The sequence below is a fragment of the Bacillus sp. MHSD_36 genome (assembly GCF_030757775.1).
Taxonomy (GTDB): domain Bacteria; phylum Bacillota; class Bacilli; order Bacillales; family Bacillaceae_G; genus Bacillus_A.
Genome location: NZ_JAVBIS010000008.1, coordinates 1 through 97,049, shown reverse-complemented (window position 1 = coordinate 97,049; position 97,049 = coordinate 1). Strand labels below are relative to the sequence as shown.

Sequence of the window (97,049 nt, the reverse complement as noted above, 5' to 3'; positions counted from 1 at the left end):
CTGGACCCACTGGTAACACCGGACCTGCTGGCATCACTGGGCCTACTGGACCCACTGGTAACACCGGACCTTCCGGCAATACTGGGCCCACTGGCATCACTGGACCCACTGGGAGTACTGGACCGACCGGCTCTGCTGGTAGTTCCTCAGCAAAAAGTATTGTTTTTCAAGGAACAAATGCTGGTTTTCAACGTATAGCAGGTTCACCTGGCATTGACTCTAACGTTATTCCATATGTCACTGCTGGGACCGGTAGCATAGTTGGGTTTGCTGCGTCTATAAATGTAAATAATTTACCTGCTGCTGTTTATACGATTGATATTTGCAGGAATGTCCCGACAAACCTCACTGCCCCTACTTCTAGTTACATCCTATCTACTATTACCTTAACTATTACTGACAAAATCACCGGAACTATAATATTTTCCATTAAACCGACGGATACTGGAACAGGACAAATTCAAGTATTTAATCCTACTCCGGCAATAGGTCCCGCTACTGTAACTTGGACTAGTACTACAACAGGAAACCCAGTTTCGAGAGGGGATGCGATATCACTTTATATTAATCCTGGCATTACTGAAAGTGCAGTATATTCTATTTTTCTAATTACCAATATTTAGTTCTCTCTTAAAAATAATTTATTTAACAAAAAAGAGATCACTCCCAAATAAGTGATCTCCTTTTTAAAAATACTTTTTCATGATATCGGCAATATAACCTTCACCGTCGTTCCAACCCCAACTTCACTTTCAAAACTCATTTTACCGTTGTGGTCTTTAATAATTTTTTCTGTGACTACTAAACCTAAACCTGTTCCCGTTTCTTTTGTTGTGTAAAAGGCTTCATTTAGCTTCGGAATTTTTTCTTTTGGAATGCCGCAACCCTCATCCTTAACTTGAATAATGATTGCATCTTCTACAGTCACTTTAATCGTAATCGTTCCACCAACTGACATTGCTTCAATCGCATTTTTAATTAAATTAAAAAATACTTGTTTTAATCGTTTTTCATCGCATGGAATCGATGGTATGTCTTTACTGTAAATACCTTGTATGTGCACGCCTTGATTTAAAGCAGGCTTTCCCATAACTCGAATAACATAAGCGATAATTTCTTCTATATTATGAATTTCTGATTCTGGTGATTTAGATTTCTCGAACCCACTAAGTTCTGTAGCGATTGTATGAATTCGTTCTACTTCTTGTTTCATAATATCACTATATATTTTATCCTCTGGATATTTGTTTGCTTGTTTATTAACAAATTTATCTAAATTAGCTAGGGGTCTTCTAATTTTGTAACCAATAACTGTAGCCATTTTCCCAACAGTTGCTAGCTTTTCTGTTTGTTGTATTTCTTTATCCATCATCTCAAGCGTACGAACGTAAGATTGAAACCTTAAAAACATAATCCAACATATAATAGTAAATACGCTATATAATGCCATTGGAATTAAAACGAGTGACGAGTGAATAATGATTCCTATAAGAGCGTATTTCCCAACAAGTATGCTCGGGACTAACCAAAAATATCTTTTATTCACAAAGAGTGGGGCAAATAAAATAAAAAATCCTTCTACTATATTCCCACCATCAAACTCAGCATCACTACCGTAATAAATCATAAAATTATGGATAAAATCTAATAGGTTATATCCAATTAAAATAATATACTTCACTGCAAATGGATTTTTCCATTTCATAAAGTATATTCCAGTGCAAAATAAGATCACCATTAGAAAATAAAGCCATAAACCTAAACCATCTTCAAATTGTCCTACTCCTTCTTGCTCTCCCCCTATTAAAGGTACAATAAATTCGTAGGCAAGATCGTATACAAAAAATATAATGAAAAATAAACTTAAAAATATTTTCAGTGCCTTCATTTCTTCATTCTTAAATATATCGTCTTTATTCATATGGTAACTCCTAGCTTTTCTCCCACTTGTATTTCATTATTTCCAAATTTTTTTGGAAGAATAATGTCTATTCTTGTTCCCTTATCTCTTTCACTTGAAATATGTAACTTACCAAGGTGTTCGTTAACAATTCGATCCGCTACCGTCAGTCCCAGGCCAATTTTATCTTGTTTCGTTGTATAAAAGGCCTCTTTAACACGAGCTAAATTTTCTTTCTTCATACCGTGACCATTATCAATTACACTTAGCATTACATAATCTCGTCCATTATTTTCTAACCGTAACTCTAATGTGCCACCTTGCTCCATTGCCTCTAGAGCATTTTTTATGACATATAGAAAGACTCCTCTTATTTTCTGCTCATCACATTCAACCTCTATTGTCTTTTCTTCCATATTAGAAATAAACTGGACGCTAGATTCATTCATTTTTTCGTGAACAATTGTTACTGCTTGTAATGCGATTTCACCTATATTATGTTTCTTATAAACAGAAGGTTTACATGTAGCAACTTCCATTAACTCACTTATCATATTATTCATATTTTCTATTTCAAAAATCATCTGTTTGTAAATAGGGTCCTCCCCATGCTTCTCTCGTTGTAATTGCGTAAACCCTTTTAATGAAGCAAGTGGATTTTTAATTTCATGTCCCACTGTCGCTGCCATTTTTCCGATTACTGCTAATTTTTGTGATTCACTAGCAATCTTAATACTTTCCTTTACCGCTGAAAGGTATTGTATAAATCGATTTAAAATGATGTATGCCGCTATTAATACGAGTGTATACATAATGAGGAACATAAATCCTTTTACTTCCTTTAATACAAATAAATAAATAACATATTTCCCTACAATAGTCGAAAGTACAAACACAAAATATTTTCTATTTAAAAATATAGGTACAAAGAAGATAAAAATAATTTCTATTATATTTACTCCATCAAATGCCGCTTTATTATAAAGCAGATACGAAAGTATATTAACAATTTCTATTCCTATGTATGCAAATACACATGTATATTTAACAAGGTTCGCTTTCTCTTTTTTTATTAAATATGCATTCATACCGAGGATTGCAGTCCCGCAAATAACTTGCCATAATATGCTATGTCCCTTATCCTCTAGCGATTTGTTCTCTAATACGGTTGCGTAGAAAATTTGGTATGAAACAACAATGACATAGAGCACCCATAAAAAAATTTTTGCATTCCTTTCTTCTTCTTTGTATGATAGAAAACTTCCTTTCACTTCAACACCCCTTCAAAATAATATCTCGAAGAATACCATTTATTATAATAAATGATTTTCACAGACAAACAAAGATAAATCGAACATTTGAGGAAAATCATCCCAAAAGAACAAGCAAATCCCCTCATTAATTAAATGTATGCCAACCTACCTATATTCCTATTAAAAATAATGTATCTTTATCATTTTTTAATAGGAATATAGGATCCGCTACGTTAGAATGTTTTTCTTATCTCGGTATGCAGTCTGCTTCCTACGCCCTCATCAAAATATTGCAAGCAGCCGTAAATGAAGATGTAACAAAAGATTTAAGTGAAATTAACGTCCTAACAAAAATATTCCACGGTTTTCACGATCAACTTATCCCTTACAAAAGCGCTGAACTCACACAAAAGCGAATTAAAAATTCTCAGTTACATCCTCTTACAAATAGCGGTCACAGCCCTCCAATCAATCAATTGGATGAATGAAATGAAGAACTGATAAAATTTTTGCATTCATAAAACCTGCGCCAAATCGTGTGATATGAACACACTTTAAAAAAAGATTAAAATTCACATATTTCTCACAAATCAATTAATAAAACGATTACATTTTCATTTATACTAAATGTACAGGTAATACTCCCTAAACCCAGCTTGTCTGGTTACCCCGTTAAATACTATAAAAAAAGAACTTGTATCGTTTATACAAGTTCTTTTTATTTCTTTTACTTAAAGAGGATATCTTTGCTATATTGATCTCCAATGAGTAAATCGTACTGAAGCATTTTATATTGCTCTAACATTTCTTTTTGTTTCTTTGTTAAATCATTGATTACTTCTCCATTTTTATCAACTTTTAATTCATCTCTAAGCACCGGTATTTCCTTGTAAAATCCCGATAAAAATTGATAAAATAACGATTTATTTAATCCTGCATAATCAAAAATAAGATTAGAAAAATAAATTGGACTTACTACACCTAAATTATCATTTGGCATATCAAAGTTTGCGTACATTAATAGCGGCGTTTGGGCCATCGCTAAACGTTCACTCGGTGTTTTTTCATTCGTTATATACCCATTCTCTTTATAAAAAGATTTATTTGTTCCTAATGATGGAAGATGATCTCCAAAGAATACTAATAATGTAGGTCTATCTAAATTATCTAGTTGCTCTATTAAATATTGAAGAGCCTCATCTGAACGTCTTAACCCTTCTGTATACGTTTCTAATTCTCCCTTTGATTCTTCATTTTCTAGACCGCTAATCTCTATTAGGTTTTCACCAAATCGGCCTTCTGTAAATGGAAAATGATTTTGCATCGTAACTGCATGAATAAATGTAGGTTGTTTTTGTTTCTCTAACTCAGCAATTATCTCTTTACTCATCGCTAAATCACTAATATAATCTCCAGCAATATCTACATTTTCCATCGTATCAGCTGCATTAAACTTATCAAACCCTAACACTCTGTATACGTCATCGCGTTTGAAAAATGAGCGACCAAATGAATGAATTGCGCTTGTGTAATACCCTTCTTTTTTCAACGCCGTAGGAATTGATGGAATTTCTTTTTTATTTATAACGACCTGCTGATATGGTATAGAACCTGGCTTTAACAAACTCATTGAATAACTCGTTAACGCTTCAAATTCGACGTTCGCCGTATTACCTCCAAATGTAGGAGAAATAGTTTGTCCACCAGGAAAATTTTCTATATAATGATGCAAATTTGGTACAGGATCTTCACTAAAAGAAAGATTTGTTACTTTCGTCGGATCCCAAAACGATTCACTCATTACAAAAATAATATTCGGTTTCTCTTTTTTCTTTTGGTTCCCTATATTTCCACTATATTGTTGTTTTATATCATTTGCTATTTGAAGCATATTTTCTTTAGAATAATTTTTTGGTTTTTCCATAACTGTTGTATCTAAATTGCTAATAAACCCAAGTACAAAACCATTTGAAGCATAGTTCTCATTTTGATCCCACAAAACAAAATCTACACCTGATTTTTGAAATACTTTATTCATAAATGTATTCGCAAAATTACCGTACGCATATAGAACAAAAATAGATCCTACTACTAATAAGGCTCTTATTCCTAGATGAATCTTTACATTTTGAATATACCTTCTCATATATATCCCCGCTACAATACAAGCCACAATACTTAAGATAATGACAAAAATATAACTCCAGCTAAAATAGTCCATCACCATCGGGATGACAGATTGCATATGCATAATTTGTGTGAAATCAGAAGGATATAGCGGATCGCCTCTGAAAATAAGCTTTAAATAATTCACAATACCTAAAATGACTAACGTACAGCTCGTTAAAATCATACTTAGAAAAACCTTGCCTATTAAATTATAAACAAGAATGTATATTGCATAAATTACTACAAAACTTAATATAAACTGCATGTTATAAAAGTAAATCCAATTCATTGCCCCTATAAAACTCATATTAACTTGCATGACAATATAAAATAACGCTACTGTATGAGCTAGTAAAAACAATGTAAAATGCACTCGTAGGGATGCCCTAAGTATAGACACCTCTTTTTTATTAAAATGTGAAATATAAAATGTGATGCCCCATATGAAAATCATCATAATAATTAAAACAAGATTTTGATTTAAATGCTCTTTCATTATGTCTAAATTAAAAACCTTTAAAAGCATAAACAGCATAGTTATTATTAATAAAGTCACCATACTACTTATAATGCTAGAAATTAATATATTTCTTTTTGGAAGATGAAAAAATGTAGGACCATACTTCAAGTCATTCCCTCGTTTCTATGTCTTAATTTCCCTCGCATCGAAAGAACTATTTCTATTAAAATAACATATATGACATATTTCGTCTGCATAATTGCTTCTATCATGAATGGATTTTCTTAATATTCCTTTAATCAACAGTTAAATTTGTCATACAAATTATTCATTCTTGAAAAACTTAATTTCAGCATTCCACTTTATGATATAATAACTATGTTTTGGAAATCCTTAATACTATTAAAGATTTCACATAAAAATACGAAAGAATTAATAAAAAGGAGTTGCTCATTTTTGCTTACTAAGTTTAAGAGTTTACCTAAAGCCGTATATGCAATTTTGGCGCTTTCTTTCCTGTTGCACGTTTTTTGTTTAGTAAAACAGCCAGGATTAGATGGAGAGTTAGTCAAAGTAACATATGGTGCAAATGATGCCTTTAACTATTCGTTAACAGCTGAACAACTATTAAAACATGGTGTATTTGGTTATGTGTATTTGGAACCTAGTGAAGTTCCAGGAAAAAATGCATATATCACACCAGGTCAGCCATTACTATTAGCTGGCGCTATGATTATTTCTGATATTACATCAATTCCTTACTATTACGTAGCAACTGTTATTAACATGATTATGAACCTATGCACAGTGCTATTAGTATTCTTAATAGGAAAAGAATTGTTCGAAAAAAACATTTACGGAATTGTTGCAAGTATTTTATATGCTATTTATCCAAGTAACTACACATACTTCCGTACATTGCTAACAGAAGTTCCATCCATATTCTTATTAGCGTTATGTGTATATGTATTTGTTCTCGCATGGAAATACAATAAAGTGAAATTCCATATATGGTTTGGAATTGTCGTTTCAATTTTACTTATGTTCCGTCCAAATCCAGCTCCAATGATGCTCATACCTGTTCTTGTCGTGTTATTTACATATGGATTTAAAGACTCCATTCGAATCGGATTGTTATGGTTTATCGGACCTTTCTTTATTATTGGCGCATGGGTGGTTCGTAACTACTTAGCACTCAACCAATTTATTTTATTCTCAACCCAAGGTGCAGATCCACTAATTGCCGGTGCAGATCCATTTAATAAAATTGGATATGAAAATATAGTAAATGAAATGAGAGCTAAAGGCTTAGATGACAAAGGTGCCTACGCAAAAGAATTAATCAAGAACGGCTTTAAGACGGACTTCACTTATTGGTTCTCTTGGTTCACTGTCGGTAAAACAATTGAATTATTCAAAACAGCTCCTGCTGTAGACCAATACCGTATTCACAACTTTATGCAACTATGTCATAGAGTGTTTATCATCGGTACATTCTTGAGCAGCTTCTGCTTCATGCTAAATTCATTTAAACATAAACGCGTTATGATGTTAGTAGCAAGTTCTATTATTTACATTATCTTCTCAAACTTATTCTTAGCAATTAATCGCTATGGATTTTTCATTAATCCTCTTATGTGCTTAATTCTTGCATACGGATTAATTCACATTGTGCAGAAGCTTCCATTCTTCCGCACTAACCAAGCGTAATAAGAAAGAGGTCGTCCACCGTTGGACGACCTCTTTCTTATTACCCCACACTTTGCACACGGCCAATTTGTCCATTCTGTAATCGCGCTTTAATTCCGTACGTATGTGTTTCTGTATTTGTCAAAATATCTTTCACAACACCACTCACTGTTTTACTTATAAATGCAAGTTTTTTACAACTATTATATAACGAAAAGAACTTGCTACAAGACAGGTTCTTTTCGTTATTTTATGATAAAAGAGAAAATCATTAGCATGTGTATTATATAAAAGGAAGCAGCCATATTTTCCATACGATACATACGAGTACTATAATTACAAAATCAAAAAAATCTAATCTCGGGCCTTTTTTCATATTCATATGTAGCCACATATGAAACCATTTTATTTTTGTATATTTATGGATATTTTTCTTTGCAAATCGGTAAATAAGCATTTGCATGATAAGAAATCCGGCCACAAAAATAAATAATAAAATGAGAAATCCAATCACAAAATTCCTCCTATTTTTGTAGCGTTTTTTCTACTATCCGATTTTTCAAAACCCACTCTTCAAACTGGGCACTTCCAAATTCCCAGCTAAGATCACGAGCATATACAGAAAAAACGTAATGGCCAGCATATTCATCCATAAATCTACCCGTCTCAATCTCATCTTTCTGAAGTCCATATACTCCAAAATTAAAATACACATCCCATACGTCTTCATTTTTTCTTTTATAAGCAATCGATTCCATATCACATTCTGTTCCGAAATAATCAAGATGTAAATGTACGCTATCATCATATTCGTATTCCATTTTATCACCCCTTATATTTGTACTTCTTTATCACCCAAAAAATTCCTGCTATCTACACTCACATGTGGGCACTTACCTACATATCATGCTTGTAGAGTGACTTCTAGGAGGTGTTATATAGTGAAAAAATTAATTGCTGTTTTTTGTATCATGTTACTAGCTGTTTTCACATTTGCTGCTTGCAGTAGTAAAAAAGAAGGTACGAAAGAACAAACTCAAAACATTCGGATCGGCGAAGTTACCCATTCTCTCTTCTATGCCCCGTTATATGTTGGGATTGAAAAAGGATTTTTTAAAGATGAAGGATTAAATATTGACCTCCAAACAACAGCTGGCGGAGATAAAACGATGACCGCCCTATTATCTGGTGGCATTGATATTGCTCTCGTCGGCTCTGAAACATCCATTTACGTTCATCAACAAGGCGCAAAAGACCCTGTCATTAACTTCGCACAACTTACACAAACAGATGGAACATTTTTAGTTTCGCGTAAAAAATTAGACTCTTTTAATTGGAATGACGTAAAAGGTGTTACGTTTTTAGGACAACGTAAAGGCGGCATGCCGCAAATGGTTGGAGAATACGTTTTAAAGAAAAATGGCATCGATCCTCACAAAGATACAAACTTAATTCAAAACATCGAATTTGCTAATATTGCAAATGCCTACGCATCTGGTACGGGGGAATTTGTACAGCTCTTTGAACCGACTGCAAGTATATTCGAAAAAGAAGGAAAAGGTTATATCGTCGCTTCGTTCGGAAATGAATCTGGTACTGTTCCGTATACCTCGTTCATGGCAAAGGAAAGTTTCTTAAAGAAAGATAAAGTTGCTGCTGAAAAATTCACACGTGCTCTCTATAAAGCACAACAATGGGTTGATACTCATAGTCCAGAAGAGATTGCTGATGCCGTTTCTCCGTTATTTAAAGATACTTCAAAAGACATTACAGTAAAAGTAATTGAACGGTATAAAAAGCAACATTCTTATGCGACAAATCCGCTATTAGATGCGGAAGAATGGAAACAGCTCCAAACGATTATGAAAGACGCTGGCGAATTACAAAAAGAAGTTCCACATGAAGCGCTCGTCAATACGAAAATTGCCGAAAGCGTTATTAAGAAATAGAGGCGAAGTGTATGAGCTTTTTACAAATACGTAACGTTTCTCACTGCTTTTTCGCAAAAGAGAATGCCAAATTAATTCTCGAAGATATGAGTTTACAAGTGGAAGAAGGCGAATTCATTTCGATACTTGGCCCAAGTGGTTGCGGCAAAACGACACTCCTCTCCATTATTGCCGGGCTGCTTGATCCAATTGAAGGTATCGTCTTTTTAGATGGTGAGCCCATTACAACGAAAACTTCATCTATGGGATATATGTTACAGCAAGACTACTTGTTTCCTTGGAAGACAATTGAAGAAAATATTATGCTTGGACTTCATATCCGAAACATTTACGATGAACAGACGAAAGAACATACTTTACAGCTTTTAAAGCAAGTCGGTCTACATGATGTAGAGCAGCAATACCCTCGTGAACTATCCGGTGGTATGCGTCAACGTGCCGCCCTCGTTCGAACGTTAGCGACCGATCCGAAAATTTTATTGCTAGATGAACCATTCTCTGCGCTCGATTATCAAACGAAATTGAAACTAGAAGATCTCGTTTTCAGCTTACTACGCAAATATAAGAAAACGTCACTACTCGTGACACATGATATTGAAGAAGCAATTGCGATGAGTGATCGTATTTATTTACTACAAGCGAACCCTGGAAAAATTGCAAAAACATTTATCGTCCCAGAAAGCATCCGCTCCTTATCACCGTTAGAATCACGTCACCACCATGACTTCCCATCCCTCTTCCAAAATATATGGAAGGAGCTGGAGCGCCTTGGATAACATAAAGCAACTGCATGAACAGTTTCGGAAGAAAGAACGCAAGCGCGCATGGTTAGCACGCTCACTGCAGCTTTTACTACTCATTCTTTTCTTTGCACTATGGGAGATAGCTAGCAAAAAAGAGTGGATTGATCCTTTACTCTTTAGCTCCCCTTCAAGTATTTGGAATCTCTTCCTTAGTAAATGGATTGACGGTTCGCTTTTGGTTCACATATGGACGACATTACTTGAAACAGGAGTAGGCTTCATTCTTGGAACAGTACTCGGTGCTATTATCGCTACTTTCCTTTGGTGGATCCCACTTCTCGCCCGCGTACTCGATCCCTATCTCGTCGTCCTAAACGCCATGCCAAAAGTGGCACTTGGTCCGATTATCATCGTAATCTTCGGCCCAAATATTTCTTCGTCGATTGCGATGGGAGTAATCATTTCCATCATCATTACCATTCTCGTTATTTACAGCGCATTTCAAGAAGTCGATTCTAACTATATAAAAGTGATGGACACATTTGGCGCAAATAAATGGCAATGTTATAAGCAAGTCGTTCTCCCTGCATCCTTCCCAGCCATTATTTCAACGTTAAAAGTGAACGTTGGTTTATCATGGGTCGGTGTTATATTCGGTGAACTGCTCGTCTCTAAACAAGGTCTTGGCTACTTAATTAGCTACGGGTTCCAAGTATTTAATTTCACGCTCGTCTTGCTGAGCGTACTACTCACCTGCGTCCTCGCAACACTTATGTATGTGTTTGTTGAGGCAATTGAAAAACTTCTAATTGGAAAACGAAAAAGAAGCTGACTTAGAGTGATAGACTATAGTCAGCTTCTTCCTTTACCTTTTATCACACATCTTTGTTTCATTCGTAACGTTGCCATTCGCAACTGTAACTGTATGGAAACAATCTTTCACACGTACTGTAACGACATTTTCTTTTCGATCTATTACATGATAATCATCATACTTTTTATTTAATGCACTACGAATTTGCTCCCCTTCAAAAATCGGAAAACCGTGAGACATTACCCAAATGAGACCAGCAACCGCAAGAATCGTTTTCATACGTTTCATTACCTCCTCGAGAGTAAAGTTTTAGTCCCTACAATATGCGCATTATAATTGTGTCTAAATTGTGACATTTTTATACTAATTCTCTTTTAAAACTTCAGTTCCTTCTTCTTTTTATAAAAATACAGAATTTTCAATTTTATCAATATAAAAAACGCAAAGAACTAAAATTCTTTACGTTTTCTTAGCTAAAATATTTAACTTGCATTATTGTCCACTATGTTGTTCTATCGTTTTCGAAACATCATATAATCCCGATAAAACTTCCGCTCTCATTTTGACAAGCTCAGGGAACTGATAGAAGAACGCAATCTTTTTATACTTTAACTCCGATCCTTCTTTCACCTTTTTTGAATCTTGTAAAATAAATGCTGTAAACGTATCTGCAATATCTTCCGCTACATTTGTCGTTCCATACTGTGATACAAACTCATCATGTTTTTCTTTAAAAAATTCAATTTGCGTTTCTTCACTTTCTTCTACTTTCTTTTCTGTCCACTCCTTCTCAATTGGTTTCCAGAAAGAGTTATAAAATTGATTAATATAAGATTTTTCTTTCGCACATCCCTCTTGTAAGAAAAGAGTTTCACATTTATTTCTGTACGTTGAAATATCTTTATCTTCTTCAAAATCCTTTACATACTTTTCATCCACTGGTATTTGCTTATGCCCGAGCGTTAACACGTGAGCCGTCTCATGAATTAATGTTTTCATCACTTCATCAATATTTACCGCAGAATCAAGCGTATCTAAGCTAAGAGTCCAGTCTTTCGGATTCTCTATACTAGGCATAACGTGAGCAACAACACCGTCATAGCCATCCGTTATTAGATCAAATTCTGTTATATTCCCGCGATATTTAGCTGGAATAAGCGTGCGATACATATCCCATAAATCTTCATGATACCCTCTATCTTGACGTTGTTGTAGCACCTCTTCTTTCGCTTCTTTATCTTCAGCGAATACTTTATTTAAACGTTTCCGTTCTATTTTTTCAAAATAAGGATCTACAATTTCATCACCATCAATATAATAAGAAGCTAAAAAGAAGTAATTTTCATCATCATCTTCTTTTTTCCGCTCTGCCTTTTTCATATCTGCACTTTCATGCTCTTCTATTTCATAATCTTCTACTGCTTCAAGCTCAGATAATCCATCTATTTTTTCATATACTTTTTGAAGTTTCTTATCTCCTATTTCTATGCATTCTTCTTCGGTTTTACAAATTTCTTTTTCCTTCACACTCTTCATAGAACTATCGCATCCTGCCATTAAACCCATTGCGACGATAACTCCTACTAACTTACCATACAGTCTCCTCATACAATCCTCCATTATTCCATTCTACAAAAATATAATAATCATTTTTTTACGAATATGCGATAATTAATTATAAAAACTGTAAGGAGGTTTCTCATGATTCGAGCAGTCTTATTCGACTTAGATGGGACACTATTAGATCGGCGCCAATCTCTAGAACAATTTATTCCTGATCAATATAATCGCTTTACCTCTCACTTAATGAACATAGAAAAATCCGAGTATTGCTCTCGCTTTCTCGAACTCGATAACAATGGTTATACTTGGAAAGACAAAGTGTATACTACTCTCCTTTCTGAATACAACATTACTACTTTAACGCCAGAGCAACTGTTGCACGACTACATTACTAACTTTCAACATCATTGTATTCCTTTCCAAAACATGCACGAATTACTGCAGCGTTTAACACAACAAAATATTAAAATCGGCATTATAACAAATGGCTTTACTGACTTTCAAATGAACAACCTGCGAGCACTAAACATACATACGTATACAAATACAATTCTCATTTCTGAAGCGGAAGGAATTAAAAAACCACATCCTGAGATTTTTGAACGTGCTTTAAAAAAGCTAGATGTTCAGGCCACAGAATGTCTTTATGTTGGAGATCATCCTGAAAATGATGTACTTGGTTCTGAACGGGTAGGAATTCTTGGTGTGTGGAAGAGAGATTCATTTTGGGGTGACTTTGAGCATCCACATATAGTGAACGATTTGTTGGAGGTGCTTTCGTTTTTAGATGTAGACATACAAACAAGACAATAGTAAAAGGAGGTTTCGTTTCCCGAACACCTCCTCTTCCTTTATGATTCATATACTGTAAACTGCGGTTTACTCGGATGATCTTGAACTAGCGCATCATCTGGAAAATTTGAAACTTTTCGATATAAGGCAATGTCACCAATGCAACCTGCTGTTAGTAGAATTCCTAAAAATGAGAGCGGCTCTAGATTCATAGCTAATCCCAATACAATTGGCAAAATGCCAGTTGGTAAAAACGGTAGCATTAACACTTTCTTCATTTGCTTTACTGTAATCGCCTGTTTAGAATGCGCATATGCAACACCTAATTTCCAATTAACGCCCCATTTTAATTCACTCCATGGTACGCCTCCGATATAGCGAAATCCTATTAAATGTATCGCTTCATGAATACAAATGAGAACAAGCATTGCGATAATAAAAAGAAACATAGTTGGTAGCGTAAATTCCAATTGAACCCCGCCTGAAAGAAATGCATGCAAAAAACTAATTCCAAATGCCAAAACAAATATTATAAGAAATGCATAGATATTTAATTTAACCATCGAAATAGTAACAGTCGTTTCTGCTCTTTTATCCATCTTCCCCCTCCTAAAATGTAAATATATCTTTACAAAATTGTATATTATACCCAAAATAAATGTAAACATATATTTACATTTATTCTTACACACAAAAAAAGAAACCGGCCACTTTACTTCGTAAAACAGCCGATTTCTTCTATATGTTTCATCGTACGCGCCAATACATCGTCGCGCATTATAAAGCTAAATTTTCTATCTGTTTTAATGTTGTCAGGAATGTCTGTTAATAAAACAGATCCTTTCGTTTCTTCGTAATGCGTATGTTCTTCTACCGCACTAATTGTTGCAAAATAAATGTTTTTAATGATTATTTTGTCTTTTCCAGATACTTTATATTGTCCTAAGTAAGTTAAATCAGAAACTATGCCGCCGGTTTCTTCATGAACCTCTCGAACTGCCGCTTCTTCCGGTGTTTCCCCTAGTTCTACTTTACCACCTGGAAATTCAAGACCGCGACGTAAATGATGCGTTAATAACCATTGATCCCCGTACCGGCATACAACCCAAACATGCTTTGGCTCAGGAGAAAATGGATAACGTTCAAACGATAATTGTACAGTGTTGTGGTAATAATCTTTAAATTTGTACATGCCATTACTCCCCTATTGATGGTTACAAGTTTTTCCTACCACAAATTGTAGCATATTCTCGCTTTTCTGCATAATATTATCCAATTATAATCCATTGATTATTCCCATTTGCGCGACTAATTCTTTCGTCTCATGATTTCCTAAATCGTAAATCATTTTATATGCTTTTTGTAGTTGTTCATCATATCGGTCATTATTTGAATCATGATGATACTCAACAAATGGAACGTGGGAGCGTACAAATGAACCTAAATCCTCTACATACGCTTGATCAAAGTACTCTCTTAACTCCGTAATTTCCTCATCATTTGCGGAAATCTCAAAATTATACGTATCCGCTGTCTTCACTTGTGAAATTTGACCGTTTCCTATTGATATATAATATGTTTTTTTCTGCTCCATGTAACACCCTTCTTTCATCCTTTTAATTTCTATTGTTTTCATTAATTACAAAATTATGTAAAATAAAGAAAAGGAGGGGTTTCATGTTTAAAATATTAATTATCGGTATTATCATCGTCCTAGTCATATTAGTACTCTCCGTCATGACGATTAATAAAGGCTATGCATATAAACATTCTGTTGATAAGCCAGAAGATAATCCTTATACAAAAAAGAATAAGGAGGATTCATAGTATGCTTCGTATACTTCGCATTGTAATCGCAATTGCTGTGATAATTATGTCAGCAATTGGGCTCTATACAGGTCAAAATAGCTTTCTACCACTTTCACAATTTCTATTAGGAGCTTTATTATTTCTCATCGCAATTGAACAAATAAAGAAAATGGATTCAGGAACAGGCTTTATTTGTATTGCTGCTGGAGCTTTCATCTGGATCGTTCTCATCATTAGCCATATAAAATAGTAGGGGGGAATGTACATGTTAAAAGGATTACAGATTACTTTTCCACTCATTGCATTATGTATAGTAATTTACGGATATTTTACTGGTAATAGAGAAATGATGCCTTATATGTTCATTTTCTTAGGGTTAATGGCTTTCACTATCGGACTAAGAGAAATAAAACAAGACAGAAAATCTAGTGGCATACTTGCTTTTCTCGCTGGATCTGGTGCTTTATTTCTTAGCTTCTCGGAAATATTTCGGTAAATAATCTATTTAGGGGGAATTACATGCTAATTGGATTACGGATTGTTTTAGGACTTTTCACGCTTCTCATACTCTTTCTTTGCACTTATATCCAGATTACCGATCATTTCTCACTTCTCCCATACGTACAATTTATTCTCAGTTGTTTCTTTATTCTTGTCGGAATTAACGAAATTATATCCGGACGAAAATCCATGAGCATTCCGTTTTTTTTTGTGTCTATTCTTACGCTCTTCGTTCTCATATCAAACTACCTTCGCTACGTATAGAATGAAATCTTGAGCAATTTCGCATTTACAAGCAAGTAATAAAATAGGGATGATTTTTTTGTCAGTTTTTGTCGGTAAGTCGATATTCCATGTCGAAACGTCGATATATTAAAAAAATCGTTGATATATTTCAAGTTGTGTTCGATATATTAAAAAAATCGTCGATATAATTTTATTTATTATCATGACATAAAAAAACTGCCCTTTCACAGGCAGTTTTTCCTTCTTATCCAAATACTTTCTCAAGTTCATCTTTATCTTGGCTTAACCAGAAGTTCATTAAGCGTTGTGCTCCTTCTAAGTCGTGAAGCTTCGCTTGACCACACTGCGTTTCATTTGCAGCTGGAATTTCTGTAATTTGAACCGCATCTTTTAATGTTAGTTCTAATAAATCGATGATTTCTCGAACTGTCGGTGTTCCACTTACTACAAGATAATATCCTGTTTGGCAGCCCATTGGTGAAATATCGATAATATCAAAATGCGGATAACGATCAATATATTTACGTAAATTAAATGCTAATAAATGTTCTAACGTATGAATAACATCTGGTTTCATTGCTTGTTTATTCGGTTGGCAAAAACGAATATCAAATTTATTTACAATACCGTCACTACCTACGTTGTGAACTCCGCAATGTCTTACATAAGGCGCCTTTACAATCGTATGATCTAATTCAAAGCTTTCTACTGATGGCATACAACATCTCTCCCGCTTTTAATTTAATTCCATTATATCCAATATGATATAACGGAAATGCACATTAGTAAAGTATTATGTACAGTCGTGCTATAATACTTTAAGAATATGCTGAAAAGGAGACCGTTATGAAACAGATTTTTATTGGGATTATACGCTTTTATCAAAAGTTCATATCTCCGATGACGCCACCAACTTGTCGCTTTTATCCAACTTGCTCTCATTATGGATTAGAAGCGTTTCAAAAACATGGTGCCCTGAAAGGGTTTTGGCTTACTTGTAAGCGTATATTAAAATGTCACCCTTTCCACCCAGGAGGATTTGATCCTGTCCCGGATAAAAAGGATGACAAAGTAAATTCTTAATTGTCGTAACCATTCACAACTAAATCTAATTTTCCTGTATCAGGATCGATAACAAGACCGTGAACAGGTACTTCTTCTGGAAGTAATGGGTGGTTGCGAAGTACTGATACGCTATGTTCTACACTTTCTTCCACACTAGAGAAACCACGCAAGAATTGTTCTAAATCGATTCCAGAATAACGAAGCATATCTAATTTCTCTTCTGTTATACCGCGATCTTTCATTTTCTCAATTGTACTGCTTGCTTGAATTTTTGCCATACCGCAATCATGGTGACCAACTACACATACTTCATCAGCGCCAAGTTCATATACAGCAACTAAAATACTACGCATAATACTTCCAAACGGATGTGAAATAACAGCACCTGCTACTTTAATAATTTTCACATCGCCGTTACGCATATTCATCGCTTTCGGCAATAGTTCAACAAGTCTTGTATCCATACAAGAAATAATGACCATCTTTTTGTTTGGAAATTTCCCCGCTACAAACTCTTCATACTTTTTCTCTTCAACAAATTTCTCATTGTACTGCAAAATCTCTTCTAATGACTTCATAGTAAAGAATCCTCTTTTCTCTCATTTACACTACATAAACAGTGTACCAAAATATGAAAAACACAAAAAGGATATCGCTTTATAGTAAAAATAGGATATTTTCAGATAATCGACATAATTCTTTCAAAATATACACACAGCTTTGTAACAAGTCCCCTCTATTTAAAACGTATTTTCACTATAAACTAATTGTAGATAATGTAAAAAAGGAGTGAATATTTATTATGTCCGACGTTCTGTTACTGAGTCGTTTTCAATTTGCAATTACTATTTTTTATCACTTTTTATTTGTACCTTTGACAATCGGACTTGTTATTTTAGTGGCATGTATGGAAACTCAATACGCCCGCACATTGAATCCAACATATCGCAAAATGGCAAACTTCTGGGGTAAATTATTTACAATTAACTTCGTCATGGGGATTATAACCGGGATTACGATGGAATTCCAATTTGGAACCAACTGGTCTGAGTACTCCAAATATATGGGAGATATTTTCGGATCCCCTCTCGCAATCGAAGCACTCGTTGCCTTCTTCTTAGAATCTACTTTCATGGGAATATGGTTATTCGGTAAAGACAAAATTTCACCAAAGTTCCGTGCCTTCTGTATGTGGATGGTTGCACTTGGAACAAATATTTCCGCACTTTGGATTATTACAGCAAACGGCTTTATGCAAAATCCAGTTGGCTACGTCGTACGTAACGGCCGCGCTGAATTAAATGATTTCTGGGCACTCGTTACGAATCCATATGCTTGGAATATGTTCTTTCATACTGTAGTTGGTTGTTATATCGTTGGCGCTTTCTTCGTTATGGCAATTAGTGCCTATCATTTATTACGCAAAAATGAAGTGGAATTCTTCAAAAAATCATTTAAGTTTGGTTTAATGCTAGGCTTATTCGCCGCAACAATTACACCGTTTATGGGACATCAATCTGGTGTATCAGCAGCTAAATATCAACCAGCTAAAGGAGCTGCGATGGAAGCTGTTTGGGAAACTGGAAAAGGACAAGGCTTCTCGATTGTTCAAATTCCTGATGTGAAAAACGAAAAGAACTTTGAGTTCCTTACGATTCCGAAACTAGGAAGTTTCTTCTATACAAATTCATTTGATGGCGAAATTGTTGGTTTAAAAGATATCCCGAAAGAAGATCGTCCAAACATTAACCTCGTGTACTATAGCTTCCGCTTAATGGTTGCACTTGGTATGTTCTTTATGGCATTAACTTGGTATGGCTTCTATTTAAACCGAAAAGGAAAACTAGAAAACTCAAAACGTTATTTAAAGGTTACAATATGGTCTGTTTTACTACCATATATCGCAATTAACGCTGGTTGGATTGTTGCCGAAGTAGGTCGTCAACCATGGACAGTTTATAAACTAATGCGTACAGCAGAATCTGTATCACCTATATCTGTTCCGCAGATTTGGTTCTCATTAATTAGTTTAATCTTGTTCTATACTCTACTCTTAATTGCAGACGTATACTTAATGCTGAAGTTCGCGAAAAAAGGACCTGCTGCATTAGAAGAGCCTGCTACTGAAGGAGGTACAGCTCATGTCTCATGATATGCTCGCAATTATCTGGTTCGGTTTATGGGGCGTAATTTGGACAGTTTACTTCATTCTTGACGGCTACGCACTTGGTAACGGAATGATTTTCCCATTCGTTACGAAAGATCGACAAGAACGAAATCAATTACAAGAAGCAATTGGCCCGTTCTGGGGTGGTAATGAAGTGTGGTTAATTACAGCCGGTGGTGCAACATTTGCTGCCTTCCCAGTCACATATGCAAATATGTTTAGTTATCTATATACACCGTTATTCTTAGTATTACTTGCACTGTTTGCTCGTGCTGCTGGACTTGAATTCATGCATAAAGACGATTCACCAATTTGGCAAAAAACTTGTAAATGGGCATTTGCAATTGGTAGTTTCCTAATCGCTTTCTTATTCGGTGTTACGTTCGCTAACCTTTATTACGGACTACAAATCGGAAAAAATGGCTATGAAGGAAATTTACTTAGCTTACTCAATCATTACGGTATTTTAGGAGGTCTATTCTTCACTGCTATATTCGTCGTATCTGGTGCCCTTTGGGTTATGATTAAAACGACTGGTGAAGTATCTGATCGTGCTTATAAAATCGCAAGACCATTTTCAATGGCAGCTGCTATCATTTTAGCTATTTTCTATGTAGCAACCGCCAATCGTACAAATTTATTCCAAAACTTCACAGAATATCCGGTACTATTCATTCTTCCAGTACTTGCAATGTTAATGAGTGTACTCGCACTTATTATGGTGTACAAACATAAAATCGGCCTTGCATTCACATTCGTTTGCTTAACAATCGCGATGTTTATGACAACTGGCTTTGCGGGCATGTTCCCAAGAATGTTACCATCTCGTATTAATGATGATTATAGTACAACGTTATACAACGCAGCTGGTAGTCAATTAAACTTAAAAATTATGTTCTTCGTGGCAATGGTTATGGTACCAATTGTTATTGGATATCAACTTTGGAGCTACAGTATCTTTAAAAATAAAATTCATAAAGACTCTGCTAAAGGGTATCACTAAAATGAAAAAGACACTTCGGTTGAAGTGTCTTTTTTTACGTATGATTTTCGATAGGATGTTATATTTCTAATCTAACAACTACAATACAGAAGAATCATTAACAGCTCACAGCTAGATTGTAGCACAGGACAAGTTCATCATTTTATGCAATTTTACATATTTCTCTATAAAGTAAATTGTATTCCCTGATCATTCACATCGCTATCCCCTACATCTGCTGTACTAACGCCATTAAATGTGTGTACTTTTATTGCTGTATTCGATGATCCCGATCCATTATAAGCTTTCGTTTTTTCAATCGGTTGCACGTTATATTTGTCTCCTAAATTAATCGTCCCGTTACAGTTTTCAATAATAACACCTTCTACAATTGACGGCATTTTGTCACCTACTTTCATTTCATTACTTTTAGTTTATGAGAATTGCCTACAAAAATAGCATGTTTCCATAAGAAAAAGCACTCAGCCTGAGTGCTTTTTCTTATTTACTTTTTTCTTTTTCTCACAAACAATTCCATCGCCATCACGATCTAAATGCTTACCATAATACGGGCTGTCTCTTGTAATATCATAATATCCAGCATCGTTTGCTTCTTTACAGTTAGCAAAGCGTTTCGGATTAGGTTTCACTTCTGATTTCGGTTGTGGTTGTTTTGCTCCTGGTCTTTCTTCAAATGGTAACGTTGCATTATATAAGAATTGAACGTATTGCTCACGACTTACATGTATTTTAGGTGCGAATGTACTATCACCAGTTCCAGCCGGAATATACTTTGTCATATTCCGGCGAACACAAAAAAGAATCCTGCAGGATTCTTTTTTGCTAAGCATGAATGGCAAGTCTGGAGACAGTTGACTTCTTCAAAAATTTATTAGGGGTAATATTTTGAAAAAGAAAGCCTTTCATATGTAGGTTAACACCGCTGGAATATATAGTAAATTGATAATATTTATACGGAAGATTGCTAATGTTTAGTATAGATAATTTACACTATGCTAACAGTGAAAACTATCTATACTAATAACAAAAAGGTGTCTTCAAAAAAGACACCTTTCAAAAACAGACACTATAAAACAGAATTATTTATTGTTATACGATTGTTAGATACAAAAAGTAGAGGGAAATGTTTGTATTAAATTCTGCTTTATAAAGTCTGTCTACCACTTATATTGTAATCCTCTTCATTTGAAAAAAAATATAATATGCATAATTGCATACAAAAAGAAAAAGCACTCTACTGAGTGCCTTTTCAACCATTTTACTTTTAATATATCGCTTTGAATATATTGTAACATATGTATCCATATATTTTATTGAGAAAATTCAAAATCCTTTTTCTTTCATTTTCACTTATAAAATCATGTAATATAAAAGGTATGTCAAATTCTTATACAAGTTGAGGTGTACTATATTTATGTATTTTGGAATTATTCCTCTTATATTATTTATTATTTTTCTTATCTCCTATTTAAAAGACCCACGAAAAATAATAAATGGCTTTTTATTTAATGCCTTTTTCTGTTTTTTCCTGCTTTTTTGTATTATTGCAGCCTATCATTCGGGTAATAATACCCTACACGCAATTATACTTCTCCCTATTTTAGCACTTATCGTTATGATTCCTTTCGGTGTTGTTGCTTTAATGTTTGGGCTATTTCTAAATGCTAGAATTTTAATGAAACGAGAAGGCAGACGTTTCACTAACTGTTTAACACTCATTGCTGCTTTAGGGATATTATTCTTTATGTTACTCCCTATTATAAATCCAGCAAGTTTGGTCTCATCACATTTCCAGCCTATTTTCGCTGGTATTTCTCTTATAACCGTATATTTCTTTATACACTTATCTAACTTCTTAACCGCTTATTTTCTATATCAATTCAACAGACCAAAACGTAATCAAGATTTCATTATCGTTCTTGGAAGTGGCTTAATTAATGATAAAGTACCACCTTTACTTGCAAGTCGTATTCATAAAGCAATCGACTTTTACTGGAAACAAGCCGCTGTGAATACACCACCAACAATTATTTTCTCTGGTGGACAAGGTCCAGATGAAGGCCTTCCTGAAGCAGAAGCAATGCAAAATTATGCTGTTGAAAAAGGAATTCCGATTGAACATACCGTGCAGGAAAATCGTTCTGTCAACACATATCAGAATATGTTGTTCTCTAAAGAAATTATGGATTCTTTAAAACCTGAAGGTAAGTATAGAAGTATCTTTACAACAAACAACTTCCACCTTTTCCGCGCTGGTATATACGCAAGACAAGCTGGCCTTAATAGCCAAGGAATCGGATCAAAAACTGCATTTTATTACTGGCCTAATGCGATGATTCGTGAATATGTTGCGATTGTCGTAATGGGACGTAAACGTCATATGAAGTTTTGCGGAGTTATTTTAGGATTCGCTTTATTCCTATCCGTGCTTAGTTTTATCATTTCTTAATAGCATCCCATCCTTTGAAAGGATGGGATTTCTTATACTCATTTCAAAAATATTTTAAAGTTAATATGGTCATAATATTCCCTGCATACATCCATTAAAGGAGAATTTTTTCAAATTAAATGTTAAAATGGAATTTAGGTGTGAATGACGTAACAAATAAGAAACTAGTTTGAAACGAGGAAATTACATGGAGAAAATTATGAAAAACAAGCCCAATAAGCTAAAAATTGCTTCTAAAGCTTTGATGATTATTATTGGGGCATTTATCACAGCGTACGGATTAGAAGCAGTATTAATTCCAAATAACGTATCAGACGGTGGTGTAACTGGTTTAAGTATCGTTAGTTCAAGATTATTTGGATTGCCATTAGGAGCTCTAATCGCAGTTATTAACATTCCTTTCGTTTGGTTAGGATATAAGCAAATCGGTAAAAGCTTTGCGATTTATTCCATTATCGGTATTGCTTCATTAGCAATAGGTACCGTTGTCATGCACGGAATACCAGCTATTATTGAAGGCGATACATTATTAGTTACAGTTGTTGGTGGTATTATCATCGGTTTTGGTATGGGACTAGCATTACGTAACGGCGGGGCATTAGATGGAATCGATATGCTAGCTGTATTGCTTTCTCGTAAGTTACCATTTGGAACGAGTGACCTTATTTTATTCTTAAACATGTTCGTATTTATTTTCGTATCAACAGTATTCGGCCTTCAAGGAGCTATCCTTTCGGCAATTGCTTACTTTATTGCTTCGAAAGTGATTCATATCGTTGAAGTTGGTTTAAGTGGTTCGAAAGCATTTAAAATCATTACAAAAGAGCCTGAATTAATGGTAGAAACCATTCGCGATCGCTTAGGCCGAAGTGCAACATATAACGAAGTATACGGTGGTTATTCTAGAGAGAAATTTAAAGAAATTTCTTGTGTAATTAACCGTTTAGAAGAGAGTAAAATGAAAGAACTTATTAATGAAATCGATCCACACGCCTTTATTACAGTTTATGATGTGGCAGAAGTAAAAGGCGGTAACTTTAAGAAACGTGATATTCATTAATCGTTATGAAAAACGAGGGTGTGCCAATATGTTGGCACACCCTCTTCTTTTACCATTATCAGTTTTTGTCGGTAAGTCGATATATTCTAATAATCGCTGATATATTTTGAGTTGTGGTCGATATACTTCGATAATCGCTGATATATTTTAAGTTGTGATCGATATATTCCAATAATCGCTGATATATTTTGAGTTGTGGTCGATATATTCCAATAATCGCTGATACATTTTACTCCCCCCACCTTCCCCCGCTCTTAATCCATGCTACATATTTTTGAAAGGCGGGCACTTCTTGTTGAAAACGAAGTGGAACATATAGAAAGAGAGTACATGTACATAGTATCCATAGAATACCTACTACAAAGTGAAATTTCATCGTTGTGCTAATAAACAAGCTGAGAAATAAGACGAGGAACATAATTACACTAAATCTTTTATACATAGTCATACTACTCCCTCCTTATACATGAATTGTACCAGCTACAAGGAATTAATTTCCATAACAAAGAGACCGAAAAGTAAATTCCACTTTTCGGTCTCTTTAACTATCTTCTCTTCGTAATCTTTCCTGAACCACCGACCCTCGTTTTCGGAGGCGATGTATTCCTTGGCGGCGTTTTAATAGATGATTTCGGCTTCACATCTGATCCGCTTGAACCACCTGGGTTTTTCGTTATTTTCCCTTTGCTTCCAGTAGAAGGCGGCGTACTACTTCCTTTTTTCGTAATACTTCCTGTATCTCCTACGGAAGGTTTCGAATCTACATTATCGCCTCGCTTAATGATAGATCCTTTCCCTTCCTTCGTAATGGGAGGCGGGGTTTTCTTTTCTTCTTTCGTAGGCGGTCTCTCTGGAATAACCGGTTTATGATTTTGTCTATCGTTATATCCGCGATAATCACCGTATGATGATTTTCGTGAACCGAATATATCGTTTAAAATACTCCCCATAATATATCCCTGTAAGAAGGATGGTTGGTAATTTTGACGGACAAATTCTTTATTGCTTATTTCAATTAACGTATCAGATGGTTTCTCTTTATCCTTTTGCAGGTTATAAATCTTATCAGAATAAACGAGGAACATTTGATTTTCGTCTTCTTTAGATGCTTGCTTCGGTTCTCTTTCATTCACGAGTTCCTTTGCGACTTCAGGAACTGACCGATTGGCGGCCCTATACACGTAAGATTCTTGTTTACCTTCTTTTGCGACAGATTCTAGTGGATAACGGTCTTGAATCGACTTTGTCTGTCCGCCTTGACAACCTGATAAGGCATATCCAGCAACAACAAGTAACGTAACGATAGCAAGTATAGGGATCACGAACGATTTAATCATGGTAAACAATCGGTTTGACATGATTACGCCCCCTTACGTTGCTCTTATAATTTGTACATCAGCAGGAATAATTGCTTCTCCCTCATACATCATTGTGCGACCATTTTGCCATTCAATACGCAATAGTTTTCGGTTATCTGATTGGAATTCCCATACATACTGTTCCTCTGAAGCAGAGAATGGTGTTTTTCCCATCACAACAACACGCCCGTTATATTGCTCTTCCATATGGTATTCTGTATCATCCATTTCAATTGTCGTCGGAATTTCATCAATCGAATCTAAGCGACCATCAATTGGTGTATATAATTTGTAATACGTATTTTCACGGTCTTCAATTTTTAAATAACGAATATCTTTCCCGTCTTGCAGTGTCAAAACAATTTCTTTACGAGAATGCATACTCGTTTTCCCGGTCAATTCGTACATAACTAATGAAACTTCAATCATGTCGCCAGGAGCTAACGTCAACAAACTTTTCTCCGGTTTTGGCGGCTCTGGACTCTTCATTATATTTTTAATTCGTTTGAACAAACTCATGATCTACCCCTCCTTCTCTCTTTATAAACAAGCACCTAAAATAAGTGCACCAACGATATGTAATGATCCGGCTAACATCGCATGCGCAATACTGCCTTCTTTCGTACCTTCTTCTAAATCTAAACCAGCTATTTTCTTTAACACAAACTCAATAAACATTTCTACTACTAACAAAATAACGAAAGAAACTGCTGATGCAAGTAGCGCTTGCCATAAATCATTTGCTTTCGTTATCGATTGGGATAAAATGTACCCTTGCGCGAATAATTTCATGACGAAACGAGTTGTTACAGCTGTATTCCCATTCTTTATTTCTTTTAAATCATTGTATTTAGTAAAAATTGAATCAATCCACATAATTGCAAATAAAAGCACTGCACTTGCTCCAGTCCATACAAGCATGGCTACTACATTTGTCCATGTCATTGCAAAACCTCCTCTTAAATGATAATAGAAAACCGACATGAATTTATTTAGACATGTCGGTTCATTTGTCTCTATTCTATATTATTTCTCATACTGCTTCATAATACGAGCTAATTCATCATCAACAGCAGAATTTTTATTTAAGCTTGCGAATTCATCATCTAATGACTTTTCTTTCTTGTACACTTCGCCGCTCGCTTCTGCTTCAGCTTCTAATTGAAGAGCCTTTTCTTCCATACGGCTTAAACCAGCTTTTGCTGAGTTTGAATCAAATCCAGACATCGCCTGATTAATATTCTTTTGTGCTTTCGCCGCATTTACACGTGCTACAAGTGTTTCACGTTTATTTTTCAGCTCTGTTAATTGCTTACGCATTTCTTCTAACTTCAGGCGAAGATTATCAGCAGCAGCTTTATTTTGCTCATAGCTTGCTTTATATTCATTCATCTTTTGCTCTGCATTTTGTTTTTCTTCAAGAGCACGACGCGCAAGGTCAAGATTGCTTGCTTGAACAGCCATATGAGCTTGCTCTTCACGTTTTTTCACAAGTGCTTCTTGCTCTTCAAATAGTATTTTAAACTTCTTCTCAAGTGCAATTTGAGCTGCTACACTTTTTTCAGCTTCTTGTACATCTGCTTGCATATCGCGTAAATATTGATCCGTCATCTTAACTGGATCTTCCGCTTTTTCAATTAATGAATACACATTCGACATTGTTAAATCTCTTAATCGTTTAAATACAGACATTCTAATTCCTCCTATGACTTACCTCATATTTCAAATTCACTACTTGGAAAACTGAAAAATCTCCCTTAACAGTAAAGAATATTCATTTTTACAACCTATGTGTTTATTATAGCAAAACTAATATGTCCTTACATGTTATTTCCAAAATACAGCCAATATAATATGACATTCCCTATAAAACATTGTATTCCTAATATATTCTCATTAACCTACTTCAAAATTAACTTATTTTTATGCACTTTCACTAAATTACATTATTGTAATGTTACTGTAAGCTAACTCGATAGTTACGTTGCGATATTTCTTATACACTAATACCAGAAGCAACGAGCAAGCTTCTCATCATTTCAGAACTAATACAAAAATGTATTGACTATAAAACATATAAAAGGAGAAATCATCATGAAAAAATTAGTAGGAATCGGATTAGCAGCAGCAATTTCATTCGGAGCATTATCAGGTTGTTCTTTATTAGGAGAGAAAGCAAACGGTTTTGTACTGTACGGATCAGAAGAACAAGTTCAACAAATTACAGATAAAAACAAAAAAGAAGTGAAAGAAAAAGACTTCTATAAAATGAAGATGACAACATTAGAGGGTAAAAAAGTTCTTGTTATGGATAAGAAAACTGGTGAAGAACTGGTGAAGAAAGAGTTACTTAGCAAGGTTGATGAAAAAGACGACACGAAACCACTTGATAAATTGCCAGCTGTAACAGCAGAGCAAGGTGTATTATTTGCTAAAGAAAAAGTAGAAAATGCTACACTTGATGGGGCAAAATTAAAATACGAAGGCAATACAATTATCGGAAGTGGCCGTGCATATACAGATATGTATGCAATTGTTGATGACGCAACTTACAGCAATGTAAAAGGTGATGAAAAATCTGTTGGGGTATTAAAATTCGATAAAGACCCAAGTAAAGAATTCCCTGGCTACAACGGCGTAGAAGCTTCTCAACTTGTAAAAATTAAAAAGTAAAACAAAAAAGCTTTGCGAAATTCGCAAAGCTTTTTTGTTATTTATGAGCGATTTGCTCCATATCCGGACTACAAGTTTGCGACTGACATGACTTATTTAAAGAACATGCTGCGCATTTTCCTTTTTTACTTCTCTTTACAAAATTCACTAACGTGTATGCTGCATAACCAAAAATGATAGCTCCAATTATAATATTGACCACCATCGTAATACATCTCCTTCTAGAATCCGAGTAAGGATCCAATTTGGTATATAATGAGTGTTAATACATAAGCAACTACGAGTGGATAAACGACTGAGAAAATCGTCCATTTCGCTGATCCTGTTTCACGTTTAATAACAGCTACCGTCGCTAAACACGGAACATATAATAAAATAAAGAACATAAATGCATAAGCTGATAATGCTGTATAATGTGCTCCCATTACGTTTCCAAGCACATCTTCTTTCACCGCATAAATAATTGCCATTGTAGAAACGACAACTTCCTTCGCTAAAAATCCTGTTAAAAGGGATGCTGCAGCTTGCCACGTTCCAAAGCCAAGCGGTGCAAATAGTGGTGCGATAAATCCACCAATCATTGCTAAGAAACTGTCTCCCATATCAACACCAAATCCTGATGGACCTGCATAATTTAATAGCCAAATGACAACAGAACCACCGAAGATAAATGTACCTGCTTTACGAACAAATCCTTTTCCTTTCTCCCATGTGCTCAGCCATAATGTTTTTGCTTGTGGCACGCGATAAGGAGGTAGTTCAATGACGAAAATAGACTTTTCCGCTTTTAAAATGGTAAGAGACATAATTTTTGTAACTAATAACGCAAGGACAATCCCTGCAACATATAAAGAAAACACAACAGTCGCCTGACTTTGAGGGAAGAATACTCCCGCAAATAATGCATATACAGGTAAACGTGCCGAGCAAGACATAAACGGTGTTACAAGAACTGTAAGTAAACGTTCTTTTTCTTGTTCAATCGTTCTCGCTGCCATAATACCTGGAACATTACATCCAAAACCGATAATCATCGGAATAAACGCTTTTCCGTTTAAACCGAAGAACTCCATAATTCTATCCATAACAACTGCAATTCGCGCCATATACCCTGAATCTTCTAACAATGAAATGAAAAAGAATAATGCGAAAATTTGTGGAACGAATACTAACACAGCACCAACACCGGCAATAATACCTTCTGTAACGAGTGCTTGAATAAAATCAGAAGCTCCAACACTTGTAAGCCCTGCCGTTACCCAATCCGTAAGCTGTCCGCCAAAAAACTCATCTAACATATCAGATAATGGTGTACCAATCCACGTAAACGTAACCTGAAAAATAAAAAACATAACTGCTAAAAAGATTGGAAGTCCTAAAATTTTATGTGTAATTAATTTATCGATTTTTTCTGAAAAAGGAATTTTCCCTTCTTTCTCATGCTTCATAACATTTGTTTTTAACTTTTCAATATACGCTTCACGAGTTTTGTAAATGTGCTCTTCCAACGTACAATCAAGTTTTCCTTCTAAGCGAGATCGAATGGCTACAAGTTCCTTATAAATTGGTAATGCTTCCATTTCTTTTTCTACTACTTCGTTATTGCTTAAAAATTGAAGAGCTAACCATCTTGGATGCTTATAATTCGCTGTCTCTAAAAGAGCTATTACCTCTTCGATTCCTTCATCCATTTGTACACCATATGAAATAAGGAATGGCTTTTTCTCTTTTTTGTCATTTTCTTTCAGAGTCGCAAGTAGTTCTTCACAGCCTTTTCCGCTTCTTGCAACGACAGGAACGACTGTTACACCTAATATTTCTGATAATCGTTTTACATCAATTATAATTCCTCTTTGCTTCGCCACATCAATCATATTTAAACCAATTGAAACTGGCTTACCAAATTCAAGTAATTGCAACGTTAAATGCATATTTCGTTCAAACTGCGAGGAATCCACAATATTTAACATATGCTGAAATTCTTCTGTTAGTAGAAAGTTTGTTACAACACCTTCATCACGTGAAACTGGATTCAAGTCATAAACGCCTGGTAAATCAATTAATGTTCCTTTCTTATCTTTTAATTTACCAACCTTCTTTTCTACTGTTACACCACTCCAGTTTCCTACATACTCATAAGAACCAGTAAGTGCATTAAATAACGATGTCTTTCCTGTATTCGGATTCCCTAGCAAAGCTACCTTATTCACGCTAATTCCACCTTTATCATTTTCGCGTCACAATGACGAATACTAATTAACTGTCCACGACACTCCAATGTACAAGGACCTTTAAACATCGCTTTCTGTTTCAAGCGAAGTTCGCTTCCTTCCGCAAGACCGAAAGCAGCTAGTCTTCTCTTTAATAGTTGATCTAAAGAATGAACGCTTTTTACTAACACTTTCTCACCAATTTTAATATCTACTAAACTCATAAACTTCCCCCTCAGAAGAGAATGATAATTATTTTCAAAAAAATTATAACATACTCTATTTCACTTGGACTATATCTTTTTACTTCATATTTATTAACATTTTGCTACAATTCTATTTCAATTATTGTCATACTGTATTCATTTGCCATTCTCATCCATTTCGCTTACAATAAACAGTAGCAAATAAAGAATCTCGTTATCACAGGGGGAGCCATGCCGCTGAGAGGGAACACTTCGTTCCGACCCTTCGAACCTGTTAGTTAATGCTAACGCAGGGATTGTGCAAACGTCCGAAATACATACCTCTTTTTATTTACGTATTTCGTATCCTCCTATGATATCTATTCTTTTTTGTACAACTTGGATTTAGGGGGAGACAACATGCGTAACACCAATTTACAAGCGATGATCGAATCTGCTATTCTTGCAGCCTTCGCCTTGGTCATCGACATTTTACCATTATCAATTAAACTTCCAACAGGCGGTTCCATTTCATTCGCTATGATTCCTATTTTTATTATTGCATACCGCTGGGGCTTTAAATCAGCTTTCTTAGGTGGTTTAGTTTGGGGACTATTACAAATTGTCGTGGGAGATGCTTACATTTTAACACCTATTCAAGCATTCATTGAGTACTTCATTGCCTTTGCTTTTATCGGATTTGCTGGCTTATTCTATCGTCCAATTCAAAAAGCACTTTTAACGTCCAATGAAAATAACTTAGAACAATCAAGTTTAGGTAGCCGTAAAGACAAACCTTCATCAAAACAAAACGAAGGAAAGAAAGTCCTTGCTTATATTATCCTTGCTACATTTATCGGTAGCTTTGCTCGCTATTTCTGTCACTTTATTGCCGGTATCATTTTCTGGGGACAATATGCACCGAAAGGTCAATCAGCTGTGCTATATTCATTAATCGTAAATGGTAGTACAATGATTGGTTCCTATATTCTATGTACCGTTTTACTTATATTTTTATTTCTTACTTCACCACGCTTATTCAAGAGCATCAATGCTTATCAAATAAATGCAAACAAAAAGGGCGCTTAATAAGCGCTCTTTTTTTCATATCGTAATATCAATTAAAAATACAATAAATGCGCAAAAGAAAATAAATACCATTATACTTAGCCAATTGCTATGCACGGTTCATCGACTCCTTACATAACCTCATTTTCTAACCAGATTATATCGCTTAAAAATAAAGATTAGGTAAAGATAATATGAAAATAAATTAAAAAAGCGTAGCATGCATCATCTACGCTTTTTTCGATAAATAGAAATAAAATAATACACCATCTTCTGTATTCTTTACTCCATATTCAGCATCATGTAGTTCTAAAATATTTTTAGAAATAGCTAGCCCAAGCCCCGTCCCACCTTGCGAACGTTGACGAGCTACATCCACGCGATAAAAACGATCCCAAATTTTATCTAATTGCTCTTCTTCAATGTGAGTACCTTTATTTTCAATACACACTTTTATACGATCCTTCTCATCTATTGTAGAAATAATAATATCTTCTTTATTTGGTGTGTAACGTATGGCATTTGTAATGAAGTTCACAATGACTTGTTCAATCCGTCCTTGATTGGCGACTACTTCAAATGGACTTATATTTTTATGAACACGAAGTTCTTTTTTCTCTATTTCTACAGAAAGGTGTTCACATATATCTTCAATTACTGTATCAATATAAAATGGATCCTTTTTCATTTTATATGTGCCTGACTCAAATTTAGCTAACTCCAGCATATCCAAAATTAATGTATCCATTTTATCTACTTCCCGTTCCATCGCTTGAAAATAATACTCCTTTTTATGCTCAGCTACTCCATCTTTTAAAATAGAAATACAGCTTTTCATAATACTGAGCGGTGTTTTTAGTTCATGCGAAACACCAGAAATGAATTCTTTCCGCGTCTTTTCTAATTTTCTTTCCTTTTCAATATCTTGTTCTAGCTGTCCAATATGGGAATGTAGTTTATTTGATAATACATTAATATTTTTCGATAAATCACCAATTTCATCTTTTGAAGTAATTGGTATTTGTTCTGTGAAATCTAAATGCGCTATTTTCTTTGTCGTATCATTTATTTTTAATAAAGGCTTTGCAATTTGTTTTGAATAATAGAATGACGCTAGAAAAATAAGAACAACTACAAATGCAATGATGTAAATGTAGTAATCTTGCACCATTTGTACGGCTTCATCTACAGGCTGTAAAGAAGCCATCGCATATATATAAGTTACTGATCCACCTTTTTCTTTTATTGGCTTGATTAATAATTTATATTTAATATCATTTTTTTCATAGTCCATTGTTTGTATTGCATATTGTATGTGCTTACTCTCTTTTAATAATAAATTAGTTTGAAATTCTTTTATGTTATCTAAGAAGATGCTATTTTTATAAATTGGATTTATAGGACCTGTTACATCAGGAAGCTGAACTTTCGTAACACGCCCACTTATGTAAGCATCTAATTCTTGAGCAGATTCTTTCTGAACAGCTGGTTTCTTTTCCTTAGCAAGTTGTTCCTCGGCTGCTCTCTTTTTCTCCTCATTTAATTTCATTTTCTCCTGAAACGCTTTTTCTAACGGTTTATTAGATCCGCTTAAATTTTGCTTGCCTAACGCGAAAGAGAATGGAATATAACTATCATTTTTTTTCACGCCAGAAAAATAAATTTCTTGTCCTAAAAATGCATTTGATGATTTATTATCAATCTCCTCTATATTGATGAGATTGTATAAAGGAATTTTGAATATTTGTTGTCCAAAGCTCTTTTGTTGCCTACGATCTATCGTTACCTCAAAATAGAAATCATCCGTATGTTTTAAATTACCATTCTGATCTAATGTCGTAATCCACGTATTATTTTCTCTTAAAAAGTCTTGCTCCAGTCGCTTAATTTCTTCTGTATTTCCTGCATAGTTTAAATAATTCTTCTCAAAGGAATTTAAATTCACTTTAATATCTTCCACTTTTCGATTCGCGTAATATTGTTTAAAAAATATCGTTTGTCCAATAAATATCGTCGCTAAAATTAACATACATAATGCTGTTGTGAGGATAAATAATTTTAGTACAATCCCTTTTCTCATACATTTCCCTCAAATTTATAACCCGTTCGTACTACAGTTGTAATGTACTTTGCTTTCTCTCCTAATTTATTTCTTAAATTACGAATATGGCTGTTAACCGTTCGATCGTCACCAGCAAATTCATATCCCCAAATTCTTGATATGAGTTGCTCTCTTGTTAAAACAATCCCTTGGTTTCTCATAAAATACGCTAATATTTCAAATTCTGTATGTGTTAAATTAATGTCTGTTTTATCTACCGTAACAGTACGCGAAGGAAAATGGACATGGATACCATGGATTGATAATGTATCATCTTCATTCTCTAAAAGTTGCTTTGTCACTTTTCTACTTTCTAACAATCTTTTCGCCCTTGCTAATAAAATTGGCGGACTATACGGTTTCGTCACATAATCATCTGCCCCAAGTTCAAAACCAAGTAACGTATCATCTTCATCTACGCGTGCCGTCAGCATAATAATGGGCACCTCGGATGTTTTACGAATTCTTCGGCAAACGGACCATCCATCGAGTTCTGGCAACATAATATCTAAAATAACTAAATCAACCTCTTCTTCCTCAAATACAACTAAAGCTTCTTTCCCGTCCCTTGCTTCAAACACTACATATTGCTCACTTAAAAAATAATCTTTTAATATTTCACGTAATATATCTTCATCTTCAACAATTAAAATATTTTTTGCCATATCTTATATATCCCCCTCTCGCTTTCAGAAACTATAATTTCACTTTGAATAACTGCCAGTTAACCTCGCCTCGATAATATATCTATCTGGTGCATTCCCTATATAATTAAATGGGTAACAAGTTGTCAGTGTTAATATCGGTTCTTCTTTTTTTATAATAACAGTGCGATCATCCGCATGGGTAATCCACGTCTTTTGAATTTCATATGTGTAACTTTTATTATCATACTCTACAACAAGAGTGTCTTTTTCTTTCAAATCTCCTAAATCTGTAAATACAGTATCCCTATGCCCACTTAGTACAGTATGTCCCCCTCCAGATGGCGTTGTCGTTACATCACTAACGAACATTCCAACCCCTTTCTTCAATGTTGCATCATCCGCTCCCCAATATACAGAAAACTTCTTCTTTATTTTCGGTATATGTAACATCGCTACCTTTTCTCCTTCTTTATGCTCTGTTTGAGAAGAAGGCACTTGAGAAGTTACGGGTGTTTCATATGAAAGTTGATCATGTTTTATATTGTTAAAGCTCTTTATTTCTTCCTTCGTTAGTTGCCCGGCAGAGCTTTTTCCTTTATACCATTCCACAGCATAGTATGATCCCATAAATAGTCCTATAGCCATCAATATGATACCGATATAATTGAGTAACTTCATGTTTCATCCCTCCATGCCAAAAATGGTAGGAATAACCTACCATTTTTAATATATGAAATTATCCCATTCTTTATAGGGCAATATTTTATTTACGCCTTAACTTTATTACGACGATTCAAACCAAATAATGTACCAATTGCTACAAGACATGCACTTAGGCCCATCATCACTACATTATTTGATGCAGTGTTTGGTAATTTTTCACCTTGTACAACTGGCTTTGCTACTTCTTTTTTGGCCATATCATTTTTTAACTGTTCTTGTGCTATTCTCTTTTTCTCTTCTTCACTTTTTTTCTCAGCTTTTATTGCTTCCTCTTTTTTAGCCATATCACTTTTTTCTTGTACTTGCGCCGCTTGCTTTTTCTCTGCATCACTCTTTTGTTGTATCTTAATCGCTTCTTCTTTTTTAGCCTTATCTTGTTGTACTTGCGCTGCATCTTCCTTTGTTACTGTTCCAGTATCGGCACTTGCTACTGAAGAATATCCTACTGTTAAAAGTGCCATTGCACAGATCGGTAATAGTTTCTTTTTCATTTTATTTCTCTCCCTTTATATGTTTTACATCACTTCGCATCGGATGTATCACTAGAATAAACAAGAGATATAAATATAAGATGCAGATAAAATATATTTCATTTAAAGATTTCATTATAAAAAATAAAAAAACACCGCAATATATACGATGTTTTTTCGGGTGTGTGTCTCAATTATTTACATGTTACTTTCGCGTGATGTAGAAGTAGAACGGGCCGGAGCGATAACTAATTGTCTCGGCTCAGTTTTCTTTAAGTGATTTTTGACGTTACACTTACGACGTTGAACAACCCACGCTTTAATAGGGTTTGTCAAAATAATTTTTTGCTCTTCGTTAGGGGCCTCTTCTTCAAACCTACAACTTTCGCTCCATTTATTCCATTTCATTGTAAATTTAGAAGAAGAATGATCGTCTTCTCGATCAAACAAGTGCAAAAAATCCATCTCGCCAGCTAGCATTACGGTGTTGCTAGTTGCTAAAAAAGAAAAGGTCGTCCAACGTTTCTCCATGCCCTCCTACTCCTTTTTCACATATAGAGTGCCTAAAACTTAATTTACCTAAAATATGCTTGCCTTTTACCTTACACCTATAGTTTATCCAAAACACTACTATGCAACTATCGATTTGCCTTACAACTACCTTACATTTTTGTAAGAAACAAAAAACCTTCACTCTCTATATGTGAAGGTTTCTCATTTCTCATCTATATGATCTTTCATATGATCGACTCCAGCTTCTTTCAACTGTGACATCATACCATGGGAAATTGCGCCTAATACTAAAGTCATTCCAATTAGTGAAATCCGAATCGCTGGTACATCAATTATGTAAGCCAAACTACCAAGAACAATTGTTAAAAGTAATGCTTTTATAAATGTTGCACTTGTATACTCTTTCTTTTTCATCATAATCACCTTTCATGGAAGCGTTTTCTTAATATAATTAGTATATCATATCATCTGACTACTTTGTGGGTATTTTTGTAAAAAACTTATATCTTCTTTGACTTTTTCCTTCCTTTCCTATACAGTCGAAATGTTCGCAAGTTTTACACTGTAGGAGGACTCCAATGAATATTGAAATAAAAAACACTTTAATTTCTGAAGAACAATTACAAGAAAAAGTAAAAGAATTAGCACTTCAAATCGAACAGGATTTTGAAGGAGAAGAAATCGTAGTAATCGCTGTATTAAAAGGATCTTTCGTATTCGCTGCTGATTTAATTCGTCACATTAAAAACGAAGTAACAATCGACTTTATTTCTGCATCTAGCTACGGAAATCAAACAGAAACAACTGGCAAAGTAAAACTATTAAAAGATATCGATGTAAATATTACTGGAAAAAATGTAATTGTCGTAGAAGACATTATCGATTCTGGTTTAACACTTCACTTCCTAAAAGATCACTTCTTTATGCATAAACCGAAAGCATTGAAATTCTGTACATTACTTGATAAACCTGAGCGTCGTAAAGTGGATTTACAAGCTGAATATGTTGGCTTCCAAATTCCAGACGAATTTATCGTCGGCTACGGTATCGACTGTGCAGAAAAATATCGGAACTTACCATTTATCGCTTCAGTTGTAACGGAGTAATATAAATAGAATAAACTTCTATCAATCATTGATGGAAGTTTATTCTCTATCACGATTCGTAAAAGACAAAGGGAGAGAATAAAATGACAAAAACAAAATTTGAAAAAGTACTCCTCATTGTAAATCCGAAAGCAGGACAAGGTGATCTACATACGAACTTAACGAAAATCGTACCACCTCTTGCGGCAGCTTTTCCTGACTTACATATCCTTCATACGAAAGAGCAAGGCGATGCAACAAAATATTGCCAAGAGTTTGCTAGTAAAGTAGATTTAATTATCGTCTTTGGTGGTGACGGCACTGTATTCGAATGCACAAATGGCTTAGCACCTCTTGAAACTAGACCTACACTTGCAATCATTCCAGGTGGCACTTGCAACGACTTCTCTCGTACACTTGGCGTTCCGCAAAACATCGCAGAAGCAGCAAAGCTTATTACACAAGGACATGTAAAAACAGTTGACGTCGCAAAAGCAAATGACCAACACTTCTTAAATTTCTGGGGCATTGGACTCGTATCTGAAGTATCAAACAATATTGATGCCGAAGAGAAAGCAAAGCTTGGAAAAATTGGTTACTACTTAAGCACTATTCGAACTGTAAAGAATGCTGAAACATTCCCAGTAAAAATTACGTATGACGGACAAGTATATGAAGACGAAGCTGTCCTTGTTATGGTTGGAAACGGTGAATATCTTGGTGGGATTCCATCCTTTATCCCGAACGTAAAATGCGACGACGGAACACTTGATATTTTCGTCGTCAAATCAACAGGCATTCAAGCGTTTAAAGATTATATCGGAAAGAAACTATTTGAAGACTCAAATGAAAATGACATCTTCCACGTAAAAGCGAAATCCATTCATATTGAAACAGAAGAAGAAAAAGAAGTAGATACAGATGGAGAAAGCTCGCTTCATACACCTTGTCATATTGAATTGTTACAAGGGCACTTTACAATGATTTATAATCCTGCGGTTGTGTAATGCAAAAAGACGAGCTAATATGTTAGCTCGTCTTTTTTCTTAGAAAGGTTTTAGTCTACTCTTTCATTTTTAATATGAGTTTTCGTAATCAAACTCCACCCAATTTTTCCAGTGCGTATTGGAATCCTTATTTACAATAATGGTTGGATCTTTCTGTTCTATTGCAGCGGCTACTGATTGGAAGAATTCATTTTCACTTACTTTCTCGTCTCCAACATGTTGCCATTCTTCCGTTTCATACACTACTTCCCAGTCACCTTCTAAACCGCACTCTTCTAAAATTTCTTCTTTATCCCACCATACTAAATTCCGAGCTTCGTCATTAGTAGCAAGCATACGCATAAAATATGTGGGATAAGACTCTGTCGTTTGTACTTCTATTCCATGATTCACATAATCTTCTTCTGTAAATTCATATTCAAAACGATGATCACGAATTTTCACACTGCCTGTATGAATATCCAGTACAAATTCACCTTCATCATCAAATAATTCATAATCTCCATCATTTAATTGCAAAATAGTATCATCACCAATTAATTGATTCACTCTATCACCATATATATGAATATCATTACATACACCTAATGATCCTACTCCAACAAATTGGAACACAACTAACCAATCCTCATTATCTTTAAAGAAAAGAGAGAATTTCACTTGTGAAATATTCATCTCTGCATTATCTAGAGTAGGAAATTCATAATTACTTTGCTTTTTATCTAATAGTTTTAAAATATCTTTTTGCATATATATTATCTTCACCTCTATACAATTCTTTCAATTTCCCTAAAGTATAGCATAGACTTTCTTTCCTTTTACATTCTAATACTCCTAATAAAGTGAAACTTTAATTAGCCCTCACCAATCGGACTTTTATGGGCAGTTGATTCCCCACCTAACTTCTTTTCTTTCGCTGAATTTTGAGGTGGGGTTCTTACTGCCCATTAAAGCGGGATAAATAACAGAATGGGCTATTTGCATGCCCTAGTTCTTTTTAGATGCAATGAAGGAAAGAAGCAACCTGACACATTGGAGGATATCGCCATGAACCGAGATCCTATTTTACAAAAGCAATAAATGGGAGCGTATGAGTCAAGATTCTTCTTTTCGAGAAGCCTATGACGCATGAATCGGTCTTTTACGAGCGATTCATGCGGGATAATAACCTTTAATACTTAAATCACATATAGGCGACACACCGAGTCCCTTTCTCTTACTTACACATATATTAAAATGTTGCTTCTAATCTAGTTTGTTTTATTTTCTTTCTCGGAGGTGTTACAAATCATGTTCGAATGCAAAAACGAACTAAGTCGCTCTAATATAGCAAACTTAAAAGATAATTCAAACATTCCTATAATAGTGATCGCCTTCAACAATTTGACTTATGTAAAAAATATGTTAAAACAATTAGAAAACAAGAATATAAAAAATGAAGATATATGGATTTGGGATAATAATTCAACCGCTCCCGCCCTGCTTGCATTTTATGACCAGATATCAACTAAATATAATTTAGTTAAAAACATCGAAAACTATGGACCGCGTTTTTTTGCAGCTCCTTGTTTCTTCGATTTACTTCCAGATTTTTTTGCTGTAACTGATCCCGATTTAGCTTTTAATGAAAAAATGCCAGATAACTTTTTAGAGTATTTAAAGCAATTAACAATTGAGCTTTCACTCTTTAAAGCAGGTCTTATCATCCCATCAAGTGATTTTATGACTGTGTTAGCTAATCTAATCAATACAACCATATTAACAATTTATATAGTTGTATTTCAGACAACACCTAATGTATGTAATGAGAAGCTATCAAATTAAAAGAGAGAGTTATTCTACAAAATAACTCTCCCTAAGTATGAACCTTCATTCTATTTCCTTACTCATCACCATACTTCTTCTTTGCTTGTACAAATATGCACCACCCACAACAACAAAAACAAGCCCACCAAAATAAGCACCATACTCTATCGCAATCGCTACAATCTTGTTAATGTTTTGTCCAAATAAAGAACCGAGCACAAAGTAAACGAGTGTCCAAACAAATCCTGTCGTATAGGAATAGAAAGCATACGTCTTAAATGACATGTTATTCATTCCAACTACATACGGTACAATATGTCTTACAACTGGTATGAAGTAACTTGTGACTAACGCATAATGACCGTACTTCTCTACCATTTGTTGAGACTTCAAAAGATACTTCGCCTTTTTCTTTTTCATTAACTTATCAAGTACTTTCATACCAAATATTTTTCCTACTATATAACCTAAAGATAGGCCAGATACAACGCCTAAATATGTTAATAAAAATGCTGGAATGACACTTAATATCCCTAGTGACGATACGAAACCACCACTCATTACGATCATTTCGTCTGGAATTGGCATACCGATAATCCCTAGCCATAGACAGAAAAATAATGCCCAATAACCGTACTGCTCAATATAAGATAATAATTCATGTACTTCCATTAGGCATACGCTCTCCTTAGCTCTTTTTTACAGCTAAAGATGTACGCTGGCGGGAAATTGAGCCACACTTTTTCGAGCGTAATTTCAGGGAAGAAATGCTGTATAAATCCTTTTTTCACAAGTGAATATTGAAAAGTAATAAATTCACCTTTCTCGTGTATCGCTTCCATTACATTGTTTAAAATGCGCTTTGAAACTTCTTCTGGTAAAGAAGTAAAAGGCAATCCTGATAAAACATAGTCAATGCATTCTATATTGAACTCTTCCATATACTTTTTTATATTTTCAGCTGAGCCATGTACAACAATGACGTTCTGCTCATTTTTAAACTTTCTCTGTAACTCTTTGCAAAATACTTCATTAATTTCAATAAGAAGAAATATCGTTTCCTTCTTCTTTCTCTTCATAATTTCTCTCGTGAAAACCCCTGTACCAGGCCCTAACTCCACGATACACTTCGCTCTATTAAAATCAATTACATCTACCATTTTCTTTGCTAATATTTTTGAACTTGGCGCAATTGCACCAGTATGTTTCGGATGTTTTATAAATTCATGTAAGAATGTTATGAGTTGCATGTAACCCTCTCCCCATTCGTTCGATAGTTTTTAACTTGTTTCTAAGTATAACTATCGTTTCTTAACAAAAATTGAGGAGATTTCTTAAGATTTTATGAAGAATAAAAAACAGCTATCGCCTGTAGCGATAGCTGTCCCTCATTACTTCGCACTCACGATCTTATAATAAGAACGAACCGTTAAGAAGTAATATCCAATATAAATGACTCCGTATACTCCGATACTAATTAGAAGCGGAATCATAATTTCAAATGGTAGTATGTTCCCTAAACCTTTTAGTGCAAATAAGCTGTGCAGGATTCCGATTACTAACGGGATTGCAAAGATAAAGCTTACTTGTTTTGCGATAGCTTTTTTCATTTCTTGTTTTGTGACCCCTATTTTGTGAAGCACAACATAGCGCTCACGATCAGCATTTGCTTCTGTTAATTGTTTAAAGTAAATGATAGAACCTGTTGCTAGTAAGAATACAAGACCTAAGAACATTCCAATAAACATCATTAATCCTGTTCCTTCAAGCCCCATATGGAAACCAGTGTAGAAATCTCTAAATGATGGCACCATTTCTGATTCACCAGCCGGCATCACTTTTGTTAATTTTTCTGTTAACACTTTACTATCTTTTTCATCTTTTACATCAATATTTTTTACAACGCGTGTTCCAAATGCTTGTTTTGCTTGCTCATACATTTCATCTGAAACGACAACAACTAATTCACCTAAATTTGTAATCGCAACGTCATTTGCACCTTGGATTTTTAATTGCTTCGTTTCGTTTCCAATTTGGAATACTGCTTTGTTTCCTTTATATTGTGGACTAAACTCATGCCCTTCCATATAAGAACTATCATATATAAATGCTTCACCAGCAGCTACATTCACTGTTTCTGCTTCGATTTTCTTAGCAAGTTTATTAAATTCGGATTGAGACATAAACTGATATTTCTCTGAGATTCTGTAGTTCATATTAAGAATAAAATCAACTTTGTCTCCTTCAAACTTCCCTTTTACAGGAACTGTCTCAATTTCAAATTGATCTTTGATCGGGTGATCTTTCTTCTCTTCTGCAAAAATTGCATTTACTTTCTTATCAAGCGCTGCATCTTTTTTCTCATAAGAATAGCTATATGGTGCAACTGCTTTTGATTGCGTAAATGTGTTGTAATACATCGTAACAGACGTACCAACCGCTGTTAATGTTACCGCGCTTAAAATAGAAATTGTCGCAAGTGACTTTGCATTTCCTTTAATACGATATAGTAGCTGTGACGTCGTTACCATATTCATACCGTTATAAAACGATGATTTATTCGTTCTTGCACGTTTCAATACGAATACTGTAAAGAACATAAATAATAAGTACGTACCTAATACTGTTGCTAGTAAAATATAAAGTGCAACTGCCATAAAGTCTGCATATTTAACTGCCTTCATGAACATTAATGCTAAGAAATAACCTGAACCGATTAAGACAACTGAAATGAATGCCATAATGACAGATCCTTTTGGCATTGCTTCTCCTTCACGTTCTGCGCGGAAAAGTTCAATTAACTTAAAGCGATAAATTAAACGATATCCTTGAAGTGATGTATATAAAATAATCACAAAGAAAATAATTGCTGTATCAATAATGGCAGCCATCGGTACTTCAAAATGAACATTTAAATTTAATCCCATCATACTTACTAATAACTCAAGGAATAACTTTGAAAGGACGCTACCGATCGCAATCCCGATAATTAAAGACATTAATCCCATTAACATATTTTCATAAAAGAGCATTTTACCAATTTGTCTTTTACGAATACCTAATAAGGAATATAGCCCAACTTCTTTTTTACGCTTCCTTGTAAAGAAACCGTTCGAATATATAATGAATACCGCTACGAAAATAATTAACATAACACTTGAAACTTGGAACGCTCCGCTAATTTTTTTAGAAGCTTCCGCAGCTTTTTCCATTTGTGAATTATACTGCAACGCCTTAAATGTAAAATAAATGACGATGCTAAAGATCATAGATGCAAAATATACAAAGTAGTCTTTAAAGTTCCGCTGTATGTTGCGGAGGGCAATGCTAGATAAGGTCATCAGCCATACCTCCGGAAATGGAAGACATTACGTCAACGACTTGTTGGAAAAACTGTTTACGTGTTAATTCACCGCGGTGCAATTCTTTATATAACTCACCATCTTTAATGAAAATAACTCGTTTACAGTAACTTGCCGCAAACGCATCATGCGTTACCATTAAAATTGTAGAGTTATCATATTCATTTAACGACTTCATACTTTCAAGTAAATCTGTCGCTGATTTAGAATCAAGCGCTCCTGTCGGCTCGTCCCCGAAAATCATACTAGGATTCGTAACAATCGCACGCGATGCTGCGCAGCGCTGCTTCTGTCCGCCTGACACTTGATATGGGAACTGACTTAAAATATGATCAATACCGAATTTCTTTGAGATTTCAAGAACGCGGCGATCAATCTCACTCGCTTTCACCTTTGATAACGCAAGAGGTAACGCAATGTTCTCTTTCACCGTTAACGTGTCTAATAAATTATAATCTTGGAAAATGAACCCTAAATGGTCGCGGCGGAATAACGCTAACTTATCATCGTTCATCTTCACGATATCTTTTCCATCAATTAAAATTTCACCGTTCGTCGCATTATCAATTGTAGAAAGGACGTTTAGTAAAGTCGTCTTACCCGAACCAGAAGGTCCCATAATTCCAACGAACTCACCTTCTTTTACTTGTAAGTTAATACCTTTTAACGCTGCAAATTTATTACCACCCGTGTCATACACTTTTTCAATATTTTTTGCTTCTAACACTGTTTTCATCTCGACATCCCTCATTTCTTCTATTCTCTATTTTCAACTATATACACTCTCTACTTTTGCCACTATCGATGTTTCTTACACAAACATGACAGTTATGTAAGGCGCATAAGTAAAGATATAAAAATTTAACCTACTGAACGAAAGTACTTTGTTACTATAGCATTGGGATATCATACCATCCATTCATTCTCCTTACAGGAACATTACAATTTTGTAAGGTTAAAAATGTACCCTACAAAGTTGTGCATGAAATGTCGGATGGACTTCGTTTGTTCCTGCTATTCTATTTAACAAGGAGGTCATCGTATGGATTCACTTAAAAACATGAATGCGGCAATGCAATATATTGAAAACAACTTAACAGATGAAATTGATTTTAAAGAAGTCGCAAAAATAGCTTACTGCTCTGAATACCATTTCAAAAGAATGTTTTCTTTCCTAGCTGGCATATCACTATCAGAATATATTCGCTGTAGACGTCTTACTCTTGCTGCCTTTGAACTAAAAGATAGCAATGCAAAAGTCATTGATGTCGCTATAAAATATGGGTACAACTCACCGGATTCTTTTGCACGTGCCTTTCAAAACTTGCACGGCATAACACCTTCAGAGGCCCGAAATAGTAGTCATTCTTTGAAAGCTTATTCACCAATGACCTTCCAATTATCAATTCAAGGAGGAAATGAAATGAATTATCGAATTGAAGAAAAAGAACCATTTCGAATCATTGGTATTACGAAACGCGTACCGATTGTATTTAACGGTGTAAATGAAGAAATTGCTTCTATGTGGAAAAGTTTAAATCCAGAGTCCATTCAAACGTTAAAGTCCCTTTCAAACATGAAACCGAATGGAATCATTAGTGCTTCTACTAACTTTTCTGAAGGAAGAATGGAGGAAAAAGGAGAACTTGATCACTACATTGGAGTAGCTAGGGCGGAAGATTGTCCAGCCCAATTCTCGCAACTTGAAGTCGCAGCTTCAACGTGGGCTATCTTTGAAGCTGTCGGCCCGTTTCCTGAAACATTACAAAATGTATGGGGACGCATTTATTCCGAATGGTTTCCTTCCTCAAACTATGAACTAGCGGAAGGGCCAGAGATATTGTGGAATGAACAGAAAGATATATCTTCTCCAAACTTTAAAAGTGAAATTTGGATACCTGTTTTGAAGAAATAAAGAATAAAGCTGCTCTTCCTTAGATGGAAAAGCAGCTTTTATTTATATTTTTAGTTCTTTTTTATAAATAACATACGACTTTATCGTTGATATAAAGAGACATATTAATATCATTCCAATCCCCATAAAAATATTAAATGGATCTGGAAGTAACGCCCCAGCATATATACAAAGTGCACCTATTACAAATACTTTCGAAGCAAACCTATGTGTTTTTCTCCAAACTACAGGATTTTCTAATGTCCAGTCCATTCGGATTCCTACTAAACCATTTGGCTTCGTTTGTTGCATATAATTGCCGAGTACAAGAAACAAAGTTCCAAGTCCAAAATTAAATGCAATGGAGCCCGATGCAATATAATTAGACGCTGCTAATAGTGCAAATAAGTTACAGCCGAATCCTATCAAAAGAATAACATAATGGATTGCAGATAGAACTTTACCATGCTGTTTATACTTATCTTTCATTACGTCAATATACCCCATAGCTAGCCATATCAAATACAGTAACACCATGCTACCTATCGAAACTGAACTTGCTTCTACTTTAGAAAAATATCCATCTACTACTCCTGCCGCATTATAATGACGTGGAATTTGTTCCGGTAAATATGGCCATACAATATACCATCCAATTGCAATCCCAATAGTTAAACTCCATGGCAATACGTGTCTTTTCATCCTCTCTCCCCCATAATTTTTTATTAGGCCCCTATTTCTTTCTTATAAGCAACATATGAATATCCCATCGTTATTCCTACTGCACCGATAATAATCCCAATTATTAAGAAACCTTTCCATGCAACTGGAGCAAAAATACTTAACATCATAATAATTCCTAATACAACAAACACCTTTCCACTAAAACGATGTGTCTTTCTCCATACTTCTTCGTTACTTAACGTCCACGGCGTTTTTATACCGACAAAATAGTTTGGTTTGCACTGTGGTAAATAGTTGCCGATGACTATAAATAAAAGACCAACAAGAATATGCGGTGTACTATTCATTGGAATGTCATAGCCTAATCCAGCCCCAATTCCAATGATACTTACTAAAAATAATAGGAATAATACGCTATAATTTATTACATTATATCCTTTAGAAAATTTCTCATAATTCTCATGCTTGGGATCTACCTTAGGCAATAAAGTCAATAAAGCATATATAAAAACCATAACTGTAACATCCAAAATCATCATGCCTATTTTTGACATACGCCCATCTACCTCGCCAGCCACATTCCAATGGCTCGGAACCTCCCCCGGTAAATACGGCCACGCGGCACACCAGGCAATAATCGTTAAAGCAATTAATAATAACGGAAATATATGCTTCCTCATTTCCCCTCTTCCCCCTTATTCGTAAATGTAAACACCCAAGTTAACAAATCTTGAAATACAGTTGTGTTTAAAGAGTACATAACGAATTGCCCTCTTTTTTCATCTTGAATGAGTTCAGCATTTTTAAGTGCGTTTAAGTGGTGTGAAATACTTGGCTTTGTCATATTGAAATGTTCAGCAATCTCACCAGCAGTTAGATCACCTTCTTTTAATAAGTCCAAAATTTTTCGCCTTGTTGGATCTGCTAATGCTTTGAATGCTTGATTCAATGTCTTTCTTCCTTTCACTAATTAGACATTTAGATATTTATCTAAATATTAAATCATTTTTAATTGATTTTCAATTATACATACGCCCTTTTTACTTTTCTCACTTTTAACCCATACTGTTTACTAGCTCATCATTCAACATAATGAAAAGACTCGAAACACATGATACACTATAGCTACAATTATTTTTTTAGGAGGAATATACATATGTACAAAATTTTAATCGTTGAAGACGATCCAAATATTTCATCATTACTACAATCTCACATTCAAAAATACGGCTATGAAGCTGTTGTTGCGGAGAACTTCGATGATATTATGGAATCGTTTAACGCAGTGAAACCACACCTTGTTTTACTTGATGTAAACTTACCGAAATTCGATGGATTCTATTGGTGTCGCCAAATTCGTCATGAATCTACTTGTCCTATTATTTTCATTTCAGCTCGTGCTGGTGAAATGGAACAAATTATGGCGATTGAAAGCGGTGCGGATGATTATATTACAAAACCGTTCCACTACGACGTTGTAATGGCAAAAATTAAAGGTCAATTACGCCGTATTTACGGTGATTATGCGCCAAATATTTCTGAACGTATCGTTGAAGTAGAAGGACTAAAACTATTCCCAGAACGCCCAGAAATTCATTTCGGTGCTGAGCAAGTTCTTTTAACGAAGAAAGAGGCAATTTTAGCAGAAATGTTATTATCTAAATTCCCTCGTACAGCGAGCCGTGAAGATTTACTAGCCGCTCTTTGGGACGACGAAAGCTTCGTTGAGGAAAATACATTAAACGTAAACATTACACGTCTTCGTAAAAAGTTCAATGAGCTTGGTATTGAAAATGCTATTGAAACCGTACGTGGACTTGGGTATCGTTTTAACGCAACTTGGAGTGAATAAGCATGAAGCTATTTTTACGTGATCATTTTGCATTTTTTCTACTATACGTATTAAACTTCGGTATCATTTTCGTTCTGTATGATGCAGTAGATGGATTTCAAAATAATAAATTTTACTTCGTCGTTTTAAGTTTGTATTTATTCATTTGTTTCCTCGCTTATCGTTACGTCCGCAACCGTAGAATGTACCATAGATTAAGTGAGCAACCAGAGAAAATGGAAGATGCGTTTATTGAAAGAGCAACTGCTCCGATGCCTCACGGTGTAAATGAACTTGTGCGCACGCAATATCGTCTCTTCCAAAAAGAATTACAATCATATGAAGTAAAGCAGCAAGAACATCAATTATTCATTAATCACTGGGTGCATCAAATGAAAACACCTGTGTCTGTTATGCAGCTTATGGTGCTCGAAATGGAAGATGAGCATTTAATTCCGAAGTTTAAAAAAGAATTAGAACGTCTAAACCAAGGACTCGATATGGCTTTATACATGGCAAGGTTAAATAACTTCCATGAAGATTTCCATGTTGAGACGATTTCATTAAAAGATGCGGTAACAAAAAATATTAATGGATTAAAAGAACTATTCATTCGAAACGGAGTCTTCCCTGTTTTAGAAGTTCATTCTGATTTAAAAGTTGCTTCTGATGCAAAATGGCTAAAATTTATCATCTATCAGTTAATGACAAATGCTGTTCGTTACTCTGGTGAGCGCGGAAAGAAAGTATTCTTATCTGCTTACCGAAACGGAAAAGATATTATTTTAGAAGTTCGCGATGAAGGTGTTGGTATTCCACAAGAAGATATTCGAAGAGTATTCGAACCGTTTTACACTGGAAAAAACGGTCGCGCATTTGGAGAATCTACTGGTATGGGACTTTATATCGTGAGTAAAATTTGTGATTATTTAGGTCATTCTGTCAAATTAGATTCTGAAGTTGGTAAAGGAACGACGATTAAAATCATCTTCCATAACGCTGCGAATAATCAAGCAGAACATACAGAGAAGGTGACCGAAGCATGACCCTAACATATGCTAGCAAAATGTATGAGAACGCACTCTCATACATTTTTTGCAATAAAACTACATATTTGCCTTCTAGCGGGAGGTACATATTATGACCTTTTGGCAGTTTGCCTTTAAAAATGTAACACGTAATTCCAGAGCTTATTTTGCTTATTTCGTAAGCAGTTCTTTTTCCATTGCTGTTTTCTTTTCATTTGCAGTCTACTTATTTCATCCAAAACTACAAAACTTTGGAATGGTCTCTGAAATTTCAGGATTAATGATATTTTCAGAAGTAGTAATTGTATTTTTTTCTTTCTTCTTTTTACTATATTCCATTGGCACTTTTTTAAAAGTTAGAAAAAAACAATTCGGCGTTTTAACCGTTTTAGGAATATCGAGAAAACAATTACATCGTCTCGTTTTTATGGAGAATATGTTAATCGGTATTTTATCTATCTTTTTCGGTATGCAGTTTGGACTTGTCTTCTCGCAGTTTTTCTTATTAGTAACAGCGAAAATTACGCATCTACCAGGGATATATTTATATATCCCTACGAATGCTTTCATTTTAACAATGATTGTGTTTCTTGGTCTCTTTATCGCTGTATCTTCATTTACACCTATGCTAATTCGTACGAAAAAGACGGTAAACCTTTTAAAAACTAATGGTAGGAAACAAAAGGAAAGAAAACCATCCATATTTATCTCTCTATTTGGTGCTATCTGTTTATTAAGTGGTTATATTTTAGCTGGAAATCCTAAATATTTCTTCTCAATAAACTCGCAAGTAGGCGTTATATATATGGTTTCAAGTATTTTCGTGATTCCAACGCTCGTTACAATCGGAACATATTTTTTCTTTTCTCAAATTAGTTTCTTACTTATTTATATTTTAAAGAAAAGAAGAAAATTTTATATGAAACGGATTAATATGCTGTGGATTTCTGATTTAGCAAGCCGCATCCGAACGAACATTAATATGCTGTTTATTGTAGCGATGCTATCTACAATTGCTTTCACAATGATTACGTTCCTATATGGAGTCGGAAAGTTTACAAAGCTAGAGGTTACGCGAAGTTCACCTTTTCCATTCTCTTATTTTTCTTATGACGCAAATCCTTTTGTGGACGATCATTTAAATTGGCTTGAACAACAATTAAAAAAAGAGAATTTCTCTTATAAGAAAATAAAGGCTGATTTATATGAAACACCACTGAAAGAAGATGAAGGTGTAATAGCTTATAATGACATATATGCAATAAAACAAAGTGACTATAATAAACTCGCAGCTTCCCTGCGAATGAAACAACTATTCATAAACGAAAATGAAGCATATGTCTTAACAGGTAACGCTTATGTAACCTTATTCAGCGAATTTGAGCCAAGCTACAATAGAAAGTCTATTACACTTTCTAGCACAAATACGCAATTACAAGTAAAAGGCTATGAACAAGCAGGGGCCATTCCATCTAACTTTTCATACCAAACTTTAATTTTACCTGACACTGTTGTAAACAACTTACCACATACAACAAAGCATGTAACAGCGTACAATTATAAAGTACAAAACTGGGAAAAGACGTATAAAATTGCTGATGATTTTATGCAAAAAATACAAAAAGATCGAAAAGAATTCCAATATGAAGGGGCCCTTATACGCTCCTATGAATCAGCAGGTTCATTATACAGAATCACATCCGGTAGTGCCGCGTACTTCCTAATCGGGACATTTTTAGGAGTTATTTTCTTCATTGGAGCCGGTAGCGTTCTTTATTTTAGAATGTATACAGATTTGACGAACGAACAAGAGAAATATATAACGATTTCTAAGATCGGTGTAACAGACAAAGAGATGAAACACTCTGCAACCATTCAGCTTAGTATTTTATTTTTCGTCCCTTACATTATGGCATCCATTCATACAATGTTTGCAACGAAAATGCTCCAAGATGTAATTGATTTATCTTTGTTCAAAGAAGTTTCAGCTGTTCTTATTATTTTTGGCGTAGTTGAAATCGTCTTTTTCTTATTCATTCGTTCCTTTTACATGCAAAAGTTATCAGAGTATACGAATGGTTAAATTTTATGAATGTATTTAGTAGGGAAAAAGGGTATCTCTTATATCCTTTTCCTCTTCATCCTACTAGGAGGCTAGGCAAATGACATTTTGGCAGTTTGCATTTAAAAACGTTACACGGAATGCCAGAGCTTATTTCGCCTATTTTGTAAGCAGTGCATTTTCCATTGCAATTTTTTTCTCGTTTGCAGTTTATTTATTTCATCCTAAATTGCATATGACAGGCGTGAATGCTGCTCTGAACATATTAATGACAATTTCAGAAATTGTCATTGTATTCTTTTCATTTTTCTTTTTACTATATTCAATCGGTACTTTCTTAAAAGTACGAAAAAAGCAATTTGGGATTTTAACAGTACTTGGCATATCTCAAAAACAATTAAAGAGACTTGTATTCCTAGAAAACATGCTAATTGGTGTTCTTTCCATCTTTTTCGGCATTCAACTTGGACTTGTCTTCTCGCAGTTCTTTTTATTAGTTACCGCCAAAATTACACATGTTCCTGGTTTATATTTATATTGGCCAACAGCTGCCATTATTTTAACTATGATCATTTTTCTAGGACTCTTCATTCTCGTCTCATCGTTTACGCCGATGCTCATTCGAACGAGAAAGGCTGTACGTCTTTTAAAAGAAGGAACAAAACAGAAAGAAAGAAAAGCATCCGTTCTCATCTCTCTATTTGGTGCGACATGTTTAATATCTGGGTACATACTAGCAGCAAATCCGATATATTTCATATCGCTTGGCGACGTAGTTGGGCTTTTGTACGCCGCCACCAGTATATTTCTCATTCCGTCACTTGTTGCAGCTGGAACATACTTTTTCTTTTCACAAATTAGTTTTTTACTCATTCGTATATTAAAAACACGAAGAACATTTTATATGAAACGTACGAATATGCTTTGGATTTCTGATTTAGCAGCGCGCATTCGTACAAACATTAACATGCTTTTTATTGTGGCGATGCTATCAACACTTGCTTTTACTATGATTACATTCTTATACGGTTTTGGGAAATTTACAAAGTTTGATGCAATAAGAGAAAATCCTTTTCCTTTTACATATTTATCACATACTGAAAATACGTTAGCGGATGAACATTTAAATTGGTTAAAACAAAAGTTCAATGAAGAGCAATTTTCTTATAAACAATTTAAAACGGATATATATGAAGTATCTTCAGCGGAAGAAAACCAGCAGCTCTATTATGCAATTAAACAAAGTGACTATACTATACTTGCTAAAGCATTAAACTGGGAAAATCTTCACGTAAAGAATAACGAATCGTATGTCCTTATTAAAGATTTGGACAATCAAGTTTTTGAAACACTTCATGATCAAAAAACGAGAAATGCTCTTACGCTAAATCAAAATTCTTTGCAGTTACACATAAAAGAATATAAAAGTTATAACCCATTCCCAAACAGCTTAATATCACAATTACTCGTATTATCTGATGAAAATGTAGAGGCATTATCATCCGTTTCAAAACAGATGAGTGTATATAGCTTTAAAGTTATGGACTGGGAAAAAGCTCATAACATCGGCTCAGCATTTATAGAAAAAATAAATACCGACGGGAACAACATTCAAGCAGAGCACCCGCCTTTCCATGCAAGTGAAGCGAGCGATTCTCTATACACAACAAAACTAAATGTCGCTTCGTTCTTCTTAATTGGTACTTTCTTAGGTGTTATTTTCTTTATTGGTGCTGGCAGTGTTCTTTACTTCAGAATGTATACAGATTTAACAAATGAGCAAGAAAAGTATGTAACGATTACAAAAATCGGTTTAACAGAAGCTGAGATGAAACGATCTGCTACAATTCAACTTGCTATTCTTTTCTTTGTCCCATACATTATGGCATCGATTCATACGATGTTTGCGACAAAGATGCTACAAGAAGTATTACATCTCTCGTTCTTCGCTGAGGTTACAGTCGTACTTATGATTTTTGGAACGGTTGAAATTTTATTTTTCCTTTTAATTCGTTCCTTCTATATGCAAAAATTATCACAACACATTAAGTTTTAATGGATAGAAAGGTGATTACTATGGAAGAAGTTTTACACATAAAAAACGTCTCAAAAGTGTATGAAGGAAAAGTCCCTCATACTGCTTTAAAAAATATAAATTTACATGTAGATAAAGGTGAATTTGTCGCTATCATGGGACCATCTGGTAGTGGTAAATCTACATTTTTAAACGTTATCTCTACAATTGATTCACCTACTTCTGGTGATGTCGTGATTAACGGAAAAAAACCGCACACATTTCGGAGAGAGAAGTTAGCTATTTTCCGCCGCCAAGAGTTAGGATTTGTTTTCCAAAACTTTAACTTACTAGATACACTAACAATCGGTGAAAACATCGTACTACCTTTAACATTAGATAATATTCCATTAAAAGAAATGGACGAAAAGCTTAATAACATTTCAAAAAAGCTTGGCATTGATCATATTTTAGACAAGCGTATCTTTGAAGTTTCCGGCGGACAAGCACAACGTACCGCAGTAGCACGTGCTGTTATTCATCATCCGTCACTTCTACTTGCCGATGAACCGACAGGAAACTTAGATTCAAAAGCAGCAATTGACGTAATGGAACTATTTACGAAGTTAAATAAAGAAGAAGATGCAACAATTTTAATGGTTACGCACGATCCATTCGCAGCAAGTTATTGTAACCGCGTCATTTTCATTAAAGATGGCGAGCTTTACAACGAACTACATCGCGGGCTATATCGCGAGAAGTTTTATCAAGAAATATTAGATGTTTTAGCATTATTAGGAGGAAGACGTGGATGACATTTTGGCAATTTGCATTTAAAAATGTCTCGCGTAATTCTAAAGCATATTTCGCTTATTTTGTAAGTAGTGCTTTTTCTATCATGGTTTTCTTTTCATTTACTGTGTACGCGTACCATCCGCGCTTACAACATGTACAAAGCTTTCAAGAGCGTGATCCTCTAATGAATTTAGCTAGTACAGCACAGCTAGTTATCGTTATGTTCTCGTTCTTCTTTCTCTTATATTCAATTGGAACATTTTTAAATGTACGGAAGCAGCAATTTGGGATACTCACGATTCTCGGTATTTCACAGAGACAATTAAAAAGACTGCTATTTACCGAAAACATGATCATCGGGATACTATCTATCTTTATTGGCATTCAAGGTGGCCTAGTATTTTCTAACTTTTTCTTATTAGTCACTTCGAAATTAACAAGTGCAAAAGGTCTCTATTTATATTGGCCAACAGAGGCGATTATCGTTACAACCGTAACGTTTATCATTTTATTTTTAATCGTTTCTACATTTACACCGATGTTTATTCGGACTCGTAAAACAGTCCACCTTATTAAAGGGAATAAGAAAGTGGCAGCCGAAAAAAGGCCATCTATACTCATCTCTTTATTTGCTTTAATTTGTTTAGGACTATGTTACTACATCGCGGGTTATCCGCAAGGCTACGTAACAGAAAAAAATGTGCAAAATGGATCTGTCTTTCTCATTATGTTGTCTATTTTACCGCTCGTAATAGTCGGGACATATTTATTCTTTTCACAAACATTTCTTCTTTTTATCTATATTTTAAAGAAGCGTAGAAAGTTTTATTTAAAACAAATAAATATGTTATGGATTTCAGATTTAGTCGCTCGTACCCGTAGTAATATTAATGTGCTCTTTATCGTTTCTATGTTATCTGCACTTGCATTTACAATTATTATCGGATTATTCGCCGCTAATAATAATACGAAGGCATCCATACTAGAGCGATATCCTATTCCCTTCACATATACATCTGAAGGCGAGAATTCACTTGAACAAAAGCATATTACTACAATTGAAACCGAGCTTACAAATAACAATTTCGATTACAAAAAATATAAATTTACAGTATTAAAGGATACAGCATTAAAAGAAGATATTGTGTTAATGAAAATGAGTGATTATAACGCAATTGCTAAACAACTAAATAGACCAGCAGTTACTCTTGATTCTACACAAGTTTACATTATTTCTCGCTATGCGCCAGAGCTATTAAATCTTGTATCAAATCCATTTGCTAAACAAAATACGATTACACTTGGCTCTAATAAAAAAGAATTTCATATTAAAGGTTTTATTAATAAAGGAATTGAACCCTCCTTTGCATTACCTCATCTCATTGTTATGCAAGATAATGCAATTGAAAATATGATTCCTCATATTGAAGCAATTACGATTTATAACTACTTCGTGGAAAATTGGGAAAATGCAATGGTTCCAACAAAAAATATGTTACGTGTTATTGGTGATGATGCACGTGAGTTCTACGAAAAGCATACAGAAGAGAAAGCTCAAGTCCCTTTCTTCATTCATACGGCTACCGATGAACTCGTTCATAGTAAAGAAAACGCGATCGCTCAATTCTTTATTTGGGCATTTCTCGGCTTTATTTTCTTTATCGGTGCAGCTAGTGTTTTATATTTCCGTATGTATAACGACTTAACAACTGAGAGACAAAAGTATATTACGATTACAAAGCTTGGCTTAACGGAATCAGAAATGTTTCGTTCTGCAACGATTCAGTTAGGAATTTTATTTTTCGTTCCTTACATCGTTGCGGGTGTTCACACGTTATTTGCCGTTAAGTTTTTACAAAGTATGTTCGCTTTTTCTTTATTAAAAGAGTTATTGATTATACTCACCTTTTTCGGGATTATCGAGATTATTTTCTTCTTCTTAATTCGTTCTCTGTACATTAATAAATTATCACAGCATATCAAGATATGAATAAAATAGCCTTGTGCAGTATGCACAAGGCTATTTTCAATAGTTTTTAATAATTAGCAGCAAAATCCACCGTAGCCGCCGCCGTAACCACCATAACCACCATAACCACAACCGCCGCCTCCGCCGAAGCAGCTAGCACCGATGATGATTAATAAAATAAACAATACGATTAGAAGCGCAAAACCGCCGCCGCAACCATGGTGTCTGCGGTTACAATCATCATGTCTGTGTTCACACTTTTCGCTCATTACTCTATTCCTCCTTTAGTATCATTCATAACAAGTTCACCTTGCTCTAAATGAGGGGATTCCATTTATAGTATGTTTTCAGGGCGAATCGGAAGCTTGGCTTACTTAAAAACGGGCTTGTTTTGGCAATTGGGCTTCATCAAAAAAAGATACCTATTCAGGTATCTTTTAAAGAAACATATTCAATACAAGGGCAAAACCAAATGCAATAAATGATAACAATGTCTCGAGTACCGTCCACGTTTTAAACGTTTCCTTCACCGTCAAACCTAAATACTCTTTTACAAGCCAGAACCCTGCATCATTTACGTGAGAAAACATTAATGAGCCTGCACCGGTTGCAATAACAAGCAACTCTAAATTCACACCAGACATGTGCTGAATAACTGGTGAAACAATCCCTGCTGCTGTCGTTAATGCTACTGTTGCTGAACCTGTGGCAATTCGAATTAATCCAGCTACCATGAAAGCTAATACGATTGGTGATAACGATATATGTTCTGCCATTTGCGCAATCGCCGTTCCAACGCCGCTTTCAATTAATATTTGTTTAAATCCACCACCAGCGCCGATAATTAAAATAATTGAGCCCACAGGTAGTAAACTTTCATCTGTTAATTTTTTAATCATCTTTTTATTAATTCCTTGTCTGGTTCCAAGTAAATAAAATGCTGCAAAACATGAAATTAGTAAAGCGATTACTGGACTTCCAATAAATACAAAAAATTCAGTTATCTTTTTCGGTAATGACATATACGGTGCAACGACCGATAAAATCATCAATACAACTGGTAATAAAATAATAAAGAATGAAACTTTACGACTCGGTAAATCAGTTGAGACAGTCGTAACTCGAATAAGCTCTGGTTCATTTTCAGGTATAACCCTTTTATGTACCCACTTTGCAAATATCGGTCCTGCGATAATGGCTGCTGGTAACGCGATAATTAATGAATATAAAAGTACCTTTCCTAAGTTCGCGTTATAAATGCCGATTGCTGTCATCGCTCCTGGATGTGGTGGCACGAGCCCGTGTACTATCGATAATCCTGCAATAACAGGTAATGCGATTAATAAAATGTTTTGCTTCGTTGTTTTTCGAATGGAAATAACGAGTGGTAATAAAATGACGATCCCCACTTCAAAAAAGACTGGAATCCCTATAACAAATCCTGCAAATAACATAGCCCACGGTAGTTTCTTCACACCGAAAAATCGAATAAAGAAATCTGCCACTTGCATGCCGGCCCCTGAATCAGACATCATTTTTCCTAAAATTGTACCGAGAGCTAAAATACCAACTAAATGCCCTAGTACACTACCAACACCAGATTCATAGGCAGTCACTATTTTCGTTACATTCAATCCAGACATAATCGCTAAAAATAAACTCGCAACTGTTAAACTAATAAATGCATGCCACTTCCACCATGATACTCCTAAAATAACAATCGCAATTGCAAGTAACGTGACGATTAATAAGTATATATCCATTTTTCATTCCCCTTACTTTATAAAAAAAGAGGGCGAATACCCTCTTTTTTATACGTCATAATTCACTACATAATGCTGCATTTCTGTATTGTAGTAACCTTCGCTATATTCAATTACTTCGCCAACTTCATCGTAAGAATAGCGCATACGTTTTAATAGCGCTGTCCCCTCTTTTTCACCTAACGCTTCTGCAACGAAACTAGGCGCAAGTCCAACAGCAAATTCATCTCTGAAGTTTTCTAAATGAATGCCTCGGTCCTCGACTAAATCGTAAAGCGATTGCAAATCAAAATCCGATAAATCTGTACTTGCCATTTTCGCTGAGAAATAGTGCGTATAATGAATATACGGTGCATCATTTAACGTATATAAACGTTCAATGCGAAAACTCTCCTTACCGAATAATTGAAATGGTACTGTTCCTTCTTGATTCTGAACGATTTCTGCCTTTAGCAATTTCTTCTGTACTTTATATCCTTCTTCCACTAACACTTCAGTAAATTTCTTACCCTTTGACAGTTTTGTCGCAGACGTGTTACGGATGACTTTCGTTCCTTTACCGCTTTTCTTTTCTAAATACCCTTCTTGAGCGAGTTCTTTAATCGCATTTCGTACTGTAATTTTACTCACCTTGAACTCTTCTTCTAACTGCGGTTCGGAAGGAATATTCGTATGAATTGCATATACACCATGCAATATTCGATCACGAATAATGTTTTTTATTTGTAAATATAATGGTCCTTTTTTCCTCGTTACGTTCACCGTTACACCCACTACCTTTCTACATCACCTACTGATGCCGTCATTGCCCGAAGTATATCCTTCTCTGATGACATTGGCGTATCACCGACGATTGTATGTGCAAGCATTCCAGCTGCTGACGCAAATGAAACAGCTTTCTCTGGTGCAAACTCTTCTATCTCGCCATGAATAATCCCGCTCGTATAAGCATCTCCAGCACCTATTCTATCATATACAGAAAACGTAAGTGTTTTTGCAAAAGTGAACGCACCATCTTTACATATAAATCCGCGAAGCGATTGTGTATTATCGCTATTAATAGAGCGATGTGTGCCAGCAATGGTAGCGATATGATATGTTTCAGCCACTTTTGGAATAAGATCAATAAGTTGTGCTTCTCGCTCCGTCTCTTCTGTTTTCATTCCAAGAACGAACATTGCATCTTTTTCATTCATCATAACAATATCAGCAAGAGCTAGCATTTCTTCATAATGCGGTTTCGCCTGCTCATATCCGTCTTCTCCCCAAAGAGATGAACGATAGTTGCAATCAAAAACGACAGTACCTCCGTTTTCTTTCACTGCTTTTGCTAAAGATTTCATATGATGACGCACCGTATCATTCATCGCAAGTGTGATCCCGCAAAAATGAACGATATCAATTTCCCTTGCGATTTCTTCAAATTGGTACATGCCTTCACATGCCGTATTGAAGCTACTTTCTAATCGATTTGAATATGTAACGCGGCTTGCACGTGCTCCAAATCCATTTTCCAAAAAGTACATGCCGACATATTTGCCGCCTCTTGAAACAAGTGAGGTTTGCACACCTAACTTTTGAATGTAAGATAATGCAGCATCTCCAACCGAATTTTCCGGTAAAGTTGAAATAAGAAGCCCTTCATGCCCTAGATGAGAAAGCGCGGCTGCAACGTTCACACCTGTACCAGAAAATGAGTATTTTAATGTATTAGCTTGTGATAACAATTCATATCCTGGTACTTGCAGGCGCATCATTACTTCACCGAATGCTGCAATTTTCTTACGCATATTGATCAACTAACTTCTTCACGACTGCTAATAATTCACGAACATCTTCTACTTTCGTGTTACCAGTTTCTTTATCAATAATAGAAGAGTACACGTGCGGGATAACTTGCTCTACATTTGCTTCAAGCGCAATACGTACAATTTTTTCGAAGTTTTCTTTATCAATTCCGCCTGTTGGCTCTAATGCAAATCCCTCTTCCGCACAAGCTTTCGTAACTGCGCGATATTCTTCTTCATGAGCTAAACCTTTCATTGGGAAGTATTTCAATGAATTTCCACCCATATCACGTACAATTGCAATTGCTGTTTTAATTGGAACGATTGCTTTTTCTTCCCCAGCTGCACTAATTGGACCAGTAGAAATATTTACGTATCCTACTTTTCCTGTTGGTGATACTAAACTATTAATCCAGCTGTCTTTTCCGCCAAGATTTGCACGTGTTGCTCCAACTGAAGGGAATACTTGGTTAATATGGCTACCAGGATAATGCTTTGCAATTTCAGCTACAACTGCCGCTTGGCGATTATCTCCTGCTCCGAGTCCGATTGATACAGCATCATCAATTTCTTTTCCGTATGCTTTCATCGCTGTAACGGCTTCTTCTACTGTTGGGTAGTCTTTTGATAACACACCTACTACTACATAACCTTCTGCTGCTTCAAAAATGTCTTTTGCATTTTCGATATTGTTCGCTAATACATTTAATGCTACGCGGCCTTTATAAAAACGTTTTTGAATGTTTGTCATTTTAATTTCCCCCTACAATTTCTCTCAATTTTTCTTCAATCACATGTATGTCATCACCTTGAAGTGGACGTGGATCAATATCAAAGAATCCTTGTCTTACTCCGTAATCACGTGTATAAATGGCAATTTCCCCTTCTCGTAATGCTGTTACAACGTCTTTTGCTGATTTTTTTAATTCTTTCTCGTCAATATGAATACGAGCTCTAAAGATTGCTCTTCCTGCCTCATCTTGAACGATCGTTACATTTACACCGTTTAATTCTTTTAGCGGCATAAGTACTTGTAACAACTCTTTTTCTTGCTCACTCTTATCTTCTTTTACTCCGTACTCATCAAGCGCTTGAAGTAAGCCAAATGTTGTTTCTTTCCCAACTTTCATACTTCTTCCGATGCAATGTAATTGCACTTTCAGCCACTCAATATATTTTCGTTTACCGCCAACAATACCAGAAGTAGGCCCTTCAATCGCCTTTGAACCGCTATAAATGGCAAGGTCTGCATACTTCACATATTTTTGAATGTCTTCTTCAGCTGCCGCATCTACGATAAGCGGTACGTTATTTCGCTGCGCTACTTCCCATGCTTCTTCAACAGAAATCATATTTTTTTGCACGGCATGATGTGATTTTACATACAGAATCGCTGCTGTATTCTCACCAATCGCATCTTCAATATGCTCTGCTTTCCCTTCATTTGCGTAGCCAACTTCTACAAGTTTACCGCCGCCTAAATAAATCATCGTTTCGACTGGAGCACCGTATTGAACGTTATGCCCTTTTAACATAATCACTTCGTTTTTCGCGATGACCTCTTGATGAAGTCTTTCACTTTTACGGCGATTTCCTTCTGTCACGATACCAGCGATAGAAAGCGCAATTCCGCTCGATGCTGAATTTACAACAACCGCTGCCTCCGAATCTAGAATTCTCGCAATATGGTCTCCCGCTTTATCTACTAAATCAGCAATTTCCACATAATTTTGTCCACCATGTTTCATCGCATCCATAACTGTATCTGTCGGAGCGGATACACCTAAAATACTCATTCTACCGCTCGCATTAATCACTCTTTTTAATCCGTACTTAGCATTCAATGAATGACCCATTGATTACAACCCCTTTCGTATCAATTCTTCTTTCAGCAATGCGCTGATCCCCTTCTGAATCTATTAACGTAACCTTCTCATCTTTCACCGTAAATAAAGTTAAGTTTGCAATATCGCCTTCTTGAATACGGCCAAGCTCTGGTTTTTTCAGCCACTCTGCCGCATGTTTCGTCACCGCATCAATTACTTCTTCTAGCGGATATCCTAAGTAAAGGAATTTCGAAAGAACGTGAGCCATACTATATACTGGACCGTGTATACGATTCTTCCGGTAAATATCTGTACTAATTGTATTAAAAGCAATATCGTGACGCTTCGCCGCCTCTGCTACTTTAAAAGAAAAACTAGCATTACCGTGACCAACATCTAAATGAACACCGCGCTTCACCGCATCTAATAATACAGGTAGCGGTTTGCCTTCTTCATCAAATAAATTATTTTCTTTCCCGTTTAAGTAATGTGTAATCACATCATCTTTTTCTAAAAGAGGTACAACTTCCTCAATGCGAGGAGGCGCTGAACCGATATGTACCATAATTGGTAATGATGTTTCACGGGATAAAGAGCGTGCTACATGCAGCGGTTCAATTCCGCTGTCACAAACGACACTTTTACTCATTCTCGCCTTTAACCCAACGATTACATCTTTATACTTTTCTACTGCTTCTATCACTTTCTCTTTATCTATCCATTCCATATTGGACAATTCATCAATTCGTTTCAAACCGATGCGAGAAATATTTAAAAAGGCAAATAAATTCGTCTTTGCCTGCTCTCTACTTTTTACTAAATCTGCAATACGATCAGCTCCGCAGCTACCCGCATCAACAATTGTCGTTACCCCTTGCTTAACGCCAATTTCGTCCACCTCATCGCCATACGGATCAAACTCTGGAAAAGCATGAACGTGCAAATCAATCCAGCCACTCGATACGTAAGTACCTGAGTAATCAAGAATCTTTCCACCCTCGCCAGTACCAGCTTTCGTCATCTGTGCGATTTTATTATTTTCAATTACAATGTCAATTTCTTCCCCGTTCACACGTTTCACATTACGTAGTACGAATCGTTCTGTCATTGTACTTCCACCCTTTTCTATAAGAAGCCATAAGAATACGCTTACATTAAAATTTCATTTTATATCTCTTTCACACGTTTAGCGTAACACAAAAAAAGCGAGAAGTAAATATAACGTTATAATGTTTAGTCCTTTATCATAGATTTGAACTAAACTCGATTCATTAAAGAGCCATATAGTAAAAAAAACAAATCCCAATTTCTCAATTACAGCAATGAGTGATTGGGATTTTGAATGTTTGAATATCCTTAACGCTATAAATCTGTTTGTTTCTGGATATCCTCCGTTAACAGTTCTATAAAGTTTTGAGCGGCTTTTGATAGATAATGATTTTTCAGCCATATTAAGCTCGTAGATGCAATTAAATCTGTATCTGTAATTTTGAAAGCCTGAATATTGTAGTTTTGATATTGGTTAATTACAGTTTCTGGAACAATAGCTGTTCCAAAGTTACAAGCGACTAAATCTAGTAAAAGAGAGATGTCAGAGCACTCCGCAATAATATTCGGATGTAGTTGAGCTTTCGAAAATGCTTCCAAAATCATATAATGAACTCCCAATCCTTCTGTACTTGGTAATATCAAAGGATGATTTTGAATGTCAGCAAGCGTAACCTGATGATTAAAAAGTTGCTTTTCATTTGAAGTAATAAAGTAAAAAGGTTCTGTATAAAGATGGATCGCTGAAAAATCATTTAAATCAAGCGGTAGTCGGATAATCGCCATCTCTATAACCCTTTCTCTCACTAATTGACAAAGATGAGATGACTCATTTTGATGAACTTTATATGTAACTCTAGGATATTCTTTATGAAACCTGTGAAGTAAATCAGGTAATCCGGATACCGAAAAAGTATTGATGCCTATCGTCAGTTTTCCACTTACCCCGTTTCCAACTTCCTTTACCTCCATTTTTGCTTCTTCCATTAGATGATTCATTTGTAGCGCATACTTATATAAAGCTTTCCCTGCTTCCGTTACTCCTAAAAACTTCCCATTTCTCTCCATTAGTTTCGTTCCTAATTCATCCTCCATCGCTTTTAGGTGCTGACTTAGCGGTGGTTGAGAAATATGAAGTCTTTCCGCAGCAGCTGAAATTTTTCTTTCCTCTACAATTGCTATGAAATATCGTAGTTGTCTCATATCCATCAGTAAAAAACCTCCTCATTATATGAAAAACTTAAGTAAAATTAATTTTTTTTATATTTTTCATATACTATATTCTAAGATATCATAATTTTAGCTAAAAAAATTTCCCACAATAGCTTTAAATTGTTATACATTTTCAAACAACATAGCTTTGCAAAAGTTAGCTAGAACATCAGGATAGATTAATAAAGGCTTTGTTTGCGGGAGTTTTTTATTATTAAACCCATTAGAACTAATTTCTATATGGTACTTGAAAAAAAACAAATATTTTATATGAAGGGGAAACAATATGGAGAAACAAAGGTTTTCCGGTGCTTTAAGCATATTTCAATGGTTCTTTTTCCTGCTGGCCACTTCTGTTGCATTACCAATCGTAATTGGTGGAGTATTTCATTTATCGATTAAGGAAATATCTGATTTGATGCAACGAACCTTTTTTGTGGTGGGCATTAGCTCTTTTATACAAGGTTGTTTCGGGCATCGTTATCCGATTGCAGACGGACCTGCAGGTTCCTGGGTTAGCGTATTTGTCATTTTAGCAGGTATGGCAATGCAGCAAGGGGAAAGTACAACAGAAACATTACGACTTTTAGAAGGAGGGTTACTAGTTACAGGATTTTTACTAATTATCCTTGGTATAACTGGCTTGTTTAACCGTCTAATGTTCTTGTTCACTCCTTTAGTTACTGGTTCTTTTCTATTGATTCTAAGTCTTCAACTTAGTGGTGTTTTTTTAGAAGGAATGTTTGGCATACAAGGGCAATCCAGCCTAGATTATCAAGTAGCAACAATTTCATTTGGCGTATTTGTTCTAGTGATAGTGCTATCAATTAAAGGAAAAGGGTGGGTGAGAAGTTACTCCGTACTGTTAGGAATTCTATTTGGGTGGTTACTATATTTCTTATTAGGAAAAAAATCCACTATGATTTCTACACCAGCTTCCTTCATTAAATTACCAGATATTTTTGCATGGGGGACTCCGCAATTAAATGCTGGCATGGTTATAACCTCAATTATATTTACATTTATTTTAGTCTCTAATACGGTAGCAGCTGTTACGGCTGTAAAACAGGTAGTTCCAGAATCAGACGCATCCGAAAAACAGACTATGAACCGCGCCAGTTGGGCAGGCGGTATTACCCATGTCATATCAGCACTTTTTTCAACAATTGGAATTGTACCCTTACCAGTATCGGCGGGTCTTATCAAATTAACTGGACAAAAACGAATTATGCCCTTCCTAATAGCAAGTTTAGCTTTAGCAGGTATAGCCTTAGTTCCGTCAATCGTAAACTTTTTAGCTATGCTTCCTGGTCCTGTTGCTTGTGCTGCAAGTTTAGCATCCTTTGTCCAAATGATAGGAATCTCATTTCAATCCCTTTTGAAGGACGAATTAGATCAACGTCGACTGAATATATTAGGAATCACATTGTTAATCGGTATGGGAGTAATGTTTCTTCCTAAAGAAATATTTTCTAGTCTACCTACTATTCTTCAATATATTTTAAGCAACGGGCTCATCGTTGGTACGATTATCGTAATTATGCTAGAACAACTATGGAAAACAAAAAAAGCGAGCGAAAAAAATCATGTTTAATTTTTAAGGGAGGGTTTCTAAATGAGTCACAAAGAATTTATGAAATTAGCAATAGATTTAGCTTACAATAATACAAAAAACGAAAAAGGGAAACCATTTGGTGCAGTACTTGTTAAAGATGGTGAAATTGTTGCAAAGGGAGTAAATGAGGTTCTTACAACCCATGATCCTACTGCGCATGCTGAACTTTTAACTATCCGTGAGGCTTGTCGTATTCTTAGTACATCTGACCTTTCCGATTGTATACTATACGCAAGTGGAGAACCTTGTCCAATGTGTTTAAGCGCTATTTACTGGGCGAATCTTAAACATGTTTATTATTCCTATACCTCACAAGAGGAAGAAGAAATTGGATTAGGAACAAAATATGTCTATCAGCAAATAGCTCTTCCAAAAGAACAACGAGACATAAAATTATTAAAAATTGATAAAAGTCATTATGAAAAAAATCCATTTGCCCTTTGGAAAGAAAAGAATAAGTGATATATGTAGCGGAACTTGCTTTATGAGAAAAATAGCCGTGGTGATTATAGCTACTTCGGCGCTATGCTTAAAAGTAAAGTGAGAATCCATATTACAATTTGAAATCATCAATGTGATGTTTTCCTTGAACCTATCGAACTTCATACTATATTTAAGGGAAAAAAACTATTTAAGGCATAGATAATATATTCATTGATTACGATCCTCATAAAGGTAAAGCTTAGGCCAAATTTCACTAAATAGTGCTTAATATACAGAAAAGAAGGAAATAGACTTCTCCACTTCCTTCTTTTTCTTTAACAAAGGTGTATGAACCTTTTTCCTTAAACGAATTAGCTATTAGAAGTTACCCTGATTTTCAACAAACGGATGCTATTATAAAAAATAAAATATTAATTTTCAGAGAAACATCTATTCCTGAACCGTCACAATAACCCCGTCCATATTATTCCCCGAAATTTCATACTGCTTATTCGCTGGAACATTCACTTTCATATCCCCCGAAACTTTATAATAAGAAACCGTATATTTCGTACCTTCCACATCGGTTGTGATTTCTTTTTCCTCTTTTAAGAAATCTAAATATTCCTCTAGTGTAATTTTCTTTTTTTGTATAATTGCGCTATGAGGTAAGCCGACATAACGGATGTGCCATGGCTCATATTGAATGCCTGTAATGTTACTTTTATTTTTCGGATAACGTAAAACAAAGCCGTGCTTCCATACGTTCTCTTCAATCCACTTTCCTTCAGGCGCTTTTTCCATTTTCTTTTGCGTTGATCCAACGTCCAGTGATAACCCTAAATTATGTTCACTATATCCTGCTGGGAGTGCATAATCCGATCCCATGTCTTTATATAATTTACTTTGTTCTTTAAAATCTCTATATCCGCTATTCATTAAGAAATGTTGTACGCCATCTTTTCCAGCCGCATCGACAACGTTCAAAAACTTTTTTACAACATCCTTTGATAAACGAAGATTTCTATCAAATATTACATAGCCTCTCACTAATTCACTATTATGATTTACATTTATAATGTCAGACCTAATGCTATCTTTTCTTACTGGGTAATCTTTATTAACTAATAATAGATCCCCTTTATAGATTTCTTCTTTTGTAACCTCTACCTTTTCCATATTTTCATTCTTTATTGCACTATTTTCCTCGCCGATTTTCACATCAATTTCTTTTTGAAATAACGGTGATATATAAACGCCTACACAGATTGTGCATGCGATAAAAAGAGAAATAAATACCCACTTTTTCATTTCTAGTTCCTCCTTAACGTAACTTACGTATAGAATAGAAAAAACTATTAAAATAAAAAGTGGGGTAAAGTTTAAATTTTTATTAAATTGTTACGTTCTCGTCTTTTGGCAATCGCACTTCAAACATTGTTCTAACTACATTACTTTCAGCAGAAATCGTACCGTTATGCTGCTCGATAATATTTTTCGCAATAAATAGCCCAAGTCCTGTCCCGCCACGGTTCTCAGTTCTCGATTTATCACCTGTATAAAACATATCAAAAAGATACGGTAAATCTTCTTCTGGAATGCTATCTCCATAATTTATAACTTGTACGACAACTTCTTCATTATCGATATACCCATTCAGATCAACAAATTGCCCATCATATCCGTATCGAACGGCATTTGTTAACAAGTTTTCAAATACTCTCGCTAACAATTTTCCATCACCGTTAATCGGCAAATGCGGATCAATATTCAATCTAGCTTCTAAATGATGTTTTTCTAATAACGGATACAATTCCTCATCTAACTGTATAAGTAGCTCACTTATATCAATCTGCTTTTTATCCAGCTTTAGCATGCCATAATTCATACGCGTAATTTCAAATAACTCATCAATTAAACTTTCGAGCCTTTGCGATTTCGTATATGCAATTGTGGAGAAATGTTTAATTTGTTCTTTTGTTAAATTCTCATCTTTAAGAATTAAATCTAAATACCCTAACACGGATGTTAACGGTGTCCTTAAATCATGAGCTAAGTTTACAACGAGCTGATCTTTACTACTTTCCGCAAAGTCTCCTCTTTCCACCGCTTCTTTTAACTTTTCACTCGCAACATTTATTTCACGCGCGATATTTCCAAACTCGTCATTTGATGAAACGCGCACTTCATTTGTAAAATCTCCGTTCGCCAAATGATGAATTCCGTTTGAAATCTCATCAAAATATTTTAAATACGGTCTAGTAAGGAAGAAGAAAAACATAATAGACAAAGGTATGAAAATAATTAAAAAGAAATTAACATCCCCAATTTGTCTTATCATAAAACGCAATTGAGCTAACGGATCTTCAAAACGAACGACTGATTTATAATAGATCCGTAACCCTTCATAAATGATATACGTTACGCCACCAGCAAATAGCATACTTAACGCAAATAGCATAACCATCTTTGAGCGAAAACTTCTCATCTTTTTACCCATTGAAAGTATACCCTACTCCCCAAACTGTTTTTATTAGCTTATCTTTTCTTTTATCCTCCCCAAGCTTTTTCCGCAACGTACGAATATGTACCATAACTGTATTTCCGCCTTCATAATAATCATCTGCCCATACTTGCTGAAAAATATTTTCTACATTGTACACTTTCTTCGGATGGCTCGCTAATAAATATAAAATATCAAACTCTTTCGGTGTTAATTCAACTTGTTCTCCGTACACATTTACTGTTCTTCGCTCAGGATCAATCACGACCCCGCCTACCTCTAAAGCAGATTTATTCTCCGCTACTTTCGGCTGATTTAACGTAAGAAATCGGCGTAATTGTGCATTTACACGTGCAACTAATTCAATCGGTGTAAAAGGTTTCGTCATATAATCATCTGCCCCTAGCACAAGACCTGTCACCTTATCAAAATCAGACGTTTTCGCACTCAAGAAAATGATTGGCATATGGTGCTTCGCGCGAATTTGACGCGTCACTTCATACCCATCCATTTTCGGCATCATAATATCTAAAACCACTAAGTCGATTGGCTGCGTTTCAATAATATGAACGGCCTCTTCCCCGTCCGCTGCCTTTACGACGTGGTACCCTTCTTTTTCTAAATGTATCTCAATTAAATCAGCAATTTCTGCCTCATCATCCACTATTAAAATTGAAATGCGCTTCATTTTACTCCCCCTTTATACGCTCGATTGTAAACTAGTCTATCCCATTTGTACAATACAAAAAGGTTACCCGTTAGAGTAACCTTTGTAAATAAAATTATATCAGTGATTTTCCAAATATATCGACCATAACTTGAATTATATCGGCGATTTCTCAAGTATATAGACCGTAACTCGCATTATATCAGCGATTATTGAAATATATCGACTTACCAACAATTAACGACAAAATTCTCTCGCTATTCTAAAGACCCCACTTACCGCTCAAAAACAATCCGCTGCTTCGTGATTTCCACCAGCCTTCCGCAGTCAACTTCATACTCAGCATCAACACTTTGCGGCACCATCACTTTCCCGCCCTCAAGCGTCACTGCCGGCGAAATAATATCCTTCTCCCAATGTCTGCTAGAAGCAGATATATCGCCTGGGATCGTAAAGTTCGGCAATGAGGCAAGCGCAACATTTTGTGCTCTTGAAATCCCCATCTCCACCATACCGCCGCACCAAACGGGTATGTTATGTTCCATGCAATAATTATGAATTTGAACCGATTCTGTTAATCCGCCCACTCGCCCTGGTTTAATGTTAACGATGCGGCAACTACCAAGCGTAATCGCGACGCGTGCATCTTCTAAACTATGGATACTTTCGTCTAAACAAATTGGCGTTTCAATCTTCTTCTGCAGCTGTGCATGATCAAGAAAATCGTAATCCGCTAACGGCTGCTCAATCATCATCAATTGGAATTCATCTAGTCGTTTCAGACTATCCGTATCCGCTAATGTATACGCTGAATTTGCATCAGCCATTAACGGGATATGCGGAAACTCTTTACGAATTTCTTTCAATAACTTATAGTCATGCTCTGGCTTTATTTTCACTTTAAAACGCTCGTATCCTTCTTCTGCGTACTTCTCGATTTGTTTTAACATAACCGGAATCGTATTAAGCCCAATTACAACACCGACTTCAATTTCAGCCTTCGTTCCGCCAAGCAATGTCGCTAACGACTTCTTTTGTCGCTTCGCATATAAATCCCAAACAGCTCCTTCAATTCCGGCCTTTGCCATTCGGTTTCTCTTTATATGTTGGAACAAACCAGGTACTTCATTCGGATGAGAAATCTCCGCCTTTAATAAATCCGGTAATAAAAAATCTTGCAGTACATGTAGCGCTGTCTTCACTGTTTCTTCCGTATACCACGGTTCAGAAAATGCAACGACTTCGCCAAACCCAATGTCCCCGTCCTCATCTTCTAATTCAATGACGATGCTCTCACGTTTTTCATAAGTCCCGTAGCTCGCAGCAAACGGGATTACGAGTGGCATTTCCGTTATATGAAGCGTCGCTTTTTTTATTTCCACACCTACATCTCCTCCACTAATTGTCTTAGCTCTCGTCTTAACAATTTTTTCGAAGCGTTTCGTGGCAATTCCTCTAAGAAACATGCTTTTTTCGGGACTTTATATTTCGCTAATTTCTCCTCGCAAAAATGAAGAATTTCCTCTTCTGTTACCTCTCCGCTTTTTACAACAAAAGCAGCGGGTACTTGTCCCCATTTATCGTCAGTCATCCCGACCACACCTGCTTCCGTAACCATCGGATGAGAAAGCAACACTTCTTCAATTTGAGCCGGATATATATTCTCTCCGCCAGAAATGATTAAATCACTGCGGCGATCTAATACGTATAAAAATCCTTCTTCGTCTAAATAACCAAGGTCACCAGTATGAAGCCATCCATTTTGAATTGTTTCGCGCGTCGCATCTTCACGGTTAAAATAACCGCCTGTTACGTTCGGTCCTTTTACTACGATCTCGCCTTCCGCAAACGGTGGCACTACTACGCCATCTTTTTCAATACGCAGTTGGCACTGAAATAGTGGTTTCCCGGCTGATCCTATTTTCGTTAACATGTAATCTGCGGATAACGTACAAATTTGCGAAGACGTTTCTGTCATACCGTACGTTTGATATACAGGAATTCCTTTTTCTACACATGTTTCGAGTAACGGTTTTGGCGCTGGTCCTCCGCCAAGTAACATGCATCGTAAAGAAGATGGATATGTTTCTTCTCCTAGTCTCTCTAATAAATCAGTTAACATTTTTGATACGACTGAAATAATTGTTACACCTCTCGTTTGAAGTGCTTGGTGAATAAAATCAGCATCATATTTCGGAACGAGTAAAATGCGCATACCGTACATAATATTTTTCATTAGAAGGGATAACCCGCCAACATGGAACATCGGCATACAAGCTAACCAACAATCATCATCACGAAGCCCTAAGTTAAGCGAAGATCCAACCGCACTTGCCCAGTGATTGCCGTACGTTAAAATAACGCCTTTCGGTTTTCCAGTCGTCCCCGACGTATAAATAATTGTCATCGCTTCTTCTAAAGAAAATTCTTCTTGTATAGAGGCTTCCGCCTTCGGTCCATTCATTATTTCAGTGAATGAATATACAGGAACATCTTTAGCCTCAAAATCTTGATCCGTCACTAAACAAACAACTTCAGCATCATCCATTTGCCAAAGTAGCTCTTCTCTTGAAAGACGCGTATTTAAAAGCACAGCTACTGCACCTACGTACGATAGGGCGTGAATAACTGTAATCATCTCCATACCATTTTTCATCAGAACAGCCACCTTTTGCCCACGCTTCACTCCTACATGCGTCAGGTGTTCACAAACAGATACTACTTTTTCATGCAGCTGCATAAAAGTAACTTTCTCTTCTTCTATTTCAATTGCAATGCGATCTGGTGTTAAAAATGCACGTTGCTTTAACCAATTTGGCATCGTCTCCATCATACATTCTCCTTTCATGAAAGAAAGAGACTTGATATGACATCAAGTCTCTTAGTTGTTTTGTTTCCGGTTGATCTCATCCAGCTACAGCGGCTAGAACAGTCGGTCGTTTCACGCCTTCCTACGAGGCAAAAAGCGCCTCTACGTCAGGAGTTCCAACGCCCTCTTGTTCTAATCGAGCCGCTTCCGCTTTTGTTTTCATCCAGCTGCGCCTCCTAGCCCCTTCCGTCTAAGAACCTTCCGCACGAGAAAGTAAAAAACACTTTCTGTGCGAAAGAACCTTAGCCAGCGGGGCTAAGCAGTCGGCTCCGCTTTTGGTTTGATCACGGGAAACGAGGGAATTGACCGAAGTCCGGACTGCGTTTTTCTTTGAATGCGTCGCGACCTTCTTTTGCTTCGTCAGTTGTGTAGTACAATAACGTTGCATCTCCAGCTAGTTGTTGAATACCAGCTAGACCGTCTGTGTCTGCGTTGAATGCAGCTTTTAGGAAACGAAGTGCCATTGGGCTGTTTGCTAAGATTTCTTGTGCCCATTGTACTGTTTCTGCTTCAAGCTCTTCTAATGGTACTACTGTGTTTACTAAGCCCATATCAAGCGCTTCTTGTGCACTATATTGACGGCATAGGTACCAAATTTCGCGAGCTTTCTTGTGGCCTACCATACGAGCTAAATAACCAGCTCCGTATCCACCGTCAAAGCTTCCTACTTTAGGACCTGTTTGTCCGAATACAGCATTGTCTGCAGCGATTGTTAAGTCACATACGATATGAAGTACGTGTCCTCCGCCGATTGCATAACCTGCTACCATTGCGATAACTGGTTTAGGAATTGCGCGAATTAGACGTTGTAAGTCTAATACGTTTAGACGTGGGATTTGGTCGTCACCTACATATCCACCATGACCACGAACTTTTTGGTCGCCGCCAGAACAGAATGCACGTCCACCTTCACCTGTTAAAATGATAACGCCAACATTTGCATCATCACGAGCATGTGCAAAAGCGTCGATTAACTCCATTACCGTTTTAGGACGGAATGCGTTATGTACTTCAGGGCGGTTAATCGAAATCTTTGCGATACCATTGTATGTTGAATAAATAATATCTTCGTAATTGCCTTCTTTTACCCATTCAATAGCCATTACAACTACCTCCTTGTATATTTCTGATCTCCTCTATAAGTGTAACTTCATTCTTAACTGAAAAAAGCATCACTGCATAGTTTTTAGAAATCCCTTTACTATTGTATCAAACTTTTCCGGTTGTTCCACATGAATTGCATGGCCAGCACCATCAATTTTGACAAATTTCGCGTCAGAGACGCATTTTTCGATATTTTTTAATATGCGAAAGAACTTTTCATCATGCTCACCGTTTATTAAAAGAACAGGCATTTTTAAGTTTTTCAGCTCATTCCACCATGAAGGCTGAGCCCCTGTTCCCATACCGCGCAAGCTATTTGCGAGCCCTTTTGGATTGTTAGCAAGTCGCTCTTTTCGCACTGCTTCTTGTACGTTTTGTGCTAAACGTTTTTGCGTTTCAAACAGCGGAATACTTTCCCACATTGTTACAAAGCTTTCCATGCCTTCTCGCTCGATTTTATCGGCAAGTCGCTCATCTTTTTCACAGCGTTCTTTTCGCTCATCTTCACTTTCAAGCCCAGCTGTACAATTTTCTAATAAAAGAGAATGTACATATTCTGGATATAGACATGCCATCGTAATCGCCAGTCTACCGCCCATTGAATAGCCAAGTATGTGCGCCTTTTCAATATGAAGATAATCTAGTAGTTCTTTCATTTGCAACGCTACATTTCGAATATCATAATGCGTCACATCTTCAGGGCTTTCCGTTTTTCCGTGCCCAACAATGTCTACTAAAATGACTTGAAATTGCTCGCTCCAAGAAGGAACGAAGGAACGCCACGTTTCCATGCTTCCCGTAAAACCATGAAGAAGTAGAAGTGGTTCCCCGCTTCCGACTACTTCATATTCATACGATACACCTTGCAGTTTTACGTTCATTTTGATTCACCTTGCAACGATGTAGTAATTACGTCCTGTGTTTTTGCCCATAACGTACGGTGCAAGGTTAAGTTTTCATCACGGTTCGTACAAATTTCTACAACGTGTAAACCTTTTGTCGTCGTTCCTTTTTGTACCTCTTCTCGAAATTGCTCCCAACCATTTACACGGCTAAATGAACCACCGTACATTTTAACAACATGCTCATAGTCAAGCCCAATTGGAGTACCAAACAATGATTCGAAGTGTTCCTTTTTCTCATACTGTGGTAAGAATGAGAAAATACCGCCACCGTCATTATTTACAACGACAATCGTTATATTTAATTCATGTAATTTTGCAGCTAATAGTCCATTTAAATCGTGATAGAATGATAAGTCACCGATTACTAATACGAGCGGATCGCAAATCATACTCGCGCCTAAAGCTGTCGAAATGATGCCATCAATCCCATTCACACCGCGGTTTGCCATCACTTGAATATTTTTATCTGATGTGAAGAAGAATGAATCTGTATCACGAATTGGCATACTATTACTCGCAAATAACGTTGCTCCTTCTGGTAATACGCGGACAATATCTGTAATGACTTTTCCTTCAAATGCAGTTTCATATGTTTCCATTTCACGAAGCGTTTCCTTCGTTTTTTCGTTTATATGTTGCCACATTTGGGACCAATCATTCTTTTTCATAACTGGCATTTTTTCTATTAATGCACTGCAAAATGCAATATCACTTGCCTGTACAACTTCTGTCGCAACAAGAGCTGGATCTCTCCATTGTCCAGATTCGTCAACAACGATATGAACAGCTTTCGTTTGTTTTTTGATGAACTGCGTTAATGCTTTCGAAACAGGCATACCACCAAAGCGAATCATAACTTCTGGCTTCCACGTTTCTTTTAACAGCTCATTTCTTAAAAATGTATCATAACAGTCAATTACCATCGTTTTATCGTGGTGTCCGCTACGAATGTTAGAAAGTGGATCCGCTAATATTGGATATCCTGTTTTTTCAGCTAGTTGCGTTGCAAACGTTGCGATCTCTGAATGACTGTCATCCCCACAAATAATAAGCCCCTTTTCCATATGTGAAAGGCGCCCTACAAGAGAATCTACATATTCACTCGGCATCGTCACGTTACCTTGCTGAACTACTCCTGTATATTCTCCGCGTCCTTTATTCCATAAACTTTCTAATGAGAAGTCCGGGATAAGCGGTTCGCGAACTGGAAAATTAAGATGAACAGGTCCTTGCGGTGCTAAAAGCGCGCTTGCTATCGTGCGCTGCGTCGTCATGCGAGCGTAATGATACATCGCCTCATTCGCTTCTGGAAGTGCCATCTCTGTAAATTGCTTCACAAACGTACCGTATAAATTAATTTGATTCATCGCTTGTGGTGCACCGACATCTCTTAATTCATGCGGTCTATCTGCTGTTAAGACGATAAGCGGCACTCGTGAATGAAAAGCTTCACATACAGCTGGATAATAGTTCGCTGCTGCTGTTCCTGACGTACATAATAATGCAACCGGGCGTTTTTTCGCCTTTGCGATACCGAGCGCAAAAAATCCTGCTGATCTTTCATCTACATGTAAATATGTGTTCATTCCTTCATGTTGTTCCATTAGTAGAGCAATCGGCGTTGACCGTGAGCCTGGACTAATGACAACATCACATACATTTAGACGCGTCAGTTCATCCACGAACGCGCCTAAATAATATGATAATGCTTCTATATGATTGTTCATTTCATTAATTCCTCCAAAGCACCAAGCATCGGTCTAAACTTCAAACTTGTTTCTTCATATTCAAGTTGTGGTACTGAATCAATTACAATCCCGCAACCGGCAAATAAGGATGCTTTCTCGCCATTTAATAATCCGCAGCGAAGTGCAACCGCAAACTCACCATTTCCTTCATCATCTATCCAGCCAATCGGTGCACCATATAATCCTCTATCTAACAATTCAACATCACGAATCAGTTTCATCGCTTCTAAACGAGGTGTCCCGCCAAGAGCAGGTGTTGGATGTAATTCTTCTACCATTGTTAAAAGACTCGCATCGCCTTTTGCCTCTACAGGCGTATATAAATGAATTAAGTTTTTCGTTGTTAATAAGCCCGGACTCTCCGGAATATTAACAGATTCGCAGTGCTCATTTAATACAGACCTAATCATGTTCACAACATAACCGTGTTCAGCTAAATTCTTTTCATCATGAAGAAGCGCATTACTATTTCGCTTACTTTCTTCTATAGATTGACCATGACCAGTTGAACCCGCAAGACACATCGAAGTAAACTTCTCATCTTCTTTGCGAATTAACCTCTCTGGCGTCGCTCCTAAGAAGCATGCTCCTTTATAATCAAAAGAAAATACGTAACAATCCGGTTGCCCAATGCGGAGTGCTTCTAAAACAAGAGCAGAATCAATATGATGATCCATCTCTACTTTTAACTCCCTCGCTAATACAACCTTCTGCACGTTCCCCTGCTTCATTTCATCTTGCACTTTCTCAATAGCCTTCATCCAGCCTTTCGGATCCACTTCTACCTTAGAATTAACTGTTAATTTCGTTCCTTCTAGTGCACATTTACTCTCCCCCAAAATTTTCTCTTCTAAAGAAACAATTTCGTTATAAAGAGTTTCTGCACAATCTGTTGCTGAAACGAATGTATTCATCGTTAACCATGCTTTTTCATTTTTTACAGTTAATAAAAATGCTGGTAGTGAAAATGTCGTATCCTCAAACTCTTTCCATAAGTCCGTCTTCTCTTTTTCTTGGTCAAATGAAAATCCACCAAATAAAAGAGGACCTGTTCCAAATTCGTATTTTTCTCTTTGTACAAATGCTTTCTCTTTTACTTTATCCCACTCGTCACGGGCAGTTTGAAAGCGTTTGTGAGAAGCAGTTGCTATAGTGAAAACAGAGCCAATTCCAGCAAATATTACATGCTGAGCTGGGTCTGCAAAATAACATCTATTTTCGAATGCAATCCTTTTTCCTGCTGCATAAAACAGAAGCGGATCCATCCAGTCTATTTGTTTTACAAAACTAACCAATATTTTTTCATCAGTTGCATGCTTAATGGCTGCACTCAGAACTTCTTGCAAGCCTTTTTGTTTCGTTTGAATCACAATTGTCTCCCCCCTATGGGCGAAAAATAGTCATAATTACGCTTGATTTTAAGATACACCTCAAACGAAAGGCCTGTCAACGTTTAGCATTTCTGAGAAATTCACCTTCTCTTCCTAGAAAATAAACGTTGACACTAAATGATGCTTTTTCTACACTTAGTTGTGTACAATATGTGACCAAAGGAGGATTCAACATGGAAATGAACGTCGAAACGAATTCCTCTCCTACGGCGCCAAAGCCAAGCAAGCAAACAGGCTGGCGCATTTGGTGGAGTTTACTACGTCCCCATACATTAACAGCAGCTTTCGTTCCTGTTTTCATCGGAACAGCCTATGCAATGCAGGTCGGAGGTATAAATCAAATACATCTCCCTCTTTTCCTTATAATGCTTCTTGCTTGTCTTCTCATTCAGGCAGCAACAAACATGTTTAATGAATACTTTGATTATAAAAGAGGACTTGATCACGAAGGTTCAGTTGGTATCGGCGGCGCTATCGTTCGCGATGGCATTCAGCCAAAAACAGTGCTTAACTTAGCATTTGGATTTTTCGGCATCGCAATACTATTAGGTGTTTATATTTGTATGAATTCTAGCTGGTGGCTTGCTGCAATCGGTCTTGTTTGTATGGCCGTTGCTTACCTTTATACGGGCGGCCCACTTCCTATTGCATATACACCATTTGGAGAGTTAACAGCCGGATTATTTATGGGTGTTATCATTATTGGAATTTCATTCTTTATTCAAACTGGAACTGTAACATCAGAAGTCATTTTACTATCTATTCCAAGCTCCATTTTAATTGGTGCCATTTTACTTGCTAACAATATCCGTGACTTAGATGGCGATAAAGAAAATGGCCGTAAAACATTAGCAATTCTCGTTGGACGTGAGCGAGCAGTTGGTGTACTTGCTTCTATGTTCATCGTTTCCTACATTTGGACAATTGCTTTAATTATCGTGGGCATCGTATCACCATGGATGCTTATCGTATTTTTAAGTGCACCGAAAGCATTTAAAGCGACGAAAGGCTTTATCGGCAAAAGCATTCCAATGGAAATGGTACCCGCAATGATTGCAACAGCAAAAACAAATACAATCTTCGGTCTCTTAATGGGAATCGGGTTATTACTTGGATATTTCCTTTAAAAGGAGCTGCTAACGCGGCTCCTTTTTTATATACCAATTTCAGCTCATAATTCCTACTCGCAACGCTCATACTATGTAAAGAAACTGAATTGTAGGAAGGTGGACGACTATGTTAACTCCACAACAAATAAATCAATTTAAATCCGTTTTAGAAAAGCAAAAGCAAGAACTAGAACAAACGATACAAACACATGAAAATGAAGATCGTGCATCTGAACGCGATTCCGTTGGTGAATTATCTAGCTATGATAACCATCCAGCTGATATGGCAACAGAGCTATATGAACGCGAAAAAGACTTCGGACTTATTGAACTTTGGCATAAACAGCTAGAGGATACGAAACATGCCCTGCAAAAAATAGAAGCGGGTACTTACGGCGTTTGCGAAGTGTCTGGTGAAGAAATTCCGTTTGAAAGATTAGAAGCAATGCCGACTGCTACAACATGCATCCAGCACACGACAAATAAGTTAAATATGAATACACGACCAGTTGAAGAAGAAGTATTGTCTCCCTCTTTCCATAAACACGATGAAGATCGCTCTGTTGAGTACGATGCAGAAGATGCGTGGCAAGATGTTGCCAATTATGGAACGTCTGAAACACCGTCTGATTTAGAAAGACGAGATTCAAAAAACTATAATGGCATGTACGTAAATAGTGAGGAAAATGTAGGATACGTAGAGGATTTTGAAAATTTTATCGGTACGGATATGTATGGAAAAAATCCGCAAGTTTTCGCTACGGAAGAACATGAAGAATATGAACAAATGCTTGATGACTTTGAAGAGCGTACGTTTAAGGGCGAATTGTCTTCAAATGAGTCGAGTTCCAAAGAATAAAAAAAAGCATTCCGAAAATCGGAATGCTTTTTGTCGCTAGCTAATTAGTTTTTTGTAACGTTAGCAGCTTGTGGTCCACGGTTACCTTCAACGATTTCGAAAGAAACTTCTTGACCTTCTTCTAAAGTTTTGAATCCGTCACCTTGGATAGCTGAGAAGTGAACGAATACATCGTCTCCACCTTCAACTTCGATGAAACCGAAACCTTTTTCGCTGTTGAACCATTTAACTTTACCTGTTTGCATGTCATGTACCTCCTAAATAAAAATGAAACTATGAATCCACATGAAAAGGTGGATATAAAGGACATGAATGTATAACAAGCTTACAGCCTTTAATTCAACGTGCTTTATTTCCGTACCACATTATGTAGCTCAATAGTGATTTCACTATATCACGCTATATCCAAAACGTCAAATGAGAACACTTTCATTCCATCATTTTTTTAAAATTTTAATATAATGTTGAGTTTCCATATTCATATTTTAACCCGGGTATTTGCGGATAATTTGATTGGCGGGAGCTGCTAATCCGTTTGGGATGGCCCCACTTTATTTAAAAATTAACAAAACTAAAGTATTCTAATCCTATTAAATTCTGTACAATATAAGTATCTATTACATACGAGGTGAAAAAATGAGAGCACATGAAATTGAGTATAAGTTATACGGCGATGATATGCAGTTTGTTGAAATTGAGTTAGATCCAGAAGAAAGCGTAATCGCAGAAGCTGGCGCAATGATGATGATGGAAGATTACATAGAAATGGAAACAATCTTCGGTGATGGTTCTGGTCCATCTGGAGGTTTATTCGGAAAATTAATGGGCGCTGGTAAGCGTCTCGTTACAGGTGAAAGCATGTTTATGACTGTATTTACAAATACAGGTCACGGCAAGCGTCACGTATCATTTGCTGCCCCTTATCCAGGTAAAATTATTCCTGTAGATTTAACAGAATATCAAGGAAAAGTAGTTTGTCAAAAAGACGCGTTTCTTTGTGCAGCAAAAGGCGTTTCTATCGGAATCGAGTTTACGAAAAAAATCGGAACTGGTTTCTTCGGCGGTGAAGGTTTCATCATGCAGAAACTCGAAGGTGATGGACTTGCTTTCATGCATGCAGGCGGAACTGTATATAAGCGTGAACTAAAACCTGGCGAAAAACTTCGCATCGATACAGGTTGTCTCGTTGCCATGACAAAAGACATTAACTACGATGTCGAGTTCGTTGGAAAAGTAAAAACAGCTCTATTTGGCGGCGAAGGTTTATTCTTCGCAACGTTAGAAGGACCTGGAACAGTTTGGATTCAATCTTTAACACTTAGCCGCTTAGCAGCGCGCCTGACAAGCCCAGCAGCGCAAAGCACTGGTGAAGGTAGTGTATTAGGTGGACTTGGTCGTTTATTAGATGGAAAAGAGTAAACAGTGCCCTTATGGGGCACTGTTTTATTTTGGGGTTATTATCCAGTGATCCGATATAATTTCAACAAGCAATACAAACTATTTGCTCCCTCCAAAAGAATGAATCAAGTCCCTCACTGCATATATTGAACTATACCTTTTCTTAAGGAGGGCTTCCTTAATGCGTACTCCTTTATCCTTCGATAAAGATACCGCCATACTGTTAGCTTCTTGTTGTGAGTTAACGTATGAACAATATAAACAAAATGGGATTTTTGAAATACCAGATGGTTTTCAATATGTACAAGGATTTCAAGGAAAAACCATTCAAACGACAGAATGGTTCGGATTCATACTAGAATCTGAGGATACCATTATTGTAGCTTTCCGCGGGACACAAACAGATACAGACTGGATTATCGATTCACTCGTTAATCAAAAACCATATCCATATGCTTTGAACAGTGGAAATGTCCATAACGGTTTTCTTTCTATTTATGAATCTTGCCGAGATTCTATTATGGATATGCTCGTATCATTGCCAGCCCATAAAAAACTTCTTGCAACCGGTCATAGCTTAGGCGGTGCACTCGCTACACTACACATACTCGATGCGCGTATCAACACCGCATTTGCGCAATACGGTCTTTACACATTTGCCTCTCCAAAAGTAGGAGATATCGCCTTTCGGAATTATTATAAACTACAAGTAGCGAGTAGCTTTCGCTTCGTTAATTTATTTGATGTCGTCCCTCTTCTCCCTCCGCGCAATGTCCATTTTAATGATCAAGACTGGGAATATGCACACGTTCATCACAACATGACATTTACAAAAAACACAAAATCTATTACAAATAATCATGCTATGACAACATACAAAACATGTCTGACTTCTCATTTTTAACCAGGTAATGATTGGAAACCTCATATCCTCATACTATAATAATATATGAAGTTATTTTTGGATGAGGGGACCTTACATGCTAAAATTTATCTTTGCACTTTTTCTCATTGTAATTTTTACGGTTACAGGTTTCTTTACATTTTCATACTTTGCGACAGGAGAATATGATGGAACAGGTATAATCTATACCGCTATCCCATTTCTTTCTTAAGCAAAAAAGGAAAACCGAGCTTACTGAGAGTAAGCTCGGTTTATTTATTAATGTCAATTTTTTTCGGTAAATCGATATATCTTAAAAATCGCCGATATAAATTTTATATAGTCTTTTCCGACTTAGCAATCTCTTTACATTTGTGTAACTGTATTACCAATACCCCAAATCTCATTACTATACTGTAAAATCGTTCGATCGCTCGCAAAATGACCAGACTGTGCAATATTTAAAATCGACATTTCTAGCCACTTCGTTCGGTTCTCATAAGTTCTACCAACAGCTTCTTGCCTTTCCGCATATGGACCAAAATCTCGCAAAACGAAATATTCATCATTTTGAATCACGAGTGAATCGTAAATCGCTTCAAATTCAGCTCCCGAATGTGAAAAGAAACCATTCGTTAACTGATCTACTACTTTTTTAATATGCATATTGTGGTGATAATAATCACTTGCACGATATCCACCATTTTGATAGTAATGAAGAACCTCATCGGCCGTTAAACCGAAAATGAAACAGTTATCATCACCGACCCTGTCTTTTATTTCAATATTAGCTCCGTCTAACGTGCCGAGTGTAATCGCACCATTCATCATAAATTTCATATTCCCTGTTCCCGATGCTTCTTTACTCGCAGTTGAAATTTGTTCACTTACATCCGCCGCAGGGAATATATCTTCCGCTACAGACACTCGATAGTTTTCTAGAAAGATAACTTTCATATATTGGCTTACGTACGGATCATTATTCACTTTTCTTGCGAGTTCATTAATTAATTTAATAATTTTTTTCGCATAGTAATAGCCAGGCGATGCTTTCGCTCCAAAGATAAAAGTACGTGGATAAAATGTAAAACTAGCATCCTCTTTCAAACGGTTATACAAATATAAAATATGAAGAACATTTAATAATTGTCGCTTGTAAGCATGCAGTCTTTTTACTTGCACATCAAAAATAGAATTAGGATCAATTGTAATCCCCATTTTATTATGAATGCGCGCCGCTAAAATTTCTTTACGCTCTTGTTTTACCTCTGCAAATTTCTCTTGGAAACTCGCATCGTATTGAACTAATTGTAGCTCTTGAAGCTTAATTGGTTCTTTCTTCCACCCTGTTCCAATCGCCTCTGAAATAAGGTTTGTCAGCTGTGGATTCGCCTTCATTAACCAGCGTCTATGAGCGATCCCATTCGTTTTATTATTAAACTTATCTGGATAAAACTCATAAAACAATCGCATTTCACGTTGCTTTAAAATTTCCGTATGAATTTTTGCTACACCGTTTACGCTATGGCTACCGACAATTGCTAAATGAGCCATTTTCACAAGATCATGCGCAATAATCGCCATCTCTTCAATACGATGCCATTCATACGGATAACGTTCCCAAAGCTCATGACAGAAACGTTCATTAATTTCTTCAATAATCATATAAATTCTCGGTAATAATGGTTTGAAAATGTGAATTGGCCACTTCTCAAGCGCTTCTGATAACGTCGTATGATTTGTATAAGAAATCGTTTGTGTCGTTATGTACCAAGCTTCTTCCCATGCTAGTTTTTCTTCATCTAATAAAATACGCATCAATTCTGGAATCGCCAAAACTGGATGTGTATCATTAATATGAATCGCAATTTTCTCATGTAATTGACGAAGATCACCATATCTTTCTCTATGCATACGAACGATATTTTGCAAACTTGCTGATACAAGGAAATACTGTTGTTTTAAACGAAGTATTTTCCCCTCATCATGCGTATCATCTGGATATAAAAACTCCGATACCGCCTCTGTTTCACGCTTATATTTCAAAATATCTTTGCAATTTTGCGGGAAAGGAACTGGTTCAGCATTCCAAAGTCTAAGTGTATTTACAGTACTCGTCTCATAACCTACTACTGGAACGTCATATGGTACTGCCATAATCACTTCTGCATTCGTATGCCTAAACTCTAAACGTCCATCAATGTATAACGGTTCAACATTGCCGAAATAACTTACTTCTACAGCTTGATCATGCCTTCTTACTTCCCATACGTTTTCATGAAGAAGCCATTGTTCTGGAAATTCAACTTGGTAACCATCAACAATCTTTTGATCAAATAAGCCGTGTTTGTAACGAATGCCACAACCATGACCTGGTAAGTTTAACGATGCAAGTGAGTCAAGGAAACAGGCTGCTAATCGTCCAAGTCCACCATTTCCAAGACCTGCATCTGCTTCCACCTCTTCTAATTCTTGCAACGAAATCCCAAGTTCAGAAAGTCCTTGCTCACATACATCCCTGATGCCTAAATTTAATATATTACTTCCAAGCAAACGCCCAAGTAAAAACTCAATGGATAAGTAATACATTTGCTTTCGCTCTCCAGACCGATAGCTTTCATTCGTTGCAATCCATTGACTATTCATATACTCACGCACCATGTACCCAAGCGTATTGTATTGATCACGAGTTGTAGAGTCTTTGAAACTTTTACCATACATCGTCTCTAACTTTTCTAGAAAAGCTGATTTGAAACTTTCAACATGAGTAAACATTTCTTCACCACCTACATGTTATTCCATGAGACTTTTATACAATTTCTTATAAGCAAGAGCTGACTTCTCCCAGCTATAATCTTCAGTCATCGCTTGTTTTACAAGCTGCTCCCATACCGGTTTATCATGATAAAATTCAATTGCACGAAGAACCGTGTGCAACATGTCATGTGCATTAAAGTTCGTGAAACTGAAACCATTTCCTTCTCCAGTTTCTTCATCATAAGATTGTACCGTATCATTCAATCCGCCTGTCTCTCTTACAATTGGAATCGTACCGTACGCTAATGCGATAAGTTGTCCAAGTCCACACGGTTCAAACAGTGATGGCATTAAGAATAAATCACTTCCCGCATATACTTGGTGAGCTAATTCTTCATTAAATCCGATGTACACTTTTACCTTCTCAGGATACTCGTATGCCATCCACTCAAAGAATTGCTCATATTCCGAATCACCTGATCCTAAAATAATACATTGTACATCTTCCTCCATTATTTCACGGAATACAGTACGTACTAAATCAAGACCTTTTTGCTTCGTTAATCTCGTTACCATTGAAATAATTGGCGTATCTTCTTTTTCTGGCAAACCAAAATAACGCTGCAAGGCGCGTTTATTTTCACTCTTTTCATATAATGAATCTGCATCGTACTGAGCAGTAATATACGAATCCGTTTCTGGATTATATACGCTCGTATCAATTCCATTTACAATGCCGCTAAGCTTATCATTATATTTTCGTAACAACCCATCTAATTTCTCACCGAAAAATTCATATTGAATTTCTTCTTTATATGTCGGGCTAACCGCTGTAATTTGATCAGAAGCGATAATACCGCCCTTCATAAAGTTCACATTTCCATAAAATTCTAACTGCTCACTATGGAAATATTCATCACCAAGTTCTAACAAGTCGTACATCACCTCAGGAGGAAATACACCTTGGAACTGCAAGTTATGAATTGTATATACCGTTTTAATATGCTCATATAATGGGTTATCTTGATACTTTTCACGTAGTAAGAAATTAACCATAGCTGTATGCCAATCGTGGCTATGAAGAACATCCACTTCAAAATCAAGATGAGGAATACACTCTAAAACTGCTTTCGAAAAATAGGAAAAACGCTCTCCATCATCATAATGACCATATAGAGAATCCCTCTTAAAATAATACTCATTATCTATTAAGTAATACGTAATCCCGTCTTGCTCACCTTTTAAAATTCCGCAATATTGATTTCTCCACCCAAGCGGGACGTTAATTACTTTATGTAGCGTACATCCATCCCTTAATTTTTGCGGAATAAGACTATAATTCGGGAGTATAATGCGAACGTCGACACCTAATTTTTTTAGCTCTTTTGGGAGCGCACCTGCTACATCAGCTAATCCTCCCGATTTAACAAATGGTACACATTCTGATACTGCAAATAAAATATTCACTTGTTGTCCCACTGCACGAAAAGCTTATACTACTTCCCTTGCAGCTTCCTCCCTTCGAGTTTTCATTTGAATTAAAACTTTAATCAGTGGAGGAAGCCCCCACTGATTCTTTTAAGAATAACTATTAATCGTACTGTTTTGAACGCTTCCTTTTTCTACAACGTATGGCTCATCAGCGTTTCCTTTTAGTACAACACCGTCACCAATTTTCACGTCTTTATCAATAATAACACCGTCTATTATACAGTTATCTCCAATTTGGCTCTTTTGCATAATAATGCTATTACGAACAATTGAACCTTTTCCAATTTTAACAGAACGGGAGATGACACTGTTTTCTACTTCCCCTTCAATAATACTGCCGTTTGCAATCATTGTATTTTTCACGGCTGCACCCTTTAAGTAACGAGTTGGTGGTTCATCTTTTACTTTCGTAAAGATCGGTGATTCTTTCTTAAATAATTGCTTCCAAATAGCAGGCTTCAAAATTTCTAAGCTATGTTTATAGTAACTTTCAATCGAATCAATAATAGCTACATATCCTGTATGCTCATACGTAGCAATATGCAGTGATTTTCCGCGCTTTTCTCTCACCACATCGAATAAGCTATATTGCTCCACATCTTTATATGACTCAAATAAATCTAACAGTAATTGTTTCTTTAACACGTATGTTTGAAGCGAAACCCCTTCATGGCAAACTTCAGTAATATCGGCTGCCGTATGTATATGTCGCTCTAACACTGCCTGGAAATTTAATGCTGTTACGAGATGGCTATTCGTAATAACAACGTATTCTTCTCTAGCTCTCAGAAAATAATCAATATGTCTTCTAAAATGCGCAAAAGACCCAAATTCATCTTGGTCACATTGGCAATTTGGCGGGAATAAAAACAGTCCGTCTCTTTTTCTATCTAAATCCCACTGTTTTCCTGAACCAACATGGTCCATTAACGAGCGGTTTTTATGACTTGTAAAAACCGCTACACTATGAATATTAGAATTCACCATATTTGAAAGCATGAAATCAATGAGTCGATAACGGCCCCCAAACGGTAACGCCGCTAGTGAACGATGCCCTGTTACTTTCTTTAAGGAAGGAAAACTTCCCGTTGCATTAATAATTCCTAACATTTTTTCTCCCATTCATTTCATCCCCCTTTTCTATTTCCCTTCAGCAATGAGTACTACATCGTCAACATTTTTTTCCGGACGAATAATTGTTCCATCTTCAATAACCATTTCCGATCCAACAATTGCTCTTTCAATCACAACATTTTTTCCAATCTTCGCTCCTGGCATAACGACAGAATCAATAACCATACTACCTTCTTCTACCGTCACCCCTTGGAATAATACAGAATGCTTCACGTCCCCTTCAATGACGCACCCTTCGTTAATAAGTGATTCTTCTACTTTTGCCTGTTCTGCAATGTATTGAGGCGGCTCATTTGGATTTACAGAATAAATACGCCAATTACGATCGTTTAAATTTAGTGATGTTTCATCACGCAGTAAATCCATATTCGCTTCCCATAAGCTCTTCACTGTTCCAACATCTTTCCAATATCCTTCAAACGGATACGCCATCAACTTCTTCCCTTCATCTAATAAAAGCGGAAGTACATCTTTTCCGAAATCATTACTAGATTCAGGATTTCTTGCATCCATCTCTAAATACTCTTTCAAAATTGCCCAGTTAAAAATGTAAATTCCCATTGATGCAAGATTACTTCTTGGAAATTGCGGTTTCTCTTCAAATTCAACAATCTCCATCTCTTCGTTCGTATTCATAATACCGAAACGACTCGCCTCATCCCAAGGTACTTCAATAACAGAAATAGAAATATCCGCTTCCTTCTCAATATGGTAATCTAGCATTTTACTGTAATCCATCTTATAAATATGGTCGCCTGATAAAATAAGAACGTACTCTGGTTCGTACTGACTTAAATAGTTTAAGTTTTGATAAATGGCACTTGCCGTACCTGTGTACCACTTCACACCTGAAGACTCCGCATAGGGAGGTAACACTGTGACTCCACCGCTTACTCGGTCTAAATCCCACGCATTGCCAATTCCGATATAATTATGAAGTTCAAGTGGTTGATATTGCGTTAAAATCCCAACCGTTTCAATACCAGAATTCGCACAGTTACTTAGCGTAAAATCAATAATGCGATATTTGCCACCAAATGGAACAGCTGGCTTGGCTAAATTTTTTGTTAATGCACTTAATCGACTACCTTTTCCCCCTGCTAGTAACATTGCTACGCACTTTTGTTTTTGAGCCATCTTGTTTTTTGCTCCCCTTTCTCGTCTTCACTGGTCGTAATATGGATACGCCAAATGGTGGAATTGTAATTTCTACATGTGCTGCTTGATTATGAAACGGTTCTTGAATCGCCTTCAGACGTTTCTTATTTACTTGCCCTGATCCGCCATATTGCTCAGCATCACTATTTAAAATCTCGTTATAATACTCGAAATCTGGTACACCTACTTTATAGTTTTCATATGTAGCTTTCGTAAAATTACATACGACAACTAACGCATCTTCTTGTTTATCCCCTTGGCGAATAAATGAGAAAATACTTTGCTCATGATTATTAGCATCTATCCACTGAAATCCTTCAGGCGAATGATCAAGCTGCCAAAGTGGTTTGGAGCGCTTATACAATGCTATGAGCTCTTTAAAGTAATCATGCATATAACGATGCATTTCAAAATCATGTAAATTCCAATCTAAATCTTCAAGGTCTTTCCACTCATCAAACTGCCCAAATTCTCCTCCCATGAAAAGTAATTTCTTTCCTGGGTGAGTAAAGAAATATCCATATAATAAACGAAGTTGAGCAAACTTATCCCAGTACTCTCCTGGCATTTTATTTAATAACGACTTTTTCCCATGAACGACTTCATCATGAGAAAGCGGTAATATGAAATTTTCAGAGTAAGCGTATATTAAAGAAAACGTCATTTTTTCATGAATATACTTCCTGTACTCAGGCGCACATTCCATATACTTCAGTACATCATTCATCCAGCCCATATTCCATTTGTAATTGAATCCAAGCCCACCTTCATACGTTGGGGCTGTTACAAGTGGCCAAGCTGTTGAATCTTCTGCTGTCATAAGAAAATCTTCATCTTCTGCAAACACCGCTTCATTTAACTCTCGTAAAAATGAAACAGCGTGCTCATTACTTTGCTCCTGTCCTTCTTTCTTCCAGTACAGCATATTTGCAACTGCATCCACCCTGAAACCATCAATATGGAAATATCTCATCCAAAATAACGCATTTGAAATTAAGAAATTACGTACTTCTCTCTTTCCTAAATCAAAATTGACAGTTCCCCATACTAGATTTTCTTGCACATCTTTATCTTTATATTCATAAGTCGGTGTCCCATCAAACAAATATAAACCGTGAGCATCTTTACAAAAATGCCCCGGCACCCAATCTAAAATGACACCGATTCCATATTTATGACATTCATCGACAAAATACATCAAATCATGTGGCGTGCCGAATCTACTCGTTGCTGCATAATATCCCGTCCCTTGGTATCCCCAAGACCGATCATATGGATGCTCAACAAGCGGCATAATTTCAATATGTGTAAATTGATGTTCCACCACATAAGGAATGAGTTCTTCTGCCATTTCCCTGTAAGAATACAGCGTTCCGTCTTCTTTCTTTTTCCAAGAACCGAAATGTAATTCATAAACTGTCATCGCTTCTTTATAAACCGATTTTTTCTTTTTCTTACGACTCCAGTTTTTATCATCCCATTCGTATCCCTTTATATCAAAAACTACAGATGCCGTATTCGGTCTTACTTCTGCATACACAGCATACGGATCTGCCTTAAAAATAACGTCACCAGTCATTGTTTCAATCGCATATTTATATATTTCTCTTTCTTCAATATGCGGTATAAACAAGGACCAAATTCCTTCTTCTGTCACTTGTAGCATCTTATGTTGCTCATAATCCCATTCATTAAAATCTCCCACAACACTCATTGCTTTCGCATGAGGAGCCCATACTGTAAATCGTACACCTCGCATCTCATCTTCCGTCACAACATGTGCACCAAAGATGTTATAACTTTCATAGTACTTTTCTGTATGAAACTCATCTCGTTTCACTTCTTCACAATTTATTACACTCAATATGCTCACCTCACTAAGATGACAGAATTTTTTATACTTTATAAATTCTGTGAAAAACTGAAATATCCTTGTTAATTTATAAAAAACATACGTTTTTTTCTTAAAAATGTTGGTTTTTTTTCACATTTCCATATAAAATATCGAATTTTGACGAATATTCATTGAAAACGCTTCATTTTTTACTAGTCTTTCATCCTATCATTTATTTCTCAACCTTTATTTTATTGGTTTTATCCTATTTTACATGTCAGGTATCACTTAAAATCGTACCAAAATAATCTGTCATAAAAAAATGTTTCTCAACATTTTTTGTCATAATTTTATTGAAATGGAAAATTCATAAGCATATACTTGTTCTCAATAAAGAACAACGACTTTTCGTAACTACAATTCATAGCGGACTACTATGTTTACTTATTTATCCTTGTTACGAACAGTCACTATAAAAATTTAATTAGGGGGCTTTCTTATGTCATTAAAACAAAAGGTTGGGATGGGAGTTGTCACAGCTTCACTTGGCTTATCCCTTACATTCGGCGGTGTATTCGCCTATTTCAGTGATTCTGAAACATCTAGTAACTCATTTCAAGCTGGTACATTAGATCTTTCTATTAATCCAAGTGTAATTGTTAATGTGAAAGATTTAAAGCCAGGTGATTTGATTGAAAGAAACTTCAAGCTTGAAAACAAAGGAAAATTAGATATTGCGAAAGTAGCACTTGAAACATCCTATGAAGTTACAGATGCAAAGCAAAATAATGATGGTGAAGATTTAGGCAATCACATCATCGTCAAATTTTTAGTGAATGATGGAAAGCCATCTAATCCAAACGATGATCACGAAATTTTGTGGGAAACAAAACTATCAGAATTAAAAACTATGAAACCTGAGGATGTAGCTACTTCTTTAGAACGTCATAACTTAATAGATGGTATTAAATCTGGTGAAACAGACTACTTACACGTGCTCTTCTCCTTTGAAGACAACGACCAAGATCAAAATAAATTCCAGGGTGATTCCTTACAGCTAAACTGGACATTCCATGCAGAGCAAACACCTGGCGTGGAGAAATAATTTTTAAAATATAACTTATCGGAGGCCTATACATGAAAAAGAAAAATCGTTTTGTTACCGGAATTGTAACGGCTGGCGTTCTATTTTCAACTGCCCTTCCGTTCAATGTGCTTGCTGAAAACCCTATTAACCAAATTGACTCTTCAAACGCCCAGTCTTTACTATCAAAACTTTCTAAAGAACAGCGTCAGGCATTACAAACGTTAGATGCAAACCCTGGTTTTACGATTTCGCCAGATATTAATACGAGTAGTTCTGAACCAGTAAATATCATTGTAGAATTTCAAACTGCTCCAGTAAAGATTAATGAATTAAAACAAAAAGAAAAAGGATTACAAGCTGCTCCTGAAAATATAAAAGCACGTATTGATCAAGAACATGAAGAATTTCAAAAAGGACTCAAACGTCTTTATCAATTTAGCACGTCAGTAAAATCAGGGAATTTCCAATCTGTACAAATTAAACGTTCTTATAAACATGCAACAAATGGTGTTGCTCTGACATTACCTGCAAATACAGTTGAAGAATTGTTACGCATTGGCGTTGTAAAACGTATTTGGAAAGATTACGAAGTGAAATTAAATTTACCAAAACAAACAGAGCAGAAAGCACCTCAAAAACTAACAGATAGCATTCCGCAAATTGGAGTCGATAAGCTACATAGTGAGGGCATTACCGGAAAAGGAATTAAAGTTGGGGTATTAGATACAGGTATTGATTACAATCATCCTGACTTAAAAGACGTGTATAAAGGCTATCGGGCAAAACCAGGTGAAGATTCTAGTAAGGTAGATCCAAACTCCGTAAAGGGTTGGGATTTTATTAATAACGATGCAGATCCGATGGAAACAACTTATACAGAGTGGCAACAATCTGGTGCTCCTGAATTTGATAATCGTGGTTCTTCCTTCTACACTGCGCATGGTACTCACGTAGCAGGTATCGTTTCTGCGCAAAAGAAAAACAAATCAGATTCAGCTGTAAAAGGTGTTGCGCCTGACATTGAACTGTATAACTATCGTGTACTCGGTCCTTACGGAAGCGGAGATAGTTCTGGTATTATCGCTGCAATCGATAAATCTATTTCTGACGGTATGAACGTCATTAACTTATCGTTAGGTGACGATAGCAACAATCCGCTTGATCCAACGTCTATCGCTGTCAACAATGCGATGCTTTCGGGTGTTGTTACAGTCGTTGCTGCTGGCAACTCTGGTCCAAATCCAGCGACACTCGGATCACCAGGTGCTTCTCCATTTGCTATTACAGTTGGAGCAAGTGATAGCTCTATTTCCTTACCGAAACTATCAGGTCATGCTGGACAATTACAATTCCCTAACCTCATTTTATTCGGCAAAAACTTCACTGATAAAATAGAAGATTTCAAAGGACAATCTTTACCTATTGAATCTGTAGGAATCGGTACTCCTGACGAGTTTAGTAAAAAAGACGTAAAAGGAAAAGTCGCTCTCGTTGCACGCGGTACACTCTCATTTGATGAAAAAATTGCTAATGCAAAACAAGCAGGTGCAAAGGCCGTTATTATTTATAACAATGTGGACGGAGAAATTCCTTTCTACGTTGGCGAAAGTACAAAATACATTCCAGCATTCCGCCTAACGAAAGAAGATGGCGAAAAACTAAAAGCTCAAATTGAACAAGGCAAAACATCCTTAACTTTCGATGAAATCAATTACATTCAAACAGAAGGCGATCATCTTGCAGACTTTAGCTCACGCGGTCCTGTTACATCAAATGATGATATTAAACCTGATATTACAGCGCCTGGTGTTGCGGTACTTTCAACCGTACCTGAATATATTAACGACCCGCAAGAAGGTGAAAACTACGATGTTTCCTATGAACGTATGCAAGGAACATCCATGGCTTCTCCTCATATTGCTGGTGTCGCTGCTCTTATTTTACAAGAACACCCAGAATACTCTCCATTCGATGTAAAAGCGTCTCTTATGAACACTGCTGATGATTTAAAAGAAAAGTATTCCGTATATGAAGTGGGAGCAGGACGAGTAGATGCTTATAACTCTGTTCATACGGAAACAAGTTTTAAAGTGTTAGACACGACAAAAACAATTGTAAATGATGAAGTGATTGAAGTATCAGAAGAAACTGGATCCATTGCATTCGGTAAGTTTTATCAAAAAGACGGGGAATCAATTGAACAAAAACGAAAAATTAAAGTTGAAAACCGTAATAAACAAGAGAAGAAAGAATTTAAAACAGAAATTTCTTATACACCAGCATCTTCTTCTATTAACGATGCTACTGCAAACGGTGTAAAAGTTTCTACTGCTGAAACGATTACGATTGATGCTGGTAAATCAGATGAAATTGAAGCAAAAATTAATATTCCTGCCGGCGTGAAGCAAGGTCGATATGAAGGATATATTCATATTACAAATACGAAAAATAAAGAAGAAACGTATCAAATTCCGTTCTCTATTCGTGTATCAGAGCCTGGTCTTGAAGACGCAGTTCTATCTAGAAAAGCTATTTCAACGGATACAACTACATTTAATCCTTACCGCGAATCATATGTGCACGGGGCATTCCAGCTAAATAGCAATCTTGAAACGCTAGACCTTATCGTGAAAGATTCCAAAACAAATAAGGCTCTTGGCTTCCTTGGAACAGTCAACACGAGTGGACTACAAACTGATGTTTATTACTACTTAGATTCATTCTTTAACGGAAAAGTATATCCTTTCACAAATGATCCTGCAAAACCAATTGGTGATGAGAAAATCGACTTACCAGAAGGCGATTACACAATTGAATTTGTTGGCTATGATAAAGATGGTAAAGCACGTGTGAAAGGTGATTATGTCGTAATTGATAATACACCGCCAGAAGTAAAATTAACTGGATTAAAACCTGGTATTTATGAATTAAATGAAGAAAACTATACAGTAGAAGACGGTAAAAAGGCATTATGGATTAAAGGAAATGTGTATGATTCGAATGTTGACTACTTAAAAGGAAAAGGATTAAACATTACGCAAGAAGCAAACGGAGTTATGTATTATGACTATTCTCCATACTTGCATAAGTTTTTACCTATTAATGCAAATGGTGACTTTAAAGTTGGCATTACTCCTGAATCCTTTAAAGTCGAAGGTCCAATGAACACAGGCGTATATATTTTCGATTATGCAACTGCAGGTCCTGACTATCCGAGCGGTGTAAATAACTATTGGTTTATCCCACAAGGTGCTCAATATGCAAAGGCTAGTTACGATAAAAAAGAATTATATAAAGGTGACGAGTTCACAGTAACCCTAAATGCGAAACACGTAAAACAATTTGTTGCTGGAGAATTTAACGTGAAATTCCTAGAAAAGAACTTCAAATTTGCAAATGCGAAATTCAATCCTGCTTTTGAAAAACTCCTTTCTGAAAAAGGGGTAACAGCAAAAGTAAATGAACCGAAGCTAGAAGCAGGCTCTGTTACAGTTGGCGGTGCTATCGATGACAAAAACTTCGCTGGATTAGATGGTGATTTCCCGTTCATTGATGTAACGTTCAAAGTAGAAAACGATGAGTTTTATGAAGCAAATGCTCAATTAGAGTCACCAGTGTTTGTATACTGGAAACCAGGAGAAACAGAGCCAAATAGAATGCGTGTCCTTCAAGATCAATCATTCTCAGTAATGTCCTTAAACTCACTAGTAGAAGGTAATATTAAACCTGGTGCATTCTTAAATGAACGTGGATATTTAGATGAAAAATTCGATTATACAAAGCTTGGCGTAAAAGTATATGCAGCGGATTCTTACCGTCATAAGTTTGAAGGCTCACTAGATAAATACGGGTACTTCAAATTAAATGGACTTCCTGTTAATAAACGCGACTACAACTTATATGTAGAAGTACCAGGGCATTTAACAAGCCGACTAACAACGAAATTAGGTACTGAAAAAGATGGTAAACTGCTCGGCCAATATTATTATGCACGCCTTGATGAAAACCTTGCAGGGGATGTAAATGGCGATAAAGTAATTGATATAAAAGATGCTGAAATGATCGCTAGCAACTATGGTAAAAAAGGACTATCTGTGAAAGACGGCGACCTTAACAAAGATGGCATTGTCGACGAAAAAGATATTCGCTTCGTTGAAAAGAATTTCTTGAAAAAAGGTCCTGATGCATCTAAATCGCAAACACCTGTTGAAAAATCAAAAAGCGGTACACTGGCAGATATTTTAAAGAAATTAGGATTAACTCCTAAAAAATAATCATAAAGAGCACTCTACATAAAATAGAGTGCTCTTTTCTATAAACGACCCTGATCCAGCAAAAGGGGTATATTGGGGATATACAAGGGGAACCGGAAAAGGAATTTATATTAAATTATATATAAATCCAGAAGTAAGAAGCAGCTCCCCACTTCTGGATTATTTAGTAATTATTATAGTACTGGTGCCATTGTTTCTTTTAATACTTTTACAGAATGAGCGAATTTCGCTTTTTCTTCTTCATTTAGCTCAAGTTCTACGATTTCACGTACACCTTCGCGGTTAATAACAGCTGGAACACCTACGTAAGCATCTTTCTCACCATATTGGCCTTCAAGGTATGCAGATACAGTTAATACACTGTTCTCGTTGTTTAAGATTGCTTTAGTTACACGAAGTAGTGACATACCGATTCCGTAGTAAGTTGCACCTTTACGTTCGATGATATGGTAAGCTGCATCACGTACATTTTCGAAGATTTTATCTAAGTCTTCTTGTTTGTACTGTTCGTTGTTAGCTAAAATTGTTTCTAGTTTTTGTACACCGATAGTAGCGTGGCTCCATACTGGAAGTTCAGTGTCACCATGTTCACCAACGATGTAAGCATGAACGTTACGTGGATCTACATCTAAGTAGTCACCTAACATGTAACGGAAACGAGCAGAGTCTAAAGTAGTACCTGAACCAATTACGCGCTCTTTTGGTAGACCAGATTCTTTCCAAGTTACGTAAGTTAAAATATCAACTGGGTTAGTTGCGATTAAGAAGATTCCATCGAATCCGCTATCCATAATACCGCGAACGATTTGTTTAAAGATCTTTGTATTTTTCTCAACTAAGTCTAAACGAGTTTCACCTGGCTTTTGTGGTAATCCAGCAGTGATAACAACTAGATCTGCATCTTTACAATCTGCATAGCTACCGCTCCAAACTTTTGTTGGTGATGGAGAGAATGGTACCGCATGGCTTAAGTCCATTGCTTCCCCTTCTGCTTTTGCTTCATTAACATCTACTAATACGAATTCTTCAGCTACACCTTGGTTGATCATTGAGTAAGCGTAACTACAACCTACAGCTCCTGTTCCTACTAATACTACACGATTGATACCTTTTTTCATGTTAATTTCCCCTCTCTATTGTTCACATCTATTTTTTATGATTGTTTAAGTAATTAATTAAAATACTAATTTAATGTTGTTTAACTTCTTTACATTCATATTGTAGCACGTATCATTGTGAATTACTTCACAAATTATGACCTATTTGTGAACTTTTTCACATAAAGTGTAAAGTTATTGGAATAGGTGTGGAATCCATTTCAATGGAGGCGTTTTCTTTAGATTGTGAAAGGGTTTTTCTTATGTTTTTGTTGGTAAGTAAAATTATATCGACTTACCGATAAAAACCACAATAATAACAGCATAAAAAAGCTGTCTTCAGTAGATCACACCTATTGATAGACAGCTTCTTCTATATATTATTTATTTTCCGCGGTAGCTCCTAATACAGCAGCCTTTACATAATTTTGACCATTTAACTTCTGTAAATCCGCAGCCGTTCCTGTTACGACCACTCCAATAACTTTTACATCTTGTTCACTTGGTTTTGTTTTCTTTCCTTTTAGGTAGTTATATATGCGCTCATACTCCTCATAATACTTTCCCTTTTTCTCCATTCCACTTTGAATTGCTAAAAGAAAATCTTTTTCTGTCCCATTTCCCAATTCGATATCACCTGGTTTTGCTTTAAAGCCGTACACATTATAAGCACTTTCGGTCATATCATTAATAGAATATGATTTTTTATCATCATACGTATCTACCCAATACCAAACAGGATGAATCCCTTCTGGCAGCATCTTTTTTATTTCAGACACCTTATGTGGTTTATCAAAAGATATAGCCAATTCAGCTACTTTATTTTCACCTTTTACTTTCTCTATATCATTTATATAACTATTATATGAAGAAAATGGCAGATAAAATTGCATCTCTCTTTCCATTGTTTGATTATTGTACAATTCACTCGTCTTATTAATACGCTCATTCCCCATTACAACATTATCTGCTATTGTTAATGGGTTTACATCCGATAATCGGCGAAATGTATTCCAAACTTTATACTCATACACTTCATCTTCCCACTTAACAGGTTTCCCCTCAATAACCTTATATGTTTTATACTCTATCGTGCTTTTAAATAAACCGTTAGAAGTATCTATAAATGCTTCTAGATGATTCTATAATGACCTTTTCATACTCCATCGCTCTCTCCTTTCTATTAGTTAGACGATCTAAATAGAAAAAAGTATACAAGAAATCCATAAAAAAAGCAGACTACTCAAAGTCCACTTTTACACAACAAAAAAGAGATAGCAGATTATGCTATCTCTTTTAGTATGACCCGTACGGGATTCGAACCCGTGTTACCGCCGTGAAAGGGCGGTGTCTTAACCACTTGACCAACGGGCCAGTTCTGGCAGAGAAGAAGGGATTCGAACCCTCGCACCGCGTTCGCGATCTACTCCCTTAGCAGGGGAGCCCCTTGAGCCACTTGGGTACTTCTCTATAAATATGGCTCCGCAGGTAGGACTCGAACCTACGACCGATCGGTTAACAGCCGATAGCTCTACCACTGAGCTACTGCGGAACAATTATGGTGGGCCTAAATGGACTCGAACCATCGACCTCACGCTTATCAGGCGTGCGCTCTAACCAGCTGAGCTATAGGCCCATAATTGAAAAGCGGGTGAAGAGAATCGAACTCTCGACCAGAGCTTGGAAGGCTCTTGTTTTACCACTAAACTACACCCGCATTAAATTGTAAATGGTGAGCCATGAAGGACTCGAACCTTCGACCCTCTGATTAAAAGTCAGATGCTCTACCAACTGAGCTAATGGCTCATTTTGAAAGTGGTGCCGACTAGAGGACTTGAACCCCCAACCTACTGATTACAAGTCAGTTGCTCTACCAATTGAGCTAAGTCGGCTTGCGACTTCAAAATGGTGGCTCGGGACGGAATCGAACCGCCGACACGAGGATTTTCAGTCCTCTGCTCTACCGACTGAGCTACCGAGCCTTTATGTAA

Annotated in this window: 94 protein-coding genes, 8 tRNA genes, 5 pseudogenes and 1 riboswitch; of the genes and pseudogenes, 37 read left to right on the top strand and 70 right to left on the bottom strand. The window is 36.1% G+C overall.

What is annotated here, in order from left to right:
* The coding region (locus Q9B79_RS23600) for a collagen-like protein (RefSeq protein ID WP_306188151.1) at nucleotides 1-623 on the top strand (623 nt) is incomplete at its 5' end.
* Between the two features lie 77 nt (nucleotides 624-700).
* Here the strand turns inward: Q9B79_RS23600 and Q9B79_RS23595 are convergent.
* Nucleotides 701-1,921, bottom strand: a complete 1,221-nt coding sequence (locus Q9B79_RS23595) for an ATP-binding protein (RefSeq protein WP_306188149.1) — start codon at nucleotides 1,919-1,921, stop codon at nucleotides 701-703.
* The gene (locus tag Q9B79_RS23590; protein WP_306188146.1) at nucleotides 1,918-3,171 is read right to left on the bottom strand and encodes an ATP-binding protein; all 1,254 of its coding nucleotides are present in this window, start codon (nucleotides 3,169-3,171) and stop codon (nucleotides 1,918-1,920) included. The genes Q9B79_RS23595 and Q9B79_RS23590 overlap by 4 nt, the downstream gene beginning before the upstream one ends.
* Before the next feature lie 99 nt (nucleotides 3,172-3,270).
* Here Q9B79_RS23590 and Q9B79_RS23585 point away from each other — a divergent pair.
* A pseudogene (locus Q9B79_RS23585) lies at nucleotides 3,271-3,641 on the top strand (alpha/beta fold hydrolase); the annotation flags it as partial.
* A gap of 239 nt (nucleotides 3,642-3,880) precedes the next feature.
* Here Q9B79_RS23585 and Q9B79_RS23580 read toward each other — a convergent pair.
* Nucleotides 3,881-5,950 carry an LTA synthase family protein gene (locus tag Q9B79_RS23580; RefSeq protein WP_306188143.1) on the bottom strand — a complete coding sequence of 690 codons (2,070 nt, stop codon included), beginning with the start codon at nucleotides 5,948-5,950 and terminating at the stop codon, nucleotides 3,881-3,883.
* Between the two features lie 288 nt (nucleotides 5,951-6,238).
* Between Q9B79_RS23580 and Q9B79_RS23575 the strand changes: the two genes are divergently transcribed.
* A complete protein-coding gene (locus tag Q9B79_RS23575) occupies nucleotides 6,239-7,492 on the top strand; it encodes a glycosyltransferase family 39 protein (protein WP_000956217.1) in 1,254 nt (417 codons plus the stop codon).
* Between the two features lie 40 nt (nucleotides 7,493-7,532).
* Here Q9B79_RS23575 and Q9B79_RS23570 read toward each other — a convergent pair.
* The 3 genes and pseudogenes from Q9B79_RS23570 to Q9B79_RS23560 form a co-directional block, all read right to left on the bottom strand.
* Nucleotides 7,533-7,649, bottom strand: a pseudogene (locus Q9B79_RS23570) (DUF2196 domain-containing protein); the annotation flags it as partial.
* A gap of 105 nt (nucleotides 7,650-7,754) precedes the next feature.
* Nucleotides 7,755-7,985 (bottom strand): hypothetical protein, encoded by a 231-nt coding sequence (locus tag Q9B79_RS23565; protein ID WP_000578986.1) that lies wholly within the window; start codon nucleotides 7,983-7,985, stop codon nucleotides 7,755-7,757.
* A gap of 10 nt (nucleotides 7,986-7,995) precedes the next feature.
* On the bottom strand, nucleotides 7,996-8,292 hold the full coding sequence (locus Q9B79_RS23560) for a DUF3986 family protein (RefSeq protein WP_306188138.1): 297 nt from the start codon (nucleotides 8,290-8,292) through the stop codon (nucleotides 7,996-7,998).
* Nucleotides 8,293-8,412: 120 nt separating this feature from the next.
* Here Q9B79_RS23560 and Q9B79_RS23555 point away from each other — a divergent pair, with 120 nt between their 5' ends.
* The 3 genes from Q9B79_RS23555 to Q9B79_RS23545 are packed head-to-tail and all read left to right on the top strand — an operon-like array spanning nucleotide 8,413 to nucleotide 10,995.
* Nucleotides 8,413-9,420, top strand: a complete 1,008-nt coding sequence (locus Q9B79_RS23555) for an ABC transporter substrate-binding protein (protein WP_029440219.1) — start codon at nucleotides 8,413-8,415, stop codon at nucleotides 9,418-9,420.
* Nucleotides 9,421-9,431: 11 nt separating this feature from the next.
* On the top strand, nucleotides 9,432-10,196 hold the full coding sequence (locus Q9B79_RS23550) for an ABC transporter ATP-binding protein (protein WP_000009049.1): 765 nt from the start codon (nucleotides 9,432-9,434) through the stop codon (nucleotides 10,194-10,196).
* Nucleotides 10,189-10,995 carry an ABC transporter permease gene (locus Q9B79_RS23545; protein ID WP_306188132.1) on the top strand — a complete coding sequence of 269 codons (807 nt, stop codon included), beginning with the start codon at nucleotides 10,189-10,191 and terminating at the stop codon, nucleotides 10,993-10,995. The genes Q9B79_RS23550 and Q9B79_RS23545 overlap by 8 nt, the downstream gene beginning before the upstream one ends.
* 33 nt (nucleotides 10,996-11,028) lie before the next feature.
* Here Q9B79_RS23545 and Q9B79_RS23540 read toward each other — a convergent pair whose 3' ends face one another.
* Nucleotides 11,029-11,256, bottom strand: coding sequence for a hypothetical protein (locus Q9B79_RS23540; protein WP_000849119.1), 228 nt, complete (start codon nucleotides 11,254-11,256; stop codon nucleotides 11,029-11,031).
* A gap of 213 nt (nucleotides 11,257-11,469) precedes the next feature.
* Nucleotides 11,470-12,585, bottom strand: a complete 1,116-nt coding sequence (locus Q9B79_RS23535; RefSeq protein ID WP_306188130.1) for a recombinase family protein — start codon at nucleotides 12,583-12,585, stop codon at nucleotides 11,470-11,472.
* Between the two features lie 93 nt (nucleotides 12,586-12,678).
* Between Q9B79_RS23535 and Q9B79_RS23530 the strand changes: the two genes are divergently transcribed.
* The gene (locus Q9B79_RS23530) at nucleotides 12,679-13,353 is read left to right on the top strand and encodes an HAD family hydrolase (protein ID WP_306188128.1); all 675 of its coding nucleotides are present in this window, start codon (nucleotides 12,679-12,681) and stop codon (nucleotides 13,351-13,353) included.
* A gap of 38 nt (nucleotides 13,354-13,391) precedes the next feature.
* On the opposite strand, the gene Q9B79_RS23525 is transcribed toward Q9B79_RS23530, so the two are convergent.
* The 3 genes from Q9B79_RS23525 to Q9B79_RS23515 all read right to left on the bottom strand — a co-directional run bounded on the left by Q9B79_RS23525 (nucleotide 13,392) and on the right by Q9B79_RS23515 (nucleotide 14,926).
* Entirely contained in the window at nucleotides 13,392-13,931 is a 540-nt protein-coding gene (locus Q9B79_RS23525; RefSeq protein ID WP_306188125.1) for a DUF3267 domain-containing protein, read from the bottom strand.
* A 113-nt stretch (nucleotides 13,932-14,044) separates the two neighbouring features.
* On the bottom strand, nucleotides 14,045-14,524 hold the full coding sequence (gene mutTA, locus Q9B79_RS23520) for an antimutator 8-oxo-(dGTP/GTP)ase (protein WP_000276386.1): 480 nt from the start codon (nucleotides 14,522-14,524) through the stop codon (nucleotides 14,045-14,047).
* 84 nt (nucleotides 14,525-14,608) lie between these two features.
* Entirely contained in the window at nucleotides 14,609-14,926 is a 318-nt protein-coding gene (locus tag Q9B79_RS23515; RefSeq protein WP_000435820.1) for a hypothetical protein, read from the bottom strand.
* 83 nt (nucleotides 14,927-15,009) lie between these two features.
* Here Q9B79_RS23515 and ytzI point away from each other — a divergent pair, with 83 nt between their 5' ends.
* From ytzI to Q9B79_RS23500, 3 genes are read left to right on the top strand one after another with little or no spacing between them, the layout of a single operon-like run.
* A complete protein-coding gene (gene ytzI / locus Q9B79_RS23510; protein ID WP_306188121.1) occupies nucleotides 15,010-15,159 on the top strand; it encodes a YtzI protein in 150 nt (49 codons plus the stop codon).
* Between the two features lies 1 nt (nucleotide 15,160).
* Entirely contained in the window at nucleotides 15,161-15,391 is a 231-nt protein-coding gene (locus tag Q9B79_RS23505) for a DUF3953 domain-containing protein (RefSeq protein ID WP_306188119.1), read from the top strand.
* 15 nt (nucleotides 15,392-15,406) lie between these two features.
* Nucleotides 15,407-15,637: a YczI family protein gene (locus Q9B79_RS23500; RefSeq protein WP_306188117.1), complete on the top strand. Its 231-nt coding sequence runs from the start codon at nucleotides 15,407-15,409 to the stop codon at nucleotides 15,635-15,637.
* Nucleotides 15,638-16,132: 495 nt separating this feature from the next.
* On the opposite strand, the gene luxS is transcribed toward Q9B79_RS23500, so the two are convergent.
* Nucleotides 16,133-16,606 carry an S-ribosylhomocysteine lyase LuxS gene (gene luxS, locus Q9B79_RS23495; RefSeq protein WP_001141371.1) on the bottom strand — a complete coding sequence of 158 codons (474 nt, stop codon included), beginning with the start codon at nucleotides 16,604-16,606 and terminating at the stop codon, nucleotides 16,133-16,135.
* Between the two features lie 128 nt (nucleotides 16,607-16,734).
* Between luxS and yidD the strand changes: the two genes are divergently transcribed.
* On the top strand, nucleotides 16,735-16,971 hold the full coding sequence (gene yidD / locus Q9B79_RS23490) for a membrane protein insertion efficiency factor YidD (RefSeq protein WP_000809334.1): 237 nt from the start codon (nucleotides 16,735-16,737) through the stop codon (nucleotides 16,969-16,971).
* Here yidD and Q9B79_RS23485 read toward each other — a convergent pair.
* On the bottom strand, nucleotides 16,968-17,531 hold the full coding sequence (locus Q9B79_RS23485) for a beta-class carbonic anhydrase (protein WP_306188113.1): 564 nt from the start codon (nucleotides 17,529-17,531) through the stop codon (nucleotides 16,968-16,970). The genes yidD and Q9B79_RS23485 overlap by 4 nt on opposite strands.
* A 224-nt stretch (nucleotides 17,532-17,755) precedes the next feature.
* On the opposite strand from Q9B79_RS23485, the gene cydA reads away from it, so the two are divergent.
* Together cydA and cydB are read left to right on the top strand one after the other, a co-directional pair.
* Entirely contained in the window at nucleotides 17,756-19,105 is a 1,350-nt protein-coding gene (cydA, locus tag Q9B79_RS23480; protein ID WP_306188110.1) for a cytochrome ubiquinol oxidase subunit I, read from the top strand.
* Nucleotides 19,095-20,123, top strand: a complete 1,029-nt coding sequence (gene cydB, locus Q9B79_RS23475) for a cytochrome d ubiquinol oxidase subunit II (protein WP_306188108.1) — start codon at nucleotides 19,095-19,097, stop codon at nucleotides 20,121-20,123. Before cydA ends, cydB begins: the two co-directional genes overlap by 11 nt.
* A 164-nt stretch (nucleotides 20,124-20,287) precedes the next feature.
* Here cydB and Q9B79_RS23470 read toward each other — a convergent pair whose 3' ends face one another.
* Together Q9B79_RS23470 and Q9B79_RS23465 are read right to left on the bottom strand one after the other, a co-directional pair.
* Entirely contained in the window at nucleotides 20,288-20,521 is a 234-nt protein-coding gene (locus tag Q9B79_RS23470; RefSeq protein WP_142337531.1) for a spore germination protein, read from the bottom strand.
* Between the two features lie 63 nt (nucleotides 20,522-20,584).
* Nucleotides 20,585-20,899, bottom strand: a pseudogene (locus Q9B79_RS23465) (excalibur calcium-binding domain-containing protein); the annotation flags it as partial.
* A gap of 638 nt (nucleotides 20,900-21,537) precedes the next feature.
* Between Q9B79_RS23465 and Q9B79_RS23460 the strand changes: the two are divergent.
* Together Q9B79_RS23460 and Q9B79_RS23455 are read left to right on the top strand one after the other, a co-directional pair.
* The gene (locus tag Q9B79_RS23460) at nucleotides 21,538-22,572 is read left to right on the top strand and encodes a YdcF family protein (protein WP_306188105.1); all 1,035 of its coding nucleotides are present in this window, start codon (nucleotides 21,538-21,540) and stop codon (nucleotides 22,570-22,572) included.
* Nucleotides 22,573-22,759: 187 nt separating this feature from the next.
* Nucleotides 22,760-23,632, top strand: a complete 873-nt coding sequence (locus Q9B79_RS23455; RefSeq protein ID WP_263704531.1) for a YitT family protein — start codon at nucleotides 22,760-22,762, stop codon at nucleotides 23,630-23,632.
* Between the two features lie 229 nt (nucleotides 23,633-23,861).
* Here Q9B79_RS23455 and Q9B79_RS23450 read toward each other — a convergent pair whose 3' ends face one another.
* The 5 genes from Q9B79_RS23450 to Q9B79_RS23430 all read right to left on the bottom strand — a co-directional run bounded on the left by Q9B79_RS23450 (nucleotide 23,862) and on the right by Q9B79_RS23430 (nucleotide 26,682).
* Nucleotides 23,862-24,080 carry a hypothetical protein gene (locus Q9B79_RS23450; protein ID WP_000180098.1) on the bottom strand — a complete coding sequence of 73 codons (219 nt, stop codon included), beginning with the start codon at nucleotides 24,078-24,080 and terminating at the stop codon, nucleotides 23,862-23,864.
* A gap of 97 nt (nucleotides 24,081-24,177) precedes the next feature.
* A complete protein-coding gene (locus Q9B79_RS23445; protein WP_306188101.1) occupies nucleotides 24,178-24,990 on the bottom strand; it encodes a DUF4247 domain-containing protein in 813 nt (270 codons plus the stop codon).
* A 12-nt stretch (nucleotides 24,991-25,002) separates the two neighbouring features.
* Nucleotides 25,003-25,509, bottom strand: coding sequence for a DUF4178 domain-containing protein (locus Q9B79_RS23440; RefSeq protein WP_000051750.1), 507 nt, complete (start codon nucleotides 25,507-25,509; stop codon nucleotides 25,003-25,005).
* 21 nt (nucleotides 25,510-25,530) lie between these two features.
* On the bottom strand, nucleotides 25,531-25,935 hold the full coding sequence (locus tag Q9B79_RS23435) for a DUF350 domain-containing protein (protein WP_306188099.1): 405 nt from the start codon (nucleotides 25,933-25,935) through the stop codon (nucleotides 25,531-25,533).
* A gap of 81 nt (nucleotides 25,936-26,016) precedes the next feature.
* Complete coding sequence (locus Q9B79_RS23430) at nucleotides 26,017-26,682, bottom strand: PspA/IM30 family protein (RefSeq protein ID WP_000110287.1); 666 nt, start codon at nucleotides 26,680-26,682, stop codon at nucleotides 26,017-26,019.
* 402 nt (nucleotides 26,683-27,084) lie between these two features.
* Here Q9B79_RS23430 and Q9B79_RS23425 point away from each other — a divergent pair, with 402 nt between their 5' ends.
* Nucleotides 27,085-27,663 (top strand): lipoprotein BA_5634 family protein, encoded by a 579-nt coding sequence (locus tag Q9B79_RS23425; RefSeq protein ID WP_000737471.1) that lies wholly within the window; start codon nucleotides 27,085-27,087, stop codon nucleotides 27,661-27,663.
* A gap of 37 nt (nucleotides 27,664-27,700) precedes the next feature.
* Here the strand turns inward: Q9B79_RS23425 and Q9B79_RS23420 are convergent, their stop codons facing one another.
* Genes Q9B79_RS23420 through Q9B79_RS23410 form a run of 3 tightly spaced genes read right to left on the bottom strand, consistent with a single transcriptional unit; the run spans nucleotide 27,701 to nucleotide 30,097 of the window.
* Nucleotides 27,701-27,868, bottom strand: coding sequence for a FeoB-associated Cys-rich membrane protein (locus Q9B79_RS23420; RefSeq protein WP_140970027.1), 168 nt, complete (start codon nucleotides 27,866-27,868; stop codon nucleotides 27,701-27,703).
* 16 nt (nucleotides 27,869-27,884) lie between these two features.
* Nucleotides 27,885-29,873: a ferrous iron transport protein B gene (gene feoB, locus Q9B79_RS23415; protein WP_306188097.1), complete on the bottom strand. Its 1,989-nt coding sequence runs from the start codon at nucleotides 29,871-29,873 to the stop codon at nucleotides 27,885-27,887.
* Nucleotides 29,870-30,097 (bottom strand): FeoA family protein, encoded by a 228-nt coding sequence (locus Q9B79_RS23410; RefSeq protein ID WP_000060517.1) that lies wholly within the window; start codon nucleotides 30,095-30,097, stop codon nucleotides 29,870-29,872. Before Q9B79_RS23410 ends, feoB begins: the two co-directional genes overlap by 4 nt.
* A gap of 194 nt (nucleotides 30,098-30,291) precedes the next feature.
* Nucleotides 30,292-30,393: riboswitch (TPP riboswitch) on the top strand.
* Nucleotides 30,394-30,478: 85 nt separating this feature from the next.
* Between Q9B79_RS23410 and thiT the strand changes: the two genes are divergently transcribed.
* On the top strand, nucleotides 30,479-31,147 hold the full coding sequence (thiT, locus tag Q9B79_RS23405) for an energy-coupled thiamine transporter ThiT (protein ID WP_306188093.1): 669 nt from the start codon (nucleotides 30,479-30,481) through the stop codon (nucleotides 31,145-31,147).
* A gap of 208 nt (nucleotides 31,148-31,355) precedes the next feature.
* Here the strand turns inward: thiT and Q9B79_RS23400 are convergent, their stop codons facing one another.
* The 6 genes from Q9B79_RS23400 to Q9B79_RS23375 all read right to left on the bottom strand — a co-directional run bounded on the left by Q9B79_RS23400 (nucleotide 31,356) and on the right by Q9B79_RS23375 (nucleotide 35,997).
* Nucleotides 31,356-33,206, bottom strand: coding sequence for a sensor histidine kinase (locus Q9B79_RS23400; protein ID WP_306188091.1), 1,851 nt, complete (start codon nucleotides 33,204-33,206; stop codon nucleotides 31,356-31,358).
* The gene (locus Q9B79_RS23395; RefSeq protein ID WP_306188089.1) at nucleotides 33,203-33,892 is read right to left on the bottom strand and encodes a response regulator transcription factor; all 690 of its coding nucleotides are present in this window, start codon (nucleotides 33,890-33,892) and stop codon (nucleotides 33,203-33,205) included. The genes Q9B79_RS23400 and Q9B79_RS23395 overlap by 4 nt, the downstream gene beginning before the upstream one ends.
* A gap of 39 nt (nucleotides 33,893-33,931) precedes the next feature.
* A complete protein-coding gene (locus Q9B79_RS23390) occupies nucleotides 33,932-34,552 on the bottom strand; it encodes a class D sortase (RefSeq protein WP_306188086.1) in 621 nt (206 codons plus the stop codon).
* An 89-nt stretch (nucleotides 34,553-34,641) separates the two neighbouring features.
* Entirely contained in the window at nucleotides 34,642-35,088 is a 447-nt protein-coding gene (locus Q9B79_RS23385) for an LPXTG cell wall anchor domain-containing protein (protein WP_306188084.1), read from the bottom strand.
* 177 nt (nucleotides 35,089-35,265) lie between these two features.
* Nucleotides 35,266-35,598 carry a hypothetical protein gene (locus tag Q9B79_RS23380; RefSeq protein ID WP_088082676.1) on the bottom strand — a complete coding sequence of 111 codons (333 nt, stop codon included), beginning with the start codon at nucleotides 35,596-35,598 and terminating at the stop codon, nucleotides 35,266-35,268.
* Between the two features lie 183 nt (nucleotides 35,599-35,781).
* Complete coding sequence (locus Q9B79_RS23375; protein ID WP_116892343.1) at nucleotides 35,782-35,997, bottom strand: hypothetical protein; 216 nt, start codon at nucleotides 35,995-35,997, stop codon at nucleotides 35,782-35,784.
* A gap of 161 nt (nucleotides 35,998-36,158) precedes the next feature.
* Between Q9B79_RS23375 and hpt the strand changes: the two genes are divergently transcribed.
* A complete protein-coding gene (gene hpt / locus Q9B79_RS23370) occupies nucleotides 36,159-36,686 on the top strand; it encodes a hypoxanthine phosphoribosyltransferase (protein ID WP_306188080.1) in 528 nt (175 codons plus the stop codon).
* 83 nt (nucleotides 36,687-36,769) lie between these two features.
* Nucleotides 36,770-37,672 (top strand): diacylglycerol/lipid kinase family protein, encoded by a 903-nt coding sequence (locus Q9B79_RS23365; RefSeq protein WP_306188078.1) that lies wholly within the window; start codon nucleotides 36,770-36,772, stop codon nucleotides 37,670-37,672.
* A gap of 69 nt (nucleotides 37,673-37,741) precedes the next feature.
* On the opposite strand, the gene Q9B79_RS23360 is transcribed toward Q9B79_RS23365, so the two are convergent.
* On the bottom strand, nucleotides 37,742-38,422 hold the full coding sequence (locus Q9B79_RS23360) for a DUF7003 family protein (RefSeq protein ID WP_306188076.1): 681 nt from the start codon (nucleotides 38,420-38,422) through the stop codon (nucleotides 37,742-37,744).
* 279 nt (nucleotides 38,423-38,701) lie between these two features.
* On the opposite strand from Q9B79_RS23360, the pseudogene Q9B79_RS27115 reads away from it, so the two are divergent.
* Both Q9B79_RS27115 and Q9B79_RS23355 read left to right on the top strand, forming a co-directional pair.
* A pseudogene (locus tag Q9B79_RS27115) lies at nucleotides 38,702-38,801 on the top strand (Rpn family recombination-promoting nuclease/putative transposase); the annotation flags it as partial.
* 161 nt (nucleotides 38,802-38,962) lie between these two features.
* Nucleotides 38,963-39,496 (top strand): glycosyltransferase family protein, encoded by a 534-nt coding sequence (locus Q9B79_RS23355; RefSeq protein WP_306188074.1) that lies wholly within the window; start codon nucleotides 38,963-38,965, stop codon nucleotides 39,494-39,496.
* A 45-nt stretch (nucleotides 39,497-39,541) separates the two neighbouring features.
* Here Q9B79_RS23355 and Q9B79_RS23350 read toward each other — a convergent pair whose 3' ends face one another.
* From Q9B79_RS23350 to Q9B79_RS23335, 4 genes are all read right to left on the bottom strand, one after another.
* Nucleotides 39,542-40,150: a DedA family protein gene (locus Q9B79_RS23350; RefSeq protein WP_306188072.1), complete on the bottom strand. Its 609-nt coding sequence runs from the start codon at nucleotides 40,148-40,150 to the stop codon at nucleotides 39,542-39,544.
* A complete protein-coding gene (locus Q9B79_RS23345; protein WP_306188070.1) occupies nucleotides 40,150-40,728 on the bottom strand; it encodes a class I SAM-dependent methyltransferase in 579 nt (192 codons plus the stop codon). The genes Q9B79_RS23350 and Q9B79_RS23345 overlap by 1 nt, the downstream gene beginning before the upstream one ends.
* A 141-nt stretch (nucleotides 40,729-40,869) precedes the next feature.
* Complete coding sequence (locus tag Q9B79_RS23340; RefSeq protein WP_306188068.1) at nucleotides 40,870-42,819, bottom strand: ABC transporter permease; 1,950 nt, start codon at nucleotides 42,817-42,819, stop codon at nucleotides 40,870-40,872.
* Nucleotides 42,806-43,576 carry an ABC transporter ATP-binding protein gene (locus tag Q9B79_RS23335; RefSeq protein WP_000859654.1) on the bottom strand — a complete coding sequence of 257 codons (771 nt, stop codon included), beginning with the start codon at nucleotides 43,574-43,576 and terminating at the stop codon, nucleotides 42,806-42,808. Before Q9B79_RS23335 ends, Q9B79_RS23340 begins: the two co-directional genes overlap by 14 nt.
* Nucleotides 43,577-43,882: 306 nt before the next feature.
* On the opposite strand from Q9B79_RS23335, the gene Q9B79_RS23330 reads away from it, so the two are divergent.
* Nucleotides 43,883-44,755: an AraC family transcriptional regulator gene (locus Q9B79_RS23330; protein ID WP_306188065.1), complete on the top strand. Its 873-nt coding sequence runs from the start codon at nucleotides 43,883-43,885 to the stop codon at nucleotides 44,753-44,755.
* Nucleotides 44,756-44,797: 42 nt separating this feature from the next.
* On the opposite strand, the gene Q9B79_RS23325 is transcribed toward Q9B79_RS23330, so the two are convergent.
* From Q9B79_RS23325 to Q9B79_RS23315, 3 genes are read right to left on the bottom strand one after another with little or no spacing between them, the layout of a single operon-like run.
* Nucleotides 44,798-45,436, bottom strand: coding sequence for an SdpI family protein (locus Q9B79_RS23325; RefSeq protein ID WP_306188063.1), 639 nt, complete (start codon nucleotides 45,434-45,436; stop codon nucleotides 44,798-44,800).
* A 23-nt stretch (nucleotides 45,437-45,459) separates the two neighbouring features.
* Nucleotides 45,460-46,098: an SdpI family protein gene (locus tag Q9B79_RS23320; protein WP_306188061.1), complete on the bottom strand. Its 639-nt coding sequence runs from the start codon at nucleotides 46,096-46,098 to the stop codon at nucleotides 45,460-45,462.
* Nucleotides 46,095-46,367 (bottom strand): autorepressor SdpR family transcription factor, encoded by a 273-nt coding sequence (locus Q9B79_RS23315; RefSeq protein ID WP_098304233.1) that lies wholly within the window; start codon nucleotides 46,365-46,367, stop codon nucleotides 46,095-46,097. Before Q9B79_RS23315 ends, Q9B79_RS23320 begins: the two co-directional genes overlap by 4 nt.
* 207 nt (nucleotides 46,368-46,574) lie before the next feature.
* Here Q9B79_RS23315 and Q9B79_RS23310 point away from each other — a divergent pair, with 207 nt between their 5' ends.
* The 6 genes from Q9B79_RS23310 (at nucleotide 46,575) to Q9B79_RS23285 (ending at nucleotide 55,138) form a co-directional block, all read left to right on the top strand.
* On the top strand, nucleotides 46,575-47,270 hold the full coding sequence (locus Q9B79_RS23310; RefSeq protein ID WP_000276736.1) for a response regulator transcription factor: 696 nt from the start codon (nucleotides 46,575-46,577) through the stop codon (nucleotides 47,268-47,270).
* 2 nt (nucleotides 47,271-47,272) lie between these two features.
* On the top strand, nucleotides 47,273-48,295 hold the full coding sequence (locus Q9B79_RS23305; RefSeq protein ID WP_000765337.1) for a sensor histidine kinase: 1,023 nt from the start codon (nucleotides 47,273-47,275) through the stop codon (nucleotides 48,293-48,295).
* A 94-nt stretch (nucleotides 48,296-48,389) separates the two neighbouring features.
* Nucleotides 48,390-50,360, top strand: a complete 1,971-nt coding sequence (locus tag Q9B79_RS23300) for an FtsX-like permease family protein (RefSeq protein WP_306188056.1) — start codon at nucleotides 48,390-48,392, stop codon at nucleotides 50,358-50,360.
* A 79-nt stretch (nucleotides 50,361-50,439) separates the two neighbouring features.
* Nucleotides 50,440-52,395, top strand: a complete 1,956-nt coding sequence (locus Q9B79_RS23295; RefSeq protein WP_306188054.1) for an ABC transporter permease — start codon at nucleotides 50,440-50,442, stop codon at nucleotides 52,393-52,395.
* 20 nt (nucleotides 52,396-52,415) lie between these two features.
* The gene (locus Q9B79_RS23290) at nucleotides 52,416-53,168 is read left to right on the top strand and encodes an ABC transporter ATP-binding protein (protein WP_306188052.1); all 753 of its coding nucleotides are present in this window, start codon (nucleotides 52,416-52,418) and stop codon (nucleotides 53,166-53,168) included.
* Nucleotides 53,165-55,138, top strand: a complete 1,974-nt coding sequence (locus tag Q9B79_RS23285; protein ID WP_306188049.1) for an FtsX-like permease family protein — start codon at nucleotides 53,165-53,167, stop codon at nucleotides 55,136-55,138. The genes Q9B79_RS23290 and Q9B79_RS23285 overlap by 4 nt, the downstream gene beginning before the upstream one ends.
* A 53-nt stretch (nucleotides 55,139-55,191) precedes the next feature.
* Here Q9B79_RS23285 and Q9B79_RS23280 read toward each other — a convergent pair whose 3' ends face one another.
* The 8 genes from Q9B79_RS23280 to Q9B79_RS23245 form a co-directional block, all read right to left on the bottom strand.
* Nucleotides 55,192-55,386 carry a YjcZ family sporulation protein gene (locus tag Q9B79_RS23280; RefSeq protein ID WP_306188047.1) on the bottom strand — a complete coding sequence of 65 codons (195 nt, stop codon included), beginning with the start codon at nucleotides 55,384-55,386 and terminating at the stop codon, nucleotides 55,192-55,194.
* Nucleotides 55,387-55,554: 168 nt separating this feature from the next.
* Entirely contained in the window at nucleotides 55,555-56,880 is a 1,326-nt protein-coding gene (gene gntP, locus Q9B79_RS23275; protein WP_306188045.1) for a gluconate permease GntP, read from the bottom strand.
* 48 nt (nucleotides 56,881-56,928) lie between these two features.
* Nucleotides 56,929-57,654 carry a GntR family transcriptional regulator gene (locus Q9B79_RS23270; RefSeq protein ID WP_306188043.1) on the bottom strand — a complete coding sequence of 242 codons (726 nt, stop codon included), beginning with the start codon at nucleotides 57,652-57,654 and terminating at the stop codon, nucleotides 56,929-56,931.
* Entirely contained in the window at nucleotides 57,654-58,670 is a 1,017-nt protein-coding gene (locus Q9B79_RS23265; protein ID WP_306188041.1) for a sugar kinase, read from the bottom strand. Before Q9B79_RS23265 ends, Q9B79_RS23270 begins: the two co-directional genes overlap by 1 nt.
* Nucleotides 58,663-59,418: a 2-dehydro-3-deoxy-phosphogluconate aldolase gene (gene dagF / locus Q9B79_RS23260; RefSeq protein ID WP_306188039.1), complete on the bottom strand. Its 756-nt coding sequence runs from the start codon at nucleotides 59,416-59,418 to the stop codon at nucleotides 58,663-58,665. Before dagF ends, Q9B79_RS23265 begins: the two co-directional genes overlap by 8 nt.
* A 1-nt stretch (nucleotide 59,419) precedes the next feature.
* On the bottom strand, nucleotides 59,420-60,523 hold the full coding sequence (locus Q9B79_RS23255; RefSeq protein ID WP_306188037.1) for a DgaE family pyridoxal phosphate-dependent ammonia lyase: 1,104 nt from the start codon (nucleotides 60,521-60,523) through the stop codon (nucleotides 59,420-59,422).
* Nucleotides 60,501-61,601, bottom strand: a complete 1,101-nt coding sequence (locus Q9B79_RS23250; protein WP_306188034.1) for an amidohydrolase/deacetylase family metallohydrolase — start codon at nucleotides 61,599-61,601, stop codon at nucleotides 60,501-60,503. The genes Q9B79_RS23255 and Q9B79_RS23250 overlap by 23 nt, the downstream gene beginning before the upstream one ends.
* 254 nt (nucleotides 61,602-61,855) lie before the next feature.
* Nucleotides 61,856-62,749, bottom strand: a complete 894-nt coding sequence (locus Q9B79_RS23245; protein ID WP_113303105.1) for a LysR family transcriptional regulator — start codon at nucleotides 62,747-62,749, stop codon at nucleotides 61,856-61,858.
* Nucleotides 62,750-63,038: 289 nt separating this feature from the next.
* On the opposite strand from Q9B79_RS23245, the gene Q9B79_RS23240 reads away from it, so the two are divergent.
* Both Q9B79_RS23240 and Q9B79_RS23235 read left to right on the top strand, forming a co-directional pair.
* Nucleotides 63,039-64,346 carry a purine/pyrimidine permease gene (locus Q9B79_RS23240; RefSeq protein ID WP_306188031.1) on the top strand — a complete coding sequence of 436 codons (1,308 nt, stop codon included), beginning with the start codon at nucleotides 63,039-63,041 and terminating at the stop codon, nucleotides 64,344-64,346.
* Between the two features lie 21 nt (nucleotides 64,347-64,367).
* The gene (locus Q9B79_RS23235) at nucleotides 64,368-64,829 is read left to right on the top strand and encodes a nucleoside deaminase (protein WP_113303107.1); all 462 of its coding nucleotides are present in this window, start codon (nucleotides 64,368-64,370) and stop codon (nucleotides 64,827-64,829) included.
* 411 nt (nucleotides 64,830-65,240) lie between these two features.
* Here Q9B79_RS23235 and Q9B79_RS23230 read toward each other — a convergent pair whose 3' ends face one another.
* From Q9B79_RS23230 to Q9B79_RS23190, 9 genes are all read right to left on the bottom strand, one after another.
* Nucleotides 65,241-66,101, bottom strand: a complete 861-nt coding sequence (locus tag Q9B79_RS23230) for a M15 family metallopeptidase (protein WP_306188027.1) — start codon at nucleotides 66,099-66,101, stop codon at nucleotides 65,241-65,243.
* 82 nt (nucleotides 66,102-66,183) lie between these two features.
* Nucleotides 66,184-67,290 carry a HAMP domain-containing sensor histidine kinase gene (locus tag Q9B79_RS23225; protein ID WP_113303109.1) on the bottom strand — a complete coding sequence of 369 codons (1,107 nt, stop codon included), beginning with the start codon at nucleotides 67,288-67,290 and terminating at the stop codon, nucleotides 66,184-66,186.
* Nucleotides 67,283-67,981 carry a response regulator transcription factor gene (locus Q9B79_RS23220; protein ID WP_098340122.1) on the bottom strand — a complete coding sequence of 233 codons (699 nt, stop codon included), beginning with the start codon at nucleotides 67,979-67,981 and terminating at the stop codon, nucleotides 67,283-67,285. The genes Q9B79_RS23225 and Q9B79_RS23220 overlap by 8 nt, the downstream gene beginning before the upstream one ends.
* A 254-nt stretch (nucleotides 67,982-68,235) precedes the next feature.
* On the bottom strand, nucleotides 68,236-69,342 hold the full coding sequence (menC, locus tag Q9B79_RS23215) for an o-succinylbenzoate synthase (protein ID WP_306188021.1): 1,107 nt from the start codon (nucleotides 69,340-69,342) through the stop codon (nucleotides 68,236-68,238).
* Between the two features lie 2 nt (nucleotides 69,343-69,344).
* Nucleotides 69,345-70,790 (bottom strand): o-succinylbenzoate--CoA ligase, encoded by a 1,446-nt coding sequence (locus Q9B79_RS23210; protein ID WP_306188019.1) that lies wholly within the window; start codon nucleotides 70,788-70,790, stop codon nucleotides 69,345-69,347.
* Between the two features lie 323 nt (nucleotides 70,791-71,113).
* Nucleotides 71,114-71,932, bottom strand: a complete 819-nt coding sequence (gene menB / locus Q9B79_RS23205) for a 1,4-dihydroxy-2-naphthoyl-CoA synthase (protein ID WP_000963879.1) — start codon at nucleotides 71,930-71,932, stop codon at nucleotides 71,114-71,116.
* Nucleotides 71,933-72,001: 69 nt separating this feature from the next.
* The gene (menH, locus tag Q9B79_RS23200) at nucleotides 72,002-72,814 is read right to left on the bottom strand and encodes a 2-succinyl-6-hydroxy-2,4-cyclohexadiene-1-carboxylate synthase (protein WP_306188016.1); all 813 of its coding nucleotides are present in this window, start codon (nucleotides 72,812-72,814) and stop codon (nucleotides 72,002-72,004) included.
* Nucleotides 72,811-74,565, bottom strand: coding sequence for a 2-succinyl-5-enolpyruvyl-6-hydroxy-3-cyclohexene-1-carboxylic-acid synthase (menD, locus tag Q9B79_RS23195; RefSeq protein ID WP_306188014.1), 1,755 nt, complete (start codon nucleotides 74,563-74,565; stop codon nucleotides 72,811-72,813). The genes menH and menD overlap by 4 nt, the downstream gene beginning before the upstream one ends.
* Complete coding sequence (locus Q9B79_RS23190) at nucleotides 74,562-75,956, bottom strand: isochorismate synthase (protein ID WP_306188012.1); 1,395 nt, start codon at nucleotides 75,954-75,956, stop codon at nucleotides 74,562-74,564. The genes menD and Q9B79_RS23190 overlap by 4 nt, the downstream gene beginning before the upstream one ends.
* Nucleotides 75,957-76,150: 194 nt before the next feature.
* On the opposite strand from Q9B79_RS23190, the gene Q9B79_RS23185 reads away from it, so the two are divergent.
* A complete protein-coding gene (locus tag Q9B79_RS23185) occupies nucleotides 76,151-77,104 on the top strand; it encodes a 1,4-dihydroxy-2-naphthoate polyprenyltransferase (RefSeq protein ID WP_000425740.1) in 954 nt (317 codons plus the stop codon).
* Nucleotides 77,105-77,213: 109 nt separating this feature from the next.
* Complete coding sequence (locus Q9B79_RS23180) at nucleotides 77,214-77,945, top strand: yteA family sporulation protein (RefSeq protein WP_306188010.1); 732 nt, start codon at nucleotides 77,214-77,216, stop codon at nucleotides 77,943-77,945.
* A 44-nt stretch (nucleotides 77,946-77,989) separates the two neighbouring features.
* On the opposite strand, the gene cspD is transcribed toward Q9B79_RS23180, so the two are convergent.
* Nucleotides 77,990-78,190: a cold-shock protein CspD gene (cspD, locus tag Q9B79_RS23175; RefSeq protein ID WP_001193054.1), complete on the bottom strand. Its 201-nt coding sequence runs from the start codon at nucleotides 78,188-78,190 to the stop codon at nucleotides 77,990-77,992.
* Nucleotides 78,191-78,581: 391 nt separating this feature from the next.
* Here cspD and Q9B79_RS23170 point away from each other — a divergent pair, with 391 nt between their 5' ends.
* From Q9B79_RS23170 to Q9B79_RS23160, 3 genes are all read left to right on the top strand, one after another.
* A complete protein-coding gene (locus Q9B79_RS23170) occupies nucleotides 78,582-79,364 on the top strand; it encodes a TIGR00266 family protein (protein WP_001201257.1) in 783 nt (260 codons plus the stop codon).
* 160 nt (nucleotides 79,365-79,524) lie between these two features.
* Nucleotides 79,525-80,247: a lipase family protein gene (locus Q9B79_RS23165; RefSeq protein ID WP_001260119.1), complete on the top strand. Its 723-nt coding sequence runs from the start codon at nucleotides 79,525-79,527 to the stop codon at nucleotides 80,245-80,247.
* A 76-nt stretch (nucleotides 80,248-80,323) separates the two neighbouring features.
* Nucleotides 80,324-80,458 (top strand): hypothetical protein, encoded by a 135-nt coding sequence (locus Q9B79_RS23160; RefSeq protein WP_306188006.1) that lies wholly within the window; start codon nucleotides 80,324-80,326, stop codon nucleotides 80,456-80,458.
* 134 nt (nucleotides 80,459-80,592) lie between these two features.
* Here the strand turns inward: Q9B79_RS23160 and glgP are convergent, their stop codons facing one another.
* From glgP to glgB, 5 genes are all read right to left on the bottom strand, one after another.
* The gene (gene glgP, locus Q9B79_RS23155) at nucleotides 80,593-83,001 is read right to left on the bottom strand and encodes a glycogen phosphorylase (protein WP_306188004.1); all 2,409 of its coding nucleotides are present in this window, start codon (nucleotides 82,999-83,001) and stop codon (nucleotides 80,593-80,595) included.
* An 18-nt stretch (nucleotides 83,002-83,019) separates the two neighbouring features.
* Nucleotides 83,020-84,450 carry a glycogen synthase GlgA gene (gene glgA / locus Q9B79_RS23150; protein ID WP_306188002.1) on the bottom strand — a complete coding sequence of 477 codons (1,431 nt, stop codon included), beginning with the start codon at nucleotides 84,448-84,450 and terminating at the stop codon, nucleotides 83,020-83,022.
* 111 nt (nucleotides 84,451-84,561) lie between these two features.
* Entirely contained in the window at nucleotides 84,562-85,596 is a 1,035-nt protein-coding gene (glgD, locus tag Q9B79_RS23145; protein ID WP_306188000.1) for a glucose-1-phosphate adenylyltransferase subunit GlgD, read from the bottom strand.
* An 18-nt stretch (nucleotides 85,597-85,614) separates the two neighbouring features.
* Nucleotides 85,615-86,745 carry a glucose-1-phosphate adenylyltransferase gene (gene glgC, locus Q9B79_RS23140; protein WP_306187999.1) on the bottom strand — a complete coding sequence of 377 codons (1,131 nt, stop codon included), beginning with the start codon at nucleotides 86,743-86,745 and terminating at the stop codon, nucleotides 85,615-85,617.
* On the bottom strand, nucleotides 86,693-88,630 hold the full coding sequence (gene glgB / locus Q9B79_RS23135) for a 1,4-alpha-glucan branching protein GlgB (protein ID WP_306187997.1): 1,938 nt from the start codon (nucleotides 88,628-88,630) through the stop codon (nucleotides 86,693-86,695). The genes glgC and glgB overlap by 53 nt, the downstream gene beginning before the upstream one ends.
* Nucleotides 88,631-89,099: 469 nt before the next feature.
* Between glgB and Q9B79_RS23130 the strand changes: the two genes are divergently transcribed.
* Both Q9B79_RS23130 and Q9B79_RS23125 read left to right on the top strand, forming a co-directional pair.
* On the top strand, nucleotides 89,100-89,705 hold the full coding sequence (locus Q9B79_RS23130) for a CalY family protein (RefSeq protein ID WP_306187995.1): 606 nt from the start codon (nucleotides 89,100-89,102) through the stop codon (nucleotides 89,703-89,705).
* A 32-nt stretch (nucleotides 89,706-89,737) separates the two neighbouring features.
* Nucleotides 89,738-93,961 carry a S8 family serine peptidase gene (locus tag Q9B79_RS23125; protein WP_306187993.1) on the top strand — a complete coding sequence of 1,408 codons (4,224 nt, stop codon included), beginning with the start codon at nucleotides 89,738-89,740 and terminating at the stop codon, nucleotides 93,959-93,961.
* A 173-nt stretch (nucleotides 93,962-94,134) separates the two neighbouring features.
* Here the strand turns inward: Q9B79_RS23125 and Q9B79_RS23120 are convergent, their stop codons facing one another.
* The 10 genes and pseudogenes from Q9B79_RS23120 to Q9B79_RS23075 all read right to left on the bottom strand — a co-directional run bounded on the left by Q9B79_RS23120 (nucleotide 94,135) and on the right by Q9B79_RS23075 (nucleotide 97,040).
* Nucleotides 94,135-95,079, bottom strand: coding sequence for an L-lactate dehydrogenase (locus tag Q9B79_RS23120; RefSeq protein WP_000715339.1), 945 nt, complete (start codon nucleotides 95,077-95,079; stop codon nucleotides 94,135-94,137).
* A gap of 359 nt (nucleotides 95,080-95,438) precedes the next feature.
* Nucleotides 95,439-96,176 (bottom strand): annotated as a pseudogene (locus Q9B79_RS23115) (anti sigma factor C-terminal domain-containing protein); the annotation flags it as partial.
* Between the two features lie 184 nt (nucleotides 96,177-96,360).
* Nucleotides 96,361-96,432: transfer RNA gene (locus Q9B79_RS23110), tRNA-Glu, on the bottom strand.
* A gap of 5 nt (nucleotides 96,433-96,437) precedes the next feature.
* Nucleotides 96,438-96,528 (bottom strand) — tRNA-Ser (locus Q9B79_RS23105).
* 7 nt (nucleotides 96,529-96,535) lie between these two features.
* Nucleotides 96,536-96,610, bottom strand: a tRNA-Asn gene (locus Q9B79_RS23100).
* Between the two features lie 7 nt (nucleotides 96,611-96,617).
* Nucleotides 96,618-96,694: transfer RNA gene (locus Q9B79_RS23095), tRNA-Ile, on the bottom strand.
* Between the two features lie 10 nt (nucleotides 96,695-96,704).
* A tRNA-Gly gene (locus tag Q9B79_RS23090) sits at nucleotides 96,705-96,775 on the bottom strand.
* Between the two features lie 13 nt (nucleotides 96,776-96,788).
* Nucleotides 96,789-96,864 (bottom strand) — tRNA-Lys (locus Q9B79_RS23085).
* 10 nt (nucleotides 96,865-96,874) lie between these two features.
* Nucleotides 96,875-96,950 (bottom strand) — tRNA-Thr (locus tag Q9B79_RS23080).
* A 14-nt stretch (nucleotides 96,951-96,964) separates the two neighbouring features.
* Nucleotides 96,965-97,040: transfer RNA gene (locus Q9B79_RS23075), tRNA-Phe, on the bottom strand.
* Between the last annotated feature and the right edge of the window lie 9 nt (nucleotides 97,041-97,049).

Coding starts and splice junctions, on each gene's coding strand:
- Q9B79_RS23130 (WP_306187995.1), top strand. CDS start 89,100: ATGTCATTAAAACAAAAGGTTGGGATGGGAGTTGTCACAGCTTCACTT.
- Q9B79_RS23185 (WP_000425740.1), top strand. CDS start 76,151: ATGGAAATGAACGTCGAAACGAATTCCTCTCCTACGGCGCCAAAGCCA.
- Q9B79_RS23255 (WP_306188037.1), bottom strand. CDS start 60,523: ATGGGTCATTCATTGAATGCTAAGTACGGATTAAAAAGAGTGATTAAT.
- Q9B79_RS23485 (WP_306188113.1), bottom strand. CDS start 17,531: ATGAAGTCATTAGAAGAGATTTTGCAGTACAATGAGAAATTTGTTGAA.
- Q9B79_RS23535 (WP_306188130.1), bottom strand. CDS start 12,585: ATGAGGAGACTGTATGGTAAGTTAGTAGGAGTTATCGTCGCAATGGGT.
- Q9B79_RS23550 (WP_000009049.1), top strand. CDS start 9,432: ATGAGCTTTTTACAAATACGTAACGTTTCTCACTGCTTTTTCGCAAAA.
- Q9B79_RS23320 (WP_306188061.1), bottom strand. CDS start 46,098: ATGAGGAAGCATATATTTCCGTTATTATTAATTGCTTTAACGATTATT.
- Q9B79_RS23595 (WP_306188149.1), bottom strand. CDS start 1,921: ATGAATAAAGACGATATATTTAAGAATGAAGAAATGAAGGCACTGAAA.
- Q9B79_RS23225 (WP_113303109.1), bottom strand. CDS start 67,290: ATGGGTAAAAAGATGAGAAGTTTTCGCTCAAAGATGGTTATGCTATTT.
- Q9B79_RS23515 (WP_000435820.1), bottom strand. CDS start 14,926: ATGGAGCAGAAAAAAACATATTATATATCAATAGGAAACGGTCAAATT.
- Q9B79_RS23220 (WP_098340122.1), bottom strand. CDS start 67,981: ATGAAGCGCATTTCAATTTTAATAGTGGATGATGAGGCAGAAATTGCT.
- Q9B79_RS23325 (WP_306188063.1), bottom strand. CDS start 45,436: ATGAAAAGACACGTATTGCCATGGAGTTTAACTATTGGGATTGCAATT.
- Q9B79_RS23395 (WP_306188089.1), bottom strand. CDS start 33,892: ATGGCAAAAAATATTTTAATTGTTGAAGATGAAGATATATTACGTGAA.
- hpt (WP_306188080.1), top strand. CDS start 36,159: ATGAATATTGAAATAAAAAACACTTTAATTTCTGAAGAACAATTACAA.
- Q9B79_RS23560 (WP_306188138.1), bottom strand. CDS start 8,292: ATGGAATACGAATATGATGATAGCGTACATTTACATCTTGATTATTTC.
- Q9B79_RS23350 (WP_306188072.1), bottom strand. CDS start 40,150: ATGGAAGTACATGAATTATTATCTTATATTGAGCAGTACGGTTATTGG.
- menD (WP_306188014.1), bottom strand. CDS start 74,565: ATGAACAATCATATAGAAGCATTATCATATTATTTAGGCGCGTTCGTG.
- Q9B79_RS23305 (WP_000765337.1), top strand. CDS start 47,273: ATGAAGCTATTTTTACGTGATCATTTTGCATTTTTTCTACTATACGTA.
- cydB (WP_306188108.1), top strand. CDS start 19,095: ATGTCTCATGATATGCTCGCAATTATCTGGTTCGGTTTATGGGGCGTA.
- Q9B79_RS23445 (WP_306188101.1), bottom strand. CDS start 24,990: ATGTCAAACCGATTGTTTACCATGATTAAATCGTTCGTGATCCCTATA.
- Q9B79_RS23365 (WP_306188078.1), top strand. CDS start 36,770: ATGACAAAAACAAAATTTGAAAAAGTACTCCTCATTGTAAATCCGAAA.
- Q9B79_RS23540 (WP_000849119.1), bottom strand. CDS start 11,256: ATGAAAACGATTCTTGCGGTTGCTGGTCTCATTTGGGTAATGTCTCAC.
- glgD (WP_306188000.1), bottom strand. CDS start 85,596: ATGGGAGAAAAAATGTTAGGAATTATTAATGCAACGGGAAGTTTTCCT.
- dagF (WP_306188039.1), bottom strand. CDS start 59,418: ATGACAAACATTCAAAAACGTTTTTATAAAGGCCGCGTAGCATTAAAT.
- Q9B79_RS23300 (WP_306188056.1), top strand. CDS start 48,390: ATGACCTTTTGGCAGTTTGCCTTTAAAAATGTAACACGTAATTCCAGA.
- Q9B79_RS23355 (WP_306188074.1), top strand. CDS start 38,963: ATGTTCGAATGCAAAAACGAACTAAGTCGCTCTAATATAGCAAACTTA.
- Q9B79_RS23210 (WP_306188019.1), bottom strand. CDS start 70,790: ATGGAGACGATGCCAAATTGGTTAAAGCAACGTGCATTTTTAACACCA.
- Q9B79_RS23435 (WP_306188099.1), bottom strand. CDS start 25,935: ATGACATGGACAAATGTAGTAGCCATGCTTGTATGGACTGGAGCAAGT.
- Q9B79_RS23245 (WP_113303105.1), bottom strand. CDS start 62,749: ATGGATATGAGACAACTACGATATTTCATAGCAATTGTAGAGGAAAGA.
- Q9B79_RS23235 (WP_113303107.1), top strand. CDS start 64,368: ATGAGTCACAAAGAATTTATGAAATTAGCAATAGATTTAGCTTACAAT.
- gntP (WP_306188045.1), bottom strand. CDS start 56,880: ATGGATATATACTTATTAATCGTCACGTTACTTGCAATTGCGATTGTT.
- Q9B79_RS23120 (WP_000715339.1), bottom strand. CDS start 95,079: ATGAAAAAAGGTATCAATCGTGTAGTATTAGTAGGAACAGGAGCTGTA.
- Q9B79_RS23470 (WP_142337531.1), bottom strand. CDS start 20,521: ATGAAAGTAGGTGACAAAATGCCGTCAATTGTAGAAGGTGTTATTATT.
- Q9B79_RS23360 (WP_306188076.1), bottom strand. CDS start 38,422: ATGCAAAAAGATATTTTAAAACTATTAGATAAAAAGCAAAGTAATTAT.
- Q9B79_RS23530 (WP_306188128.1), top strand. CDS start 12,679: ATGATTCGAGCAGTCTTATTCGACTTAGATGGGACACTATTAGATCGG.
- Q9B79_RS23450 (WP_000180098.1), bottom strand. CDS start 24,080: ATGACTATGTATAAAAGATTTAGTGTAATTATGTTCCTCGTCTTATTT.
- glgP (WP_306188004.1), bottom strand. CDS start 83,001: ATGTTTACTCATGTTGAAAGTTTCAAATCAGCTTTTCTAGAAAAGTTA.
- Q9B79_RS23330 (WP_306188065.1), top strand. CDS start 43,883: ATGGATTCACTTAAAAACATGAATGCGGCAATGCAATATATTGAAAAC.
- yidD (WP_000809334.1), top strand. CDS start 16,735: ATGAAACAGATTTTTATTGGGATTATACGCTTTTATCAAAAGTTCATA.
- Q9B79_RS23380 (WP_088082676.1), bottom strand. CDS start 35,598: ATGGAGAAACGTTGGACGACCTTTTCTTTTTTAGCAACTAGCAACACC.
- menB (WP_000963879.1), bottom strand. CDS start 71,932: ATGGCTATTGAATGGGTAAAAGAAGGCAATTACGAAGATATTATTTAT.
- Q9B79_RS23440 (WP_000051750.1), bottom strand. CDS start 25,509: ATGAGTTTGTTCAAACGAATTAAAAATATAATGAAGAGTCCAGAGCCG.
- thiT (WP_306188093.1), top strand. CDS start 30,479: ATGCGTAACACCAATTTACAAGCGATGATCGAATCTGCTATTCTTGCA.
- cydA (WP_306188110.1), top strand. CDS start 17,756: ATGTCCGACGTTCTGTTACTGAGTCGTTTTCAATTTGCAATTACTATT.
- Q9B79_RS23385 (WP_306188084.1), bottom strand. CDS start 35,088: ATGAAAAAGAAACTATTACCGATCTGTGCAATGGCACTTTTAACAGTA.
- Q9B79_RS23295 (WP_306188054.1), top strand. CDS start 50,440: ATGACATTTTGGCAGTTTGCATTTAAAAACGTTACACGGAATGCCAGA.
- Q9B79_RS23240 (WP_306188031.1), top strand. CDS start 63,039: ATGGAGAAACAAAGGTTTTCCGGTGCTTTAAGCATATTTCAATGGTTC.
- ytzI (WP_306188121.1), top strand. CDS start 15,010: ATGTTTAAAATATTAATTATCGGTATTATCATCGTCCTAGTCATATTA.
- Q9B79_RS23430 (WP_000110287.1), bottom strand. CDS start 26,682: ATGTCTGTATTTAAACGATTAAGAGATTTAACAATGTCGAATGTGTAT.
- Q9B79_RS23500 (WP_306188117.1), top strand. CDS start 15,407: ATGTTAAAAGGATTACAGATTACTTTTCCACTCATTGCATTATGTATA.
- Q9B79_RS23230 (WP_306188027.1), bottom strand. CDS start 66,101: ATGAAAAAGTGGGTATTTATTTCTCTTTTTATCGCATGCACAATCTGT.
- Q9B79_RS23410 (WP_000060517.1), bottom strand. CDS start 30,097: ATGAGTTTAGTAGATATTAAAATTGGTGAGAAAGTGTTAGTAAAAAGC.
- Q9B79_RS23165 (WP_001260119.1), top strand. CDS start 79,525: ATGCGTACTCCTTTATCCTTCGATAAAGATACCGCCATACTGTTAGCT.
- Q9B79_RS23455 (WP_263704531.1), top strand. CDS start 22,760: ATGGAGAAAATTATGAAAAACAAGCCCAATAAGCTAAAAATTGCTTCT.
- Q9B79_RS23460 (WP_306188105.1), top strand. CDS start 21,538: ATGTATTTTGGAATTATTCCTCTTATATTATTTATTATTTTTCTTATC.
- mutTA (WP_000276386.1), bottom strand. CDS start 14,524: ATGTACAAATTTAAAGATTATTACCACAACACTGTACAATTATCGTTT.
- Q9B79_RS23250 (WP_306188034.1), bottom strand. CDS start 61,601: ATGACAGAACGATTCGTACTACGTAATGTGAAACGTGTGAACGGGGAA.
- Q9B79_RS23375 (WP_116892343.1), bottom strand. CDS start 35,997: ATGATGAAAAAGAAAGAGTATACAAGTGCAACATTTATAAAAGCATTA.
- Q9B79_RS23265 (WP_306188041.1), bottom strand. CDS start 58,670: ATGCGTAAGAAAATTGCAGCATTCGGTGAAGTAATGATGCGCCTGCAA.
- cspD (WP_001193054.1), bottom strand. CDS start 78,190: ATGCAAACAGGTAAAGTTAAATGGTTCAACAGCGAAAAAGGTTTCGGT.
- Q9B79_RS23160 (WP_306188006.1), top strand. CDS start 80,324: ATGCTAAAATTTATCTTTGCACTTTTTCTCATTGTAATTTTTACGGTT.
- glgC (WP_306187999.1), bottom strand. CDS start 86,745: ATGGCTCAAAAACAAAAGTGCGTAGCAATGTTACTAGCAGGGGGAAAA.
- Q9B79_RS23505 (WP_306188119.1), top strand. CDS start 15,161: ATGCTTCGTATACTTCGCATTGTAATCGCAATTGCTGTGATAATTATG.
- luxS (WP_001141371.1), bottom strand. CDS start 16,606: ATGCCATCAGTAGAAAGCTTTGAATTAGATCATACGATTGTAAAGGCG.
- Q9B79_RS23400 (WP_306188091.1), bottom strand. CDS start 33,206: ATGAGAAAAGGGATTGTACTAAAATTATTTATCCTCACAACAGCATTA.
- Q9B79_RS23425 (WP_000737471.1), top strand. CDS start 27,085: ATGAAAAAATTAGTAGGAATCGGATTAGCAGCAGCAATTTCATTCGGA.
- Q9B79_RS23335 (WP_000859654.1), bottom strand. CDS start 43,576: ATGAAAACAGTGTTAGAAGCAAAAAATATTGAAAAAGTGTATGACACG.
- Q9B79_RS23180 (WP_306188010.1), top strand. CDS start 77,214: ATGTTAACTCCACAACAAATAAATCAATTTAAATCCGTTTTAGAAAAG.
- Q9B79_RS23310 (WP_000276736.1), top strand. CDS start 46,575: ATGTACAAAATTTTAATCGTTGAAGACGATCCAAATATTTCATCATTA.
- Q9B79_RS23525 (WP_306188125.1), bottom strand. CDS start 13,931: ATGGATAAAAGAGCAGAAACGACTGTTACTATTTCGATGGTTAAATTA.
- Q9B79_RS23285 (WP_306188049.1), top strand. CDS start 53,165: ATGACATTTTGGCAATTTGCATTTAAAAATGTCTCGCGTAATTCTAAA.
- Q9B79_RS23290 (WP_306188052.1), top strand. CDS start 52,416: ATGGAAGAAGTTTTACACATAAAAAACGTCTCAAAAGTGTATGAAGGA.
- menH (WP_306188016.1), bottom strand. CDS start 72,814: ATGAACGTAAAACTGCAAGGTGTATCGTATGAATATGAAGTAGTCGGA.
- Q9B79_RS23345 (WP_306188070.1), bottom strand. CDS start 40,728: ATGCAACTCATAACATTCTTACATGAATTTATAAAACATCCGAAACAT.
- Q9B79_RS23420 (WP_140970027.1), bottom strand. CDS start 27,868: ATGGTGGTCAATATTATAATTGGAGCTATCATTTTTGGTTATGCAGCA.
- Q9B79_RS23280 (WP_306188047.1), bottom strand. CDS start 55,386: ATGAGCGAAAAGTGTGAACACAGACATGATGATTGTAACCGCAGACAC.
- Q9B79_RS23340 (WP_306188068.1), bottom strand. CDS start 42,819: ATGACCTTATCTAGCATTGCCCTCCGCAACATACAGCGGAACTTTAAA.
- Q9B79_RS23170 (WP_001201257.1), top strand. CDS start 78,582: ATGAGAGCACATGAAATTGAGTATAAGTTATACGGCGATGATATGCAG.
- Q9B79_RS23390 (WP_306188086.1), bottom strand. CDS start 34,552: ATGAAGTTACTCAATTATATCGGTATCATATTGATGGCTATAGGACTA.
- Q9B79_RS23125 (WP_306187993.1), top strand. CDS start 89,738: ATGAAAAAGAAAAATCGTTTTGTTACCGGAATTGTAACGGCTGGCGTT.